Below are 112,696 nucleotides of genomic sequence, written 5' to 3' on the forward strand. Positions count from 1 at the left end.
GCAGGCGACGCGGCCGCAGACCATCGGATATGCGCTCGCCGATTCACCCGTCGGCCAGGCGACTTGGATCTACGAGAAATTCCAGGCCTGGACGGACAATCGCGGCGAACCGGAAGACGCGCTGACGATAGACGAGATGCTCGATGACATCTCGCTCTACTGGTTTACGGACACGGCTGCCTCGTCCGCCCGAATCTACTGGGAAAACGCCCGCAACGGCGGTGGCTTCGACGCAGGTCGCATCGAACTGCCGATGGCAGCCACGATCTTTCCGAAAGAGATCTACCGCGCGCCGAAGGCGTGGGCGGAAGCCCACTGGCCGAACCTGTTTTACTGGAACGAGGTCGATAAGGGCGGCCACTTCGCCGCTTTCGAGCAACCCGACCTCTTCGCGCAGGAAATGCGGAAGGCCTTCAAGTCCATCCGCTGATCCAACTCCAGCAAAGCCAAGGAAACAACATGCCTACCAACGAAGAAATCATCCGCGAACTATACCGGACCGCAGAAGTGAAGGATGTGGCGGCATTCGTCGCCCTCTTCGCCGAGGGCGGCTATTTCTGGGACGTGTCGGCCGGCGCGAAATATTACGGCGCCGATATCGGTAAGACGGTCGACATCTACGCCACCGCCTTCCACGACATGCACCGCGAACTCGGAAACTTCTACGTGACCGACGACGTGGTCATTGTCGAACTGACGCTCAACGGCACCCACTCCGGCCCGCTCGTCCTGCCTGCCGGGACGATTGCGGCCACAGGCAAGGAGATGCACGCGCCGTGCTGTGACGTCTTCCATCTGAAGGATGGCAAGGTGACGTCCTTCCATTGCTACACCGCCGCGACGATCATCTTCGGCCAGCTTGGAGTGCTCGGCAACCTCGCGGCGTCGCTCCAGCACGCGTGAAAAAAGTTACGCCGCTCGGGAATAGAATCTGCGCCCGGGTGTCTACCTCGATGTAACAACAAGGAAGAAGCCGATGAACCTCTGGTCCTCCCGAAAGTCGATGGTCCTTGCGGCCACCATCCTCGCGACGGCGGGCGCCTGCGCCGCCTTCGCCCATGATCCCTCGCAGCACGATCATTCGGCGATGCAGATGGATGACGCCGGTCCCGAGGCCGCCTATCTCGCGGAAAACGACGCGGCCATGAACAAGATGATGGCGGACATGGAGGTCAAGCCGACAGGTGATGTCGATCGCGACTTCGTGGCGATGATGACGCCACATCACCAGGGCGCCATCGAGATGGCGCTCGCCGTCCTCAAATACGGCAAGAACGAGCAGCTCAAGCGCATCGCGCAGGAGATCATCGTGGATCAGCAGCAGGAGATCGCGGCCATGAAGCTTGCGATCGGCGATCCGCTCCCCCCATCCGAAGCGGCCCCAACCCAGGTCGCACCGGAGACTACCCCCACCGGATCCACGTCCAGCAAGACCATGCAGGGCATGGACCCCAACATGAAGATGTAACCCAGAGGTCCTCCCAATGAACATTCGTACATCTTTTGCCGCCAGCTTGCTGGCGGGCAGCATGCTATTGCCTTTTTCCGTCCTCGCCGGACAGGCCCCCTTCGCCGCCGCTGATCCCGACATCCCCGTCAGCAGCAAGGACCGCGTCTACGCCGCCGAGCAATTCTCCAATACCGTGTCGGTGACCGATCCCGCGACCAACAAGCTTCTCGGCGTCATCAAGCTTGGCGATCCGCAGCCCGGCAACCTCTCGCCGCTCTACAAGGGCCAGGTGCTGGTCCACGGCATGGGCTTTTCGCCAGACAAGAAGACGATCGCGGTGGTCTCGATCGGCTCGAACTCGGTGACATTCATCGACACCGCGACGAACACGGTGAAGCACACCACCTATGTCGGTCGCTCGCCGCACGAGGCATTCTATACGCCCGATGGCAAGGAAGTCTGGGTAACGGTCCGCGGCGAGGACTATATTTCCGTCATCGACGCCGCCACATTCGAGGAGAAGGCGCAGATCAAGGTGCCGGCAGGTCCCGGCATGCAGATTTTCTCGCCTGATGGCAAGTACGGCTACATCTGCTCGTCCTTCAATCCCGAGACCGTCGTCGTCACCGTCACCGATCACCAGATCGTCGGCCATGTGAAGCAGGCAAGCCCCTTCTGCCCGAATATCGCGGCCTCGCCGGATGGAAAACAGGTGTGGTTCACGCTGAAGGACATCGGCAAGACCCAGGTCTTCAATGCGCAGCCACCTTTCGATCTGATCCAGACGATCGATACCGGCCCGATCACCAACCACGTCAACCTCGTCACCAACAAGAACGGCAGCTTCGCCTACATCACCGTCGGCGGCCTCAACGAGGTGAAGGTCTTCCGCGCCGACAATTTCGAACAGGTCGCGACCATCCCCGTTGGCAACCTGCCACACGGTGTCTGGCCCTCGGGCGACGGCACGCGCGTCTATGTCGGCCTTGAAAACGCCGATGCGATGGCCGCGATCGACACGCTGACCAACAAGGTCATCGCGACGATCCCGATCGGCCAGGCGGCGCAAGCCGTCAACTATGTGCCGAATGCCGTTCCTGAAGGCGACGGCATGCAGAACCTGCAGCCGCTCGGCACCGCAGGCGTTGCCGCCCATCTGACGCTGTCGGCAAAGGGCGACAAGCAAAAGACGGCGCCGACGAGCGTTACGCTCTTCGACCAAGGCCTGACGCAGGTGTTGCAAGCATCGGTGACCGGGCTGGAACCGAAGACGATGTACGTGCTGGCACTCTCCGACAAGGCGGATGGCAGCGGACCGCTCCAGGGCCTGTCGAATTTCATGACGAACCCGGCCGGCTCCGCGATTGTCAACGCGGTCGGCCCGATCCGGCAGATCGTCGAATCCAAGCACAAGGATGAGCGCAGGTATATCGTCGTTGCCTCATCGGTCGACGGCAAGCCCGGCAAGGTCCTGCAGGTGCAAGGCGATTAACGTGACCCGACTGGCATAAACAGATGGCCCGCAGCTTGACTGCGGGCCATTCACCCTCGAGGATTTGAGAGATGGATGATCTGCTGACACAGGTAGAGCCGATGATCCCGGCGCTGAGGCGATACGCGCGCGGCCTGATCCGCGATCGCGAAGCGGCTGACGATATCGTTCAGGATTGCCTCGAGCGGGTCGTCATGAACTGGACGCACCGACGCGATGCAAATGCCCGCTCCTGGGTATTCGCCATCCTGCATAATCTCACGGTCAACAAAATACGCCAGGACGTCAGACGCGCGGGCATCGTCACGATCGAGGAGATGCCGGAGACGACAATGGCAGTGGATGCCAGCCAGGACAACACGTTGTTCGGCCAGGACGTTCTTGCGGCCATCGAACGGCTGCCGCCGGACTATCGAAGCATCCTGCTATTGGTCGCGGTCGAAGACCTGAGCTATGCGGAGACGGCTACCGTCCTCGACGTGCCCGTCGGAACCGTGATGTCGCGCATGTCTCGTGCACGCGAGCAACTGAGGCTTATCCTTGAGACCAAACCAACGAGCACCAAACCTGTTGGTCCATTTATCCGGAGGGTCAAATGACGAATAGACCGATCAATGAGGATGACCTTCAGGCCTTTGTCGACGGCGCCTTGGATGCAGAACGGCATCAGGACGTGGCTTCATTCCTTGAAACGAACAAGGATGCCGCGAAGCGTGTCTCCGCCTATCAGCAAGGCGCTGCGGCCCTTAGATCGGCCCTGGCTCCGATCGCAGCCGAACCGATCCCAAGCCGGCTGAACCTCGCTAGTATCATCGAGAGACAGCGCCCGACCAACGGAATTCGGATTGCGCCAATGGTGACCGCTGCCGTCGTATTGTTGGCGATCGGCGCCTCTGGCGGCTGGCTACTGAAGGGCTACAGCATGCCTCCGACGGAAGGTGTCGCCGCCTTGGCGCAGGAAGCGTCTGCGAGTTACAGCGCCTTTGCCGCTGATCGCCTGCGACCGGTCGAGGTCAGGGCTGATGGCAGCGACGATCTGAAAAACCTGGTTTCCGTGACGATCGGTGGCTCGGCCATCATCCCCGATCTCAGCAAGGCCGGCTACCGGCTGATGGGCGGCCGCGTGGTTCCGACGCCGCATGGATCCGGGCTCATGCTGATGTACGACGACGACAAGGGGAACCGACTGGTGATGCTGACCCGGCGCATGCAGGTCGACCAGGACAAGCCCATGGTCGCAAGCGACCAGCACGACATTCGCGGATGGAGCTGGGCCAGGAACGGCCTCGGTTATAGCCTCGTCGGCGCAATCGCCTCGGAACACCTCCATACGATCGCTGACGAGATACGGTCACAGATTTGACTGGCGGCGGCTTCATTCGCACCCCGACCAACATCAGCCGATGCGGGCAACGGATCTGAGCTCATCGGCCGTTGTGGTCGGGAAGCCGAAGAACTCGAGGTAGGCGGGGATTTGCTCGAACAGCATGTCGGTGCCCACCTGGAAGTCGCAGCCGGCGGCGCGCGCCGCCTCGAGAAAGGGCGTGATCTCCTGCTTCATCACGACCTCGCCCACGAAGGTTGACTGAGATAGCCGCGACACATCGATCGGCAACGGATCGTCACTCTTCATGCCGAGCGGCGTCGCGTTCACCACGATGTCGAACCCTTCAGGATCACGCGAGCCAGCCGTGACGTCCACGTCGGGATAATGCTGGCGAAGCCGTCCCATCAGGCCGTTCATGACCGCCGTATTGGCATCGAAAATCGCGAGCCTTCGAACGCCGGCAGCGGCAAGCGATGCGGCGATCGCCGAACCGACGCCGCCGGAACCGACGACGAGGACATTGGCGCCAGATACCCGCCTGCCGTTGCGCAGCACGCCGCGCACAAAACCCTCGCCATCGAACATATCGCCGATCAGCCGGCCATGTTCATCCAGCCGGATGGCATTGCAGGCGCCGGCGACCTGGGTGCGCGTCGACAGTTCGTCGAGCAGACCCATGGTGGTGACCTTGTGCGGCATGGTGATCAATGCGCCGTGGATGTTCGACAGGCGGAACACGAGCCTCAGGAATTCCGGAAAATCCTCCGCCCGGCAGCCCATGGGAACGACCACGGCATCAATGCCGTGTTTCTCGAAATACGGGTTGTAGATCAGCGGCGACTTGAAGGTCTCCGTCGGATAGCCCAGATGGGCGATGATCCTGGTGGTGCCGGAAATCATGCCGAAAACTTTCAGTGACGCAGAATTTCGCCAAGGAACTTGCGCGTACGCTCGTGCCTCGGATTGCTGAAGAATGTGGCGGGCGGCGCCTCTTCGACGATCGCGCCACTCGCCATGAAGATGACGCGATCGGCGACCTGACGCGCAAAGCCCATTTCGTGGGTGACGCAGATCATCGTCATCCCCTCCTCCGCGAGACCGATCATCGTGTCGAGGACTTCCTTCACCATCTCAGGATCGAGCGCCGATGTCGGCTCATCGAACAGCATCACCTTCGGCCGCATGCAGAGCGCGCGCGCAATCGCCACGCGCTGCTGCTGACCACCGGAAAGCTGCGCCGGATATTTCTCTGCCTGTTCGAGGATCTTGACGCGGTCTAGCAGGCTACGCGCACGCTCCTCTGCTTCCGCCTTGCCGAGGCCGAGCGCACGCATGGGCGCCAGCATGCAATTCTGCAGCACGGTCAGATGCGGAAACAGGTTGAACTGCTGAAACACCATGCCGACGTCGCGCCTGATGGCGTCGATATCCCTGGAGCGATGTCCGAGCAGCGTGCCGCCGACGCGGATCTCGCCCTTCTCGTAGCTCTCCAGGTGGTTGATGCAGCGGATCAGCGTCGACTTGCCGCTGCCGGAGGGGCCGCAGAGCACGATCCGCTCGCCCTGGCGGACATCCATGTTGATGTCGTGCAATGCCTGAAAGGCGCCAAACCATTTCTCGACCTGCGCCAGGCGGATCATCGGCTCGGTGGTGGTCGTTGTCGACACAGTGGTCATAGTTCAATTCTCCCGGACAGGCAGCCGTACTCAGCGCGCCGACATCGCGAAGCGCCGCTCGAGGCGGGCACCGAGGATCGTCAGCGGGCAGCACATGATGAAATAGAGGATGCCGACGATGCCGAAGACCGTCAGCGGCTCGAAGATCTGGTTGGAGATGATGTTGCCGGCGCGCGTCAGTTCGGTGAAACCGACGATCGCGGCTAGCGATGTCCCCTTGATCAACTGCACCAGGAAGCCGATCGTCGCCGGCAGCGAGATACGGATCGCCTGCGGCAGGATCACGTCCTTCATGCGCGACACGTATTTGATGCTGAGCGCCTTGGCCGCCTCGGTCTGCCCGCGCGGCACCGCCTCAATCGAGCCGCGCCAGATCTCGCCGAGATAGGCGCTGGCATGCAGCGTGAGACCGATTGCGACCGCGACCCACGCATCCAGCTTCAGGCCCACCAACGCCAGCCCGTAATAGACCACGAAAAGCTGCATCAACAGCGGCGTGCCCTGAAACACCCCGATATATCCGGCCGTTATCCGCTCCAGCAGCGGCGAGCCGCAGGTCCGCAGCAGCGCGATTATGAGCCCGCCGATCGAACCGCAGATGAAACCGACGACGGACAACACGACAGTCCACTTCAGACCGATCAGCAGGAAGATGAATTCATCGCGACCCATGGGAGCCTCCTACTTGACCGGGTAGTTGAAATAGCGGGACGAAAAGAGCCCGAAGAGGCGCATCATCACCCAGGAGATCACGAGGTAGAAAACCGTGACCGTGAAGTAGACCTCGAAGCTGCGGAAGCTTTCCGACTCGATCCTTTGCGAGACGGAGGTCAGCTCGTAGGCCGAGATCGCCGAGCAGATGCTGGTAGACAGCGTCAAAAGCACGAACTGGCTGGTCAGCGACGGGTAAATCGCCCTTAGCGCCGGCTTCAGCACGATGAAACGGAAGACCTGCGCCTTGTGCAGGCCGAGCGCCAGGCCGGCCTCCTTCTGACCCGCGGGGATGGACTGCACCCCACCGCGAATGATCTCGATCGCGTAGGCGCCGCCATTGATGCCGAGCGCGATGATCGCCGTCGGCGTCGGATCGAGCCTGATGCCGGCGAGCGGCAAAGCGAAATAGATGAAGAAGATCTGCACGAGGAACGGCGTGTTGCGGATGATCTCGACGAAGCCAATCACCAGCCAGCGTACCGGCTTGAAGCGGGAATCGCGCAGCATGACGCCGCCAATGCCGATCAGGACCGCAAGCAGCATGCCCGAGATCGCCAGCAGGAACGTACCGAGACAGGCAAGCAGCAGGCTTGGCAGACCGTCGATGACAGGCGTGAAGTCCAGTGTGTAGTTCATGGGCTTGTTTCTGGCCTTTCCTGTCCGGTCAGCGGCTGCGAGCGACCAACTGCGTCATGGCCTGGATCGCCAGTTCGTACCCATCCGCACCGAAACCGATCATGATCGACGTCGCGATCGGCGAGATCAGGGATTTGTGGTAGATGCTCTCGCGGGCATGGACATTGGAGATGTGCAGTTCGATCTTCGGCGGGTCGAAGGTCTTCAGCGCATCGAGAACCGCGATCGACGTGAAGGTGAAGGCGGCCGGGTTGATGATGATCCCGCATGCCTTCTCGCGCGCCTCGTGAATGCTTTCGATAAGCGCACCCTCGAAATTGGTCTGGCGAAAATCCACCTCGAAGCCGAGGTCTCGCGCCTTCGCCACGCAGCGCTGCTCGATCTCGGCAAGCGTCGTCGTGCCATAGATATGTGGCTCCCTTTGGCCGAGAAGATTGAGGTTCGGCCCGTTCAGTACAAAGATCGTCTTGCTCATCATCGCTCCCGCGTTCGGCACGAGACATTCATCGCCGCGGCAAAGCGGCGGCGGCCGCCTTCAAGACGCCGCCGGCGCATCGCCCCATCAAGAAGGGCTTAGTTTGCCGCGAAGGGAATACCTTCGAGACTTGCCGGGAATTCAGGCACCGGGACCTTCATCCACTTGTCGTAGATCTTCTTCAGCTCGCCGTTTGCCTTGATCTTGTCGATGAAGGTGTTGAGCGAGGCGTTGATCTCCTTCTCCCCCAGGCGGGTGCAGGCGCCGTTGTAGAGCTTCTGGAACTCGAGCTTGTTCTCGAACTCACCGGGGCGCGCCTTCTCGACGCGATCCATGTAGAAGATGTTGCCGCCGAGTGCCTCGGCCTGCCCGGAGACCAGAGCCTGAACGCTCGCCGCATCGCCGTCAAAACGGCGAATGGTGGCCGAAGCCGGTGCATTCTTGGTCACCTGCGTATCCTGCGCAGCGCCCTTCGCCACGGAAATGGTCATATTGGCCATGTCTTCATTCGTCTTGATCGACTTGTTCTTCGGGCCGATCAACACGATGGCATTGGCATTGTAGGGCTGGCTGAACTGAACCGCCTTGGCGCGATCGGGCAGCATCGCCATCGTCGCGAAGAGAACGTCGACGCGACCTGAGGTCAGCGCCGGAATGCGGTTGTTGACTTCAAGCGGCACGAACTCGACTTCGACGCCGAGTTCCTTGGCGTAGAGCGCGCCCATGTCGGCATCGAAGCCGTCCTGCTTGCCGGCGCTGGTAACGAAGCCCCATGGCGGATTGTCGCCCTGGATGCCGACGATCAGCTTGCCGCGGGCCTTGATTTCTTCCGGGGTGACGGCGGCGGCCGGCTGAGCCAGCGCGATGCCGGTGAGCAGAGCGGCCGCGCCAAGCATGGCATTGCGACGTGACAACATGGATTTCAACATCTTTTTCTCCTCCTCAATGGTCGTTGCGACCGAACAGCCTTCCTTCTCCTCCGACTGTGAGACCAAAACTGCCTGACACGGACCGATAAATCAACATAGTTTTTTCAAATCGTATGAGACTTCTATTTTCAAACGTTGAATTGAACTTCTCACGACATTCGTCATAATGATTATCACGACGATATCGGCCAGAGAGGATAAGCGAGATGAAAACCTCGATAGCGACGGTTTCGATCAGCGGCGAGCTGCCGGAGAAGCTTGAAGCGATCGCGCGGGCGGGCTTCGATGGCGTGGAGATTTTCGAGAACGACTTTCTGGCCTTTGACGGCAGCCCCGCGGATGTCGGCAAGATGGCCCGTGATCTCGGCCTGAAGATCACGCTGTTCCAGCCGTTCCGCGATTTCGAAGGCATGCCGGAACCGCTGCGCAGCCGCACATTCGACCGCGCCGAACGCAAGTTCGACATCATGCAGCAGCTCGGTACGGACCTCGTTCTCGTATGCTCGAACGTCTCCTCGGCCTCGCTCGGCGGCCTCGACCGCGCCGCCGCCGACTTCCGCGAACTGGGCGAACGCGCAGCAGCGCGCGGATTGCGCGTCGGCTACGAGGCGCTGGCATGGGGGCGCCACATCAACGACCACCGCGACGCCTGGGAGATCGTCCGCCGTGCCGACCACGACAATATCGGCCTGGTGCTGGACAGCTTTCACAGCCTCTCACGCAAGATCGACATCAATTCCATCCGCTCCATCCCGAAGGAGAAAATCTTCATCGTCCAGCTGGCGGACGCGCCGCAGATCGACATGGATCTGCTCTACTGGTCGCGACACTTCCGCAACATGCCCGGTGAAGGCGACCTGCCGGTGACCGCCTTTACATCCGCGATCGCCGCGACCGGGTATGACGGCTACTATTCGCTGGAGATCTTCAACGACCAGTTCCGTGGCGGCTCGACGCGCGAAATCGCGGCCGACGGTCACCGTTCGCTGATCTATCTGGGCGATCAGGTGCGCCGTAGCCTCGGCGGCGACAACCCGATTGGAAAGCCCATGCCGCCGCGCGCGACGGTGAAGGGCGTGGGCTTCGTCGAGTTTACGGCGGATGAAGGTGATGCGGCCGAGCTGATCGGCATCCTCGAGGTGTTGGGCTTTCGCAAGACCGCCAAGCATCGCAGCAAGGATGTCAGCCTCTACGAACAGGGCGGCATCCGCATTCTCGTCAATATCGACCAGGCGGGTTTCGCCAATGCGGCCTACGCCGTCCATGGGACGCTCGCCTATGCATTCGCGCTCGTGGTGGACGATGCCTGGGAGGCCCACCGGCGCGCGGTGGCACTCAATGCCGAACCCTTCCGGCAGCCGGTCGCCGAAGGCGAACTTGAGCTGCCGGCAATCCGGGGTGTGGGCGGCGGCATCGTCTATCTGATCGACGAAGCCTCGCCGCTCGGCCGCTTCGCGGAAGTCGATTTCATTCCCGTCGACGAACAGCTATCGGCCTCGAGCGCGGGTCTGCTACGCATCGACCACATCGCGCAGACCGTCGCCTACGACGAAATGCTGACGTGGCTCCTCTTCTACACGTCGATCTTCGCGACCGAAAAGACACCGATGGTCGATATCATCGATCCTGGCGGCGTCGTGCGCAGCCAGGTGGTCGAGAACGCGGAGGGATCGCTGCGGATCACGCTCAACGGCGCGGAAAACAGGCGGACGCTTGCCGGTCATTTCATCGCGGAAAAATTCGGCTCGGGCATCCAGCATCTCGCCTTCAGTACCGACGATATCTTCGCCACCGCCAAGGCCTTGCGAAAGGCCGGCTTCAAGCCGTTGCACATTTCCCCGAACTATTATGGCGACGTGGAAGCGCGGTTCGGGCTGGATCCCGATCTCACCGAGCGGCTGAAGGAACACAACATTCTCTACGACCGCGATGAGCACGGCGAGTATTTCCAGCTCTACAGCGGCACCTACGGTGAGGGCTTCTTCTTCGAGATCGTTGAGCGCAAAGGCTATCGCGGCTATGGCGCGGCCAATGCCATTTTCCGTATCGCGGCACTGAAGAAGCAGATGCGTCCGGAGGGCCTGCCGCGCGATAGCGACTAGGCCGGGAACAGCACGCGGTCAGGCGACGATGCCGCTCTTCAGGATGTGCTCGACCCCACTATGTACATGTCGGCGGATCACGGCCTTGGCCTGCTCCGCATCCCGCCGAAGCGCGAAATCGAAGAGAGCTCGGTGATCCTCGACCACCGGCTTGCCGCAGAAGCTCTCGGCCAGCATGTGATAGCGCAAAAAGCGGTCGAAGACCGAGGACAGCGTCGCCATCAACGTCGCGGAGTTGCACGCCGAGACGATCGCCTGGTGGAATTCCCAGTCATAGCGCACCCATCCAATGGTGCGCGAGGCATCGCCGGCGAGAAGGCGTCGTTCCGCAGCCGCCAGCTTGTGATGCGCAGCAACGATGGAGGCCTCCCACTCGAGATCGCCAGCGGCGAAAGCGAGATCGAGGGCGTGGGTTTCGAGCACCACACGGAGATCGGCAAGCTCAAGCAGTTCGCGACGCGACGCCGGACTGACCTCGAAACCCTTCTGCCCCTCGGCGACGACGAGATTTTCCGTGGTCAGGCGGCTCAGGATTTCCCGCAGCGGCGAGACACTGATCGAATAGCGTTCGCGCGCCTGTTCCAGCTTGATCTTAGATCCCGGTGGCAAGATGCCGGAAATGATATCCTGGCGGATCTGCCGAAACACGACCTCGCTGACGGTTTCGGCCGTCTCTCCAGTTTTCTTCAGCATTGCGTTGCGCGGGCTCCCGTCGCGATGATTTGGAAAATCATACAGCAGATTGCCTTTCCTATGTCTTTTTTAAATATGGCAGACGATAGGATTTCAGCGGCTGTGACAATGAGGTAACGTGCACGGCACAGTTCGCATCGAAATAGCAGAGCATCGTGATGTTGCAGCAGACAGAAAACGAGACCATCGCGGAGAGCAGCTACCGCCGCATCCGTGCCGACATCATCTTCGGCCGGCTCGCACCGGGCCAAAAGTTGAAGCTGGATGCGCTGAAGGAATCCTACGAGACCTCGATCAGCACGCTGCGTGAGATCCTGAACCGTCTTTCCTCGGAGGGATTGGTGCTGGCAGAGGGCCAGCGAGGGTTCCAGGTGTGCCCGGTCTCCGTCGCCGACCTCAAAGAGATTGCCGCCTTGCGGCTGCTTCTGGAGACGCATGCGCTGGAGCAGTCCTTCGCGCAGGGCGACATGGAGTGGGAGGCGCGCCTCGTATCCGCCCACTACAAGCTTGCCAGCCTGGAACGACTGATGGCGACCGGTGACGCCAGCCGGGCGGAAGACTGGAAGCGATATGACTGGGAGTTTCATCAGGCGTTGATTTCGGCTTGTGGCTCGAAGCTTCTGATCGAGACGCATTCGGTCATTTTCGACAAGTATCTGCGCTATCAGATGGTGGCACTATCTTACCGCGGCGATGTGGCGTCACGCGAACATCAGGCGCTTCTCGATGCCGCGCTCGAACGTGATGCCGGTTCGGCCAAGAAAATCCTTGCCGCGCACATCGAAGGCGGTGTCGAGCATGCGCTCGCGCGCGGTCTGCTGAAGCAGGACAGCTGAGCCCTAAACCAGAATTCCGCTCAGTTCGGCCTTTATGCGCAGCAGCGCCGGAAGATAGCGCGACACCATCGCCTGCATCGGCTCTTCCGTAGCCGCCAGGCCGACATTCAGCGCTGCCAGCGCTTGCCCGCGCGCGCCGACCAGTGGTACCGCGACCGAGCGAAGACCGATCTCGACCTCCTGGTCGATGGACGCGTAGCCGGCGGCCTTCACATCCTGCAGGATGCGTTGGAGTTCCCCCACATCCGTCTGCGTTTTCGGCGTTCTTTGCACAAGCGGTTCGGCCGAGAGCAACTCCAGCGCCCGCTCCGAAGGAAGTGCGGCCAAAAGAACGCGTCCCATCGACGTGCAATAGGCTGGAAGCCGCGATCCCGGCATCAACGCGATCGACATCACCCGGCGCTGCGACGCGCGCGCCACGTAGACGATCTCGGCATCATCGAGGATCGAGACCGAGGTGCTTTGGCCGATCTCCTCCGACAGCCGGTCGAGCCATGGCTGAACGATCCGCGGCAGCGGCATGGATGCGAGGCATCCGGTTCCAAGACGCAGCACGCGCGGCGTCACCGTGAAATACTTGCCGTCATAGGCGCAGTAGCCAAGTTCCGCCAACGTCAGCAGGCATCGCCGTGTCGTCGCGCGGTCGTAGCCCGATATGTCCGCGGCCTCAGAGATGCTGAGACGCGGGTGCTCGGCCGTGAACGCCTCGATCACCTTCAGCCCCTTGGCGAGGCCACCCATGATGTCACGTTCCTTCACCTGCATGTGCCGTCTCCAATGTGCGATATTCGAACAAATATTACATACCGCACAAACACGATTGCCGTCCACACCTCGCTCCCCTACAAATTGGAGCGCTGCCGGTGGCAGGCGGCAATGGAGGATCAATGGACAAGACAGTGCGAAGCGCGGCCGCAGCGGTCGACGGGATTGGCGATGGAGCGGTCGTGATGATCGGCGGCTTCGGCGGCTCCGGCGCCCCGATCGAATTGATCCATGCGCTGATCGACAAGGGGCCACGGAACCTGACCGTTATCAACAACAACGCCGGCAACGGACGGATTGGCATCGCGGCGATGATCGATGCGGGCATGGTCCGCAAGATGATCTGCTCCTTCCCCCGCTCGTCCGACCCGCGCGCTTTCACAGACCGATATCTTGCCGGCGAGATCGAGCTGGAGCTTGTGCCGCAAGGAACACTTGCCGAGCGGATCCGCGCCGGCGGCGCCGGCATCCCCGCTTTCTACACGCCGACAGGCTACGGAACCGAGCTCGCGCAAGGCAAGGTCATCGCCGAGTTCGATGGCCGGCCCTATGTTCAGGAGCGCTGGCTGAAGGCCGATTTCGCGATCGTCAAGGCGCATGTCGGCGACACCCACGGCAACCTCACCTATCGCAAGGCCGGCCGCAACTTCAATCCCCTGATGTGCATGGCGGCCGAGCAGACGATCGTTCAGGTTTCGAGCCTCGTGCCCCCCGGCGGCATCGACCCCGAGCACGTCGTGACCCCCGGCATCTTCGTCGATCGCGTCGTGGAGATTGCCGATCCCAAACAGGAAGAAGAGCTGATCCGCGAGGGAGCGACACGCCCATGAGCAACGACAACAAGCTCTCGAACGCGCAGATTGCATGGCGTGCCGCGCAGGACATCGCCGACGGCGCCTATGTCAATCTTGGCATCGGCTTTCCCGAGATGGTGGCGCGCTACCAGCCGCCCGGCAGACAGGCGATCTTTCATACGGAGAATGGCGTCCTCGACTTCGGCGAGGCGCCGCCGGCGGGCGAAGAGGATTGGGATCTGATCAACGCGGGCAAGCGCGCCGTGACCCTGAAACCTGGCGCCGCCTTCTTTCACCACGCCGACAGCTTTGCCATGGTACGCGGCGGCCATCTCGATGTCGCGATCCTCGGTGCCTACCAGGTTGCCGAGAACGGTGACCTCGCCAATTGGCGGGTGGGTTCCAAGGGCGTGCCCGCCGTGGGCGGCGCGATGGACCTAGTGCACGGCGCCCGGCAGGTCTTCGTCATCACCGAGCACGTGACCAAGAATGGCGAGCCGAAGCTGGTCGAGAAATGCACCTTCCCGCTGACAGGCGTTGGCTGCATCACCCGTGTCTACACCAGCCACGCGGTGATCGACATCGTCGACAGCCGTTTCGTGCTGCGGGAAAAGCTGCCGGATCTGGCGATCGAGGATCTGCAAGCCATGACCGGCGCAAAGCTGCATATCGACGGGCCGGTCCTGGATCTTATCGTGCCGACGCTTTCGGGAGGTGAAGCATGAGCGAAGCCTATATCTGCGACTATATCCGCACGCCGATCGGCCGCTTCGGCGGCGCGCTCGCCTCCGTTCGAGCCGACGATCTCGGTGCTGTCCCTTTGCGCGAACTGATGGCGCGCAACGCCTCTGTGGATTGGGAAGCGGTGGACGATGTCATTTTCGGCTGCGCCAACCAGGCCGGTGAAGACAATCGCAACGTTGCCCGCATGTCACTCCTTCTCGCCGGCCTGCCGGCGAGCGTGCCGGGCACGACGATCAACCGGCTGTGCGGCTCGGGGATGGACGCCATCATCGCGGCTGCGCGGGCGATCAAGGCTGGCGAGGCCGAACTGATGATCGCCGGCGGCGTCGAAAGCATGTCGCGCGCGCCCTTTGTCATGCCCAAGGCGGATACCGCCTTTTCGCGCCACGCCGAAATCCACGACACGACCATCGGTTGGCGCTTCGTCAACCCTCTCATGAAAGAGCTCTACGGCGTCGACTCCATGCCCGAAACCGGCGAGAACGTCGCCGAGGACTATCATGTCAGTCGGCACGATCAGGATGCCTTCGCGGTGCGGTCCCAGGAAAAGGCGGCGGCGGCGCAGCAAAACGGCCGACTTTCCAGGGAGATCGCCGCGGTTTCGATCCCTCAGCGCAAGGGTGCGGCCATTGTCTTCGATCGGGACGAACATCCGCGCGCCACGACGCTCGAAGCGCTGGCCAAGCTCGGGACGCCATTCAAGCGAGAGGGCGGAACGGTCACCGCGGGCAATGCGTCTGGCGTCAACGACGGCGCCGCAGCGCTGATCATCGCTTCGGAAGCGGCCATTAAGAAATACGGCCTCACGCCAATCGCCCGCATTCTGGGCGGGGCTTCCGCCGGCGTACCGCCTCGCGTCATGGGCATCGGCCCGGTTCCCGCTTCGCAAAAGCTGATGGCTAGGCTGTCCATGACCCAGCAGCAGTTCGACGTCATCGAACTCAACGAAGCCTTCGCCAGCCAAGGTCTCGCGGTGCTGCGCCAACTCGGCATCGCCGACGACGATCCGCGCGTCAATCGCAACGGCGGCGCGATCGCGCTTGGCCACCCGCTCGGCATGTCCGGCGCGCGCATCACCGGCACGGCGGCGCTGGAGATGGCCGCCAGCGGCGGCCGCTTCGGCCTTGCGACCATGTGCGTCGGCGTCGGCCAAGGGATCGCCATCGCGTTGGAGCGCGCGTGACACGCCGTTAAGCTTCGGGCGAGAGGAAGCTGGGAGGATACATGCGTACCAAAGTCGCCATCATCGGCTCGGGGCCCGCGGGGCTGCTGCTCGGCCAACTGCTGACTGTGGCCGGCATCGACAACATCATACTCGACCGTGTCTCCAAGGATTATATTCTCGGCCGCGTGCGGGCGGGCGTGCTGGAGGAAGGCACGGTCGGCCTGATGGATAGGGCGAAATCCGGCGCACGGATGCATGCCGAAGGGTTGCTGCATGACGGCTTCTCGCTTGCCTTCGATGGCCGCGACCATCGCATCGATCTCGTCGGCTTGAGCGGCGGAAAGCGCGTCATGGTCTACGGCCAGACGGAGCTGACCCGCGACCTGATGGAACACCGCGAAGCAAGCGGCGCGACGTCCATCTACGAGGCGGCCAATGTCACGCCGCACGATTTCGATGGCGATACTCCATACGTCACCTACGAGAAGGATGGGGTAACCCATCGCATCGACTGCGATTTCATCGCCGGATGCGACGGTTTCCACGGAGTGAGCCGCAAGGCGGCGCCGGAGAGGTCGATCCGCACCTTTGAGAGGGTCTACCCTTTCGGCTGGCTCGGCATTCTGGCCGATGTCGCGCCCGTCAGTCATGAGCTGGTCTATGCCAACCATCCGCGCGGCTTCGCGCTCTGTTCGATGCGCTCGCAAACCCGTAGCCGCTATTACATCCAGGCTCCGCTCGATGAAAAAATCGAGGACTGGAGCGACGACCGCTTCTGGGACGAGCTTCGCCGCCGCCTGCCCGCGCATCATGCCGAAGCGCTGCGGACCGCGCAGTCCTTCGAGAAATCAATCGCCCCGCTTCGCTCCTTCGTTGCCGAGCCCATGCGTTTTGGCAGGCTGTTTCTCGCTGGCGACGCGGCACATATCGTCCCGCCGACAGGCGCCAAGGGCCTAAACCTTGCAGCCAGCGACGTGCACTACCTGTTCTCAGGCCTTTCGGAATATTACGCGGAGCGTTCGCGCGCCGGGATCGACGCCTATTCGCAACTGGCACTGTCGCGTGTCTGGAAGGCGGTACGCTTCTCCTGGTGGATGACGACCATGCTGCATCGTTTCCCCGACACCGACGACTTCGGCCAGAAGATCCAGGAGGCGGAGCTCGATTATCTCACGCATTCCAATGCCGCAGCGACGGTGCTGGCCGAAAACTACGTCGGATTGCCCTTCTAAGCGTCCGGCTTTGAGCTGGGCACGCCGGAGGCCACCTCCATGGCCGCCTCACGGATGGTCTGCATCAGGATCGAAAGCGGCAGCGACGGGATGGCGTCGTTGCGCATGGTCAGGCCAACGGGACCCTTGGTTTCGCTCGTATCAATTGGCAGCACCGCCAGCGCGCCATCCTCGATGTCGTTGGCGACGACGCCGGCGGAGATGATCCAGATGGCATCACTTGCGCGCACGAAGGCGCGACCGAAGCTGTCAGAAACCGTTTCGATCTGGTTCGGAAGGCTGGGCACACCGTTGGCGATCAGAAGCCCCTCGACGAAGGGGCGGATGATCGACGCGCGGGTCGGCATAAGGACCGTGTAGTCACTGAGTGCATTGAAGTGCGACTGCCTAGTCTTCAGCAGTGGATGGCCGGCTCGCACAGCGAAGACCACCTGCTCCGAGTAGAGATGCTCGAAGGAAAATCCGGTCATCTTTTCCGGCCCGGCGAGACGCCCCACCACAAGGTCGAGATCGCCGACGCGAAGCTGCTCGAGCAGCACGGCATTCTCGCCGGTGACGATCTTCAGGCGGCTCCAGGTGTTCTCCTTCAGGAAGAGCTGCATCGCCTGCGGCATGATCCTCGTCGATACCGTCGGCAAGGCGCCGATACGGATCGGCGGCGCATCGCCGATGCGCTCCTGCGTGACAGAATCGAGCCCCTGCCGCAGTGCCGTCAGCGCCGCGCCGGCGTGCTTCAGGAAGACCTCGCCGTAGCGGGTGATCTTGATGCCGCGGCCGTCGCGCTCGAAGACTTCGACGCCCAGAACGCCTTCAAGCTCTCGGATCGTCTTGGTCACGGCGGGCTGGCTGACATGCAGCAGCTCGGCCGCCTTCATCACGCTTTTCTGGCGCGCGACCTCGACAAAGGTTTGCAGATGGCGGAACTTTATGCGGCTGTCGATCATCTCTTACATAACTCTGAAGTTATAGGATCGCCACGAAATATCATTTTACCTAACCAGATTAAACATTCAATTTCCTGTCAGGAGGAGTTTCCAGTGCAGTTTGCCCGCGTCAACGACATCGCGATCCACTACCAGGTTATCGGCGGCCCGGCCGACAAGCCGGTTCTCGTCTTTGCGAATTCGCTTGGCACCGATTTCCGCATCTGGCGCGACGTGATCGTCCGGCTGGCGGGCGATTTCGCCATACTGCTCTACGACAAGCGCGGCCACGGCCTCTCCGATGTTGGCCAGACGCCCTACACGATCGAGGACCACGCATCGGACCTGATCGGCCTCATAGAAACGCTTGAGATCAAGAAGGCCATCATCTGCGGCCTCTCGGTCGGCGGGTTGATTGCCCAGTCGCTCTACCGGCAGCGACCAGATCTCGTCAGCGCGTTGATCCTCTGCGACACCGCCCACAAGATCGGCACCGCCGACAGCTGGAACACGCGCATCTCGGCGATTGAAGAAAACGGCATCGACAGCATGTGCGATGCCATCATGGAGCGCTGGTTCACACCGGCTTTCCGCCGCCCGGAAAACACCGCGTATAACGGCTATTGCAACATGCTCGTTCGCCAGCCGGTGGCCGGCTACGTCGCCACCTGCGCCGCCGTGCGCGATGCCGATCTTACCGAAGCGGCGAAGGCGATCGCCGTTCCGACGATCTGCATCGTCGGGGACCAGGACGGCTCGACGCCGCCCGACCTCGTCAAATCGCTGGCACAGCTCATCCCCAACGCCCGCTACGAAATCATCCGCGATGCCGGCCATATTCCCTGCGTCGAGCAGCCCGAGGCGCTGACGGCGGTGATCCGCGCATTCATCGACTTCGCATTAGATGGAAAAGCTCATGAGTGACACTCCGCTTGCCTCAGAGCGCTACAGGCAAGGCATGGCGACCCGCCGCGCCGTTCTGGGCGACAGCCATGTCGATCGTGCCGAAGCCGCTTCTACGGCATTCGACAAACCGTTTCAGGATCTGATCACCGAGGCCGCCTGGGGTCACGTCTGGTCGCGCCCGGGGTTAACCAAGCGCGAGCGCTCGATCGTCACGATCGCGCTTCTGGCCGCACTCGGACAGGACGACGAGGTGGCCATGCACGTGCGCGCCACATCAAATACAGGCGCCAGCCGAGACGACATCTGCGAAGCGCTGCTGCATGTGGCGATCTACGCCGGCGTCCCGGCCGCCAATCACGCGATCAAGATCGCCAAGCAGGTCTTCGAACAGATGGACGCCTAGAAGGCAGCTTGAGAGGAAGTCATGTCCGAAATACCGAACCGTAAGCCCGAGACGGGCGCCTTCTTCGCCCGCGACCTCAGCTGGCATCCGCCGGCCTATGCGCCCGGCTACAAGACCTCGGTCCTGCGCTCGCCGAAGCGCGCGCTTCTTTCGCTCGACGGCACGATCTCGGAGATTACGGGGCCTGTCTTCGGCCATGCGATGATCGGCGAACTCGACAACGACTTGCTCCACAACTTCGCCAAGCCGGGCGAAAGCGCCATCGGCGAACGCATCATCGTCCATGGTCAGGTGCTCGATGAACGCGGGCGGCCTCAGGCCGGTGTTCTGGTCGAGTTCTGGCAGGCGAATGCCGGCGGGCGCTACCGCCACAAGAAGGAAAGCTACCTGGCGGCGATCGATCCGAACTTCGGCGGCTGCGGGCGCGCGATTACCGATGAGGACGGTCGCTATTTTTTCCGCACGGTCAGGCCCGGCGCCTATCCATGGCCGAACGGCGTCAACGATTGGCGCCCGGCGCACATCCACTTTTCGATCTTCGGCCACGGTTTCTCGCAGCGCCTGATCACCCAGATGTATTTCGAGGGCGACCCGATGATCTGGAAGTGTCCGATCGTCGGAACGATCCCCGACAAGGCCGCCATCGAACAGCTGATCGCGCCGATGGATTGGGGCAATACGATCCCCATGGACAGCCGAGCCTACAGGTTCGACATCGTGCTTCGCGGCCGCCGCTCGACGATGTTCGAAAACAAGCTGGAGGGCAACTGATGGCCCAGGAACTGCGCTATCTCAAGGAAACCCCTTCGCAGACGGCTGGCCCTTACGTCCATATCGGCCTGACGCCGAATTTCTGCGATATAGGCGGCGTGTACGAACGCGATCTCGGTATCGCGATGGTCAACGACAAGACAACAGGCGAGCGGATCACCGTCACCGGTCGCATCTTCGATGCCGCCGGCGCGCTGGTGCGCGATGCCGTCATCGAGATCTGGCAGGCCGACAGCGCCGGGCTCTACAACAGCCCGTCGGAAATGCGCGGCGCAGCCGATCCGAATTTCACCGGCTGGGGCCGCTGCCCAACCCGCGCCGAGGATGGCGTCTATAGCTTCGACACCGTCAAGCCGGGGAAGGTTCCCTTCAAGGACGGACGCAGACAAGCGCCGCATATCAGCTTTTGGATCGTCGCGCGCGGCATCAATGTCGGCCTGCAGACGCGCATGTATTTTCCGGAAGAAACAGAAGCGAACGGCGCGGACCCGCTGCTTCAGCGCATCGAACACCGGGATCGCGTCGCAACGCTTATTGCCGCACGCGATGGTTCTACCTATACGTTCGACATCCGGCTGCAGGGCGAAAACGAGACCGTGTTTCTCGATATCTGACGACGGAGCGGAACCGTTCATTCCACATCCGCCGAAGACCATGAACAACGGGACGACACATGGGCGCGACTGCCTTCGACCACCCATTTCTCTCCGGCCTTGTCGGCGATGCGGAGACGTCGGCCTGGTTCACCGCCGAGGCCGATATCCGCGCCATGCTGCAATTCGAGGGGGCACTTGCACGCGCCGAGGCCGCCCATGGCGTCATCCCTGAGCCAGCGGCGCAGACGATTTCCGCCGCCTGCGCCTCTTTCAACGCCGACATCCCCGCTCTTCGCGCCGCCACGGCCCGCGACGGCGTCGTCGTTCCCGAGCTCGTTCGCCAGCTGCGCGCGGCCGTCGGCGACGTGTCCCCTCATGTCCATCTCGGCGCCACAAGCCAGGACGTTATCGATACCAGCCTGATGCTGAGGTTGAAGCCCGTCGCCGTTGTTTTCGCGACGCGTCTGGCGGCCCTCGAGCTGCGCTTCGGGGAGCTGCAACAGACCTTTGGTGACAGGGCGCTGATGGGCCGGACCCGCATGCAGGCGGCAATTCCGATCACCGTTGCCGACAGGCTGCGCGCTTGGTCAGCCCCGTTCGCCGGCTACCGCCAGACGCTGACTGCGCTGCGCTTTCCCCTACAGTTCGGAGGGGCGGCCGGCACGCTCGATAAGCTTGGCGACAAGGCGTCAGCGGTGCGCAGTTCGCTGGCGCAGGAACTTGGTCTCGTCGATATCCAGCAATGGCAGAGCCAACGGGCCATCATCGCGGAATTTGCCGGTCTCCTCGCACAGATTTCAGGCAGCCTCGGCAAATTCGGCCAGGACGTCGCGCTGATGGCGCAAGCCGGAGATGAGATCGGATTGACGGGTGGCGGTGGGTCATCCGCCATGGCGCACAAGCAGAACCCCGTCGCGGCCGAAACACTGGTGGCACTGGCGCGCTTCAACGCGACGCAGATCTCGGCGATCCACCATTCCATGGTGCACGAGCAGGAGCGCTCCGGTGCGGCCTGGACGCTCGAATGGCTGGTCCTGCCGCAAATGACGATCGCCACTGGTGCAGCACTGTGCCTGGCGCATGAACTGGCGAGCAACATAAACGGTCTTGGCACCGCCGATGCATAACTTGTAGAGCATGAATTATGGCATTTATTTCATTTTACATCACCGTTTCGCATGACAAACTGACCTGAAAACTTTAGCCGCGCGCTAATAAGGCGTTGGAGTCGCTTAAAAGGGAGAGAGAAAGAATGAGGAAGCTGCTTCTGGCCGCCGCCGCGGCCCTGCTCATGGGTTCGGGCGCTTATGCCGACACGATCAAGGTTGGCGTGGTTGGCCCGTTCTCAGGTCCATTCGCCCTGCAGGGCAAGAATTTCAAGGCCGGGATCGACGCCTATATGGCGACCAACGGCAACAAGGTCGGCGATAACACGGTCGAGATCATCTATCGCGATCTCCCGGCCGCCGACCCCGCACAGTCGAAGTCGCTCGCCCAGGAGCTGGTGGTCAAGGAAAAGGTCCAGTATCTGGCCGGCTTCTATTTTACCCCCGACGCGATGGCCGTCACGCCGATCCTGAAGCAGGCCAACACGCCGCTCGTGGTCATGAACGCCGCGACCTCGGCGATCGTTACCAAGAGCCCGCTCGTCGTGCGCACCTCCTTCACCACGTGGCAGACATCGACGCCGATGGCGCAGGTCGCCTTCGACAAGGGTGTCAAGAAGGTCATCTCCGTCGTCAGTGACTATGGGCCGGGCGTCGACGCCGAAAACGCCTTCAAGGCGGGCTTCGAGAAGGCAGGCGGCGAGGTCGTCGAGGCGATCCGCATGCCGCTTGCCACCAATGATTTCAGCCCGATCATGCAGCGCATCAAGGACTCCGGCGCCCAGGGCGTCTTCGCCTTCCTGCCGTCGGGGCCGACAACGCTCGGCTTCGTCAAGGCCTATAACGAGAACGGCCTGAAGGGCGCCAATATCCAGCTCTTCGCCCCCGGAGACCTGACGCAGGAATCCGACCTGCCGGCGCTCGGCGATGCGGCACTCGGCATGCTCACCACCTTCCACTATGCGGTGTCGCACGATTCCCCCGAGAACAAGGCTTTCGTCGAAGCAGCCGGCAAGGCGATCGGCAACCCGGCGGAACTCACCTTCCCGGCTGTCGGCGCCTATGACGGCATGCATGTCATCTACAAGATGATCGAAGCGACCGATGGGAAGCAGGATGCGCAAAAGGCAGTCGACGCGGTTAAGGGCCTTGCCTGGACGAGCCCGCGCGGCCCTGTCTCCATCGATCCTGAAAGCCGCCATATCACGCAGAACATCTATCTGCGCGAAGTCGCCAAGGGTGACGACGGCAAGTTCATCAACAAGGAAATCCAGACCTTCGAGAAGCAGGGCGATCCGGGGCTTGCGGCTGTGAAGTGAGGACTTCAAACGTGGACCGTGTGCCAGCGGTCACGACGTGAATGTTGTGCCGCAGGCCCCCTCACCCTACCCTCTCCCCGCTGGGGAGAGGGGAAGTGAACACGGTGCCTGACATCCCTTCCGTCCTTCGGGGGCCGAAGGACGGGTCAAGACGAGCGGCTCAACCTCGCGGTGCCGCCAGGGATAAGGGGCCACGCGGGGCAAAACCCGCCAGTGTCTGCCTCGTATATAACAAGGACCATACCGAACCCATGCAAACTGTCTTCAGCATAGCCGTCGATGCGCTCGCCTATGGCATGGTGCTGTTCGTGATCTCGATCGGCCTTTCGGTGACCATGGGCCTGATGCGGGTCGTCAATCTGGCGCACGGCGCCTTTGCGATGATCGGCGGCTATATCGCCTCCTATGCGGTGCGCGACCTTGGGCTCGGCTATGGCATCGGCGTCATCGCCGCCGTGGTCGGCACGATCATCATTGCCATTCCGATGGAGCGCTTCCTTTATCGCCGCATCTACGGCGCGCCCGAGTTGACGCAGGTGCTGATGACGATCGGCATCACCTTTTGCATCATCGGCATTGCCAACTATGCGATGGGACCGACGCTGAAGACCATACCCTTGGCCGAAAGCCTGCAGGGCTCAGCCGACCTTGGCTTTCGCACCATTCCCGTTCACCGCCTCTTCGCGATCGTTTGCGGGCTTGGCGTCGCCGTAGCACTTTGGTTCACGATCGAACGCACGAGCTTTGGGGTGAAGCTGCGCGCCTCGGTCGACAATGCCGCGATGGCGGCCGCACTTGGGGTGCGCACGGAGATCATCTACGCGCTGAGCTTCGCGGTCGCGGTCGGGCTTGCGGCTTTCGGTGGCGTCGTCGGGGCCGAGTTGCTGCCGGTCGAGCCATACTACGCGCTGCGCTACATGGTGACCTTCCTGGTCGTCGTTTCGGTGGGTGGCGCCGGCTCGATCCCCGGCGCGTTGATCGCCTGCCTGGTGCTTGGCGGCATCGACACGACTGGCCGCTACCTGATGCCCGAATTCGGGGAATTCTTCTTCTACCTCGCCGTCATCGGCATCATCTGCATCTTCCCGCGTGGCTTTGCCGGAAGGGCGAAATAGGATGACGCTCGCCATGAATACCGACACCGACACAACTGCCACTGTCCGAAGCCACCGCTCCGCCGGGCGCGATCTCGCGGGCATCGCCGCGATCGTCGTCCTTGCAGGCATCGGCTACCTCTTGTTTCCCGACAACCTGGCGCTCTTGACGCGCATCATCGCCATTGCGCTGCTGGTCCTGTCGCTCGACCTCGTCACCGGCTATTGCGGCGTTGCAACGCTCGGCCATGCTGCCCTTTTCGGCAGCGGCGCCTATGCCGCGGGGATCGTGTCCGCTCACTATGGCATCACCGATCCGCTGCTGATGACGCTGGCGGGCATCGGCGGCGGCGCGGTTGCGGGGCTGGTCTGCGGCGCGATCATTCTGCGCGCCCATGGGCTGCCGCAGCTGGTGCTGTCGATCGCGCTGATCAACCTCTTCCACGAATTGGCCAACAAGGCCTCGTCCTGGACGGGCGGCAGCGACGGCCTCTCCGGCATCTCCACCGATCCCCTGCTCGGCTATTTCGAGTTCGATCTCTATGGGCATACGGCCTATGTCTTCGGCGTCGTGCTGCTGCTCGTCGTTTTCGTTTTGCTGCGCCTGCTGGTGCGCTCTCCCTTCGGCATGCTCTGCCGCGGCATCAAGGAAGACCCGCTGCGCATCAAGGCGATGGGCGCATCGCCGAAGGCGGCGCTGATGAAGATGTATGTCATATCGGGCGCGGTCGCCGGGGTCGGCGGGGCGCTGGCCGCGATCTCGACGCAGGTCGTCGGCCTCGACAGCCTGTCCTTCACGCTTTCGGCCGAGAGCCTCGTCATGCTCGTGCTCGGCGGCACCGGCTCGCTGTTCGGGGCTCTCTCGGGAACCGTCATCTTCATGCTTTTCGAGGATTATGTCTCGGCCGCCAATCCCTTCCATTGGCTGACCATGATCGGCGCGCTGTTGATCCTCGTCGTTCTCTTCGCGCCGAAGGGCATCTACGGCACGGCCGCAGCCCTCGTTTCGCGACGCAAGGAGGCCGCCGAATGAGCGCGGTCTTCGAAGTCGCCAACCTGAAGAAATCCTTCGGCGGCCTGGCCGTCACCAACGACGTGTCGATCGCGATGCATCCCGGCGACCGCGTCGCGCTCATCGGGCCGAACGGCGCCGGCAAGACCACCTTCGTCAATCTGGTAACCGGCAATCTGGCGCCCGATTCCGGCGATGTCCGGATGGGCGGCGAGACCGTGACGCGGGTGGACGCCGCCGGTCGCGTCAAGCGCGGGCTGGTCCGCTCGTTCCAGGTCACCCGGCTCTTTCAGGATATGACGCCGGCCGAGCATGTCGCGCTCGCCATCCTGCAGCGAGACGGACGGACGGGCCGCATGTTCGGCAACTTCCTGTCGATGCCTGGTGTCATGGACGAGGTGACCGGCATGCTGCAAACGCTGGGGCTCCAGACCCTGATGCACCGCAAGGTCAACGAGATCGCCTACGGCCAGCAGCGGCTGCTGGAGATCGCCGTCGCCATGGCGCTGAAACCGAAGGTGCTTCTGCTCGACGAGCCGGCCGCCGGCGTACCGCAGAGCGATACCGGGCGCATCGAACAGGCCCTAGCTGACCTGCCCGCCGATCTGGCCGTGCTGATGATCGAGCACGATATGGACCTCGTCTTCCGCTTCGCCAAGCGCGTCATCGTGCTCGCCGCTGGCGCCATCATTTTCGACGGTTCGCCCGCCGATGTCACCAAGGACGCCCGCGTGCGCGAAGCCTATCTCGGGAGCTATGCCAATGCCAGCAACGTCGCTTGAGGTCGAAAACCTGTCGGCCGGATACGGCCCGACGCGCGTTCTCGAACATGTATCCTTCTCGGTTCCTGCCGGCGCGCGGCTTGCGGTACTCGGCCGTAACGGCATGGGCAAGACCACGCTGCTTGCAACGCTCGCCGGACAGACGAAGCGCTACGATGGTCGCATCAGGCTCGGTTCCACCGATGTCACGGCGATACCGAGTGCGGCGCGGGCGCACCAGGGATTGGGTTATGTGCCGCAGGCACGCTGCATCTTCCCGACGCTAACGGTCGAGGAAAACCTCTTCGTTGGCCTCAAAGGGCGCCCAAAGACGGCGATCGAAGAAGCCTACCAGATGTTTCCGCGCCTCAGGGAGCGCCGCCGCAATCTCGGCAACCAGCTGTCCGGCGGAGAACAGCAGATGCTCTCGACAGCCCGCTCCATTCTCGGCCGCCCCTCGGTGCTGTTGCTGGACGAGCCGCTGGAGGGCCTGGCGCCCGTCATCTGCGAGGAACTGATGTCCGCTTTCGCCGAACTCGCGAGGACGGGCGACATGACCATCCTCCTCGTCGAGCAGCGCATCCAGAGCGCGCTGGAATTCGCTGATCAGGTGATCATCCTCGAGCGTGGCAGATTGGCATGGAGCGGTACGCCACACGCGCTGGCTCAAGACCACGACGCCGTCGAGCGGTTACTGGGTGTGGGCGGCCTGCACTGAGCTGAGAGCCTTTCGGCGCACTCGGCTCACAGATCCATGACCATTTCGTGCCAGGCCATGCCACCGTGGTCTGATGCGGATGGCTGCGTGTAGCGGTAGTCCATTTTCGCATAGAGGGCCACATACTGCTCTTTGCACATCAGATGAATGCTCTTCTTACCCGCTTCCCGCATGTCCCGGATGAAACGTTGCATGAGCAGCTTAGAATAGCCCTTACCCTGCTCAGCCGGATCAATGACCACCGACATGATGACGACGTTCGGCGCCGCTGGATCGTGACCGACCAGTTCCTTGAACGCCTCGTCGGACATCACGACTTCGAATGCGCAACCACTGTTGATAAAGCCCGCGATCCCACCTTCCGCCTCGAGGATCAAAAATCCTTCAGGATATTGCGCAATGCGTGTGGCAATCTTCTCCAACGTCGCCGCCTCGTCACCTTCGTAGGCGGCCGTTTCGATCTCGAAGCAGCGGACCGCATCGGCTGGAACAGGATGGCGGAAAGTCGGGCTGGCGGTCATGGCATCGTCCTATCGGTTGCCCGGCTTGCTTACCAATTTCTGCATGACCGCGCCATGGCGCGCCTTTAGCCAGGTCTCAGCCCGGCGGAATATCGCCATCGTCGTCGTTCAAACGCGCGAAGACCCGAGCGATATCACTCTCCTTGACGCTATCGCCGACATACCAGCTCAGCGTGTCGTAAAAGCCGAGGAAAGACCCCTTAGTCTTGCCGAGAAGGGCTGTCGCCTCGATCTCAGAGATCGAAAGCGCCGCAATCATGAAATCGACAAGGGCCGGCTCCGCCTTCGGATGAGAGAAGACGATCGCGGTGGGAGAATTGGGCAGGATGACGGGCAGCGCGGCGGCTTGTGGCCGGCACGGCACGATCTTGGACAGCCGGATGTCGCGCGACGAGGCCGCTGCCTCGATCTCGAAGGCTTCGGCATCGAGAACCCAGGCCGAGCGCGCCGTGTCGAAATAGCGGAAATCGCGTGACGTCAGCTGGAAGCACACCGTCTTCGCTTCGCCCGGCTGCAGATCCAGCTTGCTGAAGGCCTTGAGTTCGCGGACCGGCCGTCTCAGGCCCGGCGCATGCGGACGCACATAAAGCTGGACCACTTCCTTGCCGGCGATCGGGCCGCTGTTGCGGACAGTGACGCGCACGGTGCAGGCCGTATCCGCGGCAATCTCGTCCTGATCGATCTCTATCGTCTCATAGACGAACGAGGTGTAGCTGAGCCCATGTCCGAAGGGGAATGCCGGCGCAATCGCCTTCAGATCATAGAACCGATAACCGACGAAAATGCCTTCGCTATAGAGATGACGGCCACGTTCGCCCGGATAGGTATGCCATCCCGGAATGTCCTGCATGCGAGCTGGCATGCTGGCTGAGAGCTTGCCGCAAGGGTTCTGCTCGCCGAACAGGATGCGGGCGAGGCCTTCGCCACCGCCCTGCCCAGCGTAGAAGCCGGCCAGCACGGCATCGACATCCTCGATCCAGGGCATCTCCACCGTATCAGGCATGGAAAGCACGACGATGAGCTTGCGACCTGTCGCCGAAAGGGCCGCGATGAGAGCGTAATGGCTCGGGGCAAGCTTCAGCGAGTGCCGATCGTTGCCTTCCCCGTTCAGGCTTGGCTCGTTTTCGGCAAACACCACGATGGCATCGGCGTCTGACGCTGCATCGACGATCACGCCAATCGAAGCCGACAAGTCCTCATGCGCGGATGAAGAGAAAGGCAGGTGTCGCACCGTGAAGCCCTGCCCCGCCCGCGCGGAGATCTGGCTGAATGGGCTATCAACGCGATAGGGATTGGTGGTGGCGGAACCCGATCCCTGGATAACGGGAGTGAGTGCGCCATCACCAACGATGAGCAGGCTGCCCAATCGAGCGGGATCAAGAGGCAGCGCCGCGCCTTCATTGCGCAGCAATACGATCGATTCCGCCGCGATGTCGCGCGCCAATGCGTGGTGAGCCTCAAGGTCCGCCGTGACGCCGCGCCGCTCGTGCGTCTTGCATTGGGCGACCAATGACAGAACCCTCGCGCAGGCCGCATCGATCACCTCGGGTTTGATATCCCCGGCTTCGATCGCCGCAAGCAGGCGCGTCTTGCGCGGTCGGCTTTCCGGCATGTCGAGATCGGTGCCGGCATCGAGCGCCGCGCCACGATCCTTGATCGCATGCCAGTCGGACATGACCAGACCTTCATAGCCCCACTCCTCGCGCAGCACCGATGTGAGCAGCCAGGGATGTTCGGCGGCCTGGACGCCGTTCAGCGGATTGTAGGCGCTCATCACGGTCCACGGCGTGCTCCTTTCGATCGCGCGCTCGAAGCCAGCCAGGTAGATTTCGCGCAAGGCCCGCTCATCGACATCCGAGCTGGTGGTCGTTCGTTCGATCTCGGAATTGTTGCAGGCAAAGTGCTTCAGCGAGGAACCGACACCATTGTCCTGCAGCCCCGAGATGACCGCCGCCGCGATATCGCCGCTGATGACAGGATCTTCGGAGTAATACTCGTAGGCCCGGCCCGCGAGCGGGGTGCGGCGGATGTTGATGCCGGGGCCAAGCAGCAGGTGAACGCCGAAATCCTGGCACTCGGCCGCCAATGCGGCGCCCATGCGATAGGCCAGGTCGACATCCCACGAACAGCCAAGCAGGTTGCCGTTCGGGAAACAGGTTGCCGGGCGGGTCGTGCCGAACATGCCGCCAGATCCATCGCCCTGTTGGCCGACGACGTCGAGAAACGCTTGAAGACTATCCTCGTCGCTGTCGCCGGCATCGATCTGGGTCGTCGAGTAACGGACGCCGTGGGCGCCGTCGGTCATCACGATCGAGGGTATACCCAGTCTTTCGATGGCCGCCGTCTTCCACAAGCCGCGTCCACTTAAGAGATCGACCTTGTCGGCAACCGTCATCTGGTCGACAAGCGACCGGATCTCGTCGTCGCTGGGGTTGAACATTCGTGCTCTCCGATATTGCCGCTCAGATGGTAATCAGCAGATTTTCTGAAGGAGTTCCATCAGCATCATCCGCTCGGCAAGCGTCAGGGTGCTCAGCGTTTCCTGCGAAATCTGCAGCGCGACCGCCAGGTTGCGATCGACCATAGCCTCGCCATCCAGCGTCAGGGTCAGCACCAGCCGCCGCGCATCGGTCGCGTCGGGTGCGGTGTGGACCAGCCCGCGCTTCACAAGGCGATCGACGACGCCCTTGATGGTCGCCATGTCCATGGCGGTCTCGCGGCCGAGATTGCCCTGCGAACAGGGCTGGAGATCCTTGAGCCTCACCAGTGCCGCCCACTGGGTGGTGGTCAGCTTTTCCGCCATCAGGCTTGCAAAGATCGCCACGTGACGCTGGTTCGCCTGCCGGAGATAGAAGCCGATCTGCTCGCCAAGCGCATACTGGGCCTGCTGGCCGTCGGCATCGCGCGCGGTTGCTCTCTTTCTTGCAACCTTGTCTTTGAACGGGACGTCCATGGGATCTCTCAAATCTGCCTCGCCATGGTGATGACCAGCAATCACGCTGCCGAATTCGGCTTCACCACAAATTCAGGATGGTTTCTGTCGACAAGATTTCAATCTGCTCGGTAAGCCTCGCCGCCAGGATATCGATGACCATGGCGTGCGCCTTCATGTCGCCGCTTGCCAGCGCATCCTTAGCCAGAATGACCCGATAGCCGGCATCCACAGCATCAAGAACGCTGGCGTAGACGCAAACATCGGTCTCGACGCCGGAGAAAATCAGCGTATCGATATCCGATCCCTGCAAGCGCTCGGCGAAAGCCGGCGATCCAAAGATCGAGTAGGTTTCCTTATCGACGATGGAGCCAGGGCGGGCGATCGCCGCAAGCGGTGCGACGAGATCCAGCATGCCGACATCGAGTTCATCGAGCGTCACCGACGACCAACGGCGGTAGTAATCCTTCCAGCGCCCCTTGGCCTCATCGGCGTTCCGCGGAACGACGAAGCGGGCAAAGAGGGTCTCTGCCGGTCGCGCTTGGCTGAGCGCGACCACGTTTGGAAGAATGCCTGCTATCGCCGGCGTATGCCACGCCGTCTCTTCGGCAAACAGGCGTTGCATGTCGATGACGACGTGCAGTGCGTTCTGAGAAAGCGGCGCGGACGCCATGATCAGTCCGCCACCGGAACGGTATGTTCCGGACCCCAGCTCAGCGTAACGGTGTCGCCATCGCTCAGGACCTTGCCGTCGCGATTCTGCGCGAACAACTTCAGTGGCAGACCACCGGGGCCCTCAAGCAGATAGGAAAGCACCGGACCTGCATAGATGACCGTCGTGATCCGCGCCGTCAGGCTGTTGCCGTCTGCCGGGCCGGACACGATGGACATTTTTTCCGGGCGAACCGCGAGCGTCACGTTCGAGCCGCTGGAGGGCAGCGTTCCGGTCGTCTTCACCACCGTGCCATCGGCAAGGCGCACGGCGCCGTTCTCGACGGTACCCGAGAGGAAGTTCGAGTCGCCGAGGAATTCCGCCGCGAAGCGCGTCAGCGGCCGTTCGTAGACGGTTTCCGGATCGCCGATCTGGACGATGCGGCCCTTGTCAAGAATGGCCACCTTGTCGGACAGCGTCAGCGCTTCTTCCTGATCGTGGGTCACGAAGATCGTCGTCAGACCGCTCTCGCGCTGGATGCGCAGCAGTTCGACCTGCATCTCCTGGCGAAGGCGGCGGTCGAGCGCAGACAGCGGCTCGTCAAGCAGAAGCACGCTGGGCTTGATGACGATGGCGCGGGCGAGCGCTACGCGCTGCTGCTGGCCACCGGACAGCTGCTTGGGCGTGCGATCGCCAAAGCCGGGCAGACGCACCATCTCGAGAGCGCGTTCGACCTCCTTGCGGGCGGCAGCACCCTTGATGCCGCGGCGCTCGAGGCCGAAGGCCACGTTCTGGGCAATCGTCATGTGCGGGAACAGCGCGTAGGACTGGAACATCATGCCGATGTTGCGGCCCCAGACGGGGATGTCGGTAACGTCATTGTTGCCGATCGTCACGACGCCCTGATCCGGCTTGATGAAGCCCGCGATGATGCGCAGCAGCGTGGTCTTGCCGGAGCCGGATGGGCCGAGAAGGCTGGTGAACGAACCTTCCGGGAATTCGGTGCTGATATCGGACAGGACCGGCGTGGTGCCGTAGGTCTTGGCGACGGAATTGACTTTAACGTTTGTCACGGGTGTCTCCGGGCTTGGCGAAGCGCGCAAAAATCAGGATGATCGTCATCGAACCGAGCAGGAGAACGGTCGAGATCGCGTTGATTTCAGGGGTGAAGCCCTTGCGGATCGAGGAGTAGATCTGCACCGGCAGCGTGGTGTAGCCGGGCGTGGCGAGGAAGTACGAGATAACGAACTGGTCAAGCGACACGGCGAACGCGAACAGCGCGGCGCCAAGGATACTCGGATAGAGCAGCGGCAGGGTCACCGAGAAGAACGCATGAACCGGTGTCGAGCCAAGGCTCATCGCCGCTTCTTCCAGGTCCGCGCGGATCGTCCGGAAACCCGTGCCGACGACCAGTACCACGTAGGGGATCGCAAGCGCGACGTGGCCGATCAGCAGCGCGTGCATGCCGCGCCCGATACCGCTCCAGTAGAAGAAGATCAGCATCGCGGTGCCGGTGATCAGCCAAGGAATGGCGATCGGCGGCAGCAGCATCAGCTGCAGGAAGCTCTTGCCGCGAAACGTCCGCCGCGACAGCGCCACCGAGGCCATGGTGCCGAGCGCTGTCGCCAGGACGGCAGTGATCGAGGCGATGATGATGCTGTTCAGCCCCGCTGTCAGGAGCACGGAGTTGTTCCACAGCGCCTGGTACCATTGCAGCGAGAAGCTGAACGGCAGTTCGTAAAGCGGCGATGCGTTGAAGCCCATCGCCATCATCACGAGAATGGGCGTGTAGAGGAAGATCAGGATCGCGATGAGATAGACACGTCCAAGCGGTTTCATGATCTTCTCCTCAAGCTGTCGTGCCACGGCGCAGAACGCCGGAGAAGGTTGCGAAGATTGCAAGCACGACGGCAAGCAGTGTGAAGGAGAGCGAGGCGCCCAGCGGCCAATTGAAGGCCTGCGTGAACTGGTCCTCGATGACCGTGCCCATGGTCACCCCGACACGACCACCAAGGATGCGCGGCTCCATGAACGAGCCAATGACCGGGATGAAGATCAGAACGGAGCCGGAAATCAGGCCGGGAGCGGCGAGCGGCACCAGAATCTTGAACAGGATGGTCCACCAGCGCGCGCCAAGGCTTGCAGCGGCCTCGATGATCGCGTCGTCGATCGCGACCAGCGCGATGTAGCAGGTCAGGATCATGTACGGCAGATAGCCGTGCACCAGACCGACCACGATGGCATATCGTGTGTAGAGAAAGCCGATGGAACCGACATCGGGTGCGATCATGTGCAGCAGATTGTCGAGGAAGCCGTTTTCCCGGAGCACCATCGTCCACGAAAAGACGCGCACCAGGCCATTGGTCCAGAATGGCAGAAGAATAAGGATCAGCAGCATCTCGCGCGTCTTGCCGAACGTCGAGCGAACAAGCGCCACGGCTGCCAGGAACCCGAGAACAGCGCAAAACAGCGTCGTCCAGAAGCCGATGAGCAGCGATGTTATGCCGATACCGACCAGATAAGGCTGATCGATAAACGCGCGGTACTGCTTCAGCGTAAAGACGATCGGGGCCTTGCCCATCGGTGTCGCCGACATGAAGCTGAACACCAGCATTGTCAGCAGCGGCAGGAAGACTGCAAGCGTCAACCAACCATAGGTCGGAAGAAGCAAGGCGGTCGCCGAAACCCAAGACGGGAGTGCGCCCCGACTGCGCGGACCCGAAGGTCCGCGCTCTGACGCCAATGTCGCTTGATTACTGGGCATAGAAGGCTTTCACTTCCTGCCATACGTTGTTGAAGGCTTCCCGGCGATCATCCGGAATGCCCGAAACGATGCCCATGGTCTTTAGGTATTCAGGCTTGTGTACCTGGCGGCTCAAGTCATCCGCCGGCAGCGCCTCGAGAGCGGCCGAGTTGGACGAAGCCGGTGCGCCGACCTTGGTTGCCCACTCGACATAGAAGGTGGGATCGATCATCCAGTTCGCGAAAGCGAGTGCGCCTTCGACGTTCGGAGCAGATGCCGGGATGCCGAGGCCATCCACCCAGCCGATGCCGCCTTCCTTGGGGACGACGAACTGAACGGGAAGCTTCGAGTTGCGCTTGGAGCGCACCGAACCACCCGACCAGAACAGGGAGAGGTCGAATTCCTTGGCCGCGAACGACTTGTTCCACTGATCCTCGGTGGACCACAGAAGCTTGACGTTCGGCTTGATCGACTTCAGCGCGGCCGTCACCGCGGAAAGGTCCTTCGGGTCGTTGATATCCTGGCCGCTCATCAGCGCGCCCACACCAACGTTGATGATGGCATCGTCGTCCATCGCGACGCGGCCCTTGTAGGCAGGGTCCGCCAGAGCGGCATAGCTATCCGGAACCGGCATGCCTTCACGAATGGCGAGCGAGGTCATGCCCCAAACCCAAGGAACAGCATAACCCTTGCCGTCCTTGTTGAAATTCGCGTTGGAACGGAGGCTCTCGTCAACGGTCGCGACATTCGGAACCTTGCTGAAATCGATCGGCTGCAGCAGGTCTTCGGCGACCGCCTGGGCGCAGCGCGCGGCGTTGAGAACGACGAGATCATATGCGCCCGGATTGGTGCGCATCTTGGTCAGCATTTCCGATTCCGAGCTGTAGTAGTCGTGAACGACTGTGATGCCGGTCTTCTCGGTGAAAGCCTTCACGGACCAGGCTTCGTCCGTGCCATAGCCCTGCCAATTCAGAACTGTGATGGTGCCGGCCGAAAAAGCCCTGCGCGGCAGGCTGGAGAAACTAACGCCGGCGACAAGCGCTGCGGACATCAGCTTCATCGTGTTGCGTCTGGTGAGTTCAGTCATTGTGGCACCCCTCTGGAACATACACGGTTATGGACGATCGTGACTGCGTCAGCGACCTCGACGGATCGGCAGAGCCGAAAACAGAAGACGTGCTGAACGCACATCAAACCGTTTGTGTACAAACTATAATCAGGGAAGGCCGAATTCTCGAACCGCATGACTTCAGGCCGAGCAGAGGCCTGCGCCGCCAGAAGGCGACACATCGCTATACAATCGACACAAAAGCACCCAGTTTCAATAGTGGTCCGCTTCAATCAATCGATTGTCAGCAGACCTTCAGTTCAACCCTCTGATTTTAGCAATCAGTCTTCTATTTTTTTATTTGCACACAAACTATTAATGACGATTTGACAAGTGTCAAGCGCTACCTTGCGTCAGCCTGCGTTCGTGGCGGAAAAATAGACGTCGAGCCGGCGCTCATCGTCGCTCTCCGCAATCGTGAGGCGCAGCCCATCAGCGCTTGCAAGATAACCGACATCTTGGCCGCCCAGACGGACTGCAAGGACATTGCCTGGCTCCAGACCCGGCAGATCGATGTAGCCGGCTGCAGCAACAGGCGAGACGGTGCAGGACAGCCGCCCATCGCTCATCACGATGCGCGAGAGCGTCGTTTGCAAGTCCGTCCGCAACATTGCGTGACCATTGAGCGTCATGGACAACTGGCCAGCCTCGCCCCGCAATTCCAGCGTTCCCGCCGGAGAGACCATTGGCCCTACGGCCAGATCGCGGCCGGCGTTGCGAACAGTGAAGCCTGTCCATGGATCGAAATCGACGATTTCGCCCGCCGCCATCAAGGGAAGCATTGCCGCCCAGATGTAGAAGGGATCGGTATCGCCCTGATCCATCGCCTCGCCCGTTACGGCGTTATAGTTTTCGGCGGCGATGCGATCCGTGCGCCAGGATTTCATGAAGAGGTCGTAGCTCTGGCTGGCGAGCTTGCTCGCTTCCGCCATAAAGCCGTAGCGCCGCAGGCCAAGCCAGACCATGTAATTGACATTCGGCCAGATACGGCCACGCCAGTAAACGTTGTCGGAGAAGGCCGGATCGTCGCGCGTCGCATTCGGCAGCACGAAATCGCCACCGAACGTATTCTCGTCGCTCAGATGCTCGAGCAGACGCGCGGCCTGCTCCGGTGTCGCAGCGCCGCACAGTAGCGGGTAGAAGCTGGTCGGCGACAGCGAGCGGACGAAGCCGCCGTGGCGTTGGCGATTAGCGAAGATGCCGCGCGCCTCGTCCCAAAGCGTCTCGGAGATCTGCTTCCGCTGGCGTTCAGCCAGCGCCGCGAATTCGCGCGCGTCATCATGCTTGCCAAGCACCGTGGCCATTTTCGACAGCATTTCCGCGTCGAGCGTTGCCGCGCAATTCAAGCCCAGATCGAATGTCGACAGCGTACGGGTGACGGGATCGTAGATGGCCTCGTCGTGGGTAGCGGAATTGTCCATCCCGGTTTCGTTGCGGGCCGCGAACGCTGTTCCCTTATACAGACCTTCGCCTACATCGGACGTGCCGCACGACAGCAGACCGAAGCCATCGGGATCGCGATTGTCCTGCCACCAGCGCCGATTGCGCGCGAGCGCATCATAATTCGCCTGGATCATCGATCGTTCGCCGGTGCGCTGATAAAGCTGCCAAGCGACGAGCGCGCCGAACGGCAACTGGGTTCGATCAACCCAGGCGTCGTTGGAGGTGACGATGCAGGCGATATTGCCCTGCGGGGTGGCGCTGGCCATGGCGGTCGCCATGTTCTCACGCGCCAGATCAGCATCGAACACGCCGGCGAGCAGAGCCGCGAAAATCTGGTCGTTGAACCAGACCGCGAATTTTCCGAGGTTCCAGATGCGCGTTACCGCGGTGTAGGAACGCGCATTGGTTTCGTCCCAGATGGTGTTCCAGGCAACGACATCGCGCATCGCGTCAAGCGCACCCTCGAACACGCCTGTCTGGGCGTCGGAGAGTTCCGCCGGCGCCCCGGCCGCAAGGCAGACCTGCGCCTTGGCGATTGCCAGTTCGGCACTGTCGGCAACGCCCGCCGCATATGCGCCCTCGCGCATCATTTCGAGATTGAAACGCAAGGCTATGACGGGCGCCTCGTTCTTTCGTGTCGCGGTATAGAAGTAGCCATTCGCTTCGAAGTCCGCCCGCAACGCGTCGATGCTGTCGTGCCCGGTCACATGGACCGGCGCCTCGGCGGTCACGACCGCCACGAAGCGCGTACCGACCTTCAGGAGCGTGACGTTACGGCCTGCGTCATGGATCGCGACCTCACCGCCATCGGCGGAGATCGCCAATGTCAGCCAGAACCGCAGCCCCCATTCGGCGGAGACCTTGCCGTTCCAGCTGCCCCGGATGGCGAAAGGATCGGTCTTCGTCGTCGAAAAGGCGACCGTCGTCCCGCTGAGATCGGTTTCCAGCTCGATCAGCGAGCCGTCGATGGCGTGACGGCCAAGGCGTACCGTGTCTCGCCGCGGCTCGATCGCGGAGGTCGTCTTGCTGCGGGTCGAATAGAGAACCGGGGTGATCCGCACGCCAAGCGGCAAGAAGACCATTTCCGCGGGCCGGGTGGACCAGCTGTTCCAGGCGCGCATCAGGGGGATTGTCGAATGTTGTAGCATGGCTCTGTTAGCTTCCGGTCAGTGTATCAACGGGATGAGTTTCGGTGCAGCGGACAGTCCGCTCTTGTCGACGGTATCGCCGACATATGGCGTGTCGGCGTAATAGCGGTTCGCCGCCGTGTTCGCGACGCGCAATTCCAGCGAATGGACGCCGGGCTGCAATCGCCCCAGCGAAAAACGATAGGGTCGCCAGCCAAGTCGATCGACCTGCCGGCCGTCCAACCGGGCGGCGACCACGGTCGCGACGTCGGGCAATTCAAGAAACCACTCGGCCTCGTCGCCGATCTCCAACGCTAGCCGGTAGATGCCGGTGCCCGAGAACTCGGCAAAGCCCTGCGTCTCCCATCCGCTCTCCACCGAGATCGGCGCGAAACCGGCACTGCCTTCCGGCGCGAAAGTCCAGCCCTCGACGAGAGAGACCGAGCGCGCACGATCGAGCGGTGGCTGCGTCGTCAAATGCCCCTCGCCTGTCACATGCTCTACCGTCTGCCGAAAGCGCAGGCAACGCACCTCCTGCGGCTCAAGCGTGACCGTCAGCCGGTTGAAAGCAGCCGTTTGCTCCGTCGTGCCGGTCGCTGCCGACCAGATCTCGCAGTCGAAACCATCACCGAAGGTGATCTCGCTCACCACCGGCGTTTCGCCATCATTGAACAGAACGATCCGCCACCAGCCATCGGCGTCCTGCCCCACCCATTGCCAGGGCAATTCCCCGGAACGGCCAGCGATCACGGGACCGAACGACGGCAGCGCCTCCAGAAGTGCTTCGATATCACTGCCGCCAGGCGTCCGGTCAATATGCTTCGACACGATCGCATCCGAATGAACGGCAGCGTCCCGCACAGTCGAGAGGCGATCGCCTGAGGACACGACCCTACCGCCGGCGGCGCTGAACGCGTTGAGCGCCTGCACCGTTTCCGCGGCTTGCAGTACGGAGGTCGATGGCAGGATCACGGCATCGAAAGCGAGCCCCGATACCAGCATGCGGCCGCCGTCGATCCTGGCCTTGATCAGATCGGCCTCGCTTACGAACATGAAGTCGCAACGTTTGGCGAGCAGCCTTTCGCACCACGCGCCGATATGGGTGGCGTGACTGTGGCGCGGGCCTTCGGCGTAGGCCGTCTGAAGCGGATAGAGGATCGCCACCGGCGCGCGCGGCGTCGCCGGCTCGATGAAGGCCGAAATGCGCGCGGTCTCCTGCGCGAACAGGTCGTGATAGCTCCACCAGGGCTCGAAATTAATGCCCGGCCCGAAATCGAAACGCGGATTGGCGAATGGCGTCGGATCGTGGTCGCGCCCATCGGTCTGGTAGACGCCATGCCACAAGAACTGGCGGGTGCCGAGGCAATAGAGCCGGATCGCCTGCGCCCGCATCGTCTCCAGCGTCAATTCCCACTGCCCGGCGGCGCGCACCGGGGTCCGCTCGGCGCTGGCATAGGTTTCAACGACACAGCGGCTGCGGCCATTGGAACGCGCAACGGAATCCCCGATCTTGGGCGCAAGCTGGGCGACGAAATTGTTGGAATCGACCGCCGTCTGGTGCCGATAGGCATCGATGCCGAAGAAATCGACGGCAAGCGCCACCCGGGGGTCGATGCTGGTGAAGCCACCGTTCAACGACCAGGCGCTGATATGCGGCAGGATTTCGTGGCCGGTGAGTTCAATACCCTTGCTCTCGGCCCATCTCCGCAATGTTCCGGAGAAGGCCTCGTTCATCAATCCGGAATAGGCGGCATAAAATCCGGCGCGCAGCTGCAACGTCGTGGGGCCGACGTCGCGCAAAAGGGCGAGCAGGCTCTTGGCAAACGGTTCTCCCGTGCCGCTCGCCACGGCATCAATCAGGCTCGGCGCAAACAACAGGCTGTTGCCGAGGCTGCCGGAGATCTGATCCCACTTGTAGAAGCCAGCAGCAGGCTGGTCGTAGAAGACGAAGCTGACGGGATCGGGCACGAGATCGCCGAGTACGTCGATCAGCGGATCAAGCCCTACCGCGATGAACTGCTCCGCGGCCTCAGGCAGCAGATAGTTGATCAACCGCGATGTGGTCGAGCGGGCGCTGACGAAGACGGTCAGCATCTGGCCGTCTTCAATCGTTCCGTCGAACGCATATGCGCAGGCCGCGTGGTCGCTATCGACGATTGAGGTGCGTGCGGTCACATCGATCACCTCATCAAGGTTTCCGATGGCCGCCGACGAATGAAGCAATGCCGCCTCGACCGTCCATTCGCACCATTCGAAGACGCTACCTTCATATTGCCATTCGACGATATCGGCGCCCATCGTCCGTGTGAATGGCGGATGGATGCCGCTGATCTCGCCCTGCGCCTTTTCAGAGGACGACCAGAACAGATGGCGCTCGCGCAACTCGTCGCGACCAGCGACGGTGCGGCCGCCGGCATGTCCACTGATCCAGTTGTAGTCGTCGTAAATCCCGAGCGTCAGCCCAAGCCTCGCGGCTATTCCGGCAGCTGTCCGGTAGGCTTCCAGATAGGCCGGCGACAGATAGTCGTCGCGCGGCATCGCAAGCCGCGCCTGGATCAGGATCGTGCCGATCCCCTTCAGCTTGAAATCGCTGAGCTGAGCGTGGCAGACCTCTTCCGTTGGGATCGAATGCCAGAACCAATATGCGGATGGGCGAAACGCAGCCGTCGGGTTCTCGAACAGGCCGCGATGATCGGTGTCCGTTCCGGTTCGGATCTGTTCCAAGTCGTCTCCCCCTTTAGTGGCTTGCTGCCGTCACACGCTTGATAGCGTCCGCCGTATTGCTCCAAGCTGGTTTATCAGGCGCGAAGCGTGCGCGAAGATAGTCTGCCAGATCCTTGATCTGGCGCTCGTTCAGTTGCTGGCGGAAAGCCGGCATCGACATCACCTCCGGTGCCTCGCGGCCAGTGGTCTGCGCCAGGATCGCCGGCGCCTCGACGCCATTCAGGATTGCCTGGATGAGATTGTCAGGTGTCGCCGCATGCAGGTTACTGTTCAGCGCCAGAGACGACAGGATGGTGTTACCGGTGTGGCACGTGGCGCATGCGCCGTTGAACAGCCGCTCGCCGCTGGGCGAAATCCTGGCGGCCGACGCCTTGGCGGCGTCGCTGGCGACAATGGCTGCCTCGTGCTGCGCCGTGGTCTCGACCGGCGTCTCATTGAGGCTTGCGAGATAAGTGGCCATCGCGCGGATATCGCTGTCCGGCAGCGGCTGCATGACCCCCACGACATGCGCCATTGGGCCGGCGGCACTGCCGTGGTCGCGCGAATGCCCGGTGCGCAAGTAGTCGTAGAAGGCATCCTCGGTCCAGCTGACCGGCCCCTTGGCGAACGCATTCAGGGCCGGCGCCTCCCAACCGTCGGCAAAGCCACCGGAAAGCCGGGCGCTGCCACTTTTTTCCGCGCCAAGCGCATTGCGCTCGGTGTGGCAGGCGGAACAGTGGCCGAGTGTCTCCACCAGATAGGCGCCCCTGTTCCACTGGGCGTCGCGGGATTGGACATAGTTGAACGGCTCGGCCTTGAGGAAGAGAGCGTTCCAGCCCGCCATCATCGCGCGGATGTTGTAGGGAAAGTTGAGCTTCGTCTCCTGCGCCTTCTCGGCAACGGGCGCTTGCGTCATCATGTAGGCGTAGAGCGCCTGGAGATCGGCATCCTCAGCGCCCGCAAACGACGTATAGGGGTGGGCGGGGTAGAGGTGGTGCCCATCGCGGCTTATGCCTTCGCGCATGGCCCGCTCGAAGGCGGTGTAGGACCACGCGCCGATACCGGCTTCCATATCCGGCGTGATGTTGGTGGCGTAGACCGCGCCGAACGGCGTGTCGAAGCGGCGTCCGCCGGCGAAAGGCGTCCCGTCGTTGCCGACGTGACAGACATTGCAGGCACCTGCCGCCGCGGCGAGACGCCCGCGTTCGATCGTGGCGGCACTGTAGACATTGAGATCGGGACGCGGGATCGTGCCGATCGCCGGGCGCCAGGGCGAGGCCATGGTGACGAGACCCGACAAGGCGGCGACCGCGCCAGCGGCCGAGAGACCGATATTCCACCACTTGCGCTTCTTCGCCTTTGGCGTAGCAACCGGCTCGTCGGCCTTGCCGCTCAGCGCGGCAAGCACCAGTTCTGGCGTCAAGGGCAGTTCGCGGAAGCGAATGCCGGTGGCGTCATAGACCGCATTGGCGATGGCCGAGGCACTGGGAACGGAAGCCGACTCGCCGACGCCAAGCGGCGGCTCGTCCTGACGCGGCACCATCAGCACGTCGATCGCGGGCACCTCTGGGAAGGTGATCAGCGGATATCCGCCCCACTCCTTGGATTCGACTGCGGTCGAGGAGAATTCGACCTTTTCTTTCAGTACGCGACTGGTGGACTGGATGATGTTGCCGTGGATCTGGTGGCGCACGCCGTCGGGATTGATCATCATCCCGGAATCTTGCGCGCATGTCACCTTGGTGACCGCGATCTCGCCCGTCTTCTTGTTGACCGCGACATCGGCGACCCAAGCCGCCCAAGCGGCGGCCTTGCCCGGGAACGGGCCATGCACATAAACGGCATAGGCAAACCCGCGGCCGTAAAGCAGGTCACCCTCGCCGCCGAGTGTGCCCCACGTCGTGTGCGGCACCCATTTTGCCCGCTCGGCGAGCGCATGGACGAGATCGACGGCACGCGGATCGTGAAGATAGCGCAGCCGGTACTCGATCGGATCGACACCGGCCGCTGCCGCCAATTCATCCACGTAGCATTCGTGGGCGAAGGTGTTCGGCATTGCCGAGACGCCACGAAACCACGAGGCTCTCGCGATCGGCGGCATGTCGTGCACGGTTACACGCAGATTGCCATAGGCATAGGGCGGTATTGCAGTACGATCGCCCATCTGCACGACATCGGAAACCGGCGGCACTTTACCGGTGAGGATCAGCGAAAGCGTCGGCGCCAGGTTTGACGGGTAGCGCGTTTCGAAATCATAGGCGGATGGACCGCCTTCCAAATCGAGCCCCCCACGCACATCCATGATCTGGGCGGCACCCTTGGGCTCCCAGGCATGCTCCTGGTCACGCGTCAGCTGTACGCGCACCGGTGCGTTGACCGCGCGCGATAGCAGGGCCGCGTCGGCCGTGACGTCGTCGGCGCAGTTGCGGCCATAGCAGCCCGCCGCTTCCAGGCGCTCCACCTGAATGAGATCTTCCGGCATATCGAGAAGCAACGCCAGATCGCGCCGCATCGGAAACGGGTTTTGCGTTCCGGACCAGACAGTCAGGCCGGCATCGCTGTAATCCGCGACAGCGCATGACGGGCCGATGGAGCCGTGCATCTGGTAGGGCCAGACATAGGTGCGGTTCATCGGCTGCGCGCTGCCGGCCAGCGCCATATCGACATTGCCGCGATCGGCGAGCTTTCGCGGTGTCGATGGATTGGCGCGAAGCGCCTGTTCCGGAGCATTGAGTTCGGGCCACGCAGGCGGCGTGCGCCAAACGACCTTCAGGCTCTTCGCCGCCTCGATGGCGATTTCCTCGCGGGTCGCAACGACACCGACGAAATCCCCGATGGCAACCACACCCACCAATCCCTGGATGTGCGCCACCGACGCCTCGTCGATCGAGATCAGGCTGTTGCCGACATGATCACCGTGGTCGAAGCCCGCATACGGCGGGCGCACGACGCGCCCATGCAACATGCCGGGCACGCGCACATCGTGCACATAAGTCCAGCGTCCCGTGGCCTTTTCAGGAATATCCACGCGTGGCCGAGACGAGCCGACGAGACGGTAATCCGCAGCGGGCTTCAGGACAGCCTCATTGTCGATCGAGAGCCTGACATGGTCGCCGGCGACGATATCGCCGAAGCTGAGCTGCCAGTTCTCGCCACCATCGGCGCGAATGATGCCGCCTTCCAGGATCAACCGCTCACGCGCTACGCCCATGCGTTCAGCCGCCCTTGCAAGCAGATGATGGCGGGCGGTGGCGGCGGCCTGGCGCAAAGGCACGGCCGTGATCTGGATCGTCTCGCTTGCGATCGTCGCACCCTGGTTCGGCGCAGCCGAGGTGGCGCCGAGCACCATCTCGACCTGTTCGAAGGGCGTGCTCAATTCCTCGGCCACGATCTGGGCCAGCGAGGTGCGTATCCCCGTGCCGAGGTCGACATGCCCGTTGAAGGCAATCACGCGGCTATCGGCATCGATCGCGATATAGAGTTCGGCGGCGTCGCCCAGCGACACGTCATTGACGACAAGCAGCACATCGGCGGCGGACATGTAGCGGGTCTTGGGTATCTCGCGATGGTCGGTCATGGCGAAACCTCAGTCTTGTTGCCCGATGTGGCGCGATCGGCTTCGCGATTATCCGACATGTCAATGCGCGCGCGTTCGGCCCTGACATAGGCGACGGCACGCCGGGCCGCAGCAAGTATTTCCATGTGAGTTCCACAACGGCAGAGATGATGGCGCAACGCCTCGCGAATGTCGTCCTCATTGGGGTCGGCATTGCGGTTGAGCAGGGAAACCGTGGCGATGATCATGCCGTTCAGGCAATATCCGCATTGCGCCGCGGCCTCCTCGATGAAGGCCGCCTGAACCGGATGCAGATGCTCAGGCGTACCGAGGCCCTCAAGCGTCGTCACCGAACGGGTACCAACCGCGCCGAGGGGCACGGTGCAGGATCTGACCGCACGGCCGTCCATGAGCACGGCACACGCGCCGCACTCACCCAGCCCACAGCCATATTTCGGGCCATTGAGGGAAAGGTCGTTTCTAAGAATATAAAGGAGTGGTGTTTCCCGGCTTGCTTCAACGCTCTTGATGGCGTCGTTCACATTCAAACTGAAGCAAACTGGCAGTGTCAAAACAGGCCCTCCGCAGAGGACTCGACACAGACCCAGTCTTCGCTCGCTGACCGAACCGTTACACGGCGGACCTCATGCAGACGCCCGCGAACCATAACGATGCGATCGTTACCGATTCTTCGCATCTATTGCCCCTTTTATATTTTTTATAAGTGTATACGCTCCATAATGACAAATGACAAGCCGAATTCAAATGGTCGAAATTCGCTATAATATTCAATTGTCAGGCAGTTTTCTGAACGTTTTTGATGAAAATCAAAGCTCCGGCATTGCAATTTAGAGCGTATGCGCTAGACTTTTCGCAGACTTCATAATGATGGGAACAACGCTGCCGATAAGGCAGCCAAGAAAGGTCGCCATGTCCAACGGAAAAGAAAAGATCGCGATTATCGGCGCCGGCCTCGGCGGCGCGGTCGCTGGCGCGCTGCTTCAGCACGCGGGTTTCGATGTCAACATCTACGAGCAGGCGCCAAGCTTCTCGCGTTTGGGCGCAGGCATCCACATGGGGCCGAACGTCCTGAAAATCTTCGAGCGTATCGGCGTTGACCAGAAGGTCATCGGCATCAGCAGCACGCCGAGCCACTGGTTCAGTCGCGACGGCATCACCGGCGAGTACACCGCGCGCGTTTCGCTGGAAGGCTACGGCCACACCTACTGCACTGTTCACCGCGGCGACCTGCAGACCATTCAGCGCGAAGCGCTGCAGCCCGGCACTCTGCATTTTGGCAAGAAACTCTCGCGCGTTGACGACAACGGCACGGATGTTCTGCTGGAATTCGAGGACGGAACTTCCGTGCGCGCCGATATCGTCATCGGTGCCGATGGCATCAATTCGCGTGTTCGCGAAACGCTTTTGGGCGAAGAGAAGCCGAATTACAGCGGCTGGGTCGGTCACCGCGCGCTCATTTCGTCCGACAAGCTGAAGAAATACGATCTAACCTTCGAGGATTGCGTCAAGTGGTGGGGTCCGGACCGTCACATGATGGTCTACTACACAACCTCCCGCCGCGACGAATATTATTATGTCACCGGTGTGCCCCATCCTGCGTGGGAATTCGATTCGGCCTTCGTCGAAAGCAGTCGAGACGAGATGGCAGCCGCGTTCGATGGTTATCATCCGGTCATTCAGGCGCTGATCGAAAGCACCGACGAAGTGACCAAGTGGCCGCTGTTCAACCGCAATCCGCTGCCGCTTTGGAGCAAGGGCCGCCTTGTCATGCTCGGCGATGCCTGCCACCCGATGAAGCCGCATATGGCCCAGGGCGCCGCAATGGCGATTGAAGACGCCGCCATGCTGACCCGTTGCTTGCAGGAAACCGGCGTCAACGGCTTCAAGACCGCGTTCGGACTATACGAGGCCAATCGCCGCGACCGCGCCACCCGTGTCCAGACCGTGTCGAACGCCAACACCTTCCTGCTGGCGCAAGAAGATCCGGCATGGGTCTACGGTTACGACATCTACGCCGAGCCGCTGAAGAGCGAGACCGCGGCATGAGCGGCGCTGCGCTGTACGGCGCGAATGTCTTTGCGAACGGCATCCGCCAGCACTACCTGCGCTATGGCGGCAAGGGCCGCCCCGTCGTCCTGATCCCCGGCATTACCAGCCCGGCGATCACCTGGGGCTTCGTCGCCGAACGGCTCGCCGAGCGCTATGACGTCTATGTTCTCGATGTGCGTGGCCGCGGCCTGTCGTCGACCGGTCCGGATCTGGATTACGGCTTGAATTCGATGGCCGCCGACGTCGTCGGTTTCGTCGAAGCCCTCGGACTGGAACAGCCGGCATTGCTTGGCCACTCCATGGGTGCCCGCATCGCCATTCGCGCGTCGATCGCCGCACCAGCGGCCTTCTCGAGGCTTGCGCTGATCGATCCGCCGGTTTCCGGCCCGGGTCGGCGCCCGTATCCGAGCAAGCTGCCCTGGTATGTGGATTCCATTCGCCAATCGCTGCAGGGAATGACCGCCGAGGACATGAAGGCATTCTGCCCGACATGGACCGAGGAGCAACGCACCCTGCGCGCTGAATGGCTGCACACCTGCTACGAGCCGGCGATCGTTACGGCATTTGAAGACTTCCACAAGGATGACATCTTGCCGGACCTACCGAAGCTCACTCATCCGGCGATGCTGATGGTGGCCGGGCGCGGCGGCGTAATCCAGGCCGAGGACGAGGCAGAGGTACGCTCGCTCCAGCCCGCCATAGAGATCACCCGTGTGCCTGATGGTGGCCACATGATCCCGTGGGACGATTTCGACGGCTTCTTTGCAGCTCTTGGGGATTTTCTCTCCCGCTGATCTAGCGACACGGCGGGCCAGCGCCCGCCGTTCCTGTTTTCCAGTTTCATGCTTCAAAGGATACGTCCGTGCAGAAGATTTACCGTATCGGCCAGATCGTTCCGAGCTCCAACACGACGATGGAGACCGAGATCCCCGCCATGCTGACCGCCCGCCAGTCGATCCGGCCGGAGCGCTTCACCTTCCATTCGAGCCGCATGCGCATGAAGAAGGTCGTCAAGGAAGAGCTCGCGGCCATGGACGCAGAGTCCGACCGTTGCGCCGTCGAGCTTTCCGACGCCCGCGTGGATGTGCTGGGCTACGCCTGCCTCGTTGCAATCATGGCAATGGGCCTTGGCTACCACCGCGAATCGGAAAAGCGCCTCACCGGCCGCACGATCGAGGAAGGCACCAATATTCCTGTCGTCACCAGCGCTGGCGCTCTCATCGAGGGCCTGAAGGTGATGAAGGCCAAGAAGATCGCTGTCGTCGCGCCCTATATGAAGCCGTTGACCGAGCTCGTCGTGAACTACATCCGCGAGGAAGGCTTCGAGGTGAAGGACTGGCGCGCGCTGGAAATTCCCGACAATCTCGATGTTGCCCGGCACGACCCCGAAAACCTGCCGGCGATCGTGCAGACGCTCGACCTGAGCGACGTCGATGTCATCGTTCTGTCGGCCTGCGTTCAGATGCCTTCGCTTCCGGTTATCGCCAAGGTCGAGGCGATGACAGGCAAGCCGGTGGTAACCGCCGCCGTGGCAACCACTTACTGCATGCTGAAGTCGCTCGGTCTCGAAGCGGTTTCGCCGGGTGCCGGCGCGCTTCTGTCCGGCGCCTACTGAGGAGAGCCGCAATGCAGAGTGCCGAAGCGAATTATCAGGGTGTCTGGGGCAACCGTATCGGCTTCGGCCAGCGGCCCGCACTCGTCGTCATCGACTTCCTCAAGGCCTATACGATCGAAGGCGCACCGCTTTACGCGCCCGGCGTCGTCGAGGCCGTGGCAGAGACGCCCGAACTGATCGAAGCCGCCCGCAAGGCCGGCATTCCGGTCATCCACACGCGCATTCTCTATCTCGCGGAAAACTGCGCGGATGGCGGCATGTGGGTGAAGAAGTCGCCCGTCATGAAGGCGATGGTGGAAGGCAATGTGCTCGCAGAGTTCTGCGACGAGGTCGAGCCCGCCAAGAACGAACTTGTTATCGTCAAGCAGTATGCGAGCGCCTTCTTCGGAACCAGCCTTGCCTCGCATCTGCATGCGCAGGGCATCGACACCGTCATCATGGCCGGATGCTCGACCAGCGGCTGCATCCGCGCCAGCGCGGTGGATGCGGTCCAATATGGTTTCCGGGCGATCGTCGTGCGCGATTGTGTCGGCGACCGGCATCCCGATCCGCACAACGCGAACCTGTTCGACATCGACAACAAGTACGGCGATGTCGTCTCGAAGGAAGAGGCGATCGCAGAAATCGCCAAGGTCCAGTCTGGGGCCAAGTCCGACTGTCCGTAACTGTACGAGGCACATAAGCCCTCAAGCAAAATAAGGGAACGAGCATGGATCAATTCAGTTTCACGGAAATCTGCCTGCATCAGCTGAAGATGTCGGGCGTTCACGAGGGCGAGAAACTCATCGTCCTCACCCAGGGCAACGAGCGTCTCGACTACGCCGACGCCTTCATGGCGGCGGGTATGCGTCTTGGCGCGAAGATGTACCACATGCGTTTGCCACCGGTTCCGCCGGCAGGTGCATGGGCCGTCGGCCAGACCGGACTGGCATCCATGCCGGAGGCCGTGGAAGCGCTCAAGGCAGCCGACATGCTCATCGATTGCATCTTCCTGCTTTTCAGCCCGGAGCAGATGGCGATCCAGGCGGCCGGCACGCGTATCCTGACCGCGGTGGAGCCGCCGGAAGTTCTCGCCCGCATGCTGCCGACGAAGGAACTGCGCGAGCGCGTCGAATTCGCCGGCGAGCTTCTGTCCAAGGCGAAGGTGATGCGCATCACCTCCGAGCACGGCACCGACGTCACCTACAAGCTCAACACCTATCCGGCCATCACGGAATATGCCTGCACCGACGAGCCGGGCCGCTGGGACCATTGGCCGTCCGGTTTCGTCTTCACGGGTGGTGATGACGACGGTGTCGATGGCACGATCGTCGTTGCTCCTGGCGATATCCTGCTGCCGCAGAACATCTACGTGCGCGACCCGATCATCTACACGATCGAAAACGGCTGGATCACCGACATTCGCGGCGGCCTCGACGCCGAGCTGGTCAAATCCTACATGGCCGGCTTCAACGATCCACGCGGAATGGGCATGAGCCATGTCGGCTGGGGCCTCAACCAGAACGCCAAGTGGCATCGCATGGTGCCTGGCGAATTCCCCGGCGGCATGGGCATGGAAGCCCGTTCGTTCTACGGCAACGTCATGTTCTCCACCGGCCCGAACAACGAGCTCGGCGGCCCGAACGACACCGCTTGCCACCTGGACATCCCGATGCGCAATTGCTCGCTGTTCCTCGACGACGAACCGATGGTTCTGAACGGCGACATCGCCGTCAAGGAAATGAAGTATAACTTCGGGTGATACGAGCCACCATGGCGCTTCGCACGAAGCCGCGCGGAGCGCCATGCCTTGACCGTCACAATCTGCTGTGGTGTTTCATGCAGCACCGCAGGACACCATAAATGATGGATCACGCTGAGAATGACCGCCAAAGACACCGACCAGCAGCCACCGGAAGCGCCAGCATCGCAGGGTGGCTACCACGTCACGGAGCAGGTCGGACATCTTCTGCGCAAGGCCTATCAGCGCCATCTGTCGATCTTCCAGACCAACGCAAGCGACCCGGACCTGACCTCGGTGCAGTTCGTGACCTTGTGCGCGCTGCATGACCTGGGTCCGAGTTCACAGGTCGAACTCGTCAAGGCGACCTCCGTGGATCAGGCCACGATCCGTGGCATTGTCGATCGGCTCAAGGTTCGCGGGCTGGTCAACCTGTCCAAGGACGAGGCCGATGGCCGCAAGGTAGTGATCTCCCTGCTGCCCAAGGGAGAGACCTTGCTGCAGGAGATGTATCCCCGCGCCTACCATATCAGCGAAGAAACCGTGGCGCGGTTGAACCCTGCGGAGCGGGTTGCCCTGCTTTATCTGTTGCGCAAGATTGCCGATGACGAAAGCGATGAACAGTAGGTTCGGCTTCGGATACGGACGGGCAGCGGCTTGCTGCTAGCGCGCGGCTCGCCCTCGAGCACTTCCAGAAAAGAGCGCTTTGCACGGCTTGCGAACTCCGCGCATCCTGAAAGCTGGTTGAAAGCTTCCACCGGAGAGCTAGAAGGTTGCACCGTGGAGGAGGCACAATGTTCGTGACGAAATGCGGTGCACCCAGCTTTTCTCGGAGGAGACACTCAATGCGTTTGACACGCAACCTTTCAATGGAATTGCGCTGAAGCGCTATGTACCCACGTTTTCAGCGAACGCGCCGACCCATTATTCAATCACACTGCCCCGACTGGAGCGCGTTTGGCGTAGGAGTTATTTCGTGCCCGGTGGCGCAGACTTCAAATGTCTTCCTTGCGCATAGCGAGCTGCCAAACCGCGGTCACCTCTCTTTTAGTCGAGACGTTGCGTTTTCGTCCAGGCGAAGCCGTGACGCCCGGCTTTGCCCAGCACGTACGTCCCCTCAACGCGCCGGCAGCTGCCAAGGCATTCATTTGTCAAGGAACATTCCCAATGGTAAAGCTCCTTAACTATTCAACAAGAAGGCTTCGATTTGTCTCAGTCATACGTCAAAGAGCCCCCTACCCTGACGGACAGCGCGCGTGCTGTGCTGAGAGCAATTGCGACCGATGGTCCGGCCACTCGTCCGCAGTTGAGCGCGGCGTTGCAGTTCTCGAAGCCGACAATGTCTGCCGCCGTCAGCGAACTCGAAAAATACGGCTTCTTGACGCCGGCAGGTGTCAATCGCGGGAATGTGGGGCGGACTTCGATTACCTATTCAATCGGCAGCAAGGCGGGCCTGGTTATTGGCGTGGACTGCGGGACGACACGGATCCACGCAATTGCCACCGGGATCGATGGTCTTCAGGTCGCAGAGGTCGAGACCACCTATGAACCGTTGCCGGACAGCCAGCGGTTCGAACGTGTCGAAACCGTTCTTTCCGACATCCTGGCGAAATGCCCGGCGCAGCGGAGCGATCTCAGCTGTATTGTCATCGCGCTTCCGAACATGATCTCGCCGACACTCGCTCGGTTGCCGAACCGCCAGAGATTTCTGGATGTGATCGCGCGTCTCAGTGAAACGTACCAGGTGCCGATCCTTCTTGAGAACAACGTAAACTGCGCCGCGCTCGCAGAATACCATCAGGGTGCCGCGAGGGATCACTCGTTCGCGGTCTATATGCAGATCGGCGTAAATGTGGGCATGGGCATCGTGATCGACGGCAAGCTGTTTCGCGGCTTCAAGGGAGGCGCTGGCGAGATTGCGCATCTGCCATTCCCCTGGTCCGAAAGCGAGCAGCCCGCACCGCTCGGGGTCGAGTCCTATCTTGGCGCCAAGGCACTCTTGGAGCGCGCCGGCGAGACGTGGAAATCCACGGCACAGGAGGCGCCAGGGGACACCAGCAAGCTATTTGCCATAGTGGAAAGCGAGCCGACGGCGAGCATGATCGTCGATCGGCATGCGCGCGACATCGGCAATCTGGCCGCAGCATGCGTCAGTGTTCTGGATCCGGAACTGATCGTTGTGGGCGGTGGCGTCGGGCAGAATGCTCGTCTTCTGCCTGAGATTAGAAATACCGTCGAAAGGCTTTGCTGGCCGGTTGATATCGTCGTTGGCGAACTGTCGAACAAGGCCACTGTGGTTGGAGCGGTGCGCCTTGCCATGGACTTTGCCCTGGCAAGGCTTCTTGGAGAGAACGCCAAGGCGGCGTTCCTTTTTTCGCCGGATCAGGCGTCGCGCTTGGTGTCGGTCTGACGATAACGGAAATTGCAAACTGGCAGACCAGCCTCCTCCGACAGCGTCGCGATGAACAGCTGCGCCGGGAGCGCTTGAAGGACCGCGTTACCGATGTGGCTGCCGAAGTCGGGCACCGAGATTACGACGAGATTGTCGGCGTCGGCGATATCGGCGCGCGTCGTGATCAGCACTGACGGAATACCGAACCCGGCGAGGTCCTGCGCCAGCTTCACCTCACGCCCGTCGCCGAACAACAGCACGCCGGTGGAGCCGTCATTCGGCTCCATCGGACCGTGCAGGAAGTTCAGTGTGTCCCAATCCTGAGCAGCCACGCGAGCGGCCTCGCGAATAAGCAGTGCCGCGTAACCGGCCGTGCCATAAGCCGTACCGGCGCCAACGCAGTCGATCGACGTCTTGCCGGAAAGCATGCGGGCGGCCTTGTCTGCCTGCGCGCGTGTCGCCTCCAGTACCGTCGCGGCCAATGCCGGAAGCTTGGTCCAGTCAGCGCCCGAAGGAGTGCCGGCCTTGTCGGCGAGGAGTGCTCCGGCAACGAGTGAGCCGAGATAGCTGGTTGTGTTCGGACCGCTATCGGTCCCGCTTTCGGTCGCGATCATGTGTTTCACAACGCGAGAAATTGGCGTGCCATCAGCCTTTGCGATCCCGTAGCTCGCCGCATCCGGCCGGATCTCCATCGCGCGGGCAGGTTCCTCGCTTCGCCCGGAGGCGGAAAACGCGATGTATGCACTGCCTGCATCTATGGAAGCGTCATACAGATCCGTGCCGGGCAGAGAGAAAGCGCGCAAGCCCTGGCTGCGCATCTGCGCGGAGACGACATTGGCCGCATAAAGGCTTGCTCCGATACCGACCAGCACGACGGGACCGCTTTGGATCGGTGCCACATCCAGGGTTTTCAAACGTTCGGAAACCGCGGCAATGCAAGTCTCAAGTGCGGTCGGCTGCAGCGCGATCGCCTCGCGGTAGGGTACTCTGTCATTCATCATCGGATCCACTTCAAACAAAATGAGGCGGCCGGAAGTCTCCCCCCGGCCGCCGGCGCACTCAAATCAATCGTCGAGTTTCATGTAGTCGGCGAAACGGGCCGCATCGTTGATCGTGACCTTGTCGAGCTTGTTTTCGCCCAGGCCCCACTTGTCGAAAATCTTGGCGTAGCTGCCATCGTCGATCATCGACTGCATTGTCGCTGCGAGGGCGTCGCGCAGTTCCAGGCTCTCCTTGGAGACGAGCATGGCCTGGTAACCGACGGCATACTGGGCGCCGGTCACAAGCTCCAGCTTCTTCGCACCTTCAGGTTGGTGCTGGAGGCTGTAGGCGGCAACGCCGGTCGTATCCATGGAAACGTCGACGCGGCCGCTCTGCAGTGCGATCTTGATCTGGTCGTTCGACGGGAACTGCATCACCTCGAGCGGCTTGTCGCTCGGGCACAGCGTCTTCTGCTTGTCGAGAAGCTGAAGAGGGATCGACCCCTGCACGGCGCCCGCCTTCAGGCCGCAGGTGTCCTTCATCTTGTGAACGCTCTTCGGGTTGCCTTCCAGTACGATAATGCTGGTACCTTCCAGCATATAGTTCACGACATCGACGATCTTTTCGCGTTCGGCGAAGTCGCCAAAGGCGGACATGCCCATGTCGAAACGTCCAGCCTGAATGCCCGGAATGATGCTGGCGAACTGCGCGGGCATATCGGTAAACTTCACGCCCAGACGCGTGCCCATCTCGTCACGCAGTTCTTTCTCAAGTCCGGTGATTGTCTTGTTGTCTTCCGCGTAAAAATCATACGGAGGCGTCTGCGGCTCGGTACCAACCTTGATCTCGCCGGCAGTCTTGATCTTCTCAGGGAGCATGTCGTGGAGCTTCTGATCCAGACCTGCGGCGGAGGCGGTTCCGGCGACGAGCAACGACATCGCTGCAGTGGCAAGCAGGATGTTAAATGCGTTCTTCATTTGTCATTCCCCTTTTGTAAATTGCACGAGAAGGACGTGCGACCTTTTCAGATTCTCACCGCCGACTGGTCAGTGCATGCGCCTGAGAAATGCTCGGGTTCGTTCCTGCTGAGGATTGTCGATGACATCGCGCGCCGTCCCCTCTTCCACGACCACGCCCTGGTCCATGAAGACGACCCGGTCGGCGACGTCGCGCGCGAAGGACATCTCGTGAGTAACGACAATCATCGTCATGCCCTCGTCGGCGAGCTTGCGCATGACGCTCAGGACCTCGCCGACCAGTTCTGGATCGAGTGCCGATGTCGGCTCATCGAACAGCATGAGCTTCGGCTCCATGGCCAGCGCACGGGCGATGGCGACACGTTGTTGCTGGCCGCCGGATAGCTGGTAAGGATAGGCGCCTTCCCGGCCTTCCAGGTCGACCATCTTCAACAGCTGCTTGGCTCGCGCGACCGCCTGGTCACGTGATTTTCCGCAGTTCAGAATTGGTGCCTGGCTGATGTTGGTCAGGACATCCTGATGCGCGAACAGATTGAAACGCTGGAACACCATGCCGATATCGCGGCGCTGGACTGCCAATTCCTTTCCACTCATCTCGTGAAGCTCGTCGCCGCGCTCGTGATAGCCGATCAACTGGCCGTCTACGACGATCCGACCGCTGGTCATCGTCTCCAGATGATTGATGCAGCGCAGGAATGTCGATTTGCCACTGCCCGACGGACCGAGGAGACAGACGACCTCCCCCTTGCGGACGGTAAGATTGATACCCTTGAGGACATCAAGCGTCCCGAAGGACTTGTGGACGTCGATTGCCTCAACCACGACGGAGGCAGGTTGCTTTGAACGATCACTCATCCGTTTCTTCCTTCCGCGCGCATGAGACGGAGCGCAGCCTTCCAGACAGCGGGAGGCTGTTTCGCCGACCGGCCGAGGCGCTGTTCGATTGCGTATTGAATGCAGGAGGCGATCGTGGTCATCACGAGGTACCAGATGCTGGCAACGATCAGCAGTTCGATGATCAGGAAGTTTCGCGCGTAGATGTTCTGCGCCCTCGTCAACAGGTCCTGCGCCGCGACGACGGAGACCAGCGAAGTGGTCTTCAGCATCGAGATGGTCTGGTTGCCGATCGGCGGGATGATCACTCGCAGCGCCTGGGGAAAGATGATCCGAAGCATCGCCTGCGCTGGCGTATAACCCAGAGCCTTGGCCGCTTCACCCTGGCCACCATCGACGGCCAACAGTCCACCACGAATGATTTCGGCCATGTAGGCGGCTTCGTTCAGGCTTAGAGCAAGGAGAGCGGCAACGAACGCCGTGACGATGACGTTTGTATCGATCTGGAAAATACCGATATCAATGCTGGGGATGAAGAGCTGGATGTTGAACCAGAAGATGATCTGCACGAGCAACGGCGTGCCCCGGAAGAACCAGATGTAGAGGCTGGAGAAGCCTGATAGAACTGGGTTCGAGGATAGCCGCATCGTTGCGAGAATTGCGCCAGCGACGATACTGATGACCATCGAGAGCATTGTGAACAGGATCGTCAGGCGGATGCCATCAAGGATCGTCTCGTCGAAAATGTACTGCGGTATCGTCGACCAGCTGATGTGCCGGCTAGTCGCGACCATGTAGATCAGGAGTGCGACGACGGCGATCAGCACGACCGCTATGGCGCGCTGTCCCCAATTTTTCGCCGGAACGATCCTCTTGGCGTTCATGCCATTCTCCCTGGCTGATTGGTGTCGGGACGCCCGTCCCTGTGCGGCGTCGGGAGGGTCTGCGTCGTCCCCCCTTCGGAAAGAAGCCGGGCGAGCTTGATAGCCCCGATGACGGGAGGCTCACCAAGGAGCGTGACCGCCGCCCCCGGCACACGTCGGGTCAAAGCCGTCCTGAAGGCTTCGAGCAGCCGCTCCTGTCGGCTGATAACGCCACCCGCGGTAACGACCGCGTCCGCGGGCGCTCCCCGCTTTGCAAGCTGCTCGACGAGAAACGCTAGAGCATCGCCACCCTCGGCAATGACCTCGTCCGCAATGCGCGAACCCGAGGCGGCGGCATCGAAAACGAGCGGCGCGAGCGCACCAATCCGATCAGCGGAGCCGAGCCGAGACAGCGCGCGTCCAAACTCCACCGGGCTCTGCACTTCAAGTGTGTCGAGCAAAGCCTTGCCGAGATTGTCAATTGGAGATCCCGCATCGAGAGACGCGCGAACCTTCCTGGCGGCGTCGCGAACCAGACCGCTTGCGCTGCCCTCATCGCCCAGGAACCATCCCCATCCGCCAGCGGACATCATTTCCCGATGGCGGTTGCGGGTGACGGCGATCGATCCGGTACCCGCGATCACCGAGATACCCGTTGGCTTCGACGCCGCCGGCAACAGGAGCTCGGAATCGTTCAGGACCAGCACCAGGCCGGAAAAGTGCTGGGAAAGAAGAGCCTGAAGGCGAAGACAGTCTGCATCCGCGTCGCAGCCGCGCGCGCCAACCACGACCACGTCCGGCTGACCACCCTCGACTGCAAGCACCAGTTCAGCGAGGCTCCTGGCGTCTTCCAGCTCGCCCCGCTCACGCCATCTGGAGGTCTCCAGCACGTGTTCCGCCCTGGAGCCGTCTTGTCGTTCGACCAAGATGTGTGTCTTGGTCCCGCCCACGTCTACGCCCGCAATCATCTGTCACTCCAACTTCATTAGTTAACTTACCTAACTAATGAGTGGATGCAAGCATCTTTTTAGAGCGAGCTGGGTTTTGTTTATATGTTTGTGTTTCGGGCCAGGAATGAGCGTCGGAGTTTACGGGGCTCGGGTTGCTGCAGGTATTCCACGAAACCCGTAGCAACCCATCGCCCCGAAAACCGGCCTCAGCGGCGCGACCGTCGCCGGCAATCTCGCTATTCGTCTCGGCGCGGATAGCGCACATAGGCAAAGGAAGCGGAATCTGGCGCCCAGGAGGCAACATTGATGCTGCCCTGGCCGCCATTGAAGCGATCGATATCAACGATGCCGCTTCCATCCGGATTCATGATCCGGATCACTACGTCCTTGTCCGCGGGGTGCCCCAAGGTTCCCGAGGGAAATGCAATATAGGAGACGAGCTTTCCATCCGGCGACAGGTGGGGGAACCAGTTGACGCACTCGTCATGCGTTATCTGTTCCAATCCGGAGCCATCCGTCCGCATTCGAAACACCTGCGCGTGCCCAGGCGATTTGGCAGCGGCCTCCGAATTGAAGTAAATCCACTGTCCATCCGGGCTGTATTCGGGCCCATCCACGGGGCAAGCGCCGTCGGTCAGAACGACATCGGCTCCACCTGCCGCGGGAATTGTGCAGACGCGAGTGACGACCTTTCCACCCTCCATCTCCAGTCCGACATAGGCCAGTGTCTTTCCATCGGGCGAGATGCCGTGAAGATAGTAGCGAAAACCACGGCTGGGATCCTGCTCGTTGGAGACCCGCTCCGGCTTCCCGCCCTCAATCGCAACGCGATACAGATGGCCGTCATTGGCGCTGATATACAGCCACTTGCCATCCGGCGAAATGACATGGTCGTTGTTGAGATCCTCGACGGGTGCGGTGTTGATCCGGATGGGACCGTCGAGCCCGTTCGGAGAGATGCGAAAGAGCCTGCCGTCGCCATTATAGACAAGCCATTTCCCGTCCGGCGTCCAGTTGGGCGCTTCAATAAGCTCCCCCGTTTCGTAGATGACTTCGATCCGCTTGCCATCGCTGGATGAAACGACAAGCTGGCTGATCTGGCCGTCGTGAAGGCGGCGTGGTGATTTGGGACGCATGGCAGTTACCTTTGCTGATGAGAGGGCGCGGCGACGGCGTGTTTCATCCAGCCGTCGAGATAATTGATTGATTGAATAAGGAAATCCGGCACATCGGCCGCGTGGTCATGCTCAATGACCAGAAGATCGACGCGGGTGAAGGAAAGCGCCTGGCCGATCGCTATCCAGTCGAGCACACCGGAACCGATATAAGCGCCGCCCTTTTGAGCCGGATCACCATGTTGGCCTGCGACATCGCGCATATGCAGGGCGGTGATGCGAGTCCCATGACGCTGAAGAACCACCGCAGGATCGAGCCCAGCTGACGCCAGCCACCCGAGATCGCACTCCCATTCGAGCTCCGGCGCGGCAGCCAGAAGCAGCTCGATCGGTGTCTCGCCCGTGCGCATCGGCGCCAGTTCCGCACCGCCATTATGCCAGCCGAGACGCAGGCCTTCCGCTGACAAATCCGCGGAGAGGTCGGCAAGCTCCCTCGCCAGCTCGAGGCAGGACGGCCTGTCGGCAAGAATTTCGGCTGAGACGCCCGGCACAACCAGTCGAGCAACACCGAATTCCTCGACCAAATGCCGGCTAAAAGCGCGATCCTTCAAAAGGCCGAGCGGCACATGTGCGCTCGGCATCGTCATTCCGCGTGAACGCAGAGCCACGCCGAAGCCGGGTGTATCATAGTTTCCGCTCCAGCCTTCGACCCTGAAAACGCCATGCCTCCCCAGAAGCTCCAGGATTGGGTCCAGCGGCTCGATGTCACGTGCGTATCGAGCTGGAACGACAAATGCATCGCTTCAGCTCTCTAGGCGATTGAGGAACGAAATCGACCGACACGCGCCCTCGTACAAGTCATTGGGCTCATCGTGTTCGACCGCGACGTGGTCCGCGCGGGTAAATAATGCCAGAGCCTTGCCCCAATCGATCATGCCATCGCCCATTGCCGCCCAGCCCCTTCGGCGGCGGTCCCCACCTTCTGATAAGTCAATTTTCTCTCCTGGTCTAAAAAACTCTGCGCAGCCGGATATTTCGCCATCTGCATGCTGCGGCCCTGCCCAGCGCTCGTCGCCGATATTGGGGTCGTTGTCATGCACCTCGAAGGCGATGCCCTGATCGCCCGAGCAAGGCGCGCATTCCTTTGATCCTGTAGGATTATCTGAAATTGGACGCGACATCGATGCGACCGCGAAAAGTCACACTGGCCGACATTGCAGCTAAGACAGGCTACGGGAAAAACACCGTGTCGCTTGCTCTACGCGGAAGCACGCGCATCTCGCAGGCAGCACGGGACCGCATCCGCGGTGTCGCGGGCGAAATGACTATGTACCCAACAAGATCGCGGCGTCGCTCGTCCTAAACCGAAGCAACACGATCGGGTTGATCCTGCACGAGATCACCAACCCTGGTCTGACGAGTGTCGTCCACATGGTTCAGAAGACACTCGGCAAACACGGGTACAGCGTTCTTCTCGCCTCCTCGAACGGCGACCCGGAAGAGGAGCTCAAGGCGATCGCCGCTTTCCGGGCGCGAATGATCGACGGGCTTCTCATCTACCCGATCGCACATTCCAACGTCGATCACTTGAAGGCGCTTCGGCGCAACAACTTTCCGACGGTCTGTTGATTCACACGGACGCAACAGGCATCGATGCAGTCGGCATTGACGAACGAAGGGGGCGTTCGACGCTACGAACCATCTTATCGAACGCGGGCATCGCCGCATCGGAACGTTGGGACCTTCATTCACCAGCACAGTTGGTAATGTCGGCAAACTGCAGGGGTTATCGCGATGCACTTGAAGCTGCCGGCATTGCTTATGACCCGACCATTGTTTTGATCCCCATTGATCACTCGATCAAAGCAAGCTTCCATGCAATGGACGAGCTCATGGCGCAAGATGACGCGCCGTCCGCCATATTCGCCACAAGTGACCTGACCGCCCTCGCCGCCCTACGCTGGGCGGCGAAATCCAACTTCAAGGTGCATGAGGAATTGGTGATCGTCGGCTTTGACGACACTGATTATGTGGCACAGGCGACGACACCAATTTTATCGATTCACAACGACGTCGAGCAACTGGCGACGGAGGCAGTGGAACGCCTCTTGTTCCTCATTGCCAACAAGGAGCTGCTGCCACCCGCGGAGACACGCAGCACACCTGGGCGCCTTATCATTCGCGACAGCTCATAGCATTCGAGGTCCTGCCGGCATCAGATCGTTTGCGGATCAGCTTCGGTACGGAGCTCTTAACCCCATCATCTCGATAAAGCCCGACAGGTGATTTATGCCGCTGATCAGATCCTCGCCGTTCGCCTCGATGACCGCGCGACGCTTATCATCGGAGGCAGAAGCGATGGTACGCCAGCGGTCGGCCAGCTCTGACAACAATGACCCCAACTGCGCGGCTTTGCCGCCGGAGTGGCAAAGGTCGAGCAGGTGTTGGACGGTAACCGTTCCTATCCCGTCCGGGGTCTTGCTACCTGCGGAGCTATACCCTTCCGGCAAAGTCCCTTTCAGGTTCGTGACGGTTTGCGTCCGGATGGCATCGTAGATTTGATCGATAGCCTGCTTCGCGCCGGCGACGCGCGAGGGATGATCGGTGTCCGCGGCCGCGTGCGGCAGAAGCTCCAGCCGATCCGGGTAGTGCTCCACCAGCCGCAGATAGGGAACCATTGGGCCGGTCAGTTCGCCGGTCGCAGCGTTCTTGAACAGATCGGCATCGATTGCGGCGTGCCGCACCTTGCCGCTCGCCAGCGCATTCGCCAAAGCATCGACATCGACAAGTTCGCCGCGATCATAATTCACCAGAATGGCGCCGGGCGCGAGCATGGAAAGCACTGCCTTATCAATCAAACCCGCATTGGCATAGCGTCCTGTTGCTGCATCAAGGCTGCCGAGACCGACATGCACGCTGAGGACATGCGCGCCGGAAGCGGCTGAGGCAACGCTGTCGCCATAGACGAAGCCTTCAGACTCGATCCATTTGCGATGATGGGCGCGGGCATGGACGACGACACGCATACCGAAGGCCCGCGCCAGCTTGGCCAGCTCACGACCGATATTACCATAACCAATAATGGCGATCGTCTTGCCTTCCATCTTCTCCGTCGGATAGTCGCGGAGCTGGCGACCGGTATCGAAATCTCCTCTGGACGTCAGGATGTGAAGGGTATCGACCGGAAGGTCGGGCACGACCTTCAAGATGGCCTTCATCGCCATCTGGGCGGTCGCCCGGCTGTTGATGCCGGGGGTGTTCATCAGCGGCGCCGCCCCGCCTTCACCACCACCACCGCCCCATGAGAGCGACCCCATATTGCCGGTACCGGCGCCGATCCGCACACCGCCGAGCGGGAACACCGTCTCGGCCGGCAGGAAGGTGGCTGCCGCGATCACCGCGTCGTATTGCCCCTCGCCAGCCGCCGCCAGTAAATCTGCGGCAGTGCTGAGATCTGGCTGGTAGAAGAAATGCAGCACGCCCGGCTGCAGTGAACCCGCATCCCCGATGGCGCCGAAATGAAAGACACCGCCCCGGAGTTCAATATGGGCCCTCGCCTCCGATGGGTCGGGTTTGCCATCCTCCCCAAGCTTCAGTCCTATCAGATCGCAGACAAGCACCTTGTAGCTGCGGGACGGATCAAAGACGCTTTCGCCTGCGGAGGATGGGCTGGTCATGGGAATGCTCGCAATTTTTTCTCGTCTTGCAGGTCTAGTTTAAAAACGGCTCATGCGAAACGGTTTCAGACGAACCGGGGTCGGAAGCTGCGCCGTCATCGGCGGCGTAGCCTAGCGCGGGATAAATCAGAAACTGAGCCATCAATGGGAGAGAAGCATCTCGCGCTCGCAACGCGACGCCCGCCGAAAGGCTACCACCGGCGCTATAGCCCACAACGGCGATGAATCTTGATTCAAAGCCCAGGTTTGCCGCCTCGCGATGAAGCCAACCAAGAGCGGCCACGCTTTCATCGAGAGCGACGTGACCACCGACTTCAGGCGCGCGACGATAGTCGACAGATAGAACGACGACATTGTGCCGATTGGCAAGTTCGGCGCAGAAGGGAGCAAACATGTATGCTGAACCTGCGACCCAGCCGCCGCCATGCACGTGCAGGATGGCGCCGCGCACCTCATCGCCGGCGGTTCGAAAGAGAAGCGCTCGAACCGCCTCCTCACCATCGCGCTCGATGAATTCTACCTCAAAATCAACGCTATCAGAAGCGCCGTACGCGCGTTCACAGGCTTTGAGCAGGTGACCGCGGATTTCCTCCAGCGTCTGCGTGTCTTAGTCGAAGATCGGAATGACTGTCGCGGCATCGCGGTAAGCCGGAGCAACAAGGTGAGGCGTGCTCATGGAATGAGTCCTTCGAGGTTTCGAAATCGTGCAACATCGAAGCGGACACACGAGACGATGGCAGGGAGGATGAAGACATGTCGGCGCCAGGCTGGATAAGCCCGTTTCTTGGGCCCATCCGGGTCGCTTACGGCAGGCGGTCGCAATGCATTGCACCGGTCTCAATACGCCGGGGCCTGTGACTTCAGAACCTGTATGATGCTGGCGATGAGGTTCGTTCGTGTCTGGATTGATAGCGCGCTAGCCAACATGTTGAAGCCGTGCACGGCACGCGCGTAGCGCCGGTCGCAACGATGGCTGGCGGCAAGCCATGCAAGTCCTTTGCCAGCGCGGGCGAAAGATACCCTACCTGATCGCTGTCGCGACTGAGAGAACCGTTTACCGCATTCCATGAAAAAGCAGTCAAAGGACGATTGACCACGAAGTCACCGGTCAGCGGATCGTCAAAGGGTGCTTCCTCGGTGCCAGTTCTCATATCGAGCGAGGGATAGAGAAGGATCTGAGCGCATAGCGGTATTTCTTTGCGATCACGCGCGAGAAGCGCGAGCGCGGCGGCAAGGCCACCGCCTCCGCTATCACCCATTACAGCGATGCCGTTTGGATCGATCTTCAGTTCGGCGGCATTGGCATGCAATCACTTCAGGACTGAGCAGCAATCTTCGAGGCCGCTCGGAAGGAAACTCCGGCGCCAGACGATAGCCGGGGCAGCGACGACTGCGTCGAGATCGAATGCCAGTTTCAGATGGCTTCCCGCGATCGGCGCAGAGCCTATATGCGGCCTTTGGCTCAAAGGACGCCCTCTACCTCGAGGCCATGGAGCTCTATCGGACGACGGTCGGAGGGTTCGGCGCGAAGGCCATGGCGGAGAAGAAGGACGCGGTGTCGGCAGTGGCTCGGCTTATCCACGACGCGGCGCTTGTTTTTTCCAGCAGCGACTACAACCGGGATGCATGATCACGACAGCTCCATCTGGCGATAGAGGAGAACCTGTAAGTGAGTTCGGCAAGCAGCTTCGGACACAGAGTATTGAACAGGTACGCGCCCGCCTTCAGCGAGGTGTAGAGGATGGACACGCCAAAGCCGATCTCCATTGCGAAGTCTGGGCGCGTTTCGTGGCCGCGATAGTTCACGGACTGTCGATGCGGGCTCGAGACGAGATGTCGAGAGATGCTTTGATCGCAAGCGCGCGTGTGGCCGCGGCGTCCCTTGAAGTCCTTCGTGCGAAGGGTCACGCCGGTTAGGTTGTAGAATCCGCCGGAACAAGGACCGCTTCACGCGCCGCTGCATCCGGGAGCGTACAACTTCATCATGCATTTCCGCGGGAGCTGGCTTGGCCCCTGGCAACGCCCTTCAGCTGCTCGCGAAAGTTACGCGTAACGACGGAATGATCATCAGGATGGGTCGCCAGTGCAAGCCGAGCTCGCGGCGCATCGCCTATGATCGGCAGGAAAACCACGCCTGGCACGTTGATGTTGGACAAGGGAGCTGGAACGATGGAAACACCAAGTTCGACTGCCACCAGGTTCGCAATCGAAGTGATCTGAGGGGAGACCTGTCCAATCACCGGCTCGAAGCCGGCCCGCCGGCAGGCATCGATGACCTCGTCATAAAGATCAGGCCCAAGACTACGGGAGTGCAAGACCAGAGGTTCATTTTTCAGAGCACTAAGCGGGATCGCATATTCGAACGCGAGACGGTGGCCGGAGGGGAGCACGACCATCATGGCATCCTCGGCGAGGTAGGTCACCGTCAGCCCTTCGGGCGCCGTCGGGCCTGGCCGGATGAACACGGCATCGATCGATCGATGCCTCAATTGCTCGAGCAGCTGCAACGTGTTGAGCTCGGCAAGCGTGATTTCGACCTTCGGATAGGCACGCCGAAACGATCTTATGATCTTCGGGACTGCCTCATTGAACGCGGCCGAGCCGGTAAAACCGACCCGCAGCCGTCCGAACTCACCGGCCGCGCCACGCAAAGCCATCTTCCTCGCATAGTCGAGCTGTCCAAGGGTTACATAGACCTCCGCCAAGAATGCCTCGCCTGCCTCCGTGAGCGAAGCCCCCCTTGGGAGCCTGTGGAACAGCGGCACCCCAATCTCCTCCTCGAGATCCTTGATCTGACTGCTGAGCGGAGGCTGAGCAATTCCCACCCTCTCCGCGGCACGGCGGAAATTGCCCTCTTCCGCGACCGCAATGAAATAGCGCAGGTGCCTCAGCTCCATCTGACCTCTCTCAATTGATACGTAAAAGATATCACAAAATACTTTCGATATATTGGATATTTCTTATCGCGTAGCGCATATCTCGGTCAATAGAAAGGAGCGGATATGCGCACAACAGACGATAACGCCCTGCATTCCTTCGTCGGCATGTGGGTCACCGAGGATGGCTACATACGTCAGGAGTTGCTGCCGAACGGTCGCTACGACGAAGCACGCGGCAACAAGCGGAGCGCATACCAAGGGCACTATGCAATGACCGGGAACCATATCGAATATTGGGACGATACCGGTTTCACCGCAGACGGCGAATTCATCGACGGCGTCCTGCATCACGTCGGGATGCGATTTCATCGCGAATAACGCCGGCCCAATCTGTCGAGCTGGCACTAAGGCTCGGCTGCCAAACCCCGGCAGAAGTCAACGGACTGTTTGCCGATACTTCGGGTACCCCCAGAAAGAGAGAGCATGATGATAAAGGTATATAATCCTGCGGATGGCAGCCTCGTCGGCGAAGTCCCTCATTTTTCCGCCAAAGAGGTCAAGGCGGCGATCGACCGCACGTGTGATGCCTTTCCTGCCTGGTCCCGCAAACTCGCAAAAGAACGGGGCGATCTTCTTCGCCGCTGGTTTGAACTGGTGCGCGACGACAAGCGCATCTTCGCCGAAATCATGGTGAGAGAAAACGGAAAATGCCTTTCGGAAGCCATGGGCGAGATCGATTATGGCCTGGGCTTTATCGAATGGTATGCCGAAGAGGCCAAGCGGGTCTACGGCGACACCATCCCATCGCATGCGAACAACGCAGCGGTGCTGGTCTTCAAGGAACCGGCCGGCCCGACAGCGTCGATCACCCCATGGAACTTTCCCTTCATGATGATCGCGCGCAAGATCGCAACCGCGCTTGCCGCGGGCTGCACGATGATCATCAAGCCTTCGGAGGAGACGCCGCTCACGGCCTACAAGCTGCTCGAATATGCTCGAAAGGCCGGCATTCCCGAAGGCGTCTTCGAAATGGTGACAGGCGATCCTCGGGAAATCGGGCCGCTATTCACCGGTGACGATCGCATCCGAAAGATCTCCTTCACCGGCTCCACGGCCGTCGGCAAGCTGCTTGCGGAGGCAAGCGGAAAAAACCTGAAAAAGATGACGCTCGAGCTGGGTGGCAATGCGCCATTCATTGTCTTCGACGACGCTCACTTCGACGACGCAGTCGCCGGCATTGTGTCCGCGAAGCTGCGCAACTCCGGGCAGGTCTGTATCTCGCCGAACCGAATTTACGTCCACAGTAGCATTTATAATAAGTTCGTTGCCGCTGTTGCGGAACGTGTGGCCAAAATTCGAGTCGATCAGGGCCTTCAAGACGATTTCGTTGTCGGCCCGTTGGTCAACAAGATCGGCTTCGACAAAGTTGCCGGCCTCGTCGAAGAGGCCAAGGCGGCGGGTGCGCGTGCCGTTCTCGGCGGCAAGCCTCACGCCAACGGCGGTTTGTTCTATGAACCGACTATTCTCGCTGACGTCACGGACGACATGAAAGTCGCTCGAACCGAAATTTTTGGACCGGTTTTTCCGATCTACCGGTTTGACAGCGAGGACGAGGTCGTCAAGCGTGCCAACAATTCCGAGTATGGACTTGTTGCATATGCCTACACCAAAGACCTTGCGCGCGCGTTTCGGCTGTCGCGCGACATTGATGCGGGCATGGTCATCCTGAACTCGCCATCCGTGGGAACTGCCTCGGTCCCGTTTGGCGGTGTCAAGCATTCCGGCTTTGGCCGCGAAGGCAGTTACTACGGCATCGAGGAATATGTCGAAGTCAAATACGTTCTGATGGCGAGCCTCGATCGCTAAACTTTCCGATTGGAAATGGCGGCACTGCCGCCGTTTCCCCTTCTCGGAAACGTCACCTTCTTAATCTCCCCCCAGGACAAACAAATCATGAATGCGAAAGCAGATCCGCTAAGATGGCGCGTCTTCGCCATGGCGGTAACAACGGCTATCACAATCGCGAACGTCTATTACTGCCAACCGATCCTGTCCAAGATCAGCGATACGCTGGGAGCAACGGATGCGCAGATCGGAAACCTTCCGGTCTTGACCCAAGTGGGCGTAGGGATGGGTCTCCTGTTCCTGGCGCCGCTGGGCGACATGCTTGACAGAAAAAGCTGGTCATCTGCCTTGAGCTTCTTCTCGTATGCGCATTGCTCGGCATGTCGGTCGCAGACACGTTGTTGACGGTCTACGGTCGGCTGCCTGCCGTCAGCGCCTTGGCGCTGCTGGTTTCGATACTCAACCTGTCCGCCTCGAAAAGACCATCTGCTCCGCACATCTGAGCGTCACGAAAGCTGGGATCCGATCGCCAGCATTTCAGCGCCGTTGCTTCAATGCCTCACGAGGGGCGCAGTATCGCTGAAGGCGAGTACGACTGCGCCTCATTCCGACGGTCCGACGCAATCAGGCTTTGTTGAGAACACTTGATGATCATAAAATTCGTTCAATTTCGCCGTCGCCAACAGATTCACGAGCCAATCGACAAATACTCTCACCTTGTGACCGAGATGCCGGTTCGGCGGATAGACGATGTAGAGCGGGATGCTTGCACCATGCCATTCCGGCAAGGTGGGAAAATGGTGATGGATGCTTGTCTTGCGGATTCCCACGACTTCAGCGATATCAGCATAGCTGAAACCATTGTAGCCGCCGCTCATGATGAGGTTGCGCGCAGAAGCGTGAATGTCGACCGAAGTCGTCTATAAGTTGCTCATGCAATATCTACCTTCTAGTAGGGCTACCGTCAGTCGGAAACAGCTGACTGTTGAATTTGCGTTCCTTCACGGCTAGTACGAAGGCGAAACAGAACGGCGGCAGACATGAAGACAATCGGAATTCTCGGCGGTATGTCCGCCGCTTCAACGCAGATCTATTATCGGGAACTCTGCAATCGAACCCGACAAATCCTGGGAGGCCTGCACTCTCCGGAATTGGTCATACGCTCCCTGGATTTCGCACGGATCGAGGCCCTGCAGATCGGTGGGAAATGGGAAGAAGCCGGCGAGATTTTGAACACAGAAGCGAAGACCCTTGAGCGCGCCAACGCGGATTTCATTGTCCTGGCGACCAACACCATGCACAAGCTGGCCGAGCAAATGATGCACGGCGTGTCGATCCCCTTGCTGCATATCGCCGAAGCCACCGCATCACGCATCAAGCTGGAGGGACTGCGCAGCCCGGGACTGATGGCGACCGCATTCACAATGGAGCAGTCCTTCTACACCGACAGGCTGGTTGCGGCCGGTGTTACGGCGATCATACCGGAAACGCGCGATCGAAGCGAAACGCACCGGATCATCTACGAAGAGCTTTGCTGCGATGTTGTTACCAAGCAGAGCGAAGAGGCCTATGTCGCCATCGCCCAACGTCTCGTCGATCGAGGCGCTGATTGCCTGATCCTCGGCTGCACGGAAGTCGGCATGCTTCTTAACCAGGAGAATGTGTCCGTACCCGTGTTTGACACGACCCTGATCCATTGCGATGTGGCCATCGCAATGGCCCTCGACGACCAGGTGCCGTCATAGGTTATTAGTTAAAGCTCGTGTCGACGACACGACTTGCCGAAGTCCCGCACCCTTTTAACCAGCCAAGGTCAACAATCCACGAGATTGCCCCGCGGCACCGCGAGACACAAGAGAGCCTGATTCAGAGAAAACAGCGGCATCTCGTCGCTGACATGGTCAACGACCCCGCTGACCACTTTTTACCAGCCCCTTGGCCTGCGGAGCGCTTCCAGCCTGCGTTATGACAATGCCGCCATAGCTGTGGCCGACAAGCACAACGCGACCATCAGCCTGGCTGATAGCCCGCGTCGTCGTCGCCACATCATCGCTGAGCGAAGTCTCGGGCTCTTGCACTACGGTAACCTTGTAACCGTCCCGATCAAGAATCTCCGCAACACCGCGCCAGCCGGATCCGTCGGCGTAGGCACCGTGAACCAGCACGACATTCTTGACGGCTCTGCTGCCTGAACCTGTGCGACAGCAAGGGTTGCAACTGCCAACAGCGGCGAGGATGTGAAGCTTCCGGCACAGGATCACATGACGAACAGATGGTTGACGGCGCGGCGACAAGGCGGCCGAAGCGGCGAGCGCTGGGCCTGTAAAAACTCAGGCGAAACAAACGCCCCGCTTCTCGTTTGACATGGTCAGGCTCGCGAAGCCGCCGCTTGCGATACGGATGCTTCAACATGACGCCGCGCATTGTCGAGGAGGCGTTTGAATACACCTTTGTCGTCGAGTGCGCGTGACAGTACCAACGCGCCCTGTATTCTCGAGACCACCTCTTCCGCCATCATGACGGCCTCGACGCGTCCTGCGCCAGCTCGCACAAGCGCGCCCGCCAGAGCGTCGATCCAGCGAACGAAGTGGGCGGCAATCGCGCCGGCATAGCGCGACCTTGTCTCGTCCAGCGCGAAGGCGCCGACAAGGCACACCCGGCCTCCCGAGTGGAAATAGGCCTCTGTATTGCGCCACATGGCGGTGATCGCGGCCGTGGCATCGTCCTCGCGCAGCGGCGCGTAGACCTCACGTTCGAACCAGCCGTCGACCTCCTCCAATACCGCTGCCGCCATCTCCTCCTTCCCGCCCGGAAAGAAATGATAGAGGCTGCCCTTGCCAATGCCGGTGCGCGCTGTGATGCGTGTGAGCGTGGCTCCTTCATAACCAAGCTCACGGAAAATTTCCGCAAGCAACGGCACCACATCCGCACGCTCATATAGTGTCTTCAACAGATCGAACTTTCTTCCTGAGGATTAAGGTCGGAACTCAATCAGAACTGGGATTTTGACCTTAGAGGCTGAGATCGGAGAGACCTGGATGATCGTCGGGGCGGCGGCCGAGAGCCCAGTGAAATTTCCGCTACGTCTCGCGAAGCGGCATATCGTTGATGCAGGCAAATCGACGTTGCATCAATCCCTCCGTATTGAACTCCCAGTTTTCGTTTCCATACGACCGAAACCAGCTGCCGCTGTCGTCATGCCACTCGTAAGCAAACCGCACGGCGATCCGATCGCCGTCATGTGCCCAGATCTCCTTGATCAACCTGTAGTCCGGCTCCCTTGCCCATCTACGGGTGAGGAAAGCCACGATCCCAGCCCGGCCGTTGACGAACTCAGCGCGGTTTCGCCATTGGCTGTCGGGGGTATAGACGAGCGACACCTTTTTCGGGATTACGGCTATTCCATCCGTCTTCCGCCATACGGACTTTTTGGGTGGCGGTTTCGAGTGTGAAGGGGGGGATCAGACTAGACACGGCAATCTCCTGCATGAATTTGTACCTATCGGTTTTTATTGTACCGATCAGTACAAATTTGGCATGAGGGGCAGGCCTCGAAGCAGCCGTTATGGATTCGATCGCCGCGAGGTCGGATCAATGACAGTTGAGCCGGCAGCACCAAACTGACTAACGCCCGCTTGCCTTAAGCGCATCGGCGATCTTTTCCGCCACCGTTATCGGCACGATGCAGTAGATTTTCGGATGCGGGGCGTCTTCTACAGGTATCGTCACCGAATGGCGGCGCCATAATCTTTCCGCTTCTCGCGAAAATGGCTCGGGGAAGCACCGATCACGCGCTTGAACGCGCGACTGAAGGACGCCTCAGAATCGTAGCCGAGCCGTTCGGCGACGGTTGCCACGCGCTGCCCCTCGCGCAGCCATTCATGGGCCTGGTGCATGCGCATTCGCGCCACGTAACGCGCCGGCGTCTCGCCGACGACGCTGACGAAGCGCTGGGCGAAGCCGGAGCGCGAGGCGCCCATGTGGCGCGCCAGTTCGTTCACGCTCCAGGCGTGCGCGGGGTCGAGGTGGATGGCGGCGAGCACGCGCCCGACTTCCGGGTTGCGCACGGCGGCAAGCCAGCCGCTTGCGTCGCCGCAGCCATGCTCCACCCATGTCCGGATGATCGTCGCCGTCAGCACGTCGGCAAGGCGCGATAGGATGCCCCCTGCGCCCACGCGGTTCATCTCGACCTCGCGCATCATGGCGTCGAGCAGTGGCGGGATCGTCGGCTCGCTCTTGGCGAGATCGCCGGTGCGCATCACATCGGGCATCAGGTTGAGGAGCGGATGGCGCTTGTCGACGTTGAAGCGCATCACCGCGAAAAAGATGAGGTTGTTGCTGTCGGTGCATGGACATTGCAGGTCGACGATGCCATCGCAGAGCGGCTTGCGCGGCAGGCAGTCGACCGGCGTCGGCGAAATGCCCGGCTCGCTCGCGATCACATGCGCGTCGCCGCGCGGTAAGAGCACGGCGTCGCCGGGGCGCATCTCCATCCACTCGCCATCGGGTGCCTGCAGATAGGCGCTGCCCGCCGCCAGGAAGTGAAATCTTGCTTCCGCCTGCGCGGGATAAGCCGTGGCCCAAGGCGCGGACGGCTGGCAGCGACCATATTCGACGCCATCGAGCCGCAGCCCGCGCAGCATCTCGGTCAACGGATCGGTCATCATGGCCTCCGACAGGTTTGGACGAATTGTTATGCTTTATAGCTTTTCCAGCATGGAAACGCCAGATACTTAAGCGTAGCGTCGCCGCAGAAATGACGGAGATGCATATGAACATTCACTCGGAGATCAACCATCCAGCCGTGAAGGGCGAGACACCTGCCGCATGGGCAGGCGTTGTTTCGCTGTCGCTTGGTGTATTTGGGCTCGTGACGGCGGAATTTCTACCCGCGAGCCTTCTGACACCGATGTCGCATGACCTTGGCGTCAGCCTCGGCGCGGCCGGGCAATCGGTGACGGCGACAGCCGTGGTCGGCGCGCTGGCGGGACCGGGCGTTGTGCTCGGCACGGCCCGTTTCGATCGCCGTTACACGCTGCTGGCGCTCACAAGCCTGCTCATCATCTCGAGCCTGATCGCCGCCACGGCAAACGGGCTGGTGACCCTGCTCCTGTCGCGCGCGCTGCTCGGCGTCGGGCTTGGCGGCTTTTGGGCGATGTCGCTGGCACTTGCCATGCGCCTGGTGCCGGAGCGGCTGATGCCGCGCGCCATGGCGATCGTCATGACCGGCGTGTCGGCGGCAACCGTCTGTGCCGCACCTGTCGGCGCCTGGGTCGGCGAGGCGTTCGGCTGGCGCGCGGCTTTCTGGATCGCCTCCGCGCTTGGCGTCGTCGCATTTCTCGTCCAGGCGTTGACGCTTCCAGCCATGCCGCCGACAAGTTCGGGCGGCCTCGGCACGATGGCCCAAGTCTTGCGCCGTCCGGCCATCCGCCTTGGCCTCGTCACCATTCTCTTCGTCGTCGCCGGTCATTTCGCAGGCTTCACCTTCATCCGCCCGTTTCTTGAAACGGTACCGCATTTCGGCGTCGAGGCGATTTCCGGCATCCTTCTCGCCTTCGGCATCGGCGGTTTCATCGGCAATATCGTCGGCGGCCTGATCGCCGAGCGCAACACGACGCTTGCCATAACGCTTGCTGCCTCAGGCATTGCCGTCACCGCCTTCCTGCTTGCCTTCGCCGGCGAGGCGCCAGCGCTGGCTGCGGTCGCCACAGCCCTTTGGGGCTTTGCCTTCGGCGCATTGCCGGTCAGCGTGCAGAGCTTCATCACCGAGGCTGCCGCCGACGAGGCCGAGAGTGCAGGAGCCCTCATGCTGACGACGTTTCAGGTCGCGATTTCGAGCGGCGCCGTGCTTGGTGGGTTGATCGTCGATGTCCAGGGTGCTGCGGGCGTCTTTACATTCGCCGGCATAGCGGCCCTGCTTGGCGCCACCCTGGTTGGCGTCGCCAGCCGCCGTCGGATGGTCGCCGCAGGCTGATAATGCCGATTGCCTGGGCCCCGCGCGGTGACGAACCGCGCGGGGCTTTAGGTTCTTAGACAACCACCCAAGCAAGCATTTCCTTCATCTGTGCAGCACGGGGGAATTGTGGCATAGTTGCCCCATGGCGATACATGTCTTGGCAGTCCATCGCGACACGGTCGGGACGGAAAAGGGGGCGGGCGGTTCTCTTTCGGCCGCCTATTCCGTGGGTATCTTCTGCTGGCTGCTATCATCAGGCGTCTATATCGCCGCCAAATGGGTCTCTCCGGAGATGCCGCCCTGGGCGCTGTGCTTCTGGCGCGTGTTGATCGCCTGGGCGATCCTGATGCCGATCGTCTACCGGCATTTCAGCGCCATGATCGCGCTCCTGCGGGCGCGCGGTCTCGAACTGCTCATCATCGGCGGCATCGGCCTTGCGATCTGCCAAGGCCTTATTTTCGTCGGCCTCGAACATGCCGACGCCACGACAGCCGGCATCATCATCGCCCTGATCCCGATCATCACCATGATCCTTGCCCGTTTCATTCTGGCCGAGCCGATGGGGCGCTGGCAGGTGATCGGATCGATCCTCGCCTTTGCAGGCATCGTGGTCATCATCGTCAAGGGCAGCCCGGCTGCACTCCTGCGTCTCGACTTCAATCCTGGGGAATTGTGGATCGTCGCCGGCGCCTTCTGTTTCAGCCTCTACACGGTCCTGCTTCGCCGGGCGAAATTCGATGTGAACAGCCTTGCGCTACTGGTGCTGCTGCTGGGCGCCGCCGCGCTGACGGCGCTGCCCTTCTACCTGTATGAGCTCGCCTCTGACGAACGCTCGACCCTGAATGCCAGCGGCCTTATCGCGCTCGGCTATGTCGCGATCCCCGGCGGCGCAATCATGTATTATCTCTTCAATCGCAGCATTGAAGCCCTGGGCGCGGCGCGGGCGGGCGTGCTGCTTTACATCCAGACGATCTTCATCGCCGTGCTCGCGTACCTCATCCTCGGCGAACAGTTGCAACGCTATCATCTCGAAGGGGCGGCACTCATCGTCGCCGGATTGCTTCTCATCATCCTGCTGAGGCCTCCGACCAGAGCGGTGACGGCGAAAGCCTGAGGAGCGCGCAATGGGCGCCAATTCCTCAGGTCTGAGCTCTGCGTGATCCTCTTCCACCGCGAGAGACAACGCCTCGATCCAGCCCGCAAACGCGTAACGGACGATCGCGCATCTGCCGACTGGACGAGGCTGCCGTCGCACAGAAATCTCTCGATCAACGGCGGGCCGATCAAAGCCGACGTGCAAAGGATCGCTCTTCGCGGTCATATGAATCTCCCATGCCAACACCGCGGACGCGTGGCCGCGAAGCCAAGCAAAAACACATTGCTTCTGCGTAGATTCGTCCAAGGGATGGGCGCCGCGTCCCTAATGTGGGGGCGGGCCGTGGCCGCTCATTGACAAGACGTCAACGCGGCAAATATCTCGCGGAGCTTTTCATTGATGGAGAGGCAAGATGCGCCTGAACATATGGACTGCGTTTGCATTGGCTTCCTTGATGGCGGTGACCGCTTCGCCGCCAACGCCTGCCTACGCCGTGACTGTCAACATTCACGTTGGTTCCGATCTCAACTTCGGTCGCGCGATCAGCTGCCGGCAAGGGCAGCAACTCCTTCAGAACCGCGGTTTCCGCAACGTGCGCCGCGTCGATTGCAGGGGCCGGACGTTCATCTACCACGCAAGGCGCGGCAGCAGCGATTTCGAGATTGCCTTGAGCGCCCAGACAGGCCGCGTGATCCGCATGACCAGGCTTCGCCGATAGGCGTCCATCAGCCTGAGCTTCATCGGAGCATGCCATCAGGTTCGCCGGGCGCGCCGAGGATTTCCGCTACCCAGCGTGTCGACGAAAAGCGTGCGCAGAAGGTGAGGATCGCGATCGTGATCGGGACGCCGATGAAGGCGCCAAACACGCCCCAGACGAACGACCAGGAAAAGACCGAAAACAGCACCAGGAACGGTGACATCGCAAGCGCGTAACCCGCAACGCGCGGCTCGATATAACTTCCGATGACAAACTGTATGATGTTGAGCCCAGCGAAGATAAGGATCGCGGCCTCCGGCGAGCCGAATTGCGCCAGGGCGTACGCGCTCGGCAGCAATGTCGCCACGAAGGGTCCCATGAATGGGATGTAATTCAGTGTAAAGGCGATGACGCCCCATTCGGCGGCGAAGCGCAGGCCGAAGAGCGCGGAAAGCACCCAGACGAGCGTGCCGGTGGCAAGGCTCATGACGGTCCGTACCGCCATGTAGCGCCGCAGCTTGGCTGCCGTCTGCAGCGCGCCGCCGATGATTGCGTCGGCCTTCTCTTCGCTCAGAGCCTTTCGAATATTGCGGGCGACGGCCTCCGTATCGAGCAGCCCCAGGAGCACATAAACGACCACGACGATCCAGAAGGAGATCATCGTGTTCAAGCGGGCGGTCGCGCCTTGCAGTACGCGGAGCAGCGAACTGAAGTTGAAATAGTCCGCCCAGACGCCGGCGATGACGATGCCGTGCCCATCGAGCCATTGGACGAGATCGCCATAGAGCAGCTGGAAGCGAGCGGCATCGCCGACGACGGAGCGGCCGATGCGGCCGAAACCCCAGGCAGATATCGACGCGAGCGCGACGAAGACGCAGACGATCACGGCGACCACCACCGCAAGCGCCAACAGCTTTGGAAGAACGCGCTGCAGGCTCTGCTGAAGCGGCCAGACGAGACCGATGATGAAAAGCGCGCCGGCAACGGGAGCGAAGACGCTGGCAGCCATCCGGAGAACGCACAAGACCGCTATCGCAGAAAGGATCGCTAGGAGAGTGATAACCGCTCGGCTATTCATCCAGTCGACGTCCCCTCCGATTGCCTTCGAGCGACCATCCTCACAAATATCATTGGCCGGGCAATCGGTTGCTTGTCCCAAAAGCATGCCTGACGTCTCTAATCTGCGTGATGATGAACCGCTCGCGGCCGGCCGGCGTCCCGCCGACACCTAGTTGAACGGCCATATCCGCGGGACCAAGAAGACTGCCACGATGAAAAACCACGCCATCAGGGGCGTACCGAGTTTCCAGTAGTCGCCGAACCGATAGCCGCCCGCGCCCATCACCATCATGTTTGTTGTTGTCGCGATCGGCGTCATGAAGGATGCCGATCCGGCGATGCACAGGCTCATCAGCACCGGGTGCGGCTGGATATGCATGGCGGCGGCCGTAGCCATTGCGATCGGAATGACCAGCATCGTCGTCGCCGTATTGCTCATGACCTGCCCCAACACGGCGGTGAGCACGAAGAGGCCCGCGACCAGAGCGCTCGGTCCGGCCGAGCCGAGCGCTGAGACCAGTTCGTCGGCGACGAACTTCGCCGTGCCTGACTGTATCATCGCCGTTGAAATCGGCATCATCGCGCCGATCAGGATGACCGTCGTCCAATGAACGGCGCGATAGGATTGCTCGACGGTGATCGCGCCGGAAGCAACAAGCACGCAGGCGCACAAAATGCCCGCGACGGCGGGCGGGACGATGTTCGATGCAAGCATCACGACAAGCCCGATCAGCGTCGCCACCGCGACCTTGGCGCCAGGCCCCATCGGCACGGCGTGGCGGCGAACGAGGTCAGGGGAATCGACCACGAGCACATCGGGATCATCCAGGCGCAGATCGAGCGCTTCCCAGCTTCCTTCGAGCAGGATCGTATCGCCGGCCTTGAGCTCAGGGGCGGCATAATCGATTTCCGCGCCGCCGCGATGCACCGCCAGGACGACGAGATCGCCGCTCTCGGTGGCAAGGCCCGGAAACATCGACTGCCCGATCAGCTTGGATCGCGGCGGGATCATCACCTCGGCCAGGCCGGACCTGCGATTGAATGCGGTGCTGCCGCCGACCACAGGTGTATCCTCGCGAACGGCAAGATGGAGCCGCGTAGCAACCTCGGCGACGGTCTGGGCGGCGCCGCGTACGAGCAGGTAGTCATCGGCAATCATGGCCCTGTCCCGAACCGGAAGGCCGGATGCGCTAGCCTGGACGGCCATCACCTGTATGTCGCTCGCGGCACCCAGATCGATCTTGTCAGTGCGCAGCCCAACGAGAGGTGAGTCCCGGCGAACGCGGAGCCGGAAAAGCCCGTCTTCAAGGCCATAATGTTCGACCAGCGTCTGGGCGTGACCGCTAAAATCGGCGGGCAGCCGCGCATTCGTCTGCTGGGGAAGCAGATACTTGCCCAACAGCAGAACAACGAAGACAGTTCCCGCGAGAAGCGGAACGCCGACGAGGGCGAACTCGGTGAAGCCGAAGCCATCAAGCCCGGCATCTTCAAGCGCCTCCGAGACGAGAAAATTCTTGGGAGCGCCCGTCAACAAAAGGTTCGCCCCGGCATGGGCGGAGAAGGCCAATGGCATCAACAGTTGCGCGGGCGACTGGTTTAACCTGACCGCCGCGAACACCGCGACGGGTATCAGAGCCGCCACTGCCCCGCTGCCGCTCAGAAGCGACGTCAGGCACCCAACCGAGATCATCAGAACAAACAAAAGCCGGCTGCGGTTGTTCTGGCCAGCGAGCGAGATGAGCGCTTGTCCGCACCACGCCGTAACGCCAGTTCGTTCAAGTGCGGCACTGACGATGAAGAGGCTGGCGACGAAGAGGACGGCGCGATCGCCGAAGCCGGCCAATGCCTGATCCAGCGTGACCAGCCCTGTAGCCCACAACGAAAGCGCCGCCGCGAAGGCGACGGCGATGACAGGCAGCCTGTTCCACGCAAAAAGTACGATCGTCGCGAGGATGATGCAGCAGGTCGTCTGGATCGGGGTCAAACAGAGCCTCCCCGTCCAAGATACCGGTATCGATGAACCCTCCCATACATGGAGGCGTTACGAGGTCGCCACTGGCGCCGTCTCCGCTTCAGCTTGGGCGGCGGACAGGGCTTCGCGCAATTCGGCTTCCCTGGTCTCGTCGAAGGACGTCTGCAGAAGCTCACCGCCAATGCCCCTGAGATCAGCCAGCACCTTATCAGCAGTCATCTTGCGCACGAGCAGGAAGAGCCCTGCCGTGCCTGGCTGCAAGGCCGACGCCGCCTTCTTCATGAATTCGTCGTTAATCCCGACATCGCTGAGTTGGCCCGCAAGCGCACCGGAGGCAGCGCCCAGCGCCGTGCCGACCAGAGGCATCAGGAAAATCGCCCCGATCACCGTTCCCCATAGGGCGCCTGAGGCAGCACCACGTGCAGTGAGATTGACCATCTGATTGAGCTTGATCTGCGCCTTCTCGTTCTTCACGACGACGACGGCGTCTTCCAGCTCGATAAGATATTCCTGCTGCAGCGACAGCACCTTCTGTCGCACCTCTTCGGCCTTTGCTTCCGTTGGGAACCCGATGAAAATCAGATCGCTCATGTCCGCACCCTTTCGATGAAAAGTCGACCGTTGGCGATACCTACGCACGCGCCGCGACTACGCTAGCAATTGCCGCGGCAATAATGATGCGCGGCGAATCCCAATATTGCGCCGGTCGTCCCATTTTCTGTCTGGACGTCTCATTGGCTGGTCGCCATGTCGAAGATCAGTATCGGCGCGGCAACCGCAAAGGTCGCGGCGGCGCCGATAGCATCGACCGCCGTCGTGGGCCTTGCGACATCAGCGTCCGAGATTTGCTGCCCCTGCACCAGCCGATCGCCTATCAGCCGAACGGCCTCGGGGCTGGTCGCGAATAGCGCGTGATTGACCCGATCGCCCGAACTCAATGCGCTCAAATCCAGCACCGTGACGCCCTGCAAATCCGAGAGGGCCTGGCGATAGTCTTCCTGCGAAGGGTCGATGCCGCCAAGACGGGCATCTCCGCGCGCAATGAACCGCGACAAGCGCAGCGCCAAATCGTTGCGCGCGACGAAGATCGTGATCTTGGGCCGCTTCGGCCCCATATCCTCCACCTGCCGGCGAAAGACGCCGACATCCAGATCCGGGGACGCGAGGATGAGGCTCGAGACCTTGCTCGGCACGCCGCCCCGCCGCAGAGCGACCTGCCTGATCGCCTCGACCGTGAGCCATGCGCCCATGGAGTGCGCGAGCACCACCACCTCGTTGATCGATTGGCTGTCGATCGCTGCCTCAAGCAGATTCGCCAGATCCGATCGCGAGTAGGATGCGTTATCCAGGTCGCGCTTGTAATCGAGAAACCGTCCGCGCGACGGCCATGAAAAGAGGATCGGGACAGCATCCGCATCTGAATCGTGCACGAGTTGCGCAAAGCGAAAAACCGCGCGATCGAAGGTCGTGCTGTAGCCGTGCACGAAGACGAAGGCGCGCCGTTTGTGGGCGCCTGGAGCACGAAACGCGGCGGCGACATCTTCACGCTTGATCGGGGTTATCGATGTCGCGGCGAAGGTGCGTTCGGGATCGCCGGGAGACCGTCGCGGCAGCTCAAGCGTGCCGGCCTTTCGGTTTGGCGGAACTGAAATCCCGATCCGGGTGTAAGACACGGATGCGCCCCGCTCACCGCCGTAGAGCACCGCCGGATCCTCGACCGGTGCCCGTGTCGTCGCCGCGATGAGCGTGATGTGATCGGCGTCTTTTGCAGGGCGGGTTACGTTTAAAAGCCCCGCCTGCGGGCCGGCGCATGTCACAAGGCATGCGTTGAGAGCCAAAACCATGAGCAGCCGCCGCCAGCGCATCGTTATCTCGGCACGTCGGGGCGACGATGCGAGACCTTTTCGCCAATACACACGATTACCATAGCAAAAATGCTCTCCAAGCCCGATCATGCTCACCTGCTTCTAGGCCTCGCACGGGGTCAATAGCTCCAGCCACGAAATCGACCAGGCTAGGAATACTCCGGGACGCACAGCGTAGCTTCGGGACTCCCGGCTCATGACATCTAGTATCCCCCGGCTCATCCTGTGGGACGATTTCACATGCTCTGATTGGCCATCATTGCCTTTGAAATCACCTCAAGATCAGGTCTTCTCAAAGGGATAGTGGAATTGCGTCCGGTAGCCCTCGTTGCGATCATCGTCGCTACAGCGATCGTTCTCTTCGTGTGGGACAGGCTGCCAGTCGCGGTCGTAGCAATGCTGGTGTGCTTGTCCCTGTGGGCCTCGGGCGTCCTCAGTCTCGATCAGGCACTTGCGGGCTTCGGCGATCCTGTCGTCATCTTCATCGCGACGCTGTTCGTTGTCAGCTCGGCGCTCGAAATTACCGGCGTGACCGCCTGGATCGGCAAGCACCTGATCCGTGCAGCAGGCGAAAAGAGCCGCACCCGCTTTCTCGTTTTGATGATGAGCCTCGTGGCGATCCTGGCAATGTTTGTCGGGACGACCGGCGCCGTCGTGGCGCTGCTGCCCGTTGTCATCGTCATCGCGGTGCGCCTTGGTCGCATGTCCTCGCAACTTCTCATGCCGCTTGCTTTCGCAGCGCATGCGGGCTCCATGCTGGCGCTGACCGGCACCCCGGTGAATGTCCTTGTCTCCGACGCCGCCATCGATGCGGGTTTTGCCGGCTTTGGCTTCTTCGAATTCGCGCTGGTCGGACTTCCGCTGCTCCTCGGCAGCATGGCGATCATCGTCCTTCTTGGTAAGCACCTTTTGCCGCAACGAAATGGCGCAGCCATCCCCGCGGATTTCAGCCGGCACGCGCGGACGCTGGTCGAGCAATATGGGCTTGGCAATGACATCCACCGCCTGCGTATTCGCAACTCTTGTCAGTATGTCGGCAAAACGCCATCGACAATCGAGATCACGCATCACCAGGGGATGCAGCTGGTGGCAGTGCACGAGGGCGACACGGCCCGGCCGATCAGCAGGCCGCACATCGCGGAAGGCGATCATGTTCTCCTGCGTGGCGATGCCGATGTCGTCGCGAAGTTCGCGGCGGAGACGCACCTGGCCTTTCGCGAGCAGACAGGAGGCGCCGCCGACATCCTCTTCACGCACAAATCGGGACTGGCGGAGGTGGCGATCCCACCGCGATCGGGCCTGATAGGGCAGAACGTCTTTCCTGGCATGGTGACCGAGAGCGGTGACCTGATCGTCCTCGCCGTCCAGAAGGCAGGGGAGCCGGTAGGTGATGTCGACGCGAACAACCAAACCGGCGCGGTCGTGCTCGGCGCCGGCGATACGATGCTGCTGCAGGGAACCTGGAAGGCGCTGGACACGCGGCTCAGCGACCCGGATGTACTGACCGTCGGCTCCCCGGATCTGGTTCGCCGGCAAGCCGCGCCAATGGGCGGCGACGCAAAGTGGACCGCCGCGATCTCGGCTGCGATGATCCTCCTTCTCGCGACCGGCCTCGTACCGCCAGCGGTGGCAGGCTTGCTGGCAGCAGGAGCGATCCTTCTGTCGGGAATCCTGACAGCGGAGCAGTCCTATAATGCGATCGGCTGGTCGACGGTGGTGCTCGTCGCGGCGATGAAACCCCTCGGCACCGCGATGACGGAAACCGGCGCCGCGCAGCTGGCCGCCGATCACCTGCTCTATATCGTCGGGCAGAGCAGCCCGACGATGCTTCTCGCCGGCCTGTTTCTGCTGACCGCGGTGCTCGGACAATTCATCAGCAACATGGCGACCGCCTTGATCGCGATCCCGATTGGGGTTGCGGCAGCAGCCGGCATGGGCATTTCCCCACGTCCTGTGATGATGAGCATCGCCGTCGCGGCATCGGCAGCCTTCCTGACGCCGATAGCAGCGCCGGCGAACGCCTTGGTCATGGGTCCCGGCGGCTACACTTTCGGTGAGTATTGGAAACTCGGCTTGCCACTGCTCGCCTGGTTCTTCGTCGTTGCCGTCTTCATCGTTCCACTCATCTGGTCTTTCTAGGTCGAGAGCGATGCAATCGTGTTTTCTGCGCCCTCAAGGGCGTCACTACAGATCAAGTCGTGGCCACGCAGATCGGCCGCAACGCAAAGAAACTAGGGAGGAAAACCTATGCTGCGGATGGGAGAGAAGTATCGCCACCTTATTCACGATGCGGGCTGCGCCTGCTCGCATCCGGACCTGCAACGGGCCTCACGGCGGCTCGAAGCCTTCTCACGACGTGATCTCCTATCAGGCCTGGCCGCGACCGCCTTGGTCGGTGCCCTGCCCGCGCAGAGTCTCGCGCAGGCGACGGCCAAGCCGAGCACGACCCTCTTGAGAAACGCCCGTCTTTTCGACAGCAAGGCCGGCACGGTTGTCGACAACGTACAGGTGCTGATCAGCGACAACCAGATCGCCGATGTCGATCGCTCCCATGCGCCGCCGCCCGACGGCGCAACGGTTCTGGACTGCCGCAACGGCGTCATCATGCCGGGCCTGATCGACGCGCACTGGCACACGATTTTCGCGGCGGTACCGCTCAACCTGCTCCTCGGGGGGGACCCTGGCATCGTCTTCGCCGCCTCGACCGCCGAAGCGGAGCGCACGCTGATGCGCGGCTTCACGACAGTCCGCGATCTCGGCGGCCCGGTCTTTTCCTTCAAGCAAGCGATCGACGCCGGCCTTATTCCCGGGCCGCGGATCTATCCGTCCGGCGCCATGATCACCACCTCAGGCGGGCATGGCGACCTGCGCCTTCCCACCGAGATTCCGAGGGACGGAAACAGGCTGAGCAGCGGCGAACTCTTTGGAGGCGCTGCGATCGTCGACGGTGTAGCCGAATTGCAGCTTCGGGTACGCGAGCAGCTTCTGCAGGGCGCATCACAGGTGAAGATCGTCGGCGGCGGCGGCGTTTCATCGCCGCGCAGCCCGCTTGATATGATCACCTTCAGCGAGGACGAACTGCGCGCCGCGGCCAGCGTTGCTGCGGACTGGAACACCTATGTCGCCCTCCACGCCTACACCACCCGCGCCGTTCAACGCGCCTTGCGCGCGGGCGTGACCTGCATCGAGCACGCTCATCTGATCGACGAAGAAACCGCGATCATGATCGCCGAAAAGGGTGTCTGGCTGAGCACCCAGCCCTTCCTGACGATGGCGGACGCAGCCTCTCAAAGCGGACCGGGCGTCGAACGCGCCAAGCAGATCTTCCTCGGAACCCCGACGCTCTACCAATATGCGCGCAAGCACGGCATCAAGACCGCCTGGGGATCGGACGTGCTCTTTTCTCCGGAACTCGGACCACGGCAGAACATCATGCTGACCCATCTGAGCAACTGGTACAAGAACGCCGAGGTGCTGCAGATGGCGACATCAGGCAACGCCCAACTGCTCGAACTCTCCAACATGCGCAACCCTTATCCAGGCAAGCTCGGCGTCATCGAGAAAGGCGCTCTGGCGGACCTGGTGGTGGTCGATGGCAATCCGATGGAAGACCTGGCCCTGGTCGAAAACCCGCAAAAGAATTTCCTAGCGATCATGAAGGATGGGCGGTTGCACAAGAACACCCTTTAACACAGCGGACCTTTCACGGCGGGGCAGCCAGATCCCAGCTCCCCCACATCCGGAAACACGTTAACCGGGAAAATGGACGCGCTTTGCGTCTTCCTTTTACATAGCAAGAATTGTATTAGTGATCTTCGCTTTAGGTTTACCTTCTGCACACAGTCAACATTGCCGTCATGGTGCAAATCAGCTTCCCTCCGAGTGCACCACCGCCTGCGTCGATACTGGTCACTTCATGCTTGCTTAGTCTTGTGTTCAAGGAGCGACATCATGAATGCACGGGTAGAATTGGGGTCGACATCCGCCGCGGCTTTCGCGGACGAACCACTGAGATGCGCAATCGAATGTGATACCGCTGGCGCTCGCGCGCCGGAACGGTTCGAACTTTTCCGAAACTGGCATTCGTCCATCCTCGATGTCGGCCTGAAGAGCGGCGAAACCATTACCTTTGAGGCGACGGAGAAAATCTGGCAGCTCGGCGATATCGCCTTTGCCGTCATCGATGCGTCTCCCGACCATCTCCTGCGTTGGGAGCACAAGAAAAAGCCGGCCGTCGACAATTGGGTCGTCAGCGTCAAAAACAGCCGCGCATCGAGCATCGTCGATCTCACCTCCCGGCGAAAGCTTGGCATAACGAACCTTACGGCGCCGCATGCCTGCGAAAGCGAGGGGCGGTTGATCGCGCTCTTTTTGCCGTACGACACGGTTGACGCCTGCCTCGACCCCGAGATCGCGGACGAAGACGCCCAATTCCTCGCCGACTATCTGATCCTGCTGCATCACAATCTCACTCACCTGCGCCGAAGCAACGTTGCGAGGGTCGCCGAAGCGACCATACACATGCTCGCAGCCGTGCTCGCGCCGTCTCACGACAAGCTGGCGCAGGCACAGGCGCCCATCGATGCAGTGATAACGACCCGCGCCATCAGGGAGATCGATGCCAAGCTTGCTGACCCGGGCCTGAGCCCGGAGTATCTGTGCAAGAATGTCGGCGTATCGCGCTCGCGCCTCTACCGGATTTTCGAACCGGCGGGCGGAATCTCCAACTATATCCGCCGAAAACGCCTGCTTGAGACGCGCCGTGCGCTGGCCGATAGCGCCAATGTGCACTCGATCGCCCAGATTGCGGAGAATATGGGCTTTACCGATCCATCGACCTACAGCCGCATGTTCAAGCGCGAATTCGGCCTGTCGCCGAAGGAAGTGCGGGCGCTGGGCTGGCAGGGAATGCTGCATCCGGGCTCGCTCAAGATGGATCCGGCAGGCGACAGCAACCCCACATTGAATACACTACTCATCAGCAACTCTCTTGGCATGTCGATGAGCAACTGAGGATTTTGGCGAGATTTCGTTCATTCCGCTTGGTAGGTCGAAAATGGACACTCTGCACAGGATTGGGATGGAATGCATATATTCAAACCCGAACATATGAATAGAGTTGCGTGATATCGACACGCAATTGCAACCACTAATGTCCTGCCTCAACTCTGCTTTCTAAGTTCGACCAACGTGCTTTCCCGTTCCTCTCGGCCAGCGCCTTGTTGCTGATGAGCCGACGCTTCGTGATCGCCATCGAACAAGGAGTAATGCTTATGAAAGCCGCAAGCACATCGGCGATCCGCCACACCGTGCATGTAAGCGCGCGCGACATCCTCCCCTCCGGGCAGCCAACCTTCTGTCAGACATAGATGCTCAACAGCAGGATGGATCATGCAACAGGACAACAACATCGCCGGCAAGGACGAGGGCCAAGCTCGCCTCACATGCGTCGTCGACATCGACACATCCGCCGCGCCGCCCGCCGAACAGTTTGATCTCTACCGATCCTGGAATGCCAACCTCGGCGATGTCACGCTGCTGCGTGAAAAGTTCAATTCCTTCAATGCGCATCAGCAGGTCTGGCAGCTCGGAAGCCTTGCGCTGATGTCCCTGGATTACCGGGGCACCGGTTATCGCCGCCGGTGGACCAACAAGAAGGATCCCGTTTTCGATCATTGGATCCTTAGCGTCCCGCTGACGGTTCCAGACAATGGCGGCCCGGGTGTCCCCGGCCAACTTCACTGGCATTGCCTTGCCGCGCCCTACGAGGCGGAAGGCGAGGATGACGGCGCGCTTGCGCTGCTGCTTCCCCGCGATTTCGCGTTCTCGCAGCCCTTTGACCTCGCCATTCGCCCCGAGATGGCAGCGCTGATCGTGGATTACCTTCAGCTTCTCCATCGCTCGCTTCCCAACAGAATGGCGCGCGATGCCGAACATATCGCGGTCGCGACGACCACATTGCTCGCCGCCTGCCTTGCGCCATCGCGTGATCACCTCGTCGAAGCCGAAGGACCGATCAACGGCGTGATCATGGCGCGCGCCAAGAAGCTCATTGCCGCGCAGCTTGCCAAGCGCGATCTATCGCCGGAAAAGTTGTGCCGCGATCTGAATATCTCGCGGTCCCGGCTCTATCGAATTTTCGAGCCAAGCGGCGGCATTTCCAACTACATCCGGCGCCAGCGCCTGCTGCGCACCAGGGACATCCTTTCCGATGACAAGGACAGGCGCTCCATCTCGCTGATTGCCGAGGAATGGGGCTTCATGGACCCATCGACATACAGCCGAACCTTCCGGCGCGAGTTCGGGATGACGCCGAAGGAAGCCCGCGAGACGGGATGGCTGCGGACCAACGAGGCGCCGAGGCTTTCCGCCGCCCATTTCGCCGCCGGCCCGCCTTGGAGCTTTCTGCTGGCGAGCGGCGATATAGCGAACCTCTCCTAACAGCCCATGGGAAGATCCTTACAAGCCCCGCCGGACCGCTCGCGGCACCGTCCGCGTTTGTGACAGCGTGGCTACTTGCTCGTGGCTGTGCAGTTTATCCCAGCGTCGTGCACAGTATCCATTTCTGCGACAATGAGCGCGAAACCACTGTTTAAGCGGCATTTTCCGCTTTCCGGGCCATGCCCTGCAGAAATAAGCTTCGAGCGCTGCCGTCGGAGCGGAAGGTCTGAACTCGCGTTCCATCCACCGCTTCGGCCATGGCCATTGACGCTTTCAGGAGTGTGACGGATGGGAATTCCTGGCAGATTTTCTGGTTTCTTTCTCGCCTCGTTCATCGCAGCCTCGCATTCAATAACGGCACAGGCACAGGATGTGCCGAAAGTGGCGACAATCACCGTTGCAGTCGAAGACGTTTCGCCGAAGCATGAGTTCGTAGGGCGCGTGGAAGCGCTCAATGCCGTCGACATCCGCTCCCGGATCGATGGCTTCGTCGATCAGCGGCTGTTCGAGGAAGGTGCCGTCGTCGAGGAAGGCCAGGAGCTCTTCAAGATCGACAGCCGGGCGCTTGAGATCGCTTTGGCCGACACCAATGCCAACCTTGCCCGCGCCAAGGCGACGCTCCTTGATGCCGAACGCCAGATGGTGCGCAACCAGTCCCTCAACCAGACCGTTGCGCGCGCAACGATCGAACAGAGCGAAACCGCGCGGGACACAGCCGCAGCCAACCTGCAATCGGCCGAAGCGGCCGTCAAGCAGGCCGAGCTTAATCTCAGCTACAGCCGCATCGTGGCGCCCTTGAAGGGCCGGATCGGAGCAGCCGCCTTCTCCCCCGGCAGCTTCGTCACCACCGCCTCGCCCGCATTGGCGCGTGTCGTGCAGATGGATCCCGTGAGGGTGGTCTTTTCAGTCAGTGACCGCTCATTGCTGGATCTGCGCGAAGCGGCCGGCAATGTCAGCAAGGATGAGCTGGCCCAGCGCTACCAGACGCGTCTGAGGCTCTCCAACGGACAAATCTATCCACAAAACGCACCCATCGCCTTCCTCGGAAACGAGGTGGATGATGGCACCGGGACTCTTGCCGTCCGCTCGGTCTTTCCAAACAGCGATTTCCTGCTGATCCCGGGCCAGTTCGTCACCGTCGTCGTATCCGAGACCGCGCGGAAGGAACTGCCCACGGTTCCGCTGGGGGCGGTGCAACAGGACCGCGAGGGCAAGTACGTCATGCTGGTGACACCTGACAAAAAAGCCGAGGAGCGCAGGATCAGCGTCTCCGAGCAGCGAGAGGGAAGCTGGATCGTCGAGGACGGACTGAAGGGTGGTGAAAGCGTCATCATCGAAGGGCTTCAGAACGTCGCCGCGGGGACCACGGTCGAAATCATCGAGGACAAGAACGCGTCCCAGCCGGCGGTGGCGAAATGAATATTTCCGCTCCCTTCATCGGTCGGCCGCGCTTCGCCATGGTGATCGCGGTCGTCATGCTTATCGCCGGCACGGTGGCACTCCTGCAGATCCCGGTCGCGCAGTTCCCGCAGATCACGCCGCCGGAAGTGCAGGTCACCGCCAGTTACCCAGGTGCCAATGCGCAGGTGATGACCGACAGCGTCGGCGCGCCGATCGAAGAGCAGGTCAACGGCGTGGAAGGCATGATGTACATGTCCTCCTCGAGCTCCGACAACGGCACCTACAGCCTGACCGTCACCTTCGAAGCAGGCACCGATCCCGCGATTGCCCAAGTCAATGTCCAGAACCGCCTCGCGCTCGCGACCCCCCGCCTGCCGGCCGCAGTAACGCAGGCGGGCGTAACGGTGCGCAGCCGATCGTCCAGCATGCTGCTCGGCCTTGCACTCTATTCGCCGAAAGGCACCCGCGACGAAGTCTTCATCAGCAACTATGCGACGATCAACATTCGCGACGCCATCTCCCGCCTTCCCGGCGTTGGCGAAGCCGCCGTGTTCGGGCCGACCTACAGCATGCGCATCTGGATGATGCCTGATCGCATGGAAGCGCTGGGCGTCACGGCGGCCGATCTCATGACCGTCATCCGGGCGCAGAATGCCCAGGCCTCTGCCGGGCAGATCGGCTCGCCTCCGGCGATGACCGGGCAGCAGCTGCAGCTCACGGTGACGGCGCGTGGACGGCTTGCGGATGCCGCCGAGTTCGGAGATATCATCGTTCGCAGCAATCGCGATGGGGGCGTTGTCCGGCTACGCGATGTCGCCCGCGTGGAGCTCGGCGCCCAGTCCTACGACACGGCTTCTACGCTGAACGGCCGTCCCAGCGCCACCGTCGTCGTCTATCAGGCATCCGATGCGAACGCGCTTGCGGTATCGAACGCCGTGCTTGCCGAAGTCGAGCGGCTCTCGAAGCAGTTCCCCGACGATGTCGCCTATACGCTGGTCTTCGACACGACCTCTTTCGTGCGCGAAACCATCCGCGAGATCTTCGTGACGCTCGCCATCACCTTCGTGCTCGTCGTGGCCGTCGTCTACGCGTTCTTGCAAGACTGGCGAGCCACCGTCATCCCGACGCTGACCATCCCGGTCTCCCTGATCGGCGGCTTCGCCGTTCTTTACGTTCTCGGCTATTCGGCGAACACGATCACCCTCTTTGCCGTCATCCTGGCGATCAGTCTCGTTGTCGACGACGCCATCATTGTCGTGGAGAACGCCCAGCGACTGATGAGCGAAAAGGCGATGGATATACGAGCCGCGACGCTCGCCACCATGCAGCAGGTCACCGGACCGATCGTCGCGACCACACTGGTTCTCGCAGCACTCTTCGTCCCGGTAGCCTTCCTGGCCGGCATCACCGGAGAACTCTACCGCCAGTTTGCCGTCACTATCCTCGTGACAGTGGTGTTTTCGACCATCAACGCACTCACACTAAGCCCGGCGCTCTGCGTGCTCATCCTGAGGCCGGCACCTGAACGCAAGACGGGCCTTTTCGGCCGGATGAACAACGGCCTGGAGGCGTCCCGCCGCTTCTACCTCAGCATGTTTATGATGCTTGCCCGGCGTCTCGTGCTTGCCGGCGTGCTGTTCGTCGCCGTTATCGGCGGCATCTACGGTTTTTACCGCGTTCTCCCTACCGGCTTCGTGCCGGCAGAGGATCAGGGATACCTGTTCATGAACGTGCAGCTTCCGAACGCCGCCTCGCTGGAGAGAACGCAGCAGACGATCGCGCAAGTCAGCGCGCTCCTGCAGCAGACGCCTGGGATCGCCAATACGATCGGCATCGCCGGCGTCAGCATGGTGGGCGGCGGCGGATCGAACAGCGGCATGATCATCTCCGCGCTGGAGCCATGGAGCGAGCGCCCAGCCGACCAGAGCGCCTTCGCGCTCATCGCCAAGCTGCGCCCGCAACTGGCGGCCATCTCGACGGCATCGATCGTGCCTTTTAACCCACCGGCTATCCCCGGCCTCGGCACGACTGGCGGCTTCGACTTCCGCCTTCAGGCGCGCGCCGGCCAGAGCCAGCAGGCTCTCGCCGAGGTCATGCGCGACCTGATTATCCAGGCAAACCGAACACCCGGCCTTGCCGGCGTCTTCAGCACCTTCTCCGCCGACGTGCCGCAGGTTTATCTCGACATCGACCGAAAGCGGGCCGACCTCTACGGCGTCTCACCAGCGGCGATCTTCAGCACGTTGCAGGCCCATCTCGGATCGGCCTATGTCGATGACTTCAACATCTTCTCTAGGGTGTACCAAGTACGGCTACAGGACGAGCCGGCCTATCGCCAGCGCATCGACGACATCCAGCGCTTGCGCGTGCGCAGCCAGTCCGGCGAGCTCGTTCCGCTGCAGAGCATGATCTCTATTCAGACGATCTATGGGCCGAGCTCGGTCAACCGCTACAACCTGTTTTCATCTGCCTCGATCAACGGCCAGGCGGCCGCCGGCACCAGTTCCGGCCAGGCACTTACGATCATGGGCAACCTCGCCAATGAAACCATGCCTGACGGCTTCGGCTTCGAATGGACCGGGCTCGCGCTTCAGGAGCAGCAATCGGGCAACGAGACCGTGATCATTCTGATCGCCGGCATCGTCTTCACCTATCTCTTCCTCGTTGCGCAATATGAAAGCTGGAGCGTGCCCGTTGCCGTCATGCTGTCGGTCACGGTCGCGGTGGTCGGCGCACTGGGCGCGCTCGTCATCGGCGGGATCGATCTCAACATCTACGCGCAGATCGGCATGCTGTTGCTGATCGGCCTTGCGGCCAAGAATGCGATCCTGATCGTCGAATTCGCCAAGGAGCGTCGCGAGGAGGGCATGAGCACGCTTGAGGCGGCCTCCGAAGCGACGTCCCAACGCTTCAGGCCCGTGCTGATGACAGCACTCGCCTCGATCTTGGGTGTCGTGCCGCTGGTGGTCGCAACCGGCGCCGGAGCGGGAAGCCGCCAGGCGATCGGCGCCACCGTTCTTGGGGGTCTGCTTCTCGGCACGGTTCTCGGGCTGGTCGTGATCCCGGTTCTCTACCTGGTCGTTCAGAGCCTTCGCGAAACACTCAAGCAACGGCTCTTCGGTGTCGAACCCGATCCGGTGACCAACGTCGCTGCGGAATAGGTGCTTGCGCCGGCTCTATCCGGCTCGGCTGTGCTCGGAGCAGCGGGCTACTCCGCGGATGCCGGCTCAAGCGCCTTGAACGCGCCCTGCCCCAAGAGCATCAGCCAGGTGACCAGCACGAAGGTGGAGGTCAGGACCGGCATTGCGATCGGTGTAAGGAAAATCGCGACCGAGGCCCAGAGCCAGCTGGAGATGACGGCGCCGAAGACCGCATAAATCAGGCTGCGCCAATTGAAGGCGAGGAAGACACCACACAGCGCCATCGCTGTGAGAGCGGAGTTGTAGCCGAAGAGACCATCGCGAACCGCGCCCTCCGGACCGCCATAAACGGCCGCCACCAGCGTGCCGACCACAGCACCAAGCAGGCCCATCGCGGCGCTGATGCGGGAATTCAGGGCGATGGCGACTATGATGAGGTAGCCGGAAATCCAGTTGTCCTGGAAGAATATCTGCCCGATCGAGGTCCCTATCCCCTCGTACCAGGTCGCAAAGACATAGGGGACCGTATCGGAAAACTGCTCGGGCGAGACAGGCTTTGCCATCGGCCCCGCATCGATCGCGTCGAATTTCAGCACCGCGAATAGAAACAGCCATCCGACGAGAACGAAAGGCATCGTCAGAGGCGCGGTCTTGTAGGGTGCCAGAACCGCGCCCATGCTGGCAAAAGCCATGGTCGTGAAGGCGGCGGCGCAGACGAGATAGACGACCATGGCGACCGACGGGATGGCGCCCGTGCGAAAATCCTCGCTGGTGAAGGCGACGAGCGCCAGGCCGACCAGCGCGCCATTGAAGCCATATAGCCCGTCACGCATCACCGCCCTGTCGGCCTTCAGAACAAGCGCGGTCGCGGTGCTGGCGATGACGCCGAGCACGCAGATCGCGGCATAGATCCATGAGTTCCAGGCAAGTGCCACGATGATGACAAGTCCCGACAGCGGATTGTTCTGGAAGACGACCTGGCCAACGCCGCGCAACGACCAATCCACGAAGAACAAGGATGGATGATCACCGAAACGATCCAAATTCATTGATCTCTGCTCCTTGGCTCGGCCTGGAAGAGACAGCGTGCCTCGTTCCCGCGGCGTGTTGGTCCGGCCCGGGCGCGACCTCACGCCCGGGCTTTTCTGCGGCTAGAAAAGGAAATATCGCTGCGACATCGGCAACACATCCGCCGGCTCACAGGTGATCAGCTGGCCATCGACGCGGACATTATAGTTCTGCGGATCGACCTCCAGTTTCGGCGTCAGATTGTTGTGCACCATGTCCTTCTTGCGCACCGTCCGCGTGCCTTTCACGGCAGCGAGCTGCTTGGAGAGCTTCAGCTTCTCGCCGATCCCATCGTCGAGTGCCGCCTGCGAGACGAAGGTGACCCCCGTCGAGCCGAGCGCCCTGCCGAGCACACCGTACATCGGACGATAGTGCACCGGCTGCGGCGTCGAGATCGATGCGTTGGGATCGCCCATCGGAGCGATCGCGATCATGCCGCCGATGAGAACCAGTTGCGGCTTGATGCCGAAGAAGGCCGGCTTCCAGAGCACCAGATCGGCGCGCTTGCCGACCTGAATGGAGCCGATCTGGTCGGCGAACCCATGTGTCAGGGCCGGGTTGATCGTGTATTTGGCGACATAACGCTTCACGCGAAAGTTGTCGTTCCGGCCGCTATCCTCGGGCAGCGGACCGCGCTGCACCTTCATCTTGTGCGCCGTCTGCCAGCAGCGCAGCGTTGTCTCGCCGATACGGCCCATCGCCTGAGAGTCCGACGACATCATCGAGAACACACCGAGATCATGAAGAATGTCTTCGGCCGCGATCGTCTCGCGCCGAATGCGCGATTCCGCGAATGCGACGTCCTCCGGGATCTGGGGGCTGAGGTGGTGGCAGACCATCAGCATGTCGAGATGCTCGTCGACGGTGTTGATCGTATAGGGTCTCGTCGGGTTGGTGGACGATGGCAGCACATTCTCCTCGCCCGCCGCCGTGATGATATCAGGCGCGTGGCCGCCGCCGGCGCCCTCGGTGTGGAAGCTGTGGATCGTGCGTCCCTTCATGGCCGCGAAGGTGTCGCGAACGAAACCGCTTTCGTTCAGCGTATCGCTGTGCAACGCCACCTGCACGTCCATCTCGTCGGCCACCGTCAGGCAATTGTCGATCGCCGCCGGCGTCGTGCCCCAGTCCTCGTGAAGCTTCAGTCCGACCACACCGGCGCGCACCTGTTCGCGCAGCGGATCGGGCAGGCTGATATTGCCCTTTCCGAGCAACCCGACGTTGATCGGCAGCGCTTCCGCCGCTTCCAGCATGCGGTGGATCGCCCATGGGCCGGCTGTCACGGTGGTCGCAAGCGTGCCGACAGTCGGGCCGGCGCCGCCGCCGACAAGCGTCGTCGTGCCGCTCGCAAGCGCTTCATCCGCCTGCTGCGGCGCGATGAAGTGAATATGCGTGTCGATCCCGCCGGCGGTGAGGATCTTGCCCTCGCCCGCGATCACATCCGTCGCACCGCCGACCACGATGTTGACGCCCGGCTGGATATCGGGATTGCCCGATTTACCGATCCCGGAGATGCGTCCGTTCTTGATGCCGACATCGGCTTTGATGATACCCCAGTGGTCGATGATGATGACATTGGTGATGACGACGTCGGCGACCTCGGCGTAGGGGCGCTGCCCCTGCCCCATGCCGTCGCGGATCACCTTCCCGCCGCCGAAGGTCACTTCTTCGCCGTAAACCGTGCGGTCTTCCTCGATCTCGATGACGAGCTCGGTATCGGCCAACCGAAGCCTGTCGCCCTTGGTCGGGCCGTAGAGATCGGCATAGGTCTGCCTTGTGATCGTTGCCATCATAGCCTCCTACAGCTTGCCCATGACCTTGGCGTTGAACCCGTAAACCTCACGCTTGCCGTCGAGCGCCACGAGCTCCACCGTTCGTTCCTGCCCAGGCTCGAAGCGAACCGCCGTACCGGCCGGGATGTTGAGCCGAAAGCCGCGCGTGGGCTCGCGGTCGAACAGAAGCGCCTCGTTGGTCTCGTAGAAATGGTAGTGAGAACCGACCTGAATCGGTCGGTCGCCGGAGTTGGCGACATCGACCTTCAGCGTCTGTCGGCCAGCATTGATGTCGATCGAGCCACTCTCGATGAAATATTCGCCGGGGATCATGATGGCCTCCTCAGGGAATCGGGTTGTGGACGGTCACGAGCTTCGTGCCGTCGGGAAAGGTTGCTTCCACCTGGATGTCGTGGATCATCTCGGGCACGCCCTCCATGACCTCCTCGCGGGTCAGCAGCGTCGCGCCATAGGACATGAGGTCCGCCACTGTTCGCCCCTCGCGGGCACCCTCCAGAAGGGCTGCCGAGATATAGGCTATGACCTCAGGATAGTTCAGCTTCAGACCCTTCGCCCTGCGCCGTTCCGCGACCAATCCGGCCGTAAAGATCAGGAGCTTGTCTCTTTCACGGGGTAGCAGTTCCATGAGCTTGCCTCCTTGTTTTGCTGTTCACGTTGCCCAGATGCGCGGAGCGACGGCCTTCTTCATCAGGCCGCGTTCGCGAAGAATGCTCCACGCTTGCAGAAAAAGTGCCTTGCCCTCCGACATGCGGTTTCCGAGATAGCGGCAGACGATCACGCGCTCGAGCTGGCTGGCCGAGAAGACGCCGCGCGCCCTCTCGCCGAGTTCGTCACGGATATGCTGAACGGTGTTTTCCAGCGCCGGACCCGCATAGACCATCGTTCCGACAATGGGCTTTCCGGCGAAGAAGACCGGCGCGTCCAGAACATCAGGCGCGTGAGAAAACGCCATTCGCTCGAACCAGATCAGCTCATCACCGCGAAAGATTTCAACGCGCTGGGCGAGCCGTCCGGCAGCAAACCCCTCGCCGGCGGCCGGGCGGCCGAGGCTCACGAAATCCCAGCCGACATAGGCCGCGTCTTCGCCGAGCGTAACGCTTGTGCTTATCGAGGCATCCGCGCCTTCGAAAAGGATCGTCTCCTGCGGAAGGTTCTCGCAGACCGCACCGGCGCCGACATCGATCCGTATGCGCTGCGTACTCGTGCCGATTTCGCTGCGGTAAAACTTGGTCGCGCCAGGCGTCGTCAGTACGCAGCGCGCCTCGGGCGCGAGGCCGCAGGTTATGTTGAGAACATCGCCGCCTGCCACGCCGCCTGGCGGATGCAGGATGTAGACATGAGCCGAACCATCGTCCTCAGGATGAAAGGCGCGCTGCACAGCCAGCGGCCCGACATGGCGCCGGCGCATCAGGCGCGTCTTCCCGTGGGAGCTCGCAAACCACAAATCTAGCTCGGCATGCCAACCATCAGCCATCGGCGATAAACCTTCCTAAATCCGGCCTCGCGGCCCTTGCTGTCCCTCTGCTACCTCGACATTTCATCTGCTGTTCAAGCTCGGGCGTGGTCGCACAAAGCGCGTTCACGCTTGATCGCCTGGTTTCTGCTTCTCGCTTCTCTCGTGTCGCGTACCTTCCGAAAGATGGTGCGAGCTGGCAGTCAACTTCATGGCGCCTGCCAAGAGCAGCGCCGAGACCGGCAGCACGAGTGCCTCCCACTGCGGCGGCGTCTGCATTTCGCCTACCTGCGCCGCGAAGTGCACGACCAGATAGAGAATGATCATCTGAAAGAAGAGGTTCTTCAGTTCCGCGACGGTATCGATGATCATCCACTGCGGTAGTCTCGATCGCTGTTCCGGCGGGATATCGAGGGCAAAGCCAAGCGCGATGCCGCAGCCGACAACCATCAGGACGATGCCTAGGAGGATCTTGTCTGTCGCCCGCAGGACCGAGACTATGACCGACATATCCGGATTGAGCCGGGTCATCCGGAAGGTTTCCACCAGCATCAAGATCGCCTCCCAAAACATCAGGAAGGCACCGAACAGCACACCCGCGGCAGCAAGTATGAGAATGGACCGAAGGCCGCGGAACAACGAAATCAATGCACTCTTCCTCCTCGGATCAATTCGACTGCATCGGCGCCGCCCGTTTGGCCCAGTCAGCGCCTAGGAACGAAACAGCCGGCTGTACTGCGTTTCATGCCATGCGCTTGCCATCGCCATTGCCGGCGCCGCATTGCCGATCTCGTCGTCACCAGTCGTCTCCGCCGTGCGCGCCGCGCGCTCGATGACGTCAGCCGCCGCGATCAGAAGGCGCTGGCCGGCCGTATGTCCCAACGGCACCAGCCGAATGGCGGCCGATACCTGCCCTTCCACCGCACTCCACAGCAGCCCGCGAAGCGCATCCGCAGGCGCGATCTTCCAATGCGTGGCCGCGAGCGCAAAAACCGCCGGGTAGGTCAGCTTCTTGCCGCTGAAGGTCTTCGCGGCAGAGACGCCGAGATCGCAAAGAACCGTCAGCATCGACGCGCCCATCTGCTTGTCCTCCAGCTCGACCTCCTTGCTTTCGCGCGCCGCCGACAGCCATGCATCGGCTTTCAGGAAGGCTGGGCGGTCACCCACTTCGAGCGCATGCATCATGCGCAAGAACAGTGCCGCATCGCAGACGGCGTAGCTGTGTTCGATCAGCCTGAAGATCCAGTCGCGGGCTGTCGCCTCGTCGCGAACTGTCCGGTCGTGGACCGCCCATGCGAGGCCACGGGAATAGGCGAACGCGCCAACCGGCTGGCTTGGACTGACCAGTCGTAGCAACTGAAGCGGCAAACCGCTCGATGTTGGTTGGCCCAATGTTGGTTGGAACGTCACATAGATCTCCCGAAATGATCGCCCGTGGCCGGACCGAAACCGGCCCCCGGGCTTCAAATGCCCATGCCCTTCAGCTCGCCAGCAGCAGCACGCCGCCAAGCGCCGTCGCTCCGCCGGCGATCCGCAAGGCTGTCGTTCCTCGCGTCAGGCGACCGGCGGCAATACCCATTCCCATCCCCACGGCGTGCAGGAATGCTGTCGCCAGCACAAAGCCTACGCCGAAGGACAAAGCGTTCGCACCCGCCATCTCGGCGCCATGCGCATGCCCGTGAAAGAATGCGAAGCCGCCGACAATGGCCGCGACCAGCGTGGGCGACGCCGGCCGCGCAACGGCGACCAGCAGACCGATGACGACAGCCGAGGCAAGAATGACCGGCTCGACAAAAGGCAAGTGCATACCCGCAAGTGCTGCGACAAAACCGAGGATCATGACACTGACGAAGGCCGCGGGGATAGCGAGCCGCGCCCGGTTGCCGAGCATGACCGCCGCAAGACCGACCGCGACCATGGCGAGAACATGATCTGGCCCCGAAAGGGGATGCAGGAACCCGGAAACGAAAGACCCGTGATCACCAGGGCCAACATGCGCGAATGCCGGCGTGCTCGCCATAAGCACCGGCGCGAGGATCAAGAGAGGCATCTTCTTCATGGCACGAATCTCCCTAAGGTTGGTCGAATAGGAACGATTGACATCCAGTAGTTCAGGCACTCCATCGAACTGATGCTGGCACTGCGGTCGGTCTGCTCAGAACGAGCCAAACATCGACCCGAGCACGAAGACCGCGACAAGCGAGATGATGACGCCGACGATCACGGTCATCACCATGTCCAGATAGCTTCCCGAGTGCGTCTGCTTGCTGATCTGCAGGAGCAGAAGCACCGTACCGTTGTGCGGCAAGGCATCGAGCGTACCCGCGCTGATCGTCGTCAGGCGGTGCATGAGCGCCGGATCGATACCATGTTCGGCCGCAAGCTTCATATATTCGGCGCCGAGCGCGTTGAGCGCGATCGCCATGCCGCCGGAGGCCGTACCCGTTAGCGCCGCCAGCGCGTTCATCGCCACGACCAGTGACACGAGCGGGCCGCCGGGCATCTGCAAGACAGCATCTCGCACGACGTTGAAAGCCGGCATCGCCGCCACCACCGCGCCGAAGCCGACGAGGCTGGCAACGGTCATGATCGGCAAGACGGCCGAATTGGCGCCTGCATCGAGGCTTTCGCGCAATGCGCCCAACCGTCCGTAATTCAGCCCGATCACGGTGACGATCGCCGCGGCGAGCGCTATCAGAACGGCCCAGACGCCGATCGTCGAGGTGATATTGATGCCAAGTGCTGCTTCGGCGCTGGAGAAGTCGATCCGGGGCAACACCACGAGCGCCATGAGGAAGTTGACACCGATGACGACGATCAGCGGCAGCACTGCGAAGAGGAAGGATGGGCCCTGGTCGCTCTTCTTGCCGTGGGTCAGTTCGCTCGGGTCGAAATCGCCCGAGGTTGTTGCCTGTTCGCGCACCTTCTCGCTGATGACGACAGGCGTTTCGTCCTCCGTGTACCCCTCATTGGCGGCGCGCGCCCTCGCCTCGATATGGGCCAGCCACCACATCCCGAACGCGAAGGTGATGATCGAAGCGATGATGCCGAGGCCGGGCGCGGCGAAGGTCGTCGTGCCGAAATAGGGCATCGGTATCGCGTTGTTCGTCGAGGGCGTACCGGGCATCGCCGACATGGTGAAGGTGAACGCGCCTAGGCCGATCGCCGCCGGCATCAATCTTGCCGGGATGTTCGCGGCGCGGAACATTTCGCGCGCCATCGGCACGAGCACGAAGAAGGCGACGAACACGCTGACGCCGCCATAGGTGACGACGGCGGAGGCGAGCACCACGGAGAGCATGGTTCGCTTCACGCCCAGCCGCTCTGTCAGGAAACGGGCGATCGAGGTGATGGAGCCGCTGTCATCCATCATCTTGCCGAAGATGCCGCCGAGCAGGAACATCGGGAACCACTGCGTCACAAACCGCGCCGTGCCGCCCATGAACGTCGAGGTCCAGTGTGGCAACAGCGGCTGGCCTGAGGCCGCGGCAACGATGAGGGCAGCCGCAGGCGCCAGAAGCAGCACGCTCCAGCCGCGGTAGGCGAACCACATCAGCAATCCAAGTCCCAGCAGAATTCCAAACAGCCCCATGGATCCGCCTCTCAATCCAGCCAGATAAGCGGAGATGTTATGCGATCCACTGCCTTTCACCCGTCCAGGTGCAGCTATGATGCGCGTCACAACTCACGACCTTACCCGGTTTTCATGAACCACCCCTGCGGATGTGTCGACCGGTCAGGCGCGCAAAGCCATGAGGCGGAGCAAGAAATGGACACCGTGCTCACTCCTGGGATTTCTCGCTCAGCGGAGTGTCCGCTACAGTCCCACCATCCGTAGCTCCGTATCGCTGCCGCCTTGAGGCGCTGGGAACCGGCCTTTGGCCTTATACGACCTCAAGCCATTTTATCGAGGTCGGCCAGCGTGATCCCGTATTGCAGTGGCTGGCCGCTCAAGTATCGCTTTATCTCGTCGACAGCCATTTCACCCAATCGCGTCCGCTCAAGGCCGACGGCGCCTGCGATATGGGGTGTCAGAAACACGTTCGGCAGGTCGTAGAAGGCGGATGCCGGTTCAGGAATCTCGGGGTCGGTCACATCTATGACCGCATCGATCCGGCCGGTCGAAAGCGTGGCGAGAAGTGCCGCCTCGTCAATGATGGCGCCGCGTGCCGTATTGATGAGCGTCGCTCCGTCCTTCATCAGCGCCAGCCGTTGGGCGTCGATCATGTGGCGCGTCGATGGCAGCGAAGGCGCGTGCAGCGAGACGATATCGGCACTACGCATCAGCATATCAAGATCAGCCTTTTCAACGCCGATCGCCGCACACGCCGATGCGCTCAACGTCGGGTCAAAAAGGATGACCTTGAAATCGAAGGGCTTCAGCAATTCGATCACGCGCCGGCCGATACGCGACGCACCGATGATGCCGACCGTACGGCCATAGTTTCCGATCGCAAGCTTCTGCATCGGGTGGGTGCGATCGCGGTTGCGGTCCGCCACGTAAGTGTCGCGAAACCGGAAGACCTGCTTGCCGGCAAAGAGGATGGCGGCAAGCGTGAATTCGGCCACGGGGATCGCGTTCGCCTCGGCCGCGTGGCTGACGGCGATGCCTGCGCGAAATACGTCTTCGTCGATGAGGCCCTTCACCGTTCCCGCCGCGTGGGCGATGATCTTCAGTCCCCCGGCCGCCGAAAGCACATCGCGGCCGACATAGGGGGAGCCCCATCCGGTTATGAGGATTTCCGTTTCGGGCAATATGCGCCTGGCGCGCTCGTCGGCGAAGGTCTGCAGCGGCTCTCGGTCAAGCAATCGACCCAGACTTTCCAGCCGGTCGAGAAGGCGATCGGGAAGAACGTGCTCCGTGCGACCCGGGTGCATGGCAAGCGCGATACCCGGTCGGCTCATGGCATCTGCCCCGGCGCTTCGATGGCGCTGACGGTTAGGCCGTCCCTGGCTATGCGGGCCTCAAGCGCGGAGATATCAGGTGCTGCCGGAGGCCTAGCCCATGCGCCGGAAGATGCGGCCGGATCATCGAGCGCGAGCACGGCCGTGATGAGCACGGTCTCGCCGGCCGGGATTTCGCCGCGCAATTGAGGAACCAGCGTCTTGGCGACAATCAGGTTGGTATTCGGCAGAGCTTTCTGCGCCAGGCCGGCTCGCTTTACCGTAGAGCCCAGATCGACAATGCCGGAGAAGTCGGCAGCGCCGATGGCGTGGGCGCTGCCCGGCCCTGCCTCAAGCACATCCAGATCGAAGTCTCGCTTGGCAATCGCAAAGCCGCCTTCAGCGGTTTGCAGCGGGCGCGGCGAATTGATCCTGTGGACGCGGATGTGCCAGGGCGCTGCGGGGATCAGCCAGGTTTCGACGGAAACATCCTTGAAGGGCGACCATCTCGAAAAAAGCACGTCGCCGGCGAGCTTCGCCTCGGCATTGGTCTCGCGCACGCGGCAGTGCAATCCATCGTCGCTGAAGGCGAGCGCGGAATCGAACGCACCGCCGGCGAAGCTCCGTTCATCGGCTTCGACGCTGAAGCCATAGCGTGCCGAATAGGCGAACTTCGCGTATTTCTCGGACCCAAACCGCATCTGGAGATTTTCTTGTCCCGATGACAGCGCCACGACGTCGCCACCGGCACGCATCAGGACCATGCCGGGATGGCGCTGCGGCGAGACGCTTTCGCTTGGTGCAGGCGCTTTCTCCTTCGCGGTCCAGAACGGGTGGTCATCCGGGATCGCCAGCGGCAGAAAGGCCTTGAACGCCCAATAGGGCGATCCCGCCGAATTGTAGCTTTCCGACATCAGCAGGTTCGGATAGCCGAAGCCGATCGACAGGATGCCGTCGCGATTGGTCATCGGCTTGTCCTTCCACCAGCGCAGGTGCTGCAGGCAGAGGTGCTTGATCTCGCCCCAGGGCAGCGCCTCCAAATCGGCAAAGGCGAGCGCGGACCAGAAGCCGGCGCAAGCGAAGCGATAGGTCAGGCTGCGGCCGAAGGGGATGGTCGCGCCATCGGGCGCAAACCAGTTGCGGAAGTCCTTGGCGAACAGAACGGCGCGCTCGCGGTAGCGTTTCGCGTAGTCGTCATCGACAAGCTTGGAATAGATCAGCCCATAGAAATGCATGGCGAAGGGGATGTAGTGGTCGATGCGGCGCACGTTGCCGTCGCGATACCAGCCGTCACCGATGTAGAAGCCCTCAAGCTCCTCGAGATATTGCCTCGTCAGGCTGCGGTCGAAATCGGCACCGACACGATCAAGGGCGATGTCGACGAAGATTCGGAAGAACTTCCAGTTGTTATCCGCATAATCGAACTGCCGCGCATGCTTGAGATAGGCGATGACATTTGTCCGCGCCTTGTCGCTCAGAGGCTCCCAGATCTTTTCGGGGACAAGCGCCAGCGCGAAACCTAGCGCCGCGAGCTCGACCATTCGCTGGTCTCGGCCATTCACTGTGCCCCAATATTCCGGGTGTTCGGGATCCGTGCCGTTCGCAAGCCCCTCCGCAAAACGCTGCCAGTGGGCAAAGTCGCCATTTCCCGCTCCAAACGGCGCCAACCCCCAAAGAGGGCGGGCAAACCCTTCCAGGTCGGCCGCCGCGCGATCAAAATGGGCGCCGGCACCATCCAGCCGAACGCGTGCATTGCCCTTTGAGAAATAGGGGAGCAACGGATCGAAGAGGTCGAGGAGCGCGCGGCTCATATCCTCGCGCGTCTCCAGCGGATTGCCTGCTAACGGATTGGCGCTGACGGGATCATAGGTCATCTCTATCACTCATCGGTTTTCAGCATTGGCACGGTGCCCCCAATAACGGGGACGACCGCATGGCATACGTGGCGGGCCGGTGCTGTCCGATCATTGAACCTGTCGATCATCAGGCCGATGGCCTCGCGGCCGAGAGCGCCCCGATCAACACGCATGGTGGAGAGCGGCGGATTGGTCATCAAGGCGCAGGGCAGATCGTCGAAGCCGACAATCGCGAAGTCCTCAGGTACGCGAAGGCCCGCCTCGGTGACTGCCTCCAGAACACCGACGGCAATGAAGTCGTTCATGCAGAAGGCGGCAGTGAAGCCCGCGTTTTCACCCAGGATGGCGGCCATCAACTCGTGGGCTTCCCGGCTGGCACTGCCTTGAAAACTCATCGGGACCATCCTGCTCGCGGCTCCCTCCACGGATGCGATCGCCGCGTCAAAGCCCCTGACGCGTTCGCGGATGGTGTGGCGGTGCGAGCCGGTAAAGTGCAGGATTTTGCGATGTCCGGCGGCAAGCAACCTCTCGCCGGCCTGAAGGGCGCCGAAGAAGTTGGCGGGAGAGACGCCGTCAAGGCGAAGCTGCGGATCGGTGCCGTTGACGAGAACGACCGGGATCTTCTCCGCCTCTATCCACTGTCGAAGCGCAGGGTTGGGGTCGATACCGACCAGGAACAGGCCTTCCGCGTTCGTGGCCTTCATGTGGTCGCGAATGACATCAGGCATCGCGCGGTCCTCACGCACCAGCCTGACTTCGAAGGACATGCCCGCGTCCGCCGCGCCCGCCCGCAAGCCTTCGACGATCGTTTCGTAAAAGACGCTCAGCCCACCGGTCGCACCGTCGCTGGCAATCAAGGCAAGACCACCAGACATTGGCTCCGAGGAGCCTTTGGTCTGGTAACCGTGCTCGGCCGCGACCCGCAGTATGTGCTGCCGAACACTTTCGCTGATACCAGGCTCATTCGCCAGCACACGCGACACGGTCGATACGGAGACGCCGGCGGCGGCGGCAATATCGGCCTGACGCGGCCGCTTTGATTTAATCTCGCTCATAAACGCAGAGTTATGCAAATTACGCAAATTTGCAACATAAAGATATTTTATTGCAAACGGAAAGTTTTTGCGTAATCTTCCCGCCACATGCCCAAAAGGCGTTGGAGGACGCCGGGCAGACAACCGGAGGAATCAGCATGCAGATCAATCGACGTTCATTTCTGGTGGGCTCCGCCGGCGTGGCAAGCGGCCTTGCACTCGGCGCCGGCATGCCGGCCTTCGCGGCGGACACGCAACTGCGCGCCATGTGGTGGGGCTCGAACGATCGGGCGAAGCGCACGCTCGATGTAGCCAGGCTTTATCAAAGCAAGACGCCTGATGTGTCGATCATCGGCGAGTCTCTTAGCGGGGACGGATACTGGACCAAGCTTGCGACACAGATGGCCGGGCGCTCGATCGCGGATGTGTTTCAGCTCGAGCCCGGAACGATCTCGGATTATTCCAAGCGCGGCGCCTGCCTGCCGCTCGATGAATTCGTGCCCTCGACATTGAAGGTCGATGCCTTCGGCAAGGACATACTGAAACTGACGACCGTGGACGGAAAGCTTTACGGCGTGGGTCTTGGCCTCAATTCCTTCGCGCTCTTCTTTGATCAGACGGCATTCGAGGCGGCAGGCATCCCCTTGCCCACGCCCGACCTCACCTGGAACGAGTATGCCAAGCTGGCGGTCGAGCTCACAAAGGCGGTCGGCAAGACCAATTACGCGGGCGGCCCCTACGGCGCGCGCTACACATACGTGTTCGACGCCTGGCTGCGGCAGCGCGGCAAGAGCCTCTACAAGGATGCGGCGCTGGGCTTCGACGTCGAAGACGCCAAGGAGTGGTACAGCTTCTGGGAGGACCTGCGGAAGAAGGGCGGAACCGTCGCCGCCGACGTGCAGACACTGGACCAGAACACGATCGACACCAATTGCCTGGCGCTCGGCAAGTCGGCAATGGGCATGGCCTATTCCAACCAGCTCGTCGGCTACCAGCTTCTCTCGAAGAACAAGCTCGCCATCACCATGCTGCCCCGCGAGAAAAAAGGCGGGCCGTCAGGCCACTACTATCGCCCGGCTCTCATCTGGAGCGTCGGCGCGACGACTAAGAAAGGCGAAGCCGCGGCGCAGTTCATCAGCTTCTTCGTCAACGACCCAGAGGCCGGCAAGATCCTTGGTGTCGAGCGCGGCGTGCCGCTGTCGCCGGCCGTCCGCGAGGCGATTTTGCCGAACCTGAACCCGACGGAGCAGGACACCGTGAAATACGTGAACCTGCTCAAGGATCAGGTGGGCGACTACCCGGCACCCGCGCCTTTGGGATCGACCGAGTTCGACCAGCGCGTGCTGCGCCCGATCGCCGACGAGCTGGCATTTGAGCGCACGACGCCCGCCGAAGCCGCGGCGCGGCTGGTCGAAGAAGGGAAAGCCACGATCCGCAGCTGAGATCATGCACTTTGTTGAATCGCCGGCGCGCCACAGCCCCGGCGGTTCAGTACATAAGAGATAGGAAAGATCATGCGCAAGGCGATCATCGTTTGGGGAGGCTGGAAGGGTCACGAGCCAGAGCAATGCGCCGGCATCGTCGCCGGCCTTCTCGCCGAAGACGGCTTCCAGACCGAAGTCACCAATGATCTCGGCATCTTCGGTTCGCCGCAGCTTGCTCAAGCAGATCTTGTCGTGCCCGTGATCACAGGCGAAAGCCTCGAAAAGGCCCATGCTGACGCCCTGGTGGAAGCCGTCCGCGGAGGGCTCGGGCTTGGCGGACATCATGGCTCGCTCGCGACTTCATTCAAGGAAAGCGCGCCGTTCCGCTATGTCTCCGGCGTCACCTGGGTCGCCCATCCCGGCAATATCATCGATTTTCGCGTCGCCGTGACCCGCCCGGAAGACCCTGTGATGCGGGGCATCCCGGATTTCGACTATCGGTCCGAGCAATATTACCTGCACTACGACCCTTCGATCGAAATCCTCGCGACCACCACCTTCACCGGCGAACATGACCCTGCGGCCAGCGACGTGACCATGCCGGTCGTCTTCAAACGCCGATTTGGCGCCGGTCGCGTCTTTTATTCAGCGCTCGGTCACATCGCCGGCGAATTCGATCATCCCCACATGCCGCTGATACTGCGCCGCGGCTTGAGCTGGGCCACACGCCGCTAGCTGTGATCGCGCAAGCTGTCATAAGGAAACGTGGAAGCCAACCGCGCCGCCACTGTCTTGTGATCCGTCATCACCTAATCCGCCTGAGGAAGTCCTACCTGCTTTAGCTCGCCCATTCGATCGACAAGCAGGGAATAGGCGACGTAGTATTTGTAGATGTTGCTGACATACTGCACCGTCTCGCGTCCAACGATCGCCGCGGCACCGTTTTCGACGTTCCCGAACCAGACATTGGGATCGAGTCCCATCGCCTTCGCTTTCTCTCGAAACTTCCGGAGGTTGCCGGGACCGGCATGGTAGGCCGCGAAGGCGAAAAGCTGTCGGTCCGTTGGCGATAGCTCTTCGTCGTCGATGTATGTCTTGATCAGATGGCGCAGATATTTCGCGCCGGCCTCTACATTGCGATCCGGGTCCTTATCGATGCCACTGATGGCGACGACCTTGTCCTTGGCCGGCGATGGCAGCATCTGCATGATGCCAACCGCGCCGCGCGGCGATCGCCTGGACTGGTCGAGTTGCGATTCCTGATATCCCTGAGCCATCAGCATCAGGTAATCGAAGGTGTAGGCGTCGCCGTATTTGCGGAAGACCGCGATGAGCGTCTGGAAGCGCTCGGCGCCCGAGGGCGAATAGGCGCGTTTGACGATCTTGTCCTGCTTGAAGAAGCTGCTCCGGAGAATGTTGCCGAAGGCGGTGCCTACCTTGTGAGTTGCCACGAAGGCATTCAATTCCGCCATCAGCTCGAGGCTGTTCTTGCGGATGGCCCAGGCGATCACCTTTAGACGACAAGGCGACGTCATCGCGTACGTTCATGTCAGGAAAGACATGCGACCTTCGATCCGTCGCGAGATTATGCAACGCCCTTATGGGAGCCCAGCGATCCCAGGAGGGCACCCATGCGCTCGAAATCCCGTAGGTTCGTGGCATTGGATTTCCGCAGCACCGTGCGGATCTGCGTTCGGACGGTGTCGAGCGAAACATCCCGTTCGCGCGCGACTGCCTCGGCGCTTTGACCTCCGAGGAGAGCCGCAGCGACGGCTCCCTCTGCCGCACTCAAGCCGAACAGTTCGCTTAGCAGCGATGGCCTTGCGGCTCGAGGAGACGACAACTCGCTGATCTGGACCAGAACCGGCACACTGCCACCTTCGGCTAAAGCATCACAACGATCTGGAAACTGCGGCGACACGAAAATCGCATACTGGCCGATGCGACCGCTGTTGCCGAGCATATCGAATTCAACTCGCATGGCTCCTCCGAAACCTGTCGCGGCGGCATCGCGGATCATGGCTCGCAGTCGCTTCATCTCGCCACGATTGTCGACGGCGAGCTTCGTTCCCGAAGTGGGACTGGTCGCAAGGCAGACCGGTCGATCACGGTAGCAAAGTGCTCTCCTCGCCGACGAATTGGCAAATAGTACGTTGCAGTCGCCGTCGACCACAATCGCGGCACCGGGAAGGGCTTCGAAAGCGGCATATCCCAACCGCGCGTTAAAGTCGGCACAATGCAGCCGCTCGCGTAATTGCAGCGCACGCCGGACATGGGGCAGCAAGGTTAAGAGGGCCGCGCGTTCGCGAACACCGAATGCGAGACCTTGTCGATAGAATCCGACAATCGATCGGTGACTGTCGCCCACAAGGCCAACAATCATGTGTTCCTGACCCTGCGGCTTGGCGAAGTCCCGATAGAATTTGGTCCGGTGATAAGCCTCGCTCTCTACCAATTCCTCATCCAACAGAACTGTACCATCCGCCTCGTTTCGCCTCATCAGGCTGGACAAGGCGGCTCTGATTGGATCGAGTTGGAGGTAGTGTTCGACATAGTAATCGTTCTCGGCGCGCGTTTCAAAGACGTTCACGGATCTGCCGCCACCTGCCTGGAGGCGAAGGCTGCCGGCGTCCGCGCCCAGATGCTCGAAGAGGCGTTTTCCAACCGCCAGCCAGTTGTCATCATTCTCGCTGGCGTCGTAGATATCCCCGATTATCGAATTGAGCTCCACAAGCGCCCCCGCACTATCTGTAGAATACCTGCAATTTAGCATCAGCTTATGCCGTCGAGTCAATGCGACCAAAAGTAGACTTTTCACCTTATCAGGCGAACCTCAGCGCCTTCGTGTTGATCTCGGTTGAAGAGAAACACGGCAAGGCGCTCGACTAGACTTTGGTTGAAGGCTGGATCGAGCGCGTGGCCCATCTTCGGAACAAGATAAAGCTGGGCGTCCTTCAAGTCGGGCGCCGCCCACTTTGCGTGCTCTGGCGGAAAGAATTGCTGCGATTGGCCACCGTTGCACCGGAGCACGTTCTCTATCGGCAACCGCGCGCCCCAACCTCAACCAAAAAGCCTCGTCGAACGGCGACGCTGGCCCGGCCCGCGGCTTAGAGACGGCGCGCGGGCCGTGGCAACGCCGCTGGTCGGATGTGCCCAGGCGACGATCGAACGGTTTGTGTTGTCTCCATCGGCCGGCACGATCAAGACACCGGAGACCGCGATCGCCTCTCCATGCAAGCCGACTGAACGGTAGAGGGTGCGGGACGCGGTGGCACCCCGCCGAGAGAACGGCATGGCCTCCGAGCGGATGACGGAACCGGGACGCCCTGCGAGTTCCCCGCTCTCGGGCTGGTAGAACGCTTCGTTGGCTCTCGCCGGGCCCCAGGTCAGGAGTACCCATACGACAAGAGCCGCGAGCCCATATCCCAGCAGCGGCCGGAGCATGTCCTTCGCCCGTGCCAACCTGTGCCTGGGCGGTTCTATGAAGCGGATTCGGGTCATGATGGTCGTCCAATAGGGCTGATCGCCCGGTTCATTGATTTCAAAGAGCGCTGCATGCAGCTTGAGATGGGGCGGCGATGGCCGCCTCTGTCGTCATGATCACTGCCACTGACCATCCGGCAGACGGCCATGATACGGCGTGTCACGGCAATGACCCCATGGGCCGAGCCACCAGCCCGGAGGGCACGGATTTGCAGGAGGATAGTATGCCGGCGCCGGATAGTAGGGCTCGACGTAGCGAGGCCCGGCCAACGATGCTCCGATCGCCGCACCGGAGGCGGCGCCGAGTGCGTACCAGCCAGCGTTGTTCCAACCGCGCCAATGGTCGATAAACAAGGCGGCGGGACCGGTCGCGCCGGTCAGATTGCCTTCCAGCACGGAAACGTCGAACGTCAGCGTCGTGCCATCAAGCTTGGGCGACTTGAGCGTGACCACGGCGTCGCTGACATTCGAGCCGCCGCCAAGAACCGACACCGTCGCATTCGGCGGGTCCTTGTCGAAGCTGTCGGCGCCAGCGCCCCATTGCTTGACGATTTCGTCGATCGCGATGTGACCGGCTGCGCGTGTCGGACGATCGGAGAAGATGATCGAGTTGGTTGAGACGCCCGTCAGGACCAGTTTGTCGCCTTCCAGCTTCGCACCGTCGGCGTTGACGACGAGGAGTGATGCGACGGGCGCCTGCTGGCGGACTTGGCCGACGGTCTTTTGCAGGGGCACATGGGGTGCCTTGGCAGCATCCTGCCCCAGCGCGGTTCCCGCCAGCAGCGTGAGCGAGCCGGCGAACAACAGTCCTATTGGATTCATGCGTATCATTGTCGAATTCCTTTGTGAGTAGCGTTGCGCAAGGCTCGGCGATCAGCCGCCACCATGTTCGGCGGCGTAGTCGATGCCGGCTTGAACTTCGGCCATGGCCTGCATGACCAGTTCGGCGGCACGCTCCTTGTGTCCGCCCTTGTTCGGCGTCGCCCGGTGAAGCGAATTCAATGCGTTCTGGAGCTGGCGCAACGCGGCATCCATGTTGCCTTGGTCCGCCATGGCAGGAGACGATACGAGGGCAGCAGCCGAGCCTGCGGCGAGCACAACGCCCGCAGCGGCAAGCATGTTTCTGCGTGAAAGTGTCAGTTCGGTCATGTCAGTTCTCCAACTTCGTGAGGGTTCTTCAGTTGGCGGCCGTGAGCGTCACCTTGACGACACCGGTCGCGATGTTGATGCCAGTCTCGCCATCAACCGAGATCGGCTGCAGCGAAAACGACTGTTTGCTGCCGCCGACCAGAGCATTCGCTCCGGCGCCCACGCCAAGCGCGGCGCCGCGGCGACGCCGACATACGTGCCCGCAAGCGCGCCTTGAGGAATCCCGCGCGTTGCTGACGCGACGCCCCAGATCAGGTGTCCTTGATCGACCTTTCCGATCTCGATGCCGTATTCGTCGATGTTTCCGACATAGGTCTCGGATTGACCGCCGTCCGGCTTGAACTGGCAGGTCAGCGATTGCTTGCGCGCGAGGATCTCGCCGATGCCCTTGGACACGTCACAGGACAGGATGCCGATCTTGGCGATATCGGCATGGCCGGGGACAACGGAAGCAGCAACCAGGGTCAGTGCGAGCGCGAGCCCGCCGGAGAGTTTCGAGACAGTCATCTTTCGGCTCCGCCCTTACTTCCAGGTGCCGTTGGGCAGGCGACCGTGATAGGGCGTGTTGCGGCAATGGCCCCAGGGACCACGCCAGTAGCCGGGCGGGCACGCGTTGCTGGCGACGGGCCGCTCCTGGTAATAGCCGTTCGGAAGCCGGCCATAGAACGGCGTGGTGCGGCAACCGCCATAAGGACCGCGCCACGCATTGGGGCCGCAGCCGCCGGCGACCAGCGTGATCGCGGAAGGCGCCTCGATCGTCGGCATCAGCGGCGCTGCGTTAGGGATACACGGTGCCGCGAACAGCGCGGCAGCGCCGAGGATGACTGCAAATTTCGTGTTCATGTTTACTCCAGATGTGTTGAGTGCTGGGGGCGGTTGCGCTCGATCTGCATTTCGATTGGACTACGGTTGAATGCGGGTCTGTCGGACAATCGTCGTCTTGGGAGAGCGTCGGTTGCCGACCGGAGAGCGTCCCAAGCCACTGATGGCCGGTCGGTATGCTCCGATGGCCGGGGGATTAGCCGATATAGACCCGTTACCGCATCACCACTTCTGGGTATGCGATGAAAACAGGATCAGATTATTTCGCTCTTATAGAACAAAAAGTGGCAAAGTCAGACTTTGAAACTGACGCCGACATCCGAGTTCCGGCAATCATCGGCGACCGCGTTTGTCGATGCGTCCGCCCTTTGGGCGACAAATTGAGGATCAAGAGATGAAACCTATCGCTGTTACCGTTTGCCTCGCCAGTTCCTGCCTATCAGCGAACTTGGCAAATGCCGCAGAGAACGGAACGATCGAGCTCCACAGCAAAACGAAAATCGAACGCATGCAGGCTGATTACAACTGCGGAGCAGCGGGCAAGCTTGCGGTGACCTATGTCAACGCTGATCCAAACTTTATCGCGCTCGTGGCTCTGCCCAAACAGCCGCAGCCGCTGGTGTTCACGTCGGTGATATCAGGCTCGGGAACACGCTATGCGGCTGGAAAATATATCTGGTGGACCAAGGGGAATTCCGCGAGCCTCTATGACACCACGTTGGGTGACAATGCTCCTCCGACGATGACGTGCAATGCCTCCTGATCGCCTTGCAGGCTCGAGCGAGGATCAGTCAATCCTGTTCAGGACTGCGCGGAAGATCGTCGCCAAGCCAAGCAGGATGGTCAACGCAGGCAATATGAGGCCGGTGTTGAGCCCAAGCGACAACAGTATTCCGACGAGGGCAAAGATGGCGCCAGCGATCAGCCGCGACAACGGCTGAATGCTTCGCCAGCCGATGATCCTTGCAACCCGAACGCTATCCCAGATCGCGCTGGCTGCCGGCAGGAGCAGGATCAGAAACATCCAGCGATAGGGTAGCGGGTAGCCGAGCTGGTCGATAGCAAGTGCCGCTCCCAACGCAATCAGCACGCAGCCGCCGAAGGCGGAGATTAGCCACCTGTAGGCATGCTTGGGGCTATGCGCGAGCACGGTCGCCCTCCAGAGGTCGTGCGGATGGAGATTGCTTCCAGGCCACCCACAGCAGGATCGACAACGCTATGACGCGGGCAATCGTTAGAGCAAGCAACAGGCCGAAATTATCAGCGGCGTAGTCATTGTTCTGAAACGCCTGCACAAAATAACCCACCGTGACGCCTACATAAAAGATGATCGCGTAAAGCGCGACAGCGCTTTGAAACGACAGGCTGCGCCAGAATGCAAAGACGGCGACCGCGCCAAGCGCGATATCGGCAACGCCGACTTCAAACTCGAACGGGCTCTGCTGCCATCCGATCTGCGCCGATGCTATTGCGGGGAAAAACACATGGAAAAGACCCGCCCACAAGCCATCGACGCCGACGGCCAATAGCGGGATCCAGGATAGGTATCGACGTGCCCAATGTTGATCGCGCCTGATCGACGTGGCGCAGATGAGGACGGCGATGCAAAGGAACGCCGGCAAGTTTGTGAGGATAGTCCTGATTGTATCAGCGATCATAGCGACCTCCGTAGAAACGACCACAATGCTCCGATCGCGGTGGGATCCGATCGATGAGCTTGCGCGTTACCTACGACCACGGCCGAAAGCCCGCATCCTCAGAACTGGTGATTGAACGGAATGAGATTGAGCCGCTTTGGCAGGCTCAATGAACGTAGGTTCCCAGCAGCGCGCCGATGCGTTCGAAGTCGCGCAGGTTGGCTGCATCAGTCTTGCGCAGCACCGTCCGTATTTGCGTGCGCACCGTGTCGAGCGAGACCTCACGATCTCGCGTAACGATCCCGGCTGTCTGCCCGCCCAGAAGCGCTGCCGCGACAGCACCTTCGGCTGCGCTTAGCCCGAACAATTCACTGAAAACACGAGGCGGCGCCGATCGTGGCTGCGAGATGTCATTGATCAGCGCAAGGACCGGCGTACCAGCTACGGAAGCGGTCCCCTGCGCCGGCAAGGGGGTGACGAACACGGCGAGTTGGCCGATACGATAATTCTCGGTGGCGTCGAACTCGATCCGAACGGCACCGCCACTGCCACCATTGGCAGCGCTGTGGACTATGTGTCGGATCTTCGCGCCCTCACCTCGATCGACAACCAGTCGCGTGCTTCCTGTCGCCAGTGCCTTGGACAAGGAAATCGGAATGTCTCTATGTGACAACGTCTTGGTCGCGGCTGTGTTCGCGAACAGCACGTTGCAATCGCCATCGACAACAACAGCGCTTCCGGGCAAGGCTTCAAAGGCTGAATATGTGAGGCGCGATGCAAGCTCGGATTCAAATAGCTTCTGGCACATCCTCAATCCGCGGCGGACGTGCGGCATGAGTTTTCCACCAAGCCAGAATTTGCACCGCCCGCTCTCTACTGGAACCCGGCTATAGCGCCGGCCGGCATGGCATTCTACAACGGCCAGATGTTTCCTGAATGGCGTGGTTCGGCATTGGTCGGCGGCCTGGTTGCTACCGGCTTGGTGCGGATAACCTTTGCGGCAAACGGCGCGGTTGACGAGGCGGACCGCTGGGATATGCAGGCGCGAATCCGCGACGTTGCTGAGGCACCTGATGGCGCAGTATGGGTCATCGAGGACGACAATCCCGGCCGTCTGCTTTGCCTGACGCCCTCCAGCCAATAGGAAATGACTGAGCGCCATGGTGCCGGCGAGTAGCTGCGGCGCCATGGCGACGTCGGCCACCGCTTCCAGTGAAGCCATTTTGTCATCGCTCGCGCGCGAAAAGAGCAGTAGCCGGCATCGGCGACCGGATCTAACGTGACAATGTCTTCCGACATCCAGGCGCACAATCCAGCCTCGCTTCAACGGCAGACAGTCTGACAACCTGACGATTTGCGAACCACAGATGCCATCGGCGCCTGCGGAGACAACGATTGTTGCCCGGATTGTACGCGTCACCCCGCATTGCCGCGTCATGTCGCATGACACAGCCTTCAGAATGGGAACAAAAATGAAAAAATTCATCCGGTCACTGATAATACCCGCTCTGATGTTCGCGTCGCATGTTCATGCGGTCGATCTTCCGATCAAATTGACGCTCGACTGGAAGATCCAGGGTATCCACGCCTGGTTTTATCTTGCCAAGGAAAAAGGCTACTTCTCCGACGAGGGACTAGATGTCCAAATCGATCAGGGGGAAGGCTCGGCGGTCACGGTCACACGCATCATGTCCGGCGCCTATGATGCAGGCTTCGGCGACATGAACGCCATCATCCAGAATGCGTTGATGAAGCCCGACGTATCGCCTGTCATGGTCTATCAACTCTACAATCAGCCGCCGTTTTCAGTCCTGGTCAAGAAGGATGGCCCGGTCACCGACCTGAAAAAGCTGGCCGGTCTCAAGATTGGAAGCCCGGCCGGCTCGGCCGCGGGCCGCCTCTTCCCCGCGTTGACCTCGAATGTTGGAATTGATCCAAACAGCATGGAAATGCTCAATGTTGCACCGAACATCCAGGAGCAGATGTTGATCCGCGGAAACGTCGATGCAAGCCTGGTCTTCAATGTCACCAGCTATCTGAACCTGATCGGTCTTGGTCTGGACCCCGACAAGGATTTCACCTGGTACAATTATGGTGATCACGGCGTGGACATCTATTCCAACGGCCTGATGGTCTCCCGCAAATTAATCAACGAACATCCGGAAGCCGTTCGGGGACTGGTGAAGGCCGTGAACAGGGCCATGATCGAGATCATGCATGACCCCGCGCTCGGCGCCGCCACAGTCAAGGCCGTCGAGCCGCTGATAAACGAACAGCTGGAAAAGCGCCGGATCGAGTTCGCCATCAAGAACCTGATCGTATCGGCGGAAACCGGTAAGGTTGGCGTCGGTGATGTCGATGCCTCGCGCCTGGCAGGATCAATCTCCAGCATCAAGGCTGCCTACGAGCTCAAGGGCGACGTGACGCCAGACAAGGTATTCACAGCCGAATACCTTCCGCCTCTTGCTGAGAGAACCGTCAACTGATCTCAAATAGGCGAGTTCCGGATTTCATCGGAGTTCGCCCATCATGAACGAGAATGCTTATGAGTGACCGTCAAATCACTGTGGCCAAGGCCCTCATCGGAGAGAGCTATGAGCCGGCCGGACCAGTCGAAATCCGGGTAGAATCCGGCCGCATCACCGCCATTCGATCGACAACTGACGACGCCGCGACGCCGCGTATCATGGCCATGCCTGCATTGGTCGACGGACACAATCACGCACGACCGCTGTCGCCGACGTCGTTCGGCGCCGGGATGAAGCCGCTGGAGACCTGGCTGCCTTCGCTTGCCGTCATGCCGGCCGTTGATCCCTACCTCGCAGCGGCCGCGTCATTCGGGCGATCCGCGCGCGGCGGCTGCGTTGCCGTCATGGTGCACCTGATCCGCCCCATGGGCCTTGAGCCGTTGACGAAAGAAGCGCACGACTATGCCCGCGCCGCGTCGGATGTCGGCGTGTCGATCGCTTTTGCGATCGCCATGCGAGACCGGAACCCGATCGTCTACGGCGATCATACCGACATCGCGGCAAAGCTCGCCGATCGATACATGATCGACGGTATCTGGCGGACGGAGACGATGTCGCCCCAGGAACAGATCAAGCGCGTTTCCGACGTTGCCTTGGAA

The 112,696-nt window shown here is 61.3% G+C and carries 111 protein-coding genes and 6 pseudogenes (2 of these 117 cut by a window edge); 52 read left to right on the forward strand and 65 right to left on the reverse strand.

Features of this window, described 5'->3' with window-relative positions; all coding sequences use genetic code 11:
- The 6 genes from ACVTFQ_RS23225 to ACVTFQ_RS23250 form a co-directional block, all read left to right on the forward strand.
- Positions 1-430, forward strand: the end of a protein-coding gene (locus tag ACVTFQ_RS23225; protein ID WP_113176942.1) for an epoxide hydrolase family protein. The gene continues 839 nt to the left of window position 1, outside the view; only the last 430 of its 1,269 coding nucleotides appear in the window; the start codon falls outside the window, past its left edge; its stop codon occupies positions 428-430.
- A gap of 29 nt (positions 431-459) precedes the next feature.
- Positions 460-903 carry a nuclear transport factor 2 family protein gene (locus ACVTFQ_RS23230; protein ID WP_112435472.1) on the forward strand — a complete coding sequence of 148 codons (444 nt, stop codon included), beginning with the start codon at positions 460-462 and terminating at the stop codon, positions 901-903.
- A gap of 73 nt (positions 904-976) precedes the next feature.
- Complete coding sequence (locus ACVTFQ_RS23235; protein WP_113176943.1) at positions 977-1,468, forward strand: DUF305 domain-containing protein; 492 nt, start codon at positions 977-979, stop codon at positions 1,466-1,468.
- Positions 1,469-1,484: 16 nt separating this feature from the next.
- On the forward strand, positions 1,485-2,942 hold the full coding sequence (locus tag ACVTFQ_RS23240) for a YncE family protein (protein WP_113200818.1): 1,458 nt from the start codon (positions 1,485-1,487) through the stop codon (positions 2,940-2,942).
- A 71-nt stretch (positions 2,943-3,013) separates the two neighbouring features.
- Entirely contained in the window at positions 3,014-3,541 is a 528-nt protein-coding gene (locus ACVTFQ_RS23245) for an RNA polymerase sigma factor (protein WP_113176945.1), read from the forward strand.
- On the forward strand, positions 3,538-4,305 hold the full coding sequence (locus ACVTFQ_RS23250) for an anti-sigma factor family protein (RefSeq protein WP_113176946.1): 768 nt from the start codon (positions 3,538-3,540) through the stop codon (positions 4,303-4,305). Before ACVTFQ_RS23245 ends, ACVTFQ_RS23250 begins: the two co-directional genes overlap by 4 nt.
- A 33-nt stretch (positions 4,306-4,338) precedes the next feature.
- Here the strand turns inward: ACVTFQ_RS23250 and ACVTFQ_RS23255 are convergent, their stop codons facing one another.
- From ACVTFQ_RS23255 to ACVTFQ_RS23280, 6 genes are all read right to left on the reverse strand, one after another.
- On the reverse strand, positions 4,339-5,169 hold the full coding sequence (locus ACVTFQ_RS23255) for a shikimate dehydrogenase family protein (protein ID WP_113176947.1): 831 nt from the start codon (positions 5,167-5,169) through the stop codon (positions 4,339-4,341).
- An 11-nt stretch (positions 5,170-5,180) separates the two neighbouring features.
- A complete protein-coding gene (locus tag ACVTFQ_RS23260; RefSeq protein WP_112435528.1) occupies positions 5,181-5,909 on the reverse strand; it encodes an amino acid ABC transporter ATP-binding protein in 729 nt (242 codons plus the stop codon).
- A gap of 66 nt (positions 5,910-5,975) precedes the next feature.
- Positions 5,976-6,617, reverse strand: a complete 642-nt coding sequence (locus ACVTFQ_RS23265; RefSeq protein WP_112435477.1) for an amino acid ABC transporter permease — start codon at positions 6,615-6,617, stop codon at positions 5,976-5,978.
- Between the two features lie 9 nt (positions 6,618-6,626).
- Complete coding sequence (locus ACVTFQ_RS23270) at positions 6,627-7,295, reverse strand: amino acid ABC transporter permease (RefSeq protein WP_047514235.1); 669 nt, start codon at positions 7,293-7,295, stop codon at positions 6,627-6,629.
- A 28-nt stretch (positions 7,296-7,323) separates the two neighbouring features.
- Entirely contained in the window at positions 7,324-7,770 is a 447-nt protein-coding gene (gene aroQ, locus ACVTFQ_RS23275) for a type II 3-dehydroquinate dehydratase (RefSeq protein ID WP_113177054.1), read from the reverse strand.
- A gap of 98 nt (positions 7,771-7,868) precedes the next feature.
- Positions 7,869-8,699: a transporter substrate-binding domain-containing protein gene (locus ACVTFQ_RS23280; RefSeq protein ID WP_113176948.1), complete on the reverse strand. Its 831-nt coding sequence runs from the start codon at positions 8,697-8,699 to the stop codon at positions 7,869-7,871.
- A gap of 206 nt (positions 8,700-8,905) precedes the next feature.
- On the opposite strand from ACVTFQ_RS23280, the gene ACVTFQ_RS23285 reads away from it, so the two are divergent.
- Positions 8,906-10,801, forward strand: a complete 1,896-nt coding sequence (locus ACVTFQ_RS23285) for a bifunctional sugar phosphate isomerase/epimerase/4-hydroxyphenylpyruvate dioxygenase family protein (protein ID WP_113176949.1) — start codon at positions 8,906-8,908, stop codon at positions 10,799-10,801.
- An 18-nt stretch (positions 10,802-10,819) separates the two neighbouring features.
- Here ACVTFQ_RS23285 and ACVTFQ_RS23290 read toward each other — a convergent pair whose 3' ends face one another.
- Positions 10,820-11,494 (reverse strand): GntR family transcriptional regulator, encoded by a 675-nt coding sequence (locus ACVTFQ_RS23290; RefSeq protein ID WP_113176950.1) that lies wholly within the window; start codon positions 11,492-11,494, stop codon positions 10,820-10,822.
- A 158-nt stretch (positions 11,495-11,652) separates the two neighbouring features.
- On the opposite strand from ACVTFQ_RS23290, the gene ACVTFQ_RS23295 reads away from it, so the two are divergent.
- Positions 11,653-12,330, forward strand: coding sequence for a GntR family transcriptional regulator (locus ACVTFQ_RS23295; protein ID WP_112435482.1), 678 nt, complete (start codon positions 11,653-11,655; stop codon positions 12,328-12,330).
- Positions 12,331-12,333: 3 nt separating this feature from the next.
- Here the strand turns inward: ACVTFQ_RS23295 and ACVTFQ_RS23300 are convergent, their stop codons facing one another.
- Positions 12,334-13,095, reverse strand: a complete 762-nt coding sequence (locus ACVTFQ_RS23300) for an IclR family transcriptional regulator domain-containing protein (protein ID WP_113176951.1) — start codon at positions 13,093-13,095, stop codon at positions 12,334-12,336.
- A 122-nt stretch (positions 13,096-13,217) separates the two neighbouring features.
- Here ACVTFQ_RS23300 and ACVTFQ_RS23305 point away from each other — a divergent pair, with 122 nt between their 5' ends.
- From ACVTFQ_RS23305 to pobA, 4 genes are read left to right on the forward strand one after another with little or no spacing between them, the layout of a single operon-like run.
- Positions 13,218-13,925 carry a 3-oxoacid CoA-transferase subunit A gene (locus tag ACVTFQ_RS23305; RefSeq protein WP_113176952.1) on the forward strand — a complete coding sequence of 236 codons (708 nt, stop codon included), beginning with the start codon at positions 13,218-13,220 and terminating at the stop codon, positions 13,923-13,925.
- The gene (locus tag ACVTFQ_RS23310; protein ID WP_113176953.1) at positions 13,922-14,614 is read left to right on the forward strand and encodes a CoA transferase subunit B; all 693 of its coding nucleotides are present in this window, start codon (positions 13,922-13,924) and stop codon (positions 14,612-14,614) included. Before ACVTFQ_RS23305 ends, ACVTFQ_RS23310 begins: the two co-directional genes overlap by 4 nt.
- Positions 14,611-15,816: a 3-oxoadipyl-CoA thiolase gene (pcaF, locus tag ACVTFQ_RS23315; RefSeq protein ID WP_113176954.1), complete on the forward strand. Its 1,206-nt coding sequence runs from the start codon at positions 14,611-14,613 to the stop codon at positions 15,814-15,816. Before ACVTFQ_RS23310 ends, pcaF begins: the two co-directional genes overlap by 4 nt.
- Before the next feature lie 41 nt (positions 15,817-15,857).
- Positions 15,858-17,030, forward strand: a complete 1,173-nt coding sequence (gene pobA, locus ACVTFQ_RS23320) for a 4-hydroxybenzoate 3-monooxygenase (RefSeq protein ID WP_113176955.1) — start codon at positions 15,858-15,860, stop codon at positions 17,028-17,030.
- Here pobA and pcaQ read toward each other — a convergent pair.
- Positions 17,027-17,974 (reverse strand): pca operon transcription factor PcaQ, encoded by a 948-nt coding sequence (gene pcaQ / locus ACVTFQ_RS23325; protein WP_113176956.1) that lies wholly within the window; start codon positions 17,972-17,974, stop codon positions 17,027-17,029. The two genes, pobA and pcaQ, sit on opposite strands and share 4 nt — an antisense overlap.
- Before the next feature lie 93 nt (positions 17,975-18,067).
- On the opposite strand from pcaQ, the gene pcaD reads away from it, so the two are divergent.
- From pcaD to ACVTFQ_RS23375, 10 genes are all read left to right on the forward strand, one after another.
- A complete protein-coding gene (pcaD, locus tag ACVTFQ_RS23330; protein WP_113176957.1) occupies positions 18,068-18,877 on the forward strand; it encodes a 3-oxoadipate enol-lactonase in 810 nt (269 codons plus the stop codon).
- Complete coding sequence (gene pcaC / locus ACVTFQ_RS23335) at positions 18,870-19,262, forward strand: 4-carboxymuconolactone decarboxylase (protein ID WP_113176958.1); 393 nt, start codon at positions 18,870-18,872, stop codon at positions 19,260-19,262. Before pcaD ends, pcaC begins: the two co-directional genes overlap by 8 nt.
- A 21-nt stretch (positions 19,263-19,283) precedes the next feature.
- On the forward strand, positions 19,284-20,033 hold the full coding sequence (gene pcaH / locus ACVTFQ_RS23340) for a protocatechuate 3,4-dioxygenase subunit beta (RefSeq protein ID WP_111562499.1): 750 nt from the start codon (positions 19,284-19,286) through the stop codon (positions 20,031-20,033).
- A complete protein-coding gene (pcaG, locus tag ACVTFQ_RS23345) occupies positions 20,033-20,647 on the forward strand; it encodes a protocatechuate 3,4-dioxygenase subunit alpha (RefSeq protein ID WP_113176959.1) in 615 nt (204 codons plus the stop codon). The genes pcaH and pcaG overlap by 1 nt, the downstream gene beginning before the upstream one ends.
- Before the next feature lie 59 nt (positions 20,648-20,706).
- Positions 20,707-21,756, forward strand: a complete 1,050-nt coding sequence (locus ACVTFQ_RS23350) for a 3-carboxy-cis,cis-muconate cycloisomerase (protein ID WP_113176960.1) — start codon at positions 20,707-20,709, stop codon at positions 21,754-21,756.
- Between the two features lie 125 nt (positions 21,757-21,881).
- Positions 21,882-23,054 carry an ABC transporter substrate-binding protein gene (locus tag ACVTFQ_RS23355; protein WP_113176961.1) on the forward strand — a complete coding sequence of 391 codons (1,173 nt, stop codon included), beginning with the start codon at positions 21,882-21,884 and terminating at the stop codon, positions 23,052-23,054.
- 251 nt (positions 23,055-23,305) lie between these two features.
- Positions 23,306-24,169 (forward strand): branched-chain amino acid ABC transporter permease, encoded by an 864-nt coding sequence (locus ACVTFQ_RS23360; protein WP_113176962.1) that lies wholly within the window; start codon positions 23,306-23,308, stop codon positions 24,167-24,169.
- A gap of 1 nt (position 24,170) precedes the next feature.
- A complete protein-coding gene (locus tag ACVTFQ_RS23365) occupies positions 24,171-25,181 on the forward strand; it encodes a branched-chain amino acid ABC transporter permease (RefSeq protein WP_470424021.1) in 1,011 nt (336 codons plus the stop codon).
- Positions 25,178-25,942: an ABC transporter ATP-binding protein gene (locus ACVTFQ_RS23370; protein ID WP_112435494.1), complete on the forward strand. Its 765-nt coding sequence runs from the start codon at positions 25,178-25,180 to the stop codon at positions 25,940-25,942. Before ACVTFQ_RS23365 ends, ACVTFQ_RS23370 begins: the two co-directional genes overlap by 4 nt.
- A complete protein-coding gene (locus ACVTFQ_RS23375) occupies positions 25,923-26,639 on the forward strand; it encodes an ABC transporter ATP-binding protein (RefSeq protein WP_113176963.1) in 717 nt (238 codons plus the stop codon). The genes ACVTFQ_RS23370 and ACVTFQ_RS23375 overlap by 20 nt, the downstream gene beginning before the upstream one ends.
- Positions 26,640-26,665: 26 nt before the next feature.
- On the opposite strand, the gene ACVTFQ_RS23380 is transcribed toward ACVTFQ_RS23375, so the two are convergent.
- From ACVTFQ_RS23380 to ACVTFQ_RS23435, 12 genes are all read right to left on the reverse strand, one after another.
- Entirely contained in the window at positions 26,666-27,160 is a 495-nt protein-coding gene (locus tag ACVTFQ_RS23380; protein ID WP_112435496.1) for a GNAT family N-acetyltransferase, read from the reverse strand.
- 76 nt (positions 27,161-27,236) lie between these two features.
- Positions 27,237-29,600 carry a glycoside hydrolase family 3 C-terminal domain-containing protein gene (locus ACVTFQ_RS23385; protein ID WP_113176964.1) on the reverse strand — a complete coding sequence of 788 codons (2,364 nt, stop codon included), beginning with the start codon at positions 29,598-29,600 and terminating at the stop codon, positions 27,237-27,239.
- Between the two features lie 33 nt (positions 29,601-29,633).
- Complete coding sequence (locus ACVTFQ_RS23390; RefSeq protein ID WP_112435498.1) at positions 29,634-30,113, reverse strand: MarR family winged helix-turn-helix transcriptional regulator; 480 nt, start codon at positions 30,111-30,113, stop codon at positions 29,634-29,636.
- Positions 30,114-30,174: 61 nt separating this feature from the next.
- Complete coding sequence (locus ACVTFQ_RS23395) at positions 30,175-30,765, reverse strand: cysteine hydrolase family protein (RefSeq protein WP_113176965.1); 591 nt, start codon at positions 30,763-30,765, stop codon at positions 30,175-30,177.
- A 2-nt stretch (positions 30,766-30,767) separates the two neighbouring features.
- The gene (locus ACVTFQ_RS23400) at positions 30,768-31,817 is read right to left on the reverse strand and encodes an ABC transporter ATP-binding protein (RefSeq protein WP_047514163.1); all 1,050 of its coding nucleotides are present in this window, start codon (positions 31,815-31,817) and stop codon (positions 30,768-30,770) included.
- Entirely contained in the window at positions 31,804-32,583 is a 780-nt protein-coding gene (locus ACVTFQ_RS23405; protein ID WP_047514160.1) for an ABC transporter permease, read from the reverse strand. The genes ACVTFQ_RS23400 and ACVTFQ_RS23405 overlap by 14 nt, the downstream gene beginning before the upstream one ends.
- Positions 32,584-32,593: 10 nt before the next feature.
- Positions 32,594-33,508: an ABC transporter permease gene (locus tag ACVTFQ_RS23410; RefSeq protein ID WP_112435501.1), complete on the reverse strand. Its 915-nt coding sequence runs from the start codon at positions 33,506-33,508 to the stop codon at positions 32,594-32,596.
- Positions 33,498-34,574, reverse strand: a complete 1,077-nt coding sequence (locus ACVTFQ_RS23415) for an ABC transporter substrate-binding protein (protein ID WP_113177056.1) — start codon at positions 34,572-34,574, stop codon at positions 33,498-33,500. The genes ACVTFQ_RS23410 and ACVTFQ_RS23415 overlap by 11 nt, the downstream gene beginning before the upstream one ends.
- Before the next feature lie 374 nt (positions 34,575-34,948).
- Positions 34,949-37,186: an MGH1-like glycoside hydrolase domain-containing protein gene (locus tag ACVTFQ_RS23420; protein WP_113176966.1), complete on the reverse strand. Its 2,238-nt coding sequence runs from the start codon at positions 37,184-37,186 to the stop codon at positions 34,949-34,951.
- Between the two features lie 18 nt (positions 37,187-37,204).
- Positions 37,205-39,889, reverse strand: coding sequence for a carbohydrate-binding protein (locus tag ACVTFQ_RS23425; protein ID WP_113176967.1), 2,685 nt, complete (start codon positions 39,887-39,889; stop codon positions 37,205-37,207).
- Positions 39,890-39,902: 13 nt separating this feature from the next.
- A complete protein-coding gene (locus tag ACVTFQ_RS23430) occupies positions 39,903-43,445 on the reverse strand; it encodes a molybdopterin cofactor-binding domain-containing protein (RefSeq protein WP_113176968.1) in 3,543 nt (1,180 codons plus the stop codon).
- Positions 43,442-43,996 (reverse strand): (2Fe-2S)-binding protein, encoded by a 555-nt coding sequence (locus ACVTFQ_RS23435; protein ID WP_313760395.1) that lies wholly within the window; start codon positions 43,994-43,996, stop codon positions 43,442-43,444. Before ACVTFQ_RS23435 ends, ACVTFQ_RS23430 begins: the two co-directional genes overlap by 4 nt.
- Before the next feature lie 358 nt (positions 43,997-44,354).
- Between ACVTFQ_RS23435 and ACVTFQ_RS23440 the strand changes: the two genes are divergently transcribed.
- From ACVTFQ_RS23440 to ACVTFQ_RS23470, 7 genes are all read left to right on the forward strand, one after another.
- Positions 44,355-45,491, forward strand: a complete 1,137-nt coding sequence (locus tag ACVTFQ_RS23440; RefSeq protein WP_111562482.1) for an FAD-dependent monooxygenase — start codon at positions 44,355-44,357, stop codon at positions 45,489-45,491.
- On the forward strand, positions 45,488-46,288 hold the full coding sequence (locus ACVTFQ_RS23445; RefSeq protein WP_113176969.1) for an alpha/beta fold hydrolase: 801 nt from the start codon (positions 45,488-45,490) through the stop codon (positions 46,286-46,288). The genes ACVTFQ_RS23440 and ACVTFQ_RS23445 overlap by 4 nt, the downstream gene beginning before the upstream one ends.
- A gap of 68 nt (positions 46,289-46,356) precedes the next feature.
- Positions 46,357-47,109, forward strand: a complete 753-nt coding sequence (locus ACVTFQ_RS23450; protein WP_112435506.1) for an aspartate racemase/maleate isomerase family protein — start codon at positions 46,357-46,359, stop codon at positions 47,107-47,109.
- Positions 47,110-47,120: 11 nt separating this feature from the next.
- The gene (locus ACVTFQ_RS23455) at positions 47,121-47,774 is read left to right on the forward strand and encodes an N-carbamoylsarcosine amidohydrolase (RefSeq protein ID WP_111562480.1); all 654 of its coding nucleotides are present in this window, start codon (positions 47,121-47,123) and stop codon (positions 47,772-47,774) included.
- Between the two features lie 44 nt (positions 47,775-47,818).
- A complete protein-coding gene (locus ACVTFQ_RS23460; protein WP_111562479.1) occupies positions 47,819-48,850 on the forward strand; it encodes a 2,5-dihydroxypyridine 5,6-dioxygenase NicX family protein in 1,032 nt (343 codons plus the stop codon).
- Between the two features lie 120 nt (positions 48,851-48,970).
- A complete protein-coding gene (locus ACVTFQ_RS23465; RefSeq protein ID WP_112435507.1) occupies positions 48,971-49,456 on the forward strand; it encodes a MarR family winged helix-turn-helix transcriptional regulator in 486 nt (161 codons plus the stop codon).
- Positions 49,457-50,168: 712 nt separating this feature from the next.
- Positions 50,169-51,239 carry an ROK family protein gene (locus ACVTFQ_RS23470; protein WP_112949292.1) on the forward strand — a complete coding sequence of 357 codons (1,071 nt, stop codon included), beginning with the start codon at positions 50,169-50,171 and terminating at the stop codon, positions 51,237-51,239.
- Here ACVTFQ_RS23470 and ACVTFQ_RS23475 read toward each other — a convergent pair.
- The 8 genes from ACVTFQ_RS23475 to ACVTFQ_RS23510 all read right to left on the reverse strand — a co-directional run bounded on the left by ACVTFQ_RS23475 (position 51,212) and on the right by ACVTFQ_RS23510 (position 58,122).
- Entirely contained in the window at positions 51,212-52,219 is a 1,008-nt protein-coding gene (locus tag ACVTFQ_RS23475; protein ID WP_112435530.1) for a phosphosugar isomerase, read from the reverse strand. The two genes, ACVTFQ_RS23470 and ACVTFQ_RS23475, sit on opposite strands and share 28 nt — an antisense overlap.
- 66 nt (positions 52,220-52,285) lie before the next feature.
- Entirely contained in the window at positions 52,286-53,179 is an 894-nt protein-coding gene (locus ACVTFQ_RS23480) for an ABC transporter substrate-binding protein (protein WP_470424022.1), read from the reverse strand.
- 69 nt (positions 53,180-53,248) lie between these two features.
- Complete coding sequence (locus ACVTFQ_RS23485; RefSeq protein ID WP_112435509.1) at positions 53,249-54,034, reverse strand: amino acid ABC transporter ATP-binding protein; 786 nt, start codon at positions 54,032-54,034, stop codon at positions 53,249-53,251.
- The gene (locus ACVTFQ_RS23490) at positions 54,031-54,897 is read right to left on the reverse strand and encodes an amino acid ABC transporter permease (protein ID WP_112435510.1); all 867 of its coding nucleotides are present in this window, start codon (positions 54,895-54,897) and stop codon (positions 54,031-54,033) included. The genes ACVTFQ_RS23485 and ACVTFQ_RS23490 overlap by 4 nt, the downstream gene beginning before the upstream one ends.
- Positions 54,894-55,844, reverse strand: coding sequence for a BadF/BadG/BcrA/BcrD ATPase family protein (locus ACVTFQ_RS23495; protein WP_113176970.1), 951 nt, complete (start codon positions 55,842-55,844; stop codon positions 54,894-54,896). Before ACVTFQ_RS23495 ends, ACVTFQ_RS23490 begins: the two co-directional genes overlap by 4 nt.
- Before the next feature lie 218 nt (positions 55,845-56,062).
- On the reverse strand, positions 56,063-56,962 hold the full coding sequence (locus tag ACVTFQ_RS23500) for a tolB family protein (RefSeq protein WP_112435512.1): 900 nt from the start codon (positions 56,960-56,962) through the stop codon (positions 56,063-56,065).
- A gap of 5 nt (positions 56,963-56,967) precedes the next feature.
- Complete coding sequence (locus ACVTFQ_RS23505; RefSeq protein ID WP_113200817.1) at positions 56,968-57,582, reverse strand: sugar phosphate isomerase/epimerase family protein; 615 nt, start codon at positions 57,580-57,582, stop codon at positions 56,968-56,970.
- A gap of 162 nt (positions 57,583-57,744) precedes the next feature.
- Positions 57,745-58,122, reverse strand: coding sequence for a hypothetical protein (locus tag ACVTFQ_RS23510; protein WP_162718004.1), 378 nt, complete (start codon positions 58,120-58,122; stop codon positions 57,745-57,747).
- 2 nt (positions 58,123-58,124) lie between these two features.
- Here ACVTFQ_RS23510 and ACVTFQ_RS23515 point away from each other — a divergent pair, with 2 nt between their 5' ends.
- The 3 genes from ACVTFQ_RS23515 to ACVTFQ_RS23525 all read left to right on the forward strand — a co-directional run bounded on the left by ACVTFQ_RS23515 (position 58,125) and on the right by ACVTFQ_RS23525 (position 59,136).
- Positions 58,125-58,304: a LacI family DNA-binding transcriptional regulator gene (locus tag ACVTFQ_RS23515; RefSeq protein WP_112435514.1), complete on the forward strand. Its 180-nt coding sequence runs from the start codon at positions 58,125-58,127 to the stop codon at positions 58,302-58,304.
- A gap of 68 nt (positions 58,305-58,372) precedes the next feature.
- A complete protein-coding gene (locus tag ACVTFQ_RS23520) occupies positions 58,373-58,570 on the forward strand; it encodes a hypothetical protein (protein ID WP_470424023.1) in 198 nt (65 codons plus the stop codon).
- A complete protein-coding gene (locus ACVTFQ_RS23525) occupies positions 58,567-59,136 on the forward strand; it encodes a substrate-binding domain-containing protein (protein WP_162741252.1) in 570 nt (189 codons plus the stop codon). The genes ACVTFQ_RS23520 and ACVTFQ_RS23525 overlap by 4 nt, the downstream gene beginning before the upstream one ends.
- Before the next feature lie 36 nt (positions 59,137-59,172).
- Here the strand turns inward: ACVTFQ_RS23525 and ACVTFQ_RS23530 are convergent, their stop codons facing one another.
- The 3 genes from ACVTFQ_RS23530 to ACVTFQ_RS23540 all read right to left on the reverse strand — a co-directional run bounded on the left by ACVTFQ_RS23530 (position 59,173) and on the right by ACVTFQ_RS23540 (position 61,928).
- Positions 59,173-60,618: an NAD(P)-dependent oxidoreductase gene (locus tag ACVTFQ_RS23530; protein WP_112435517.1), complete on the reverse strand. Its 1,446-nt coding sequence runs from the start codon at positions 60,616-60,618 to the stop codon at positions 59,173-59,175.
- 34 nt (positions 60,619-60,652) lie between these two features.
- Positions 60,653-61,069, reverse strand: coding sequence for an alpha/beta hydrolase fold domain-containing protein (locus ACVTFQ_RS23535; protein ID WP_162741250.1), 417 nt, complete (start codon positions 61,067-61,069; stop codon positions 60,653-60,655).
- A gap of 409 nt (positions 61,070-61,478) precedes the next feature.
- On the reverse strand, positions 61,479-61,928 hold the full coding sequence (locus tag ACVTFQ_RS23540) for an alpha/beta hydrolase fold domain-containing protein (RefSeq protein WP_112435520.1): 450 nt from the start codon (positions 61,926-61,928) through the stop codon (positions 61,479-61,481).
- Between the two features lie 95 nt (positions 61,929-62,023).
- Between ACVTFQ_RS23540 and ACVTFQ_RS23545 the strand changes: the two genes are divergently transcribed.
- Entirely contained in the window at positions 62,024-62,248 is a 225-nt protein-coding gene (locus tag ACVTFQ_RS23545) for a hypothetical protein (RefSeq protein WP_112435521.1), read from the forward strand.
- 352 nt (positions 62,249-62,600) lie between these two features.
- Here the strand turns inward: ACVTFQ_RS23545 and ACVTFQ_RS23550 are convergent, their stop codons facing one another.
- On the reverse strand, positions 62,601-63,515 hold the full coding sequence (locus tag ACVTFQ_RS23550; RefSeq protein WP_113176973.1) for a LysR family transcriptional regulator: 915 nt from the start codon (positions 63,513-63,515) through the stop codon (positions 62,601-62,603).
- 105 nt (positions 63,516-63,620) lie between these two features.
- Between ACVTFQ_RS23550 and ACVTFQ_RS23555 the strand changes: the two genes are divergently transcribed.
- The 3 genes from ACVTFQ_RS23555 to ACVTFQ_RS23565 all read left to right on the forward strand — a co-directional run bounded on the left by ACVTFQ_RS23555 (position 63,621) and on the right by ACVTFQ_RS23565 (position 65,747).
- A complete protein-coding gene (locus ACVTFQ_RS23555; RefSeq protein WP_112435523.1) occupies positions 63,621-63,875 on the forward strand; it encodes an Atu4866 domain-containing protein in 255 nt (84 codons plus the stop codon).
- Between the two features lie 69 nt (positions 63,876-63,944).
- The gene (locus ACVTFQ_RS23560) at positions 63,945-65,363 is read left to right on the forward strand and encodes an NAD-dependent succinate-semialdehyde dehydrogenase (protein WP_413392659.1); all 1,419 of its coding nucleotides are present in this window, start codon (positions 63,945-63,947) and stop codon (positions 65,361-65,363) included.
- 15 nt (positions 65,364-65,378) lie between these two features.
- The gene (locus tag ACVTFQ_RS23565; RefSeq protein WP_112949283.1) at positions 65,379-65,747 is read left to right on the forward strand and encodes a hypothetical protein; all 369 of its coding nucleotides are present in this window, start codon (positions 65,379-65,381) and stop codon (positions 65,745-65,747) included.
- Between the two features lie 197 nt (positions 65,748-65,944).
- Here the strand turns inward: ACVTFQ_RS23565 and ACVTFQ_RS23570 are convergent.
- Both ACVTFQ_RS23570 and ACVTFQ_RS23575 read right to left on the reverse strand, forming a co-directional pair.
- Positions 65,945-66,130: pseudogene (locus ACVTFQ_RS23570) on the reverse strand (hypothetical protein); the annotation flags it as partial.
- Positions 66,131-66,247: pseudogene (locus tag ACVTFQ_RS23575) on the reverse strand (TetR/AcrR family transcriptional regulator); the annotation flags it as partial. It lies immediately after the preceding pseudogene.
- A 135-nt stretch (positions 66,248-66,382) separates the two neighbouring features.
- Here ACVTFQ_RS23575 and ACVTFQ_RS23580 point away from each other — a divergent pair.
- On the forward strand, positions 66,383-67,087 hold the full coding sequence (locus tag ACVTFQ_RS23580) for an aspartate/glutamate racemase family protein (protein WP_113176974.1): 705 nt from the start codon (positions 66,383-66,385) through the stop codon (positions 67,085-67,087).
- 156 nt (positions 67,088-67,243) lie between these two features.
- Here ACVTFQ_RS23580 and ACVTFQ_RS23585 read toward each other — a convergent pair whose 3' ends face one another.
- The 4 genes and pseudogenes from ACVTFQ_RS23585 to ACVTFQ_RS23600 form a co-directional block, all read right to left on the reverse strand.
- On the reverse strand, positions 67,244-67,507 hold the full coding sequence (locus ACVTFQ_RS23585; RefSeq protein WP_470424024.1) for an esterase/lipase family protein: 264 nt from the start codon (positions 67,505-67,507) through the stop codon (positions 67,244-67,246).
- A 203-nt stretch (positions 67,508-67,710) separates the two neighbouring features.
- Positions 67,711-68,292, reverse strand: a complete 582-nt coding sequence (locus ACVTFQ_RS23590; RefSeq protein ID WP_112435526.1) for a TetR/AcrR family transcriptional regulator — start codon at positions 68,290-68,292, stop codon at positions 67,711-67,713.
- A 130-nt stretch (positions 68,293-68,422) separates the two neighbouring features.
- Positions 68,423-68,831, reverse strand: a pseudogene (locus ACVTFQ_RS23595) (DUF1348 family protein).
- A gap of 236 nt (positions 68,832-69,067) precedes the next feature.
- Entirely contained in the window at positions 69,068-70,006 is a 939-nt protein-coding gene (locus ACVTFQ_RS23600; RefSeq protein WP_113176975.1) for an AraC family transcriptional regulator, read from the reverse strand.
- A 107-nt stretch (positions 70,007-70,113) separates the two neighbouring features.
- Here ACVTFQ_RS23600 and ACVTFQ_RS23605 point away from each other — a divergent pair, with 107 nt between their 5' ends.
- From ACVTFQ_RS23605 to ACVTFQ_RS23615, 3 genes are all read left to right on the forward strand, one after another.
- Positions 70,114-71,316 (forward strand): MFS transporter, encoded by a 1,203-nt coding sequence (locus tag ACVTFQ_RS23605; protein ID WP_113177057.1) that lies wholly within the window; start codon positions 70,114-70,116, stop codon positions 71,314-71,316.
- Between the two features lie 124 nt (positions 71,317-71,440).
- A complete protein-coding gene (locus ACVTFQ_RS23610) occupies positions 71,441-72,412 on the forward strand; it encodes a DMT family transporter (protein WP_113176976.1) in 972 nt (323 codons plus the stop codon).
- Positions 72,413-72,806: 394 nt separating this feature from the next.
- The gene (locus ACVTFQ_RS23615) at positions 72,807-73,112 is read left to right on the forward strand and encodes a hypothetical protein (RefSeq protein ID WP_113176977.1); all 306 of its coding nucleotides are present in this window, start codon (positions 72,807-72,809) and stop codon (positions 73,110-73,112) included.
- A 19-nt stretch (positions 73,113-73,131) separates the two neighbouring features.
- Here ACVTFQ_RS23615 and ACVTFQ_RS23620 read toward each other — a convergent pair whose 3' ends face one another.
- From ACVTFQ_RS23620 to ACVTFQ_RS23635, 4 genes are all read right to left on the reverse strand, one after another.
- Positions 73,132-74,169 (reverse strand): AI-2E family transporter, encoded by a 1,038-nt coding sequence (locus ACVTFQ_RS23620; protein WP_113176978.1) that lies wholly within the window; start codon positions 74,167-74,169, stop codon positions 73,132-73,134.
- 150 nt (positions 74,170-74,319) lie between these two features.
- The gene (locus ACVTFQ_RS23625) at positions 74,320-76,134 is read right to left on the reverse strand and encodes an SLC13 family permease (protein ID WP_113176979.1); all 1,815 of its coding nucleotides are present in this window, start codon (positions 76,132-76,134) and stop codon (positions 74,320-74,322) included.
- 57 nt (positions 76,135-76,191) lie between these two features.
- Positions 76,192-76,713: a DUF1269 domain-containing protein gene (locus ACVTFQ_RS23630; RefSeq protein ID WP_113176980.1), complete on the reverse strand. Its 522-nt coding sequence runs from the start codon at positions 76,711-76,713 to the stop codon at positions 76,192-76,194.
- 140 nt (positions 76,714-76,853) lie between these two features.
- Positions 76,854-78,077 (reverse strand): alpha/beta hydrolase, encoded by a 1,224-nt coding sequence (locus tag ACVTFQ_RS23635; protein ID WP_470424025.1) that lies wholly within the window; start codon positions 78,075-78,077, stop codon positions 76,854-76,856.
- 219 nt (positions 78,078-78,296) lie between these two features.
- On the opposite strand from ACVTFQ_RS23635, the gene ACVTFQ_RS23640 reads away from it, so the two are divergent.
- The 6 genes from ACVTFQ_RS23640 (at position 78,297) to ACVTFQ_RS23665 (ending at position 88,990) form a co-directional block, all read left to right on the forward strand.
- A complete protein-coding gene (locus ACVTFQ_RS23640; RefSeq protein WP_113176982.1) occupies positions 78,297-80,126 on the forward strand; it encodes an SLC13 family permease in 1,830 nt (609 codons plus the stop codon).
- Positions 80,127-80,234: 108 nt separating this feature from the next.
- Positions 80,235-81,677 carry an amidohydrolase family protein gene (locus ACVTFQ_RS23645; RefSeq protein ID WP_113176983.1) on the forward strand — a complete coding sequence of 481 codons (1,443 nt, stop codon included), beginning with the start codon at positions 80,235-80,237 and terminating at the stop codon, positions 81,675-81,677.
- Positions 81,678-81,938: 261 nt separating this feature from the next.
- Positions 81,939-83,000 carry a helix-turn-helix domain-containing protein gene (locus tag ACVTFQ_RS23650; RefSeq protein WP_470424026.1) on the forward strand — a complete coding sequence of 354 codons (1,062 nt, stop codon included), beginning with the start codon at positions 81,939-81,941 and terminating at the stop codon, positions 82,998-83,000.
- Positions 83,001-83,378: 378 nt separating this feature from the next.
- The gene (locus ACVTFQ_RS23655; RefSeq protein ID WP_113176985.1) at positions 83,379-84,428 is read left to right on the forward strand and encodes a helix-turn-helix domain-containing protein; all 1,050 of its coding nucleotides are present in this window, start codon (positions 83,379-83,381) and stop codon (positions 84,426-84,428) included.
- Positions 84,429-84,809: 381 nt separating this feature from the next.
- Complete coding sequence (locus ACVTFQ_RS23660; RefSeq protein ID WP_470424027.1) at positions 84,810-85,847, forward strand: efflux RND transporter periplasmic adaptor subunit; 1,038 nt, start codon at positions 84,810-84,812, stop codon at positions 85,845-85,847.
- A complete protein-coding gene (locus ACVTFQ_RS23665; RefSeq protein ID WP_113176987.1) occupies positions 85,844-88,990 on the forward strand; it encodes a multidrug efflux RND transporter permease subunit in 3,147 nt (1,048 codons plus the stop codon). Before ACVTFQ_RS23660 ends, ACVTFQ_RS23665 begins: the two co-directional genes overlap by 4 nt.
- Before the next feature lie 47 nt (positions 88,991-89,037).
- Here ACVTFQ_RS23665 and ACVTFQ_RS23670 read toward each other — a convergent pair whose 3' ends face one another.
- The 12 genes from ACVTFQ_RS23670 to ACVTFQ_RS23725 form a co-directional block, all read right to left on the reverse strand.
- A complete protein-coding gene (locus ACVTFQ_RS23670; protein WP_113176988.1) occupies positions 89,038-90,018 on the reverse strand; it encodes an urea transporter in 981 nt (326 codons plus the stop codon).
- A gap of 102 nt (positions 90,019-90,120) precedes the next feature.
- Positions 90,121-91,824 (reverse strand): urease subunit alpha, encoded by a 1,704-nt coding sequence (gene ureC, locus ACVTFQ_RS23675; protein ID WP_018897751.1) that lies wholly within the window; start codon positions 91,822-91,824, stop codon positions 90,121-90,123.
- Between the two features lie 9 nt (positions 91,825-91,833).
- A complete protein-coding gene (locus ACVTFQ_RS23680; RefSeq protein WP_047511344.1) occupies positions 91,834-92,139 on the reverse strand; it encodes an urease subunit beta in 306 nt (101 codons plus the stop codon).
- Between the two features lie 10 nt (positions 92,140-92,149).
- Positions 92,150-92,452 carry an urease subunit gamma gene (gene ureA, locus ACVTFQ_RS23685; protein WP_018897749.1) on the reverse strand — a complete coding sequence of 101 codons (303 nt, stop codon included), beginning with the start codon at positions 92,450-92,452 and terminating at the stop codon, positions 92,150-92,152.
- A gap of 24 nt (positions 92,453-92,476) precedes the next feature.
- Positions 92,477-93,235, reverse strand: coding sequence for an urease accessory protein UreD (locus ACVTFQ_RS23690; RefSeq protein ID WP_413392645.1), 759 nt, complete (start codon positions 93,233-93,235; stop codon positions 92,477-92,479).
- Between the two features lie 171 nt (positions 93,236-93,406).
- A complete protein-coding gene (locus ACVTFQ_RS23695) occupies positions 93,407-93,928 on the reverse strand; it encodes a YqhA family protein (RefSeq protein ID WP_111562412.1) in 522 nt (173 codons plus the stop codon).
- Between the two features lie 63 nt (positions 93,929-93,991).
- Positions 93,992-94,690 carry an urease accessory protein UreF gene (locus ACVTFQ_RS23700; protein ID WP_470424028.1) on the reverse strand — a complete coding sequence of 233 codons (699 nt, stop codon included), beginning with the start codon at positions 94,688-94,690 and terminating at the stop codon, positions 93,992-93,994.
- 70 nt (positions 94,691-94,760) lie between these two features.
- Positions 94,761-95,339 carry a HupE/UreJ family protein gene (locus ACVTFQ_RS23705; RefSeq protein WP_113176991.1) on the reverse strand — a complete coding sequence of 193 codons (579 nt, stop codon included), beginning with the start codon at positions 95,337-95,339 and terminating at the stop codon, positions 94,761-94,763.
- Positions 95,340-95,435: 96 nt separating this feature from the next.
- Positions 95,436-96,872: a GntP family permease gene (locus ACVTFQ_RS23710; RefSeq protein ID WP_112949266.1), complete on the reverse strand. Its 1,437-nt coding sequence runs from the start codon at positions 96,870-96,872 to the stop codon at positions 95,436-95,438.
- Positions 96,873-97,174: 302 nt separating this feature from the next.
- The gene (locus tag ACVTFQ_RS23715; RefSeq protein WP_113176992.1) at positions 97,175-98,185 is read right to left on the reverse strand and encodes a hydroxyacid dehydrogenase; all 1,011 of its coding nucleotides are present in this window, start codon (positions 98,183-98,185) and stop codon (positions 97,175-97,177) included.
- On the reverse strand, positions 98,182-100,038 hold the full coding sequence (locus tag ACVTFQ_RS23720; protein ID WP_113176993.1) for a DUF2264 domain-containing protein: 1,857 nt from the start codon (positions 100,036-100,038) through the stop codon (positions 98,182-98,184). The genes ACVTFQ_RS23715 and ACVTFQ_RS23720 overlap by 4 nt, the downstream gene beginning before the upstream one ends.
- 5 nt (positions 100,039-100,043) lie before the next feature.
- A complete protein-coding gene (locus ACVTFQ_RS23725; protein WP_113176994.1) occupies positions 100,044-101,075 on the reverse strand; it encodes a LacI family DNA-binding transcriptional regulator in 1,032 nt (343 codons plus the stop codon).
- A gap of 137 nt (positions 101,076-101,212) precedes the next feature.
- Between ACVTFQ_RS23725 and ACVTFQ_RS23730 the strand changes: the two genes are divergently transcribed.
- Together ACVTFQ_RS23730 and ACVTFQ_RS23735 are read left to right on the forward strand one after the other, a co-directional pair.
- Positions 101,213-102,496, forward strand: a complete 1,284-nt coding sequence (locus ACVTFQ_RS23730; protein ID WP_113176995.1) for an ABC transporter substrate-binding protein — start codon at positions 101,213-101,215, stop codon at positions 102,494-102,496.
- A gap of 72 nt (positions 102,497-102,568) precedes the next feature.
- Entirely contained in the window at positions 102,569-103,213 is a 645-nt protein-coding gene (locus ACVTFQ_RS23735; RefSeq protein ID WP_113176996.1) for a ThuA domain-containing protein, read from the forward strand.
- A gap of 74 nt (positions 103,214-103,287) precedes the next feature.
- Here the strand turns inward: ACVTFQ_RS23735 and ACVTFQ_RS23740 are convergent, their stop codons facing one another.
- The 7 genes and pseudogenes from ACVTFQ_RS23740 to ACVTFQ_RS23770 form a co-directional block, all read right to left on the reverse strand.
- A complete protein-coding gene (locus tag ACVTFQ_RS23740; RefSeq protein WP_470424029.1) occupies positions 103,288-104,013 on the reverse strand; it encodes a transglycosylase SLT domain-containing protein in 726 nt (241 codons plus the stop codon).
- Positions 104,014-104,063: 50 nt separating this feature from the next.
- Positions 104,064-105,209, reverse strand: a complete 1,146-nt coding sequence (locus ACVTFQ_RS23745; RefSeq protein WP_162741248.1) for a helix-turn-helix domain-containing protein — start codon at positions 105,207-105,209, stop codon at positions 104,064-104,066.
- A gap of 329 nt (positions 105,210-105,538) precedes the next feature.
- On the reverse strand, positions 105,539-105,979 hold the full coding sequence (locus ACVTFQ_RS23750; RefSeq protein WP_162741246.1) for a hypothetical protein: 441 nt from the start codon (positions 105,977-105,979) through the stop codon (positions 105,539-105,541).
- A gap of 183 nt (positions 105,980-106,162) precedes the next feature.
- Positions 106,163-106,792: pseudogene (locus tag ACVTFQ_RS23755) on the reverse strand (hypothetical protein); the annotation flags it as partial.
- A 42-nt stretch (positions 106,793-106,834) separates the two neighbouring features.
- Positions 106,835-107,110: a hypothetical protein gene (locus tag ACVTFQ_RS23760; protein ID WP_052214222.1), complete on the reverse strand. Its 276-nt coding sequence runs from the start codon at positions 107,108-107,110 to the stop codon at positions 106,835-106,837.
- A gap of 28 nt (positions 107,111-107,138) precedes the next feature.
- Positions 107,139-107,617: pseudogene (locus tag ACVTFQ_RS23765) on the reverse strand (DUF992 domain-containing protein).
- A gap of 15 nt (positions 107,618-107,632) precedes the next feature.
- Positions 107,633-107,953 carry a GCG_CRPN prefix-to-repeats domain-containing protein gene (locus tag ACVTFQ_RS23770; protein ID WP_470424030.1) on the reverse strand — a complete coding sequence of 107 codons (321 nt, stop codon included), beginning with the start codon at positions 107,951-107,953 and terminating at the stop codon, positions 107,633-107,635.
- A gap of 373 nt (positions 107,954-108,326) precedes the next feature.
- On the opposite strand from ACVTFQ_RS23770, the gene ACVTFQ_RS23775 reads away from it, so the two are divergent.
- Complete coding sequence (locus ACVTFQ_RS23775; RefSeq protein WP_162741244.1) at positions 108,327-108,695, forward strand: MliC family protein; 369 nt, start codon at positions 108,327-108,329, stop codon at positions 108,693-108,695.
- A 24-nt stretch (positions 108,696-108,719) separates the two neighbouring features.
- On the opposite strand, the gene ACVTFQ_RS23780 is transcribed toward ACVTFQ_RS23775, so the two are convergent.
- From ACVTFQ_RS23780 to ACVTFQ_RS23790, 3 genes are all read right to left on the reverse strand, one after another.
- Positions 108,720-109,082 (reverse strand): hypothetical protein, encoded by a 363-nt coding sequence (locus tag ACVTFQ_RS23780; RefSeq protein WP_113177000.1) that lies wholly within the window; start codon positions 109,080-109,082, stop codon positions 108,720-108,722.
- Positions 109,069-109,590: a DUF6790 family protein gene (locus ACVTFQ_RS23785; protein ID WP_113177001.1), complete on the reverse strand. Its 522-nt coding sequence runs from the start codon at positions 109,588-109,590 to the stop codon at positions 109,069-109,071. Before ACVTFQ_RS23785 ends, ACVTFQ_RS23780 begins: the two co-directional genes overlap by 14 nt.
- Positions 109,591-109,735: 145 nt before the next feature.
- Complete coding sequence (locus ACVTFQ_RS23790) at positions 109,736-110,404, reverse strand: hypothetical protein (protein WP_113200816.1); 669 nt, start codon at positions 110,402-110,404, stop codon at positions 109,736-109,738.
- 6 nt (positions 110,405-110,410) lie between these two features.
- Between ACVTFQ_RS23790 and ACVTFQ_RS23795 the strand changes: the two are divergent.
- The 3 genes and pseudogenes from ACVTFQ_RS23795 to ACVTFQ_RS23805 form a co-directional block, all read left to right on the forward strand.
- A pseudogene (locus ACVTFQ_RS23795) lies at positions 110,411-110,713 on the forward strand (PQQ-dependent sugar dehydrogenase); the annotation flags it as partial.
- A 328-nt stretch (positions 110,714-111,041) separates the two neighbouring features.
- On the forward strand, positions 111,042-112,055 hold the full coding sequence (locus tag ACVTFQ_RS23800; protein ID WP_470424031.1) for an ABC transporter substrate-binding protein: 1,014 nt from the start codon (positions 111,042-111,044) through the stop codon (positions 112,053-112,055).
- Between the two features lie 59 nt (positions 112,056-112,114).
- A protein-coding gene (locus ACVTFQ_RS23805; protein WP_162741239.1) for an amidohydrolase family protein crosses the window boundary here: on the forward strand, positions 112,115-112,696 show its start. 855 nt of this gene lie beyond the right edge of the window; only the first 582 of its 1,437 coding nucleotides appear in the window; its start codon is at positions 112,115-112,117; its stop codon lies beyond the right edge, outside the window.

The sequence above is a fragment of the Rhizobium sp. O111 genome (assembly GCF_055616315.1).

Coding starts and splice junctions, on each gene's coding strand:
- ACVTFQ_RS23230 (WP_112435472.1), top strand. CDS start 460: ATGCCTACCAACGAAGAAATCATCCGCGAACTATACCGGACCGCAGAA.
- ACVTFQ_RS23235 (WP_113176943.1), top strand. CDS start 977: ATGAACCTCTGGTCCTCCCGAAAGTCGATGGTCCTTGCGGCCACCATC.
- ACVTFQ_RS23240 (WP_113200818.1), top strand. CDS start 1,485: ATGAACATTCGTACATCTTTTGCCGCCAGCTTGCTGGCGGGCAGCATG.
- ACVTFQ_RS23245 (WP_113176945.1), top strand. CDS start 3,014: ATGGATGATCTGCTGACACAGGTAGAGCCGATGATCCCGGCGCTGAGG.
- ACVTFQ_RS23250 (WP_113176946.1), top strand. CDS start 3,538: ATGACGAATAGACCGATCAATGAGGATGACCTTCAGGCCTTTGTCGAC.
- ACVTFQ_RS23255 (WP_113176947.1), bottom strand. CDS start 5,169: ATGATTTCCGGCACCACCAGGATCATCGCCCATCTGGGCTATCCGACG.
- ACVTFQ_RS23260 (WP_112435528.1), bottom strand. CDS start 5,909: ATGATCCGCCTGGCGCAGGTCGAGAAATGGTTTGGCGCCTTTCAGGCA.
- ACVTFQ_RS23265 (WP_112435477.1), bottom strand. CDS start 6,617: ATGGGTCGCGATGAATTCATCTTCCTGCTGATCGGTCTGAAGTGGACT.
- ACVTFQ_RS23270 (WP_047514235.1), bottom strand. CDS start 7,295: ATGAACTACACACTGGACTTCACGCCTGTCATCGACGGTCTGCCAAGC.
- aroQ (WP_113177054.1), bottom strand. CDS start 7,770: ATGAGCAAGACGATCTTTGTACTGAACGGGCCGAACCTCAATCTTCTC.
- ACVTFQ_RS23280 (WP_113176948.1), bottom strand. CDS start 8,699: ATGTTGAAATCCATGTTGTCACGTCGCAATGCCATGCTTGGCGCGGCC.
- ACVTFQ_RS23285 (WP_113176949.1), top strand. CDS start 8,906: ATGAAAACCTCGATAGCGACGGTTTCGATCAGCGGCGAGCTGCCGGAG.
- ACVTFQ_RS23290 (WP_113176950.1), bottom strand. CDS start 11,494: ATGCTGAAGAAAACTGGAGAGACGGCCGAAACCGTCAGCGAGGTCGTG.
- ACVTFQ_RS23295 (WP_112435482.1), top strand. CDS start 11,653: ATGTTGCAGCAGACAGAAAACGAGACCATCGCGGAGAGCAGCTACCGC.
- ACVTFQ_RS23300 (WP_113176951.1), bottom strand. CDS start 13,095: ATGCAGGTGAAGGAACGTGACATCATGGGTGGCCTCGCCAAGGGGCTG.
- ACVTFQ_RS23305 (WP_113176952.1), top strand. CDS start 13,218: ATGGACAAGACAGTGCGAAGCGCGGCCGCAGCGGTCGACGGGATTGGC.
- ACVTFQ_RS23310 (WP_113176953.1), top strand. CDS start 13,922: ATGAGCAACGACAACAAGCTCTCGAACGCGCAGATTGCATGGCGTGCC.
- pcaF (WP_113176954.1), top strand. CDS start 14,611: ATGAGCGAAGCCTATATCTGCGACTATATCCGCACGCCGATCGGCCGC.
- pobA (WP_113176955.1), top strand. CDS start 15,858: ATGCGTACCAAAGTCGCCATCATCGGCTCGGGGCCCGCGGGGCTGCTG.
- pcaQ (WP_113176956.1), bottom strand. CDS start 17,974: ATGATCGACAGCCGCATAAAGTTCCGCCATCTGCAAACCTTTGTCGAG.
- pcaC (WP_113176958.1), top strand. CDS start 18,870: ATGAGTGACACTCCGCTTGCCTCAGAGCGCTACAGGCAAGGCATGGCG.
- pcaH (WP_111562499.1), top strand. CDS start 19,284: ATGTCCGAAATACCGAACCGTAAGCCCGAGACGGGCGCCTTCTTCGCC.
- pcaG (WP_113176959.1), top strand. CDS start 20,033: ATGGCCCAGGAACTGCGCTATCTCAAGGAAACCCCTTCGCAGACGGCT.
- ACVTFQ_RS23350 (WP_113176960.1), top strand. CDS start 20,707: ATGGGCGCGACTGCCTTCGACCACCCATTTCTCTCCGGCCTTGTCGGC.
- ACVTFQ_RS23355 (WP_113176961.1), top strand. CDS start 21,882: ATGAGGAAGCTGCTTCTGGCCGCCGCCGCGGCCCTGCTCATGGGTTCG.
- ACVTFQ_RS23360 (WP_113176962.1), top strand. CDS start 23,306: ATGCAAACTGTCTTCAGCATAGCCGTCGATGCGCTCGCCTATGGCATG.
- ACVTFQ_RS23365 (WP_470424021.1), top strand. CDS start 24,171: ATGACGCTCGCCATGAATACCGACACCGACACAACTGCCACTGTCCGA.
- ACVTFQ_RS23370 (WP_112435494.1), top strand. CDS start 25,178: ATGAGCGCGGTCTTCGAAGTCGCCAACCTGAAGAAATCCTTCGGCGGC.
- ACVTFQ_RS23375 (WP_113176963.1), top strand. CDS start 25,923: ATGCCAGCAACGTCGCTTGAGGTCGAAAACCTGTCGGCCGGATACGGC.
- ACVTFQ_RS23380 (WP_112435496.1), bottom strand. CDS start 27,160: ATGACCGCCAGCCCGACTTTCCGCCATCCTGTTCCAGCCGATGCGGTC.
- ACVTFQ_RS23385 (WP_113176964.1), bottom strand. CDS start 29,600: ATGTTCAACCCCAGCGACGACGAGATCCGGTCGCTTGTCGACCAGATG.
- ACVTFQ_RS23390 (WP_112435498.1), bottom strand. CDS start 30,113: ATGGACGTCCCGTTCAAAGACAAGGTTGCAAGAAAGAGAGCAACCGCG.
- ACVTFQ_RS23395 (WP_113176965.1), bottom strand. CDS start 30,765: ATGGCGTCCGCGCCGCTTTCTCAGAACGCACTGCACGTCGTCATCGAC.
- ACVTFQ_RS23405 (WP_047514160.1), bottom strand. CDS start 32,583: ATGAAACCGCTTGGACGTGTCTATCTCATCGCGATCCTGATCTTCCTC.
- ACVTFQ_RS23410 (WP_112435501.1), bottom strand. CDS start 33,508: ATGCCCAGTAATCAAGCGACATTGGCGTCAGAGCGCGGACCTTCGGGT.
- ACVTFQ_RS23415 (WP_113177056.1), bottom strand. CDS start 34,574: ATGACTGAACTCACCAGACGCAACACGATGAAGCTGATGTCCGCAGCG.
- ACVTFQ_RS23420 (WP_113176966.1), bottom strand. CDS start 37,186: ATGCTACAACATTCGACAATCCCCCTGATGCGCGCCTGGAACAGCTGG.
- ACVTFQ_RS23430 (WP_113176968.1), bottom strand. CDS start 43,445: ATGACCGACCATCGCGAGATACCCAAGACCCGCTACATGTCCGCCGCC.
- ACVTFQ_RS23440 (WP_111562482.1), top strand. CDS start 44,355: ATGTCCAACGGAAAAGAAAAGATCGCGATTATCGGCGCCGGCCTCGGC.
- ACVTFQ_RS23445 (WP_113176969.1), top strand. CDS start 45,488: ATGAGCGGCGCTGCGCTGTACGGCGCGAATGTCTTTGCGAACGGCATC.
- ACVTFQ_RS23455 (WP_111562480.1), top strand. CDS start 47,121: ATGCAGAGTGCCGAAGCGAATTATCAGGGTGTCTGGGGCAACCGTATC.
- ACVTFQ_RS23460 (WP_111562479.1), top strand. CDS start 47,819: ATGGATCAATTCAGTTTCACGGAAATCTGCCTGCATCAGCTGAAGATG.
- ACVTFQ_RS23465 (WP_112435507.1), top strand. CDS start 48,971: ATGACCGCCAAAGACACCGACCAGCAGCCACCGGAAGCGCCAGCATCG.
- ACVTFQ_RS23470 (WP_112949292.1), top strand. CDS start 50,169: ATGTCTGCCGCCGTCAGCGAACTCGAAAAATACGGCTTCTTGACGCCG.
- ACVTFQ_RS23475 (WP_112435530.1), bottom strand. CDS start 52,219: ATGAATGACAGAGTACCCTACCGCGAGGCGATCGCGCTGCAGCCGACC.
- ACVTFQ_RS23480 (WP_470424022.1), bottom strand. CDS start 53,179: ATGAAGAACGCATTTAACATCCTGCTTGCCACTGCAGCGATGTCGTTG.
- ACVTFQ_RS23485 (WP_112435509.1), bottom strand. CDS start 54,034: ATGAGTGATCGTTCAAAGCAACCTGCCTCCGTCGTGGTTGAGGCAATC.
- ACVTFQ_RS23490 (WP_112435510.1), bottom strand. CDS start 54,897: ATGAACGCCAAGAGGATCGTTCCGGCGAAAAATTGGGGACAGCGCGCC.
- ACVTFQ_RS23495 (WP_113176970.1), bottom strand. CDS start 55,844: ATGATTGCGGGCGTAGACGTGGGCGGGACCAAGACACACATCTTGGTC.
- ACVTFQ_RS23500 (WP_112435512.1), bottom strand. CDS start 56,962: ATGCGTCCCAAATCACCACGCCGCCTTCACGACGGCCAGATCAGCCAG.
- ACVTFQ_RS23505 (WP_113200817.1), bottom strand. CDS start 57,582: ATGCCGAGCGCACATGTGCCGCTCGGCCTTTTGAAGGATCGCGCTTTT.
- ACVTFQ_RS23510 (WP_162718004.1), bottom strand. CDS start 58,122: ATGTCGCGTCCAATTTCAGATAATCCTACAGGATCAAAGGAATGCGCG.
- ACVTFQ_RS23515 (WP_112435514.1), top strand. CDS start 58,125: ATGCGACCGCGAAAAGTCACACTGGCCGACATTGCAGCTAAGACAGGC.
- ACVTFQ_RS23520 (WP_470424023.1), top strand. CDS start 58,373: ATGGTTCAGAAGACACTCGGCAAACACGGGTACAGCGTTCTTCTCGCC.
- ACVTFQ_RS23530 (WP_112435517.1), bottom strand. CDS start 60,618: ATGACCAGCCCATCCTCCGCAGGCGAAAGCGTCTTTGATCCGTCCCGC.
- ACVTFQ_RS23545 (WP_112435521.1), top strand. CDS start 62,024: ATGCCAGTTTCAGATGGCTTCCCGCGATCGGCGCAGAGCCTATATGCG.
- ACVTFQ_RS23550 (WP_113176973.1), bottom strand. CDS start 63,515: ATGGAGCTGAGGCACCTGCGCTATTTCATTGCGGTCGCGGAAGAGGGC.
- ACVTFQ_RS23555 (WP_112435523.1), top strand. CDS start 63,621: ATGCGCACAACAGACGATAACGCCCTGCATTCCTTCGTCGGCATGTGG.
- ACVTFQ_RS23565 (WP_112949283.1), top strand. CDS start 65,379: ATGGCGGCACTGCCGCCGTTTCCCCTTCTCGGAAACGTCACCTTCTTA.
- ACVTFQ_RS23580 (WP_113176974.1), top strand. CDS start 66,383: ATGAAGACAATCGGAATTCTCGGCGGTATGTCCGCCGCTTCAACGCAG.
- ACVTFQ_RS23600 (WP_113176975.1), bottom strand. CDS start 70,006: ATGACCGATCCGTTGACCGAGATGCTGCGCGGGCTGCGGCTCGATGGC.
- ACVTFQ_RS23605 (WP_113177057.1), top strand. CDS start 70,114: ATGAACATTCACTCGGAGATCAACCATCCAGCCGTGAAGGGCGAGACA.
- ACVTFQ_RS23610 (WP_113176976.1), top strand. CDS start 71,441: ATGGCGATACATGTCTTGGCAGTCCATCGCGACACGGTCGGGACGGAA.
- ACVTFQ_RS23615 (WP_113176977.1), top strand. CDS start 72,807: ATGCGCCTGAACATATGGACTGCGTTTGCATTGGCTTCCTTGATGGCG.
- ACVTFQ_RS23620 (WP_113176978.1), bottom strand. CDS start 74,169: ATGAATAGCCGAGCGGTTATCACTCTCCTAGCGATCCTTTCTGCGATA.
- ACVTFQ_RS23630 (WP_113176980.1), bottom strand. CDS start 76,713: ATGAGCGATCTGATTTTCATCGGGTTCCCAACGGAAGCAAAGGCCGAA.
- ACVTFQ_RS23635 (WP_470424025.1), bottom strand. CDS start 78,077: ATGATCGGGCTTGGAGAGCATTTTTGCTATGGTAATCGTGTGTATTGG.
- ACVTFQ_RS23645 (WP_113176983.1), top strand. CDS start 80,235: ATGCTGCGGATGGGAGAGAAGTATCGCCACCTTATTCACGATGCGGGC.
- ACVTFQ_RS23650 (WP_470424026.1), top strand. CDS start 81,939: ATGAATGCACGGGTAGAATTGGGGTCGACATCCGCCGCGGCTTTCGCG.
- ACVTFQ_RS23655 (WP_113176985.1), top strand. CDS start 83,379: ATGCAACAGGACAACAACATCGCCGGCAAGGACGAGGGCCAAGCTCGC.
- ACVTFQ_RS23665 (WP_113176987.1), top strand. CDS start 85,844: ATGAATATTTCCGCTCCCTTCATCGGTCGGCCGCGCTTCGCCATGGTG.
- ACVTFQ_RS23670 (WP_113176988.1), bottom strand. CDS start 90,018: ATGAATTTGGATCGTTTCGGTGATCATCCATCCTTGTTCTTCGTGGAT.
- ureC (WP_018897751.1), bottom strand. CDS start 91,824: ATGGCAACGATCACAAGGCAGACCTATGCCGATCTCTACGGCCCGACC.
- ACVTFQ_RS23680 (WP_047511344.1), bottom strand. CDS start 92,139: ATGATCCCCGGCGAATATTTCATCGAGAGTGGCTCGATCGACATCAAT.
- ureA (WP_018897749.1), bottom strand. CDS start 92,452: ATGGAACTGCTACCCCGTGAAAGAGACAAGCTCCTGATCTTTACGGCC.
- ACVTFQ_RS23690 (WP_413392645.1), bottom strand. CDS start 93,235: ATGCGCCGGCGCCATGTCGGGCCGCTGGCTGTGCAGCGCGCCTTTCAT.
- ACVTFQ_RS23705 (WP_113176991.1), bottom strand. CDS start 95,339: ATGAAGAAGATGCCTCTCTTGATCCTCGCGCCGGTGCTTATGGCGAGC.
- ACVTFQ_RS23710 (WP_112949266.1), bottom strand. CDS start 96,872: ATGGGGCTGTTTGGAATTCTGCTGGGACTTGGATTGCTGATGTGGTTC.
- ACVTFQ_RS23715 (WP_113176992.1), bottom strand. CDS start 98,185: ATGAGCCGACCGGGTATCGCGCTTGCCATGCACCCGGGTCGCACGGAG.
- ACVTFQ_RS23720 (WP_113176993.1), bottom strand. CDS start 100,038: ATGACCTATGATCCCGTCAGCGCCAATCCGTTAGCAGGCAATCCGCTG.
- ACVTFQ_RS23725 (WP_113176994.1), bottom strand. CDS start 101,075: ATGAGCGAGATTAAATCAAAGCGGCCGCGTCAGGCCGATATTGCCGCC.
- ACVTFQ_RS23730 (WP_113176995.1), top strand. CDS start 101,213: ATGCAGATCAATCGACGTTCATTTCTGGTGGGCTCCGCCGGCGTGGCA.
- ACVTFQ_RS23735 (WP_113176996.1), top strand. CDS start 102,569: ATGCGCAAGGCGATCATCGTTTGGGGAGGCTGGAAGGGTCACGAGCCA.
- ACVTFQ_RS23740 (WP_470424029.1), bottom strand. CDS start 104,013: ATGACGTCGCCTTGTCGTCTAAAGGTGATCGCCTGGGCCATCCGCAAG.
- ACVTFQ_RS23750 (WP_162741246.1), bottom strand. CDS start 105,979: ATGACCCGAATCCGCTTCATAGAACCGCCCAGGCACAGGTTGGCACGG.
- ACVTFQ_RS23760 (WP_052214222.1), bottom strand. CDS start 107,110: ATGACCGAACTGACACTTTCACGCAGAAACATGCTTGCCGCTGCGGGC.
- ACVTFQ_RS23770 (WP_470424030.1), bottom strand. CDS start 107,953: ATGAACACGAAATTTGCAGTCATCCTCGGCGCTGCCGCGCTGTTCGCG.
- ACVTFQ_RS23775 (WP_162741244.1), top strand. CDS start 108,327: ATGAAACCTATCGCTGTTACCGTTTGCCTCGCCAGTTCCTGCCTATCA.
- ACVTFQ_RS23785 (WP_113177001.1), bottom strand. CDS start 109,590: ATGATCGCTGATACAATCAGGACTATCCTCACAAACTTGCCGGCGTTC.
- ACVTFQ_RS23790 (WP_113200816.1), bottom strand. CDS start 110,404: ATGCCGCACGTCCGCCGCGGATTGAGGATGTGCCAGAAGCTATTTGAA.
- ACVTFQ_RS23800 (WP_470424031.1), top strand. CDS start 111,042: ATGAAAAAATTCATCCGGTCACTGATAATACCCGCTCTGATGTTCGCG.